The following is a 112,386-nucleotide window of genomic DNA, read 5'->3' as shown; positions in this document are numbered from 1 at the left end:
TGGATATCGGTTGTGGCGAGGGCTACTACACCGCACAACTCGCCGAGATGCTGCCCGAAGCGGACGGTTATGCCCTGGACATCTCCCGCGAGGCGGTGAAGCGCGCCTGCAAGCGTGCGTCGCAGCTGAGCTGGCTGGTGGCGAGCATGGCTCGCGTGCCCCTGAGCGATGCCAGTTGCGACCTGCTGGCCAGCGTGTTCAGCCCGCTGGACTGGCAGGAAGCCCTGCGCCTGCTCAAGCCTGGCGGCGGCCTGCTGCGCATGGGCCCGACCCGCGTGCACCTGATGGAACTGCGGCAGAAGCTGTATGACGAAGTCCGCGACTACGACGACCAGAAGCACCTGGAGCTGATCCCCGCGGGCATGCGCCTGGCCCACAGCGAAACCATCAGCTTCCCGCTGCTGCTGGCCAATGCCCAGGCCCGCGCCGACCTGCTGGCGATGACCCCACACGGCTGGCGCGCCAGCGCCGAACGCCGCACGGCGGTGATCGCCGAAGATTTCGAAGTTACCGTCGCCATTCGCTACGATTGGATCGAGAAAATTTAGGGACACACCCATGCGCCAACCCGATATCGAGATCTACCTCAAAGACGCCAGTCAGGACGCCATCACTGCCTGGCTGAACGAGGCCATCGGCCCGTGCAGCGAGTGGCAGCAGCGCGGCCAGATCTTCAAGTGCCAGGCCGGCGCGATTCCCGTGGTATTCCTGCCCAAGGCCGTGGGCAAGTGGCACAGCCTGATGCTGGAGAGTGGCGCCACGCCATGGGCCGACGACGTCAGCTGCGCCCATGCCGCCTTCGCTGCGCTCGGTGTGGAAGTGCGCTGCTCCACCGGTGGCTGGAGCGAAGAACAGGGCGAAGAGGACGCCGACCGCTGGATCAAGGTCAACGCCGAGGGCGAGCAGGAGTTTATCTGGCGCACGGAGTGAGAGCCTTCTTGGCGACTCTCTGCTCCCTCACCCCAACCCTCTCCCAAGGGGAGAGGGAGTAAAAAGCCCGAAAAGCAAAAGGCCCGTCGATGACGGGCCTTTTGTTGTGCAGCGAGGCCTTCAGGCCTTGGCCACGTCTTCCGCCTGCAGGCCCTTTTGGCCTTGGATCACGGAGAACTCGACCTGCTGGCCTTCAACCAGAGAACGGTGACCCTCGCCACGGATGGCGCGGTAGTGGACGAATACGTCCGGACCGCTTTCGCGTTGAATGAAGCCATACCCCTTGGAATCATTGAACCACTTGACGGTTCCGACCTCACGATCAGCCATTACCACTTCCCTCGATTCTCGGTTTTTGTTGTTAGGCGGTCGGCGCATCCGTTCTTCGTTCCGATCCCGGCAAACTAGCCTGGAGACGTATTCCGAATGGTGCGCAGATGCGACCGCCTCGCGAGTATAAAACAAGCGTTCGTCTTGCCAAGGGATTTTTTAGGCCAGCTGAAAGCCCCACCACACAAGGGTTACAGCCACTTTACGTCACTCCGCACCGAGCAGATCGGTCAGCTTTTTCGCCAAGCTTTGGTACTGGTGTGCCTCCAGGCGATAGGCCCAACCGGCACGCGCCGGCAACTCGACCGCGAGCAGATCGCTGCTCGGATCGAGCACCAGCCAGTACTGCTCGGCCTTGCTATACAGGCTGCCCTTGAGGTGCCGACCGCCGAAGGTGGTGAGGTCGAACTGCAGCGCCGGGGTGCCGGTGAAACTCACCTGCGCCAGCGGCGCGGCGTCGCTGAAACGCAGGTCGGCGAAGAACAGCCCGGCGCCATTGGCCGCACCGTCGAACGCCAGCCGCTTGCCCTTGGGCAGATCGCGCACCTGCAGGTTGATGTCCTCGATCTTGTCGCGGAACAACTTCAGTTGCTCGCCACTGGCATGGCGCATTTCCAGCGTATGGATTTCAGCAAAGGGCACGGCGGTGACACGGCGATCCAGCCAAGCCAGCTCGGTGGGTGGCAGCTCGATGCGCTGGTTGACCAGCCAGCTCTGCGCCTCGTCGGCGCGGCGCACCAGTTGACCGTCCTGCTGACCGGGCTTGCCGATCAGCAGTTGCAACGGCTGCTCGCCCTGCTCCAGCTTGATACGAATACCCTGCTGCTCGGCGTCGCCCTTGTCGGCCAGACCGAGGCGCCCGTACAGCTCGGGATTGGTGGTGCGCGGCTCGACCTTGCGCGCCTCGACCAGGGCATTGAGCAACTGGTTGGCTACGCCCTGATCGGCCGGATAGCCAGCCTTGGCCGGCAGCACCCAGCCCTGCTCGCCGCGCTGCAGACGCACCAACGGCTGGCCGGCACGCTGCACTTCGATGGCCTTGACCTGCGCAACCTGCAGCCCCGGCAACCAGCGCTCGGCCTGGGCCGGCACCGGTGGCCTGCTTACCTGACGAGTGAAGTACCAGCCGGCCACCAGGGCCAGCACCAGCACGGTCAGGATGGACAGGGTTCTGCGATTCATGGCGTTGCTCTCCTCGCTCTGAAGGATGGGTGTTGAACGGAGCGAGCGGAGAGTGGTTGGAGGAGCAAGGGCCTCGGCCATGCCGGCGTGACGCCCTCGCCTTTCACCGGGAGAGGTTCACTCGCGCAGAAGCCTGATGACCTCGGCACGGCTCTCGTCCGGCTGCGCACTCTGCAACCGCTCCGCTACTTGCAATGGCGTCTGCCACTCGCTGTCCGGCTTGGCCTTGTCGGCGCCGTGTTCGAGAAGAAACGCGACATTGTCCGCCTGATTCAGGATGACCGCACTGTGCAGGGCCGACTGGGTTCGATCACCTGGCCCCGGGCGGACATCGGCATTCACGTCCAGGCCCTTGTCGATGAACCGCTCGGCCAGTTCGAACTTGCCGGGAGCACCGGACTCCAGCACGAATGCCAGGCCACCACCGGCCTGCAGGTCATCGATGTCGTTCTGGTTCATACGGAAGCGCAGCAGGTACTGGCGGCACAGGGGCGCCGGAATGGCGAAACCCGTACCCGGCTCGCTGCACAGCACGAGCTGCTCAACACGGAAGTTGCCTATCGCGTAGAACGCCATGCCCGCGCCGATCGCGAGCAACAGGACGAGCGCACCGAATATCCGCTTAATCATGCCACCCCGCCCTGGCCGGTAGGCCTCCAAGCAACGGCGAGCTGGTTGCGATAGCGCACCGCGCTCGCCTGCGCGGTGTGCAGGTAGGTGCGGAATCGCCGGCTCATCTCCACGCGCACCGACTCGTATATCTTCGCGTCCATCAGGTCGCCGGCCCTGGCGTGGTTGAACCAGTGCTTGGCTGCCTTCTTGCCGAAGCCCTTGATCAGCTTGCCCGCGTTCGCGCCCGAACGACCCAGGCTGGAAAAGAGCGCCTCGACGTAGCCCATCGCGTAGGTGGCGTCGATGCCCGTCACCAGCAGTGCCTGGGCGAAGGAGCGGAGCTGATCGTTGACGGCCATGGCGTCGATATGCGCGCCATCGTGGGGAAAGAAGAACTTCAACGCGATACGGGTTTCATTCTCGTCGAGGACGAGTTCATTGCCGCTAAACGAGCGCAGATAGATATCGGCTGCCATGGAAACCTTCCTTGGGTAGGGGCAGGGATAGGAGCGGCCGAGCATAGTCGAGCGGAAAACGTCAGGCGTGGGAGCGAATCACATCTCTGCCCGCCGCAATCCCGGGGAAAGGGCAAAACGCCCCTTCCCCGGTAAACTCACACGACCTTGCGCCGGCGCCACAACCACAGGGCGAGCACGCCGAGGGTCAGCAGCAGCGGCACGGCGAGGATGTTGGCCAGCTTGAGGGTGCGGCCCAGGTCCTCGATCTGCGCGTTGAGCTGGAAGCGCACCTCACGCAGCTCCTTGCGGATGCGCAGCTTCTCGGCGATGAACTGCTGCACCGTGGCCTGCTGCTCAGGCGTCAGCTCCAGAGGCTTGCTCGGGTCCTGCTGTTGCAGCGAGGCGAGCTGCTGGTCGGTCTCGGCCAGGCGCTTCTGCAGGTCCTCTTCCTTGACCCGGAACTGCGCCTCGGCCTCGCGCTGCAGCGCCTCGACCACCTCGAACGGACGGCTGAAGCGGCCGCGCGAACGCACACTGATCAGCGCATCGCTGCCGGACAGGTTGTCCAGCGCGTTGATGGCAAAGCCGGCGTTATCGGCGAACGGCTGCGGCACGCGCTGGCCGAAGAAGTCCTGCACCTGCACCCACATGCGGTCGGTGAGCAGGTCGGTGTCGGCCACGGCGATCACGTTGATGTTCTCCGCCGACTTCAGGCCGTCCTTTTGCCCCTCGATGCCCTCGGGGAAGGCGGACTGTGCCGGACCGCTGATGCGTGCGGCGATGGCATAGCGCTCGCCGGTCGGCTCCAGGTCGCGGATCAGCTCTTCCGGATTGGCCAGGGTGGCGAAGCGCGCGGCGTCGAACGGCATGGCGTACTCGGAGCTCTGCAGCAACGGTACGAACTGGGTCTTGGCGCCCTCGATCGACTCGAGGATACCGGCAGTGGCGATGTTCAGGCTCTCCAGACCGGAGGTGGCCACGTCGTCTTGGTTCATCGCCCGCTGCGGCAGTGCCAGCCAGGCGGCATGGCGCGCCGGGCGCTGGCCCTGGCCCATGCTCACCGACAGCGCGTAGGAGCCGTCGCCGAGTACCTTGTCCGGCACCATGCGTACGCCCCAGGCCTTGAACAGCGGCTCCAGGTCGGAGGCCTTGCCCTGGTCGTCACCCGGCAGCATCGGCGGCGCGTTGTCCGCCTCGCTGAGCGGGTCGACGAACACCAGCAGCTTGCCGCCACGCAGGACGAACTGGTCGATGGCGTACAGGGTCGGCTCCGGCAGGCTCTTCGGGTGGACCAGCAGCAGTACCGAGACCTCGTCCGGAATCTTGTCGATGCCGGCCTTGAGGCTGTCGATCTTGAACAGCTGGCGCACCTCCTCCATCACCATCCAGGGCGCCATCGGCTGGCGCGCCATCATGTCGAAGCCACCGTTGAGCTGCAGCCCGGAGAGCAGGCCGACCACCGGACGCTCCGGCTTGGCAAGGCCCTGCACCAGCTGGCTCAGCTGGTATTCGAGGAACTCTTCCTGATCCAGCGGGAAGAACGGGATGACCTGCTTGTCGTCCACCGCGTTGGTGCCAGCCAGACCGAAATAGATCTGCTCGCCGGTCTGGTTCGCCGGCACGGCCTGCAGGCCGAAGCCGGCAGCCTTGTCCTCGTCCTCGGAGAAGGGCTCGGGGTCGATGATGTGCAGCTTGATCTTGCCGTTCGCCGCTCGCTCGTAGGCCTTGAGCATCTCCTCCACACGCACCGCGTAGTTGCGCAGTACGGCCAGGTCACGGGCGGCCTTGTCGGAGTAGAAGAAGTACAGGTTGATCGGCTCGTCCAGCTCGCCAAGGATGCGCTCGGTGCCTTCGGAAATGGTGTAGAGCTTCTGCTCGGTCAGGTCCAGGCGCACATTGCCCAGGCCCAGGGCCGAGAGCATGTTGAAGGCCAGGAAGGCCACGGCGATCAGCAGCAGGCCAGCGCCGGAATACATCAGTTTCTTCATGGTCAGTCAGCCTTCTTCAGATCGACCACGATGGCGGTGGCAGCCAGCCAGGCGCCCATCAGGGTGATGAAATAGAGCAGGTCGCGCAGGTCGATCACGCCCTTGCTGATCGCGTCGAAGCGGGTCAGGAAGGACAGCGAGGCGACCGCGTCGACAGCCCACTGCGGCGCCCAGGCCAGTGCATCGAGCACCATCGGGAAGCCGCTGACGATGAACAGGAAGCAGGCACTGACGGCGAGGATGAAGGCGATCACCTGGTTCTTTGCCAGGGCCGACATGCACGAGCCGATGGCGAGGTACGAGCCCGCCAGCAGCCAGCTGCCGAAGTAGCCGGTGAAGATCGCGCCGTTGTCCGGCTCACCCAGGTAGTTGACCGTGATGATCATCGGGAAGGTCAGCAGCAGGGCGATGCCGGCGAATACCCAGGCGGCGAGAAACTTGCCCAGCACCGCTTCGGCGCGGGTGATCGGCAAGGTCATCAGCAGTTCGATGGAGCCGGACTTGCGCTCCTCGGCCCACAGGCGCATGGCGATGGCCGGCACTAGGAACAGGTACAGCCAGGGGTGAAAGTTGAAGAACGGCGACAGGTCCGCCTGGCCGCTCTCGTAGAAGCCGCCAAGGTAGAAGGTGAAGACCCCGGACAGCACCAGGAAGATCAGGATGAACACATAGGCGAGCGGCGTGGCGAAATAGCTGGCCAGCTCGCGCTTGAAGATCACGGGCAACTGCTTCATGCCACCTCTCCCCGGGTCAGGCTGCGGAACACTTCATCGAGCCGGCCGCGTTCCACGTCCAGCTCCGTCACTTGCCAGCCACGCTGGCGGATCAGCTCATTCACCTGCGGGAAGATCACCTGGCCAGGCGCGGCCACCAGGGTCAGGCTGCCCTCGGCGTTGTCTTCCACGGCGATCACACCTGGCAGCGCGGCCAGGGCCTCGCGATCCACTTCGCCAGCGGCGACCAGGGTCACCGCCTGGTGGTAGCGCGAACGGCTCTCCAGCTCCAGCGGCGTGCCATCGGCTACCACTTTGCCAGCGGCGATCACCACGGCGCGGGTGCACACGGCCGACACCTCTTCGAGGATGTGGGTGGAGATGATCACGATCTTGTCCTTGGCCAGGCTCTGGATCAGCTGGCGCACCTGGTGCTTCTGGTTCGGGTCGAGGCCGTCGGTGGGCTCATCGAGGATCAGTACCTTGGGATCATGCAGGATCGCCTGGGCCAGGCCGACGCGGCGCTTGAAGCCCTTGGACAGGGTCTCGATGCTCTGCTCCAGCACATGCTGCAGCTCCACCTGGGCCACCGCACGCAGCACGCGCTGCTTCTTCTCGGCGCCGCGATAACCACGAACTTCCGCGATGAATTCGAGGAAGCCGCGCACCGTCATGTCGCCATAGCAGGGCGCGCCTTCCGGCAGGTAGCCGATCTGCTGCTGGGCTTTGAGGGTGTCACGCTGGATGTCGAAGCCGAGAATGCTGGCGGTGCCGGAGGTCGGCGCCAGGAACCCGGTGAGCATCTTCATGGTGGTGGATTTACCGGCCCCGTTAGGGCCGAGAAAGCCCAGCACTTCCCCCTGCTGGACCTGAAAACTGAGGCCATCAACGGCCGCATGTTGGGCAAAACGCTTGGTTAGATTTTTTATTTCGATCATGGCTCTCGTCCCGACGGGAGATGCCCCGGGCCATGCTGACCTCGGGGGCCCTGCAAACGCCGGCGGACTATAAAAGTCGACCTGCGGCATGGCAAGACAGCCGCTTTTAGGAAAAGTTGCAGCGCCCCAGGGCGCTATCGCTGACAACAGACTACAGGCCAGCAATGGCGCGCCCTCCGGTGAACACTTGTACCCGCACGTCTTTTGCCGCGAAGGGTCGAATACGGCACACTAGCCCCCCCGAGCGCTTGCTCGTTTTCACAGCCGCAATCTATGACCCGCTCCCCACTCCGCCGCCTCGCTTTTGGTGCCCTGCGTCGCCTGCTCTTCCTCTGGGTACGCTCGGAAACCATCAACCAGTCGTCTTTCAACCTGCGCCTGGATCGGGGCAAGCCGGTGTTCTACGTGCTGCAGCAACCCTCGGCGGCAGACCTGGCGGTGGTGGATAGGGAATGCAGCAAGGCCGGCCTGCCGCGCCCGGTGCTGCCAGTGGAGCTCGGGGGCCAGATGGAGCCGGCCGGTTTCTTCTACCTGACCCGCTCACCGAGCTGGTTCGGCGGTCATGACAAGCGCGGCGCGCCGCCGACCCTGCAACGCATCCTCGCCAACCTCGACAGCAACGCCCTGGATGACGCGCAGATCGTCCCGGTCAGCGTGTTCTGGGGCCAGTCGCCGGACCGCGAGACCAGCCCATGGAAATTGCTGTTCGCCGACACCTGGGCCGTCACCGGGCGCCTGCGCAAGCTGGTCAGCATCCTGATCCTCGGCCGCAAGACCCGCGTGCAGTTTTCCGCACCTATCCACCTGCGCGAACTGCTCGACCAGAACAAGGGCCGCGAGCGCACCCTGCGCATGGTCCAGCGCATCCTGCGCGTGCACTTCCGCAACCTGAAGACCGCCGTGATCGGCCCGGACGTGTCGCACCGGCGCAACCTGGTGAAAGGCCTGATCCACGGCCCGCTGGTGCGCCAGGCTATCCGCGAGGAGATGGAGCGCGAGAAGATCAGCCAGGAAAAGGCCGAGGCCCAGGCCCTGCGCTACGGCAACGAGATCGCCTCGGACTACACCTACACCGCCATCCGCTTCCTCGAGACCGTACTCTCTTGGTTCTGGAACAAGCTGTACGAAGGCATCCAGGTCAACCACTTGGAAGCGGTGCGCGACATCGCCCATGGTCACGAGATCATCTACGTGCCCTGCCACCGCAGCCACATCGACTACCTGCTGCTGTCCTACCTGCTGTTCCGCAACGGCCTGACGCCGCCGCACATTGCCGCCGGCATCAACCTCAATATGCCGGTTGTAGGAGGGATATTGCGCCGTGGCGGCGCCTTCTTCATGCGCCGCACCTTTAAGGGCAACCCGCTGTACACGGCGGTGTTCAACGAATACCTGCACACCCTGTTCAGCAAGGGCTTCCCGGTCGAGTACTTCGTCGAGGGCGGTCGCTCACGCACCGGCCGCACCCTGCAGCCGAAGACCGGCATGCTGGCCATCACCCTGCGCAGCTTCCTACGCTCGAACCGTCTGCCGATCGCCTTCGTGCCGGTCTACATCGGCTACGAGCGCGTACTCGAAGGCCGCACCTACCTGGGCGAGCTGCGCGGCGCGGCGAAAAAGAAGGAGTCGATCTTCGACATCTTCAAGGTCATCGGCGCCATCCGTCGCCAGCGCTTCGGCAGCGTACGGGTCAATTTCGGCGAGCCGATCAAGCTGGCCGAGTTCCTCGACCACGAGCAGCCGGACTGGCGCACCCAGGATTACGGCGATCAGTACCGCCCCGAGTGGCTGAACCGCACCACCAATCGCCTCGGCGAGCGCGTGGCGCAGCACCTCAACGAGGCGGCGGCGATCAACCCGGTCAACCTGGTTGGTCTGGCCCTGCTCTCCACCAGCAAGCTGGCCCTGGACGAGAAGGCTCTAGCCCGCGTACTCGACTTATATCTGGCGCTGCTACGCAAGGTGCCCTACTCGCCCCACGCCACCCTGCCGGAGGGCAACGGTCAGGACCTGATCCGCTACGTGCAGAGCATGGACCTGCTGGCCGAGCAGAAGGACGCCCTCGGCAAGATCCTCTATCTGGACGAGCAGAATGCCGTCCTGATGACCTACTACCGCAACAACGTGCTGCACGTGTTCGCCCTGCCCGCCCTGCTGGCCAGCTTCTTCCTCAGCAGCTCGCGCATGAGCCGCGAGCAGATCCTACGTTACGTCGGCGCGCTCTACCCGTACCTGCAATCGGAGCTGTTCATTCGCTGGTCCGTCGACGAACTGGAAGGCGTGATCGATCAGTGGCTGGAGGCCTTCGTCGAACAGGGCCTGCTGCGCCAGGAAGACGACATGTACGTGCGCCCGGCGCCCAGCTCGCGCCAGTTCGTCCTACTCACCCTGCTAGCCCGGGCCATCGTGCAGACCCTGCAGCGCTTCTACATGGCCACCGCCCTGCTGCTCAACGCCGGGCAATACGCTCTGAGCGCAGAAGAACTGGAAAACCTCTGCGTGGTCATGGCCCAGCGCCTGTCGATCCTGCACGGCCTCAATGCGCCGGAGTTCTTCGACAAGAGCCTGTTCCGCCACTTCATCCAGACCCTGCTCGACCAGGGCGTGCTGCGCCAGAACGGCGAAGGCAAGCTCAGCCACCACCCGCAGCTCACCGAACTGGTGGAAGGCGTGGCCAAGCGCGTGCTGCCGGCAGAGATTCGCCTGTCGATCCGCCAGGTGGCACTGGAGCGCGGCGAAGAAAACGAGGAACCGACCTAAGCGCCATAACCCGAGACGGGCCGCAGCATGCCGCCCACTCGATGGCTCGGCAGCTACTTCCGCTGCCGGCGAGGGTCGAGATCAGAGTACGTTCGGCTCTATTTCGAGGAAAACGCCGAACCGTTGCAGGATGTCGGCCTGTATTTGCCTGGCCAACCCCAGCAACTGTGTTCCGGTCGCCGAACCATGGTTGACCAGCACGAGCGCCTGCAGGCGATGCACACCGGCATCGCCCTCGCGGAAGCCTTTCCACCCTGCCCGCTCGATCAACCAGCCGGCCGCGAGCTTGACCTGACATTCACCAGCCGGATAGCTGACCAGGTCGGCATGCTCGGCGTGGATACGTTCGGCCAGCTCTGCCGGTACCACCGGATTCTTGAAGAAGCTGCCGGCGTTGCCCAGCTCGGCCGGATCGGGCAGTTTTTCGCTGCGAATGGCACAGATGGCCCGGCTGACATCGCGCGCCGTCGGCGCCTCGATGCCCTCCTGCTGCAGGCGCTGGCGCACCGGACCGTAGTCCAGGTGCAAAGTCGTCGCCCGGCTCAGGGCGAAACGCACACGCAGGATCAGCCAGCGTCCCGGCTGCTGCTTGAACAGGCTGTCGCGATAGGCGAAGGCGCACTCTTCCAGGTCGAACTCGCGCAACTCACCTGTCTGGCGATCCAGCGCGGTCAGCCCAGCGAACACGTCCTTGATCTCCACGCCATAGGCACCGATGTTCTGCATCGGCGCGGCACCGACGGTGCCAGGGATCAGGCTGAGGTTCTCCAGGCCGGAGAGGCCCTGTTCCAGGGTCCAGAGCACAAAGGGATGCCAGGGCTCGCCCGCCTCCGCCTCCACCACGACCCGCTCACCATCGTCGGCCAGGATGCGCAGGCCGCGACTGGCGATGCGCAATACCAGAGCCTCGACATCGCCGGTCAGCAGCAGGTTGCTGCCACCACCGATGGGCAGCAGCGGCAGGCCCCGGCGCTCGGCCTCGGCCAGCGCCTGGCGAATATCATCGTCATCTCGCGCCTCGGCAAACAGCCGCGCCCCGACATCCACACCGAAGGTATTGAACGGCTTGAGGGAAAACGCTTCGTTGAGCTGCAGACTCACAGGCGCCCCTTGATCTCGGTGAGCAGCGCGTCGCTGGCCTGCTCGATCATGTCCAGCACCTGCTCGAAGCCGTCTGCCCCACCGTAATAGGGATCGGGCACCTCATCCAGCGCCAGCTGGTAGCGGCGCAGGAACAGATCGAGTTCGGCACCACCGGAGGAGGGCCGCAGCGCCTGCAGACGTGCCAGGTTGTCGTGATCCATGGCCAGGATCAGGTCGAAACGCTGGAAGTCCTCACGCTGCACCTGGCGCGCACGCAGGCTCGACAGGTCGTAGCCGCGGCCCAGAGCGGCCTGACTGGAGCGACCATCCGGCGCCTTGCCCACATGCCAGTCGCCGGTGCCGGCGGAATCCACCGTCACCCGCTCATGCAGACCGGCCTGCAGCAGGCGATGGCGAAACACGCCCTCGGCCGTGGGCGAGCGGCAGATATTGCCCATGCAGACAAACAGGACGCGCATCAAGCCCCCAGCAGGCGGCGCACCCGCTCCAGGTCTTCCGGCGTGTCGACTCCGGCTGCCGGCGCTTCCAGGGCGTCAGCCACGTGGATGCGCACGCCATGCCACAGAGCGCGCAGCTGCTCCAGACATTCGGTGTCTTCCAGCCAGCACGGGCCCCAAGCCACGAAGTCATGCAGGAAGCCGGCGCGGTAGGCGTAGATGCCAATGTGGCGGCGGTATGGCACGCCATCCGGCAGCACGTCGCGGCTCTTGGCGAAGGCATCACGGGCCCAGGCCAGTGGGGCGCGGCTGAAGGTCAGGGCCAGGCCGGTCTTGTCCGACACCACCTTGACCACATTGGGGTTGAACAGCGCAGTGACGTCTTCGATCGGCTCGGCCAGGGTGGCGATACCGGCCTGTGGATTGGTAGCCAGGTTGGCAGCCACCTGATCGATGATACTCGGCGGAATCAACGGCTCGTCGCCCTGAACGTTGACCACGATGGCATCGTTGGCCAGCCCCAGCTGAGTGGCTACTTCGGCCAGGCGGTCGGTGCCGGAGTTGTGGTCGACACGGGTCATCAGCACTTCGGCGCCGAAGGCCTGGCAGGCTTCGAGGATGCGCGCATCGTCGGTGGCCACCACCACGCGGGTGGCGCTGCTCTTCTTGGCCTGTTCCCAGACGTGCTGGACCATCGGCTTGCCAGCGATGTCCTGCAGCGGCTTGCCAGGCAGGCGACTGGAGGCGTAGCGCGCGGGAATCACAACGGTGAAGGCAGTCATCTACTTGTCCAGGCGCTCATCGGTGGTCAGGGTGCGCGCCTCGCTCTCCAGCATCACCGGGATGCCGTCGCGAATCGGGTAGGCCAGACCGGCGCCCTTGCTGATCAGCTCGGACTTGTCTTCGGAAAGCTGCAGCGGGCCCTTGCACACCGGGCAGGCCAGGATGTCGAGCAGTTTGGGGTCCATGGGGAATCCTCGGAGAGGTGGAAAAACGCGAAAACTCAAGGTCGGGCGGACGGCAGGCGATCCAGGCGCTCATCGAACCAGGCGACAAAGGCCGGAGACGGCGCCGCATCCACCGCCAAGTACCACCAGTCGGCGGCGGCGAAGGCCCGACATTTCACCGCATCCTTCTCGGTCATCAGCAGCGGCAGCGCCGGGCTGAATTGCAGGGCCTCGGGACTGTAGCTGGCGTGGTCGGCGAAGGGATGCGCGATCGGCCGCCAGTTTAGCGCTTCGAGGGTGTTGAAGAAACGCTGCGGGTTGCCGATGCCGGCCACCGCATGGACCTGCTGGCCCGGCGCGAAGTGATCGAGACCGACCCGCTCACCGCTCAGCAGATTGACCAGGGCGGTCGGCCGCAGCTGCAGGGCGTAGCCCTCCTCGCCATCCTCGGCCGCGCCGTTGCGCAGCACCGCGTCGACTTCGGCCAGGCGCTCCGCCGGCTCGCGCAGGGGGCCGGCCGGCAGGCAACGACGATTGCCCAGGCCACGCGCGGCATCGATCAGCACCAACTCGATATCCCGCGCCAGGCGGTAATGCTGCAGGCCGTCATCACTGAGGATCAGGTCGAGCGACTCCTGCTCCAGCAGTGCCTGCACGGCTCGGGCACGTTGCGGGTCGATCACCAGCGGCACGCCACTGCGCTGGACGATCAGCAGCGGCTCGTCGCCGGCATGGCTCGCCGGATCTTCGGCACGCACTCGCCAGGGCAGCTGCGGCGGCGTCGCGCCATAACCACGACTGACCACGCCGACGCGCAGGCCACGGGCGCGGCAGTGTTCGATCAGCCAGAGAATCATGGGGGTCTTGCCGGTACCACCGACGGTGACGTTGCCGACGACCAGCACCGGCACGGGCGAGTGATAGATGTCGCCCTCGCCGGCCAGGAAGGCGCGGCGCTTGCCCTGCACCACCCGCCGGTACAACCATTCCAGCGGGCGCAGCAGGGTCAGGGCGGGATGACCGCCGTACCAGGCGGCGGTCAGCCGGTCGGCGAGGCTCAAGGCTTGGCCTCGGCCTCGACCGTGGTGATGCGCAGGTGGGAGAAGCCCATCTTGCCGGCGGCATCCATGGCGGTGATCACTGCCTGGTGTGGTGTCTTGGCGTCGGCGCTGATGGACAAGGGCAGACTGTTATCGCCTTCGGACTCCTTGCCCAGCGCCGTCATCAGGCCATCCAGATCGCTCTTCAGCAGCGGTTTGCCATTGAGCGAATAGCTGCCTTCGGCACTGATCAGCACTTCCATCTGCTTCAGCGCGGTGTCTTCCGGCGGCGTGCCGCTGGCGGCCTCCGGCAGGTCGACCTTGAGCTGGGTCTCACGGGTGAAGGTGGTGGTGACCACGAAGAACAACAGCAGGATAAACACCACGTCGATCAGCGACGCCAGGTTGATCTCGACGTTGTTCTCCCGCTGTTTGCGCCGGAACTTCACGCCTTCTTGACCTCTTTGCGAGATTCCTTCGGCGCGGGAGCGCTGCCGTTGCCCAGGTCGACGTCACGGTCGCCCTGCACCACTTCCACCAGCTTGATCGCCTCCTGCTCCATGCCGACCACCAGCTCATCGACGCGACGCACCAGGAAACGGTGGAAGAACAGCGCCGGGATGGCCACGAACAGACCAGCGGCGGTGGTGATCAGAGCCTTGGCGATACCACCGGCGAGCACCGAGGCGTTGGCCATGCTGGTGCCCATGAAGGCGCTGAAGATATCGATCATGCCCAGCACGGTACCGAGCAGGCCGAGCAGCGGCGCGATACCGGCGATGGTGCCGAGAGTGTTGAGATAGCGCTCGAGGTCATGGATGACGCGGGCGGCAGCCTCCTCGATGCACTCCTTCATGATCTCGCGACCATGCTTGGAGTTGGCCAGGCCGGCGGCGAGGATCTGCCCCAGCGGAGAGTTGGCGCGCAGCTCCTTGAGCTTGTCGTTGGTGAGCTTCTTTTCCTTGATCCACAGCCACACCTGGCCCAGCAGATGAGGCGGCGCGATACGGGCGGCGCGAAGGGTCCAGAGACGCTCGGCGGTGATGGCGGCGGCGACGATAGAACTCAGAATGATCGGCAGCATCATCCAGCCGCCAGATTTGACCAGCTCCCACACGGTAGAGAATCCCCCTCGGAAAAGTGGCGCCACTCTAGCATAGGGTCACGTCGACGCAGACCATCCCGGTTCTCATTTTTCCCGCCAGAAACGCTGATGCTCGCGCCAGCCGTAGACACCTTCCGTGGAGCCCAATACCAGCCGTAGAGCGCCGCGCTCGGCACTATCATGCAACACGACGCCTCGCGCCTCGTAGCGAGCCACCACGCTCGGATGCGGATGCCCGAATGGGTTATGCCAACCCCGTGATAGCAGCGCGGCACGCGGCGCCACCGCCTCGAGAAACGCCGCCGATGACGAGCTGCGACTGCCATGGTGCGGCACCTGCAGCCACTCGGCACGCAGATCACGACCGGCCGCCAGCAACGCCGATTCCGCCGCGGCATCTATATCGCCGGTCAGCAACAGCCGCTCGCCATCGGTCTCTACCTTGAGCACGCACGACGCAGGGTTACCCTCCTTCGCACCCGACCAGCGCCAGGTAGTGAAGCGCACATCATCCCAGGCCCAACTCGCTCCATCCGCGCAGGGCTCGGCCATCAAGGCCATCGGCAACGCAGCCGCCTCACCACTCAGCACCTTACCCACTGACATGCCACGGGTCAGGGCCTCGGCGCCGCCAGCATGGTCGCTGTCAGCATGACTGAGCAGCATCAGGTCAAGACGGGACACACCGAGCTGACGCAGCGACGGCAGTACTACCCTCTCGCCCAGATCGAAGTCGCCGAAACGTGGGCCGGCGTCGTAGAGCAGCGTGTGCTCCCGGGTACGTATCAGCACAGCCAGGCCCTGGCCGACATCCAGCTGCCAGACCTCCGCCTGACCGATGGGCAACCGCTCCCGTGGAGGCAGAAAAAGCGCCAGTAGCATGGCCAGCCCCATCGCACGCACGGGCACGCCAGCAGGAGCCAGGCACAGCAGGGCACCCAGGCTGCCTATCAGCCAACACCAGAGTGGCAGAGAGGTGGGCAGCCAAGCCGGCAGCATGACTGCGATCCATGCCAGCAACTGGAACAGGATTTCCAGCAGCCCACCGGCCAGCCACAACAGCCCCTCGCCCAGCCAGGGTACTGGCAGCAAGAGGGTACCAATCAGCGCCAGGGGCACGACGAGCAGACTCACCCAGGGCACCGCGATCAGGTTAGCGAGCGGGCCACTCAGACTCATCGGCAGACCGAGGGCGAAGAAAAACGGCAACAACCCCAGCGCCAGCGTCCACTGCGCTCGCCACCAGATCTGCCACCAGGACCAGGCACCGAGCCGCCCACCAAATACCCAGGCCAGCACCGCTACGGCACCGAAGGACAACCAGAAGCCAGCCTGAAGGCTGGCCAGAGGCTCGACAATAAGCACCAGGATGAAGGCCAGCGCCAGCGGCCTCCACAACCCCAGGTGGCGAAAGCGCAGGCGCCAGAGCAGTACCAGCGCCACCATCACGCATGCGCGCCGTACGGGCACCTCGAAACCGGCTAGCAGGCCATAACCCAACGCGCCTGAAAATGAGATCAGGCAAGCACAGGGCAACCATGGTAGAGCTCGCGGCCACCCGCCAAGCCGAGCCAAACTGGCAACCAGGCCGTAAAGCAGCCCTGCGAGCAATGCAACATGCTGGCCCGAGATCACCAGCAGATGCACGGTTCCGGTGTCCTGCAATGTGCGCCAGTCGGCTCGACTGAGGCCGGAATCATCACCCAGCACCAGTGCCGCCAGGCCTCCGGCGCGGCCGTGTGCTTCCACGCCAAGTAGTCGCTGACGCAGCCCGTCCCGCCAGGCAGACGGGCCCTTCGCCCCATGAAGACGCTCACCCTGCTTGATGGTGCCGGTGGCGCCGATGCGCTGAGCCAGCAGCCAGGCCTCGTAGTCGAAGCCTTGTGGATTGACCAAGCCCCGCGGACGCTTGAGCTTGACGGCCAGACGCCACCGCTCCCCGGCCAGCACCGGTGGCCCGCCATACCACGACAGGCGCATGCGCTGCGGCAAGCGATGCATGCGGGCCGTAGCCCCCTCCAACTGGAAGCGCACGACGCCCCCGGCCACCTCCGGCAGACCGCTCACCCTGCCCTCCAGCCATAGGGTGCGACCATCCAGGGCGTGCGACAGTCGATCATCCAGCGCCAGCTGGGCGCTTAAACAGGCCCAGACAAAGCCGAACAAGAGGAAAGAGACGGAATAGCTGCGCCATGGCAACAGCATCAGCGCCACAAGCAACAGAGCCAGCAGCAGCCAGGTCGGTGGTAGTTCCGGCAATAGAGGCAGGCAGGCCAAGCCTGCAGCCAGCGCGAACGTCCCTGTGCGCATCATTTCCCATCCTGGGTATGTGATTGTCACAACACGGCCAAGCTCGCCTGCGACCATCGGTGCATAATAGCCGCTGGTGTATTCCGAGACCGTCCATGCCTCGTCGCTTGTTCAAACGCTACATGCCCAACCCGGATATGATCCGGGAGCACAAGTCTCTACGCTTTCTCGGTTCCCTCCTGCACGACCCCAACCTCTGGCACCTGAACCGCCACTCGGTGGCTCGCGCCATGGCTGCCGGCCTGTTTGCTGCCTTCATCCCGGCACCGATGCAGATGCTGATCGCCGCGTGCCTGGCCATTCCGATTCGCGCCAACCTGCCGATCTCAGTAGGGCTTGTGTGGCTGACCAACCCCTTCACCATGCCGCCGATCTTCTACTGCACCTACAAGATGGGTAGCTGGCTGCTTGGCATTCCGCCGATGGAGCTGCCGGACGAGCTGACCTGGGACTGGATCAGCGGTGAGCTGGCCATCGTCTGGAAACCGTTCCTGCTCGGCTCGGTCGTCACCGGCGCGCTGCTCGGCGCACTGGGTTATGGCGTGACCATGTTGTACTGGCGCTGGTGGGTGGCACACAGCTGGCGCAAGCGCGCCGAACGCCGTCGCTAAGCCGCCGAGTAGATAAAGAAAAACGCCACGATGATCGCGGCGTTTTTGTCTTCACTCGTAGCGCAGGGCTTCAGCGGGCTGAGTGCGCGATGCGCGCCAGGACGGATACAGCGTGGCGAGGAAGCTCATACTCAGCGCCGCACCGCAGATCAGCAGCACGTCCAGGCCACGCAGGTCGGACGGCAGGCTGCTGATGAAGTACACGTCAGAGCTGAAAATATGTGCACCGCTGGCCTTCTCCAGCCAGGCCACCCAGCTGCTGACGTTGAGCGCGACGATCACGCCCAGCACGCCACCGATCAGGGTACCGATACAACCGATCACCGTGCCCTGGACCATAAAGGTGGCCATGATTTGCCCCGGAGTGGCGCCCAAGGTGCGCAGGATGGCGATGTCGGCGCGCTTGTCGGCGACCACCATGATCAGCGTGGCGATGATGTTGAAGGCAGCCACCGCGATGATCAGCAGCAGGAGCAGGCCGATCATGGTCTTCTCCATCTGCATGGCGCTGAACAGGCTACCCTGGGTGCGGGTCCAGTCGATCGACTTGTAGCCCGTGCCCAGCTCCTTGGCGATGGCGGCAGACACCTGCGGCGCCTGGTACAGATCCTTCAGTGCTATGCGCACGCTCTGCACCTGGCCGCCCTGCATGCGCTGGAGGCTGGAGGCGTCGGCGATGTTGATCAGCGCCAGGCTGCCATCCAGTTCGGCACCGACCTTGAACACGCCGACCACGGACAGACGCAACATACGAGGGGTGATGCCGCCAGCGGCGTTGCTCAGCTCCGGCACGATCAGGGTCAGCTTGTCACCAACGTTGAGGCGGAAACGCCGCGCGCTGATCTCGCCAATCACTACACCGAACTCACCCGGTTTCAAGTCTTCCAGACGACCCTGGACCATGTGCCGGCCGATGATCGAGACCTTCTGCTCTTCGGCCGGATCGATACCGTTGATCTGGATCGGCTGCATGGTGCCCTTGTAGGAGAACATGCCTTCCAGCTCGGCGAAGGGAGCAGCACCGGTCACCTGCTTGTGCTTCATGGCGGCCGCGGCCACCGCCTGCCAGTCGTCCAGCGGCTGCTCGGCGGACAGGGTGGCGTGCGGCACCATGCCGAGGATGCGCGAGCTCATTTCCTTCTGGAAACCGTTCATCACCGACAGCACCACGATCATCGCCAGCACGCCCAGCGCCAGGCCGATCATCGAGGTCAGCGAGATGAACGAGATGTAGTGGTTGCGCCGCTTGGCCCGGGTGTAACGGGCGCCGACGAAGAGCGAGAGCGGGCGGAACATCAGGCAGCCACCAGCTTGCCATCTTCCAGGCGCAGCACGCGGTCCATCTGGCCGGCCAGTTGCGTGTCGTGGGTCACCACCAGGAAGGCCGTGCGCGAGTCACGGCTGAGCTCATGCATCAACTCCTGAATACCTTGGGCGGTGTGCTGGTCGAGGTTGCCGGTGGGCTCGTCGAGCAGCACCAGCGCCGGCTGGTTGACCAGGGCGCGGGCAATGGCCACGCGCTGGCGTTCGCCGCCGGACAGCTCGGCAGGCTTGTGCGACAAACGATGACCGAGACCGACCCGCTCCAGCAGCTTGGTAGCACGCTGGCGCGCTTCCGGGATCGGCGTCTTGCCGATCAGCAGCGGCATGCACACGTTTTCCAGCGCGGTGAATTCGGGCAGCAGGTGGTGGAACTGGTAGACAAAGCCCAGCGCGCGGTTGCGCAGCAGGCCGCGGGCCTTTTCATTGAGCGCCGAGAGCTCCTCGCCGGCCAGCCAGACGCTGCCCTTGCTCGGCGTGTCCAGGCCGCCGAGCATGTTCAGCAAGGTGCTCTTGCCCGAGCCGGAGGAGCCGACGATGGCCACGCGCTCGCCGGGCAGCAGCTCCAGCTCGACGTTGGCCAGCACCTCGACTGTCTGCGGGCCTTCCTCGTAGCTCTTGCCTAGGTTGCGGCAACTCAGAACGGACTTGTCACTCATAACGCAAAGCCTCCGCTGGCTGGGTGCGCGCCGCACGCCAGGCCGGGTAAAGGGTGGCAAGGAAACTCAGGACCAGGGCGGCGCCGCAGACCATCGCCACATCCGTGCCCTGTACCTGCGACGGTAGGTAGTCGATGAAATACACCTCGGCATTGAGGAACTGGATGCCCAGCAGGTTCTCCAGCCCCTTGATCGCCGCACTGACGTTGACCGCAGCGAGCACGCCGAGTACACCGCCGACCAGAGTGCCGACGATGCCGATCACAGAGCCCTGGACCATGAAAGTCAGCATGATCTGCCGCGGCGTGGCGCCGAGGGTACGCAGGATGGCAATGTCGGACTTCTTGTCGGTCACCACCATCACCAGAGTGGAAATGATGTTGAAGGCAGCGACCGCGACGATCAGCAACAGCAGCAGGCCGATCATGGTCTTCTCCATGCGGATGGCCTGGTACAAGTTGCCGTGGGTACGGGTCCAGTCGCGGGCATAGAAGTCCTGCTCGCGCAGCAGCGTAGCCAGCTCCCAGGCCACCTGGGGTGCCTGGAACAGGTCATGCAATTTCAGGCGAATGCCCTGCACCTCGCCTGGCTTGAGGCGCAGCAGGCGGCCGGCGTCCTGCACATGGGTCATCACCACATGGCCGTCGATTTCGCCGGCGCCAACATGGAAGATGCCGACCACCGTGAAGCGCTTCATGCGCGGGAACATGCCGGCCGGAGTCACAGAGACTTCGGGAGCGACGAAGGTGACCTTGTCGCCGATGGCCAAGCCAAGCTTCTTCGCCGCCAGGTCGCCGATGACGATGCCGAAGCCACCGGCTTTCAGCGAATCGAGCGAACCCTGATCCTTGAGGAAGTAGTCGCCGATGATCGACACCTTATCTTCTTCGAGAGGGTCAATGGCGTTGACTAGCACCTTCTGCACCTGGCCGTTATTGGTCAGCAAACCCTGCATCTGAGTGAAAGGCGCGATGGCCGCCACTTGCGGGTGGCGCAGCAGCCCCTCACCAATGGTGCGCCAATCCTTGATCGGTGTAGAACTGTCGAGGGTGGCATGAGGCACCATGCCCAGAACGCGATCGCGCATTTCGCGGTCAAAACCGTTCATGACCGACAGCACGACGATCATCACCAGCACACCGAGAGCCAGACCGATGATGGAGGTGAGGGAGATGAAGGAGACAAACAGGCTGCGGCGTCGGGCCCGCGTGTAACGCAAGCCGATGAAGAACGGCAGGGGTCTGAACATGAGTGAGAGATTCGCTGGCGGAAAGAGAGAAACGTCCTTGTGGCGGGGCTTGGCGCGCGGCTTTACACTCAGACCACCACTGCTGCCATGGGTTCGCCATGTCGAATCAAGACGTCGATGATCGCCGCGAATACTATCGTATCGAGGATACGATCGCACTGGATTTCAGCCTGCTCTCCGGAGCCGAAGCGCACGCCAGTGAGCCGCTGCACGACAACTCCCCGCTGTTCAACCTGCTCAGCGACATGCACCTGCTGGACTTCGAATCGCAGCACCTGCTGCGCCACATCAGCGAGCGCGACCGCACCCTGGCCAACTACCTCAAGGTAATGAACAAGCGCATCGACCTGCTCGGCCAGGCCGTGGCGCAGAGCCTGCTGCGCGATATCGGCGCGCCGCGCCGGGTGTCAATCTCCGAAGGCGGCATCAGTTTCAACCACGGCAAGGCGGTACCCGCTGGTAGTCACCTGGCGATCAAGATGGTGTTAATGCCCCAGGCCCTGGGCCTGCTGCTGCGCGCCCAGGTCGTGCATTGCCAGGAACGGGCCGACGGCCAGTTCGAGGTCGGTACCGAGTTCGAGGCACTGACCGACGCCCAGCGCCAGCTGTTGGCTCGCCACATTCTGCAGAAACAGGCCCTGGAGCGGCGCCTGGCCAAGGAGCAACAACGATGAGACCGGCGCTCACCCTGCTGTGCACCTTGCTGTTATCCCTGCCTGCCCTGGCGGAGACCATCGAGATCCCCGTCGGCCAACAAGGCGAGTCCGTTGCAGGACTGCCCAGGCTTGGCGAGTCGAAAGGCTCCGTCCTGGAGCGCTTCGGTCTGGCCGACGAGGAACATCCCGCCGTGGGCAAACCTCCAATCACTCGGTGGGACTATCGCACCTTCAGCGTCTATTTCGAATACGACCACGTGGTCAATAGCGTGCTTCATCATCAGCCCCTCTATCCCGCCAAGGAGCAACAGTGACCCTCATCTACGGCCACCGCGGCGCCAAGGGCGAAGCACCGGAAAACACCCTCACCAGCTTCCAGCAGTGCCTCGAACGCGGCGTCACCCGCTGTGAGCTGGACCTGCACCTGTCGCGCGACGGCGAGCTGATGGTGATCCACGACCCGACCCTCAAGCGCACCACAGGCCGCCGCGGCAAGGTGGTCGAACACGAGGCTGCCGAACTGGTGACCCTCGATGCCCGCCTGGGCGGCCCCGGCTGGAAGACGCCCTGCCCCATCCCGAAATTGGAAACCCTGTTCGAGCAGTGCCCCTTCGAGCATTGGCAGCTGGAAGTCAAAAGCGCCTCGCGAGTGCGCGCCGCCCGCACCGTGCTGGCCATCCATGCACTGGCCGAGCGCTTCGGCATCAAGGACAAGGTCACCGTCACCAGCAGCTCGCGCGAGGTGCTGCGAGCCCTGCGCCGGCTAACGCCGGAGCTGTCGCGTGGCCTGGTCGCCGAGTACAACTGGCTCGACCCGCTCAAGGTCGCCGCCCATCACGAGTGCTCGATGCTCGCCCTGAACTGGACCTTGTGCACCCCGGAGCGGATGCTCAAGGCACAGAAGGCTGGCTTGCACGTATCGGTGTGGACGGTCAACGAACCAGCCCTGATGCGCCGTCTGGCCGACTTCGGCGTGAACAGCATCATCACAGACTTCCCTGGCCTGGCCGTTTCCACGCTCATGCGCTGAGGCAAATCGCAGCCACAAAAAACCGGCCTGAGGGCCGGTTTTTTATTGCGTCGCGCCTGGTCAGAAGCTCTCCCGATTAGGCCAGCGCCAGGTGCGGGAGTCGCAGAGGGGATCCCCCCCGACCGGCTCAGGCCACCGGTCGGAGCCACTTAAAAAAGCCGGTTGAGACCATCGAACGCGGCCACCCGGTAGGCCTCGGCCATGGTCGGATAGTTGAAGGTGGTGTTGACGAAGTACTTGATGCTGTTCGCTTCGCCCTTCTGGTTCATGATCGCCTGGCCGATGTGGACGATCTCCGAGGCCTGGTACCCGAAGCAGTGCACGCCGAGAATCTCGAGAGTCTCGCGGTGGAACAGGATCTTCAACATACCCACCGGCTCATGGGAGATCTGCGCCCGCGCCATGCCCTTGAAGAAGGCCTTGCCCACTTCGTAGGGAATCTTGGCCTGGGTCAGCTCCTTCTCGTTCTTGCCGATCGAACTGATCTCCGGAATGGTGTAGATGCCGGTCGGCACATCGTCGACGAAGCGCCAGCTGTCGTTCTCCACTGCGCTGCCCGCAGCCGAGCGCCCTTGGTCATAGGCCGCACTGGCCAGGCTTGGCCAGCCGATCACGTCACCGGCGGCGAAGATGTTCGACACCGAGGTACGGTACTGCTGGTCGACATCGATCTGGCCACGACTGTTGACCTTGATCCCTATGTTCTCCAGGCCCAGCTTGTCGGTGTTGCCAGTACGACCGTTGCACCACAGCAGGCAGTCGGCCTTGATCTTCTTGCCCGACTTGAGGTGCAGAATCACCCCGTTCTCCAGGCCTTCGATACGCTCGTATTCTTCGTTGTGGCGAATCAGCACGTTGTTAGTGCGCAGGTGATAACTCAGTGCGTCGGATATCTCGTCATCGAGGAAGCTGAGCAACTGGTCGCGATTGTCGATCAGGTCGACCAGCACGCCCAGGCCACTGAAGATCGAAGCGTACTCGGAGCCGATCACCCCGGCTCCGTAGATGATGATCCGGCGTGGTGTATGAGTCAGGCTGAGGATGGTGTCGCTGTCGTAGATACGCGGGTGATGGAAGTCCACATCTGCCGGGCGATAGGGACGCGAGCCCGTGGCGATGACGATCTGCTTGGCCACCAGCTTCTCGACCACACCGCTGGCACACACCACCTCTACAGTCTGCTCATCGGAGAAACTGGCGGTACCGAAGAACACGTCGATGCGGTTGCGCGCGTAGTAGCCGGTGCGCGAAGAGACCTGCTTGGAAATCACCCGCTCGGCACTCTTCAGCACGTCAGGGAAGGAGAACCAGCGCGGCTCGCCGATCTGGCGGAACAGCGGATTGGTGTTGTACTGCATGATCTGCCGCACCGAGTGACGCAGTGCCTTGGACGGGATGGTGCCGAGGTGAGTGCAGTTACCGCCCACCAGTGGTCGGTTGTCGACCACCGCCACCTTGCGCCCGGCCTTGGCTGCGTTCATCGCAGCACCCTCGCCCGCAGGACCAGAACCCAGCACCACCACGTCGTAGTTGTAGACCGCCATGCTTACTCCTCATCGCGCACCGGGCCCCTCGAAACAGATCGGCAAGGCCCGGATCGGCCGCGCCCCCATGGCCGCGGCTCTCGAAACCGTCTACACAGCTTAGCCGTGCAATTTTGCCGGGCACATTAGCGCTTGGTCGCGTCGTAGGCGAGCTTTCCCTCCACTACATACCCACTATGCCGGCCTGGGGATCACCGAAACGCCGCACAAAGGCACTGCTTGCGCTCACGCTGAAGCCCCGATCCGCCCGCCGAATGAACAGAGCCGCAATGCCCTCGCGCTCGGCGTAGGCCATGCCCTGCTCCGGCCCCAGCACCATCAGTGTGGTCGACAGCCCGTCGGCGCGCAGCACCGACGCATCCACCACGCTGACCGAGGCCAGGTCATGCTCTACCGGCCGACCGGTGCGCGGATCAAAGGTGTGCGAATAGCGCTTGCCGCCAACCTCGAAGTAATTGCGGTAGTCGCCCGAGGTAGACAGACCGAGACCATCCAGCTCCAGGCGTCGCTGCTCCTCGATGCGGTCGGTGCGCGGTGCTTCTATGGCAATGATCCAGGGCGAGCCGTCAGGCTTGCGCCCCACTGCCTTCAACTCGCCGGTAATCTCCAGCAGGAAGCTACGCACGCCCAGCCCAACCAGGTGTGCAGCGATGCGGTCCACCGCAGCTCCGGCGGCAATGGCATCCAGGTCGAGCCGCACGAAAGCGTCCTTGCACAACCGCTCACCATCGACACGCAGATGACGCTGACCGATTGAAGGCAGCACCGCGGCAATTTCTTCATCCGCCGGAAGACGATGGCCGCGTGACTGGGCACCAAACCCCCAAAGCTCCATCAATGGCTGCACAGTGAGATCGAAAGCCCCCCCGCTGCTGACGGATAGCTGATCGCCAAAACGCACCAACTCCAGTACCGGCTCGGGCATGACCATGCAGGCGCCGACCGGCAGACGGTTGAAGCGCGAAAGATCGGAATCCGCACGCCAGGTCGACATCTGTCGGTCGATCTCTGCCAGCATCCGCTCCACCTCACCCTGCAGATGGTCCTGCGACGGCACGCCCTCAGCCTGAACATACTTCACCGAGTAATGGCTGCCCATGGTCGGCCCGCCGAACTCCTGCAGCGCATCAGCGCAACCAGACAACAACACGACAACGAGCAGAGCAAAGAATCTAGCCACAAAAGAACTCCATCGAAATCAGGCGCAACCCCAGGCACAGAATACGAAAACGGGAGCCGAAGCTCCCGTTTTGTCTGGTGCCCTGCGCTTAGCGCGGGAAGGCCGGCGGGTTGACCCCTGCCATGTCTTCCATCACGCGAACCACCTGGCAGCTGTAGCCAAACTCGTTGTCGTACCACACGTACAGCACGACGCGGTTGTCGTTGGCGATGGTGGCCTCGGCATCGACCACACCAGCGTGGCGCGAGCCGACGAAGTCGGTGGACACCACTTCCTGCGAGTTGACGAAGTCGATCTGCTTCTGCAGGTCCGAATGCATGGCCATCTGGCGCAGGTACTCGTTGATCTCTTCGCGGGTGGTGGCTTTCTCAAGGTTGAGGTTGAGGATGGCCATCGACACGTTCGGCGTCGGTACGCGAATGGCGTTGCCGGTCAGCTTGCCTTTCAGCACCGGCAGGGCCTTGGCAGCGGCAGTGGCAGCACCGGTCTCGGTGATCACCATGTTCAGCGCGGCGCTACGGCCACGACGGCTGCCCTTGTGGAAGTTGTCGATCAGGTTCTGGTCGTTGGTGTACGAGTGAACGGTTTCGACGTGGCCGTTGACGATGCCGTACTGGTCGTTCACGGCCTTCAGCACCGGCACGATGGCGTTGGTGGTGCAGGAAGCAGCGGAGATGATCTTGTCATCGGCGGTGATGTCGCCATGGTTGATGCCATGCACGATATTCTTCAGCGCGCCTTTGCCCGGAGCGGTCAGGACTACGCGGTCGACACCTGGGCAGGCCAGGTGTTGGCCCAGGCCCTCGGCATCACGCCAGACGCCGGTGTTGTCGACCAGCAGGGCATTCTTGATGCCGTACTGGGTGTAGTCGACTTCCTTCGGGTCCTTGGCGTAGATCACCTGGATCAGGTTGCCGTTGGCAGTCAGGGTGTTGTTTTCTTCATCGATGGTGATGGTGCCGTCGAACGGGCCATGCACGGAGTCACGACGCAGCAGGCTCGCGCGCTTGACCAGGTCGTTGCTGGCGCCCTTGCGGACAACGATGGCGCGCAGGCGCAGGCCGTCGCCACCACCGGTCTTCTCGATCAGGATTCGCGCCAGCAGGCGGCCGATGCGGCCGAAGCCGTACAGGACGACGTCGGTGCCTTCACGGCCCGCACCATTCTGCTTGCCAGCCACGTCGGCCAGCTCGTCCTTGGTGAACTGCTCGAGGCTGCGGCCGTTACCCTCGGTCTTGAACTTGGCAACCATCTTGCCCAAGTCCACGGAAGCGGCGCCCAGCTTGAGCTCGCTCATGGTCTTGAGGATGGGGAAGGTGTCATGAACGGACAGCTCGCTCTCGCCATCCAGGCGGTGACGGGCGAAACGGTGGGCCTTGAGGATATCGATCACCGAACGGTTGATCAGGCCACGGCCGTAGATCGAGGTCACGACGTTGTTGTTGCGGTAGAGCTGGCCGATCAGCGGAATCATCGCTTCCGCGAGGGCTTCACGGTCAATCCACTCACCGAGACACTGGTCGGGCTTCTGAGTCACGAGCAATACCTTCCACATGTAGGGGCTGAAAAAAGGGGCTACATTATGACGGTGCCTGCGGTACTGAGCAATGTGCGCCTGTCGCCACTGACAGTGAATGTCCCCCTCGTTACAATTGGCCCCTTCATTTCGCCTGGGGCCGCGACACCCGTGTCCGTATTGCAACTGCCGAAACTGCCGGGCGCCGCCGGCAAACAGCACTGGGGCAACCTGCCCGGGGCCGCGCTGAGCCTGGCTGTGGCCGAGGCCGCCAGCGCCGCCAAGCGCTTCACCCTGCTGCTGACCGCCGACAGCCAGAGCGCCGAGCGCCTGCAGGAAGAGCTGGCGTTCTTCGCCCCGGACCTGCCGGTACTGCACTTCCCGGACTGGGAAACCCTGCCCTACGACGTGTTCTCGCCGCACCAGGACATTATTTCCCAGCGCATCGCCACCCTTTATCGTCTACCGGAGATCAAGCACGGCGTGCTGGTGGTGCCGATCGCCACTGCCCTGCACCGCCTGGCGCCAACTCGTTTCCTGCTCGGCTCCGGCCTGCTGCTGGACGTCGGCCAGAAGCTCGACGTTGAGGAGATGCGCAGCCGCCTGGAAGCCGCCGGCTACCGCTGCGTGGATACCGTCTACGAGCACGGTGAGTTCGCCGTGCGCGGCGCACTGATCGATCTGTTCCCCATGGGCAGCGACACGCCCTTCCGGATCGACCTGTTCGACGACGAAATCGAGACCCTGCGCACCTTCGACCCGGAGACCCAGCGCTCGGTAGACAAGGTGGAGTCCATCCGCCTGCTGCCGGCCCGCGAGTTCCCGCTGGAGAAGAAGGCCGTCACCGACTTCCGCGGGCGCTTCCGCGAGCGCTTCGACGTCGACTTCCGCCGCTGCCCGATCTACCAGGACCTGGCCTCCGGCATCACCCCGGCCGGCATCGAGTACTACCTGCCGCTGTTCTTCGAGGAAACCGGTACCCTGTTCGACTACCTGCCGGGCGATACCCAGGTGTTCTCCCTGCCCGGCATCGAACAGGCCGCCGAGCAGTTCTGGCTTGATGCGCGCAACCGCTACGAGGACCGCCGCGTCGACCCCGAGCGCCCGCTGCTGCCGCCGGCCGACATCTTCCTGCCGGTGGAGGACTGCTTCGCCCGCCTGAAGAACTGGCCGCGCGTGGTGGTCAGCCAGGAGGACGTGGCAGTCGGCGTAGGCCGCGAACGATTCGACGCCCGCGCCCTGCCTGATCTGGCGATCCAGGCCAAGGCGACCGAGCCGCTGGCCGCGTTGCGCCGCTTTATCGAGGAATACCCGGGCCGCGTGCTGTTCAGCGCCGAGTCCGCCGGCCGCCGCGAGGTGCTGCTGGAACTGCTGGCGCGGCTCAAACTCAAGCCCATCGAAGTGACCGGCTGGAAGGAGTTCACTGACAGCCGCGAGCGCCTGGCCATCTGCATCGCCCCGCTGGACGAGGGCCTGCTGCTCGACAAGATCGCCCTGGTCGCCGAGAGCCCGCTGTTCGGCCAACGCGTGATGCAGCGCCGCCGTCGCGAGAAATCGCGCGATAGCGGCGACAACGTGATCAAGAACCTCACCGAGCTGCGCGAAGGCGCGCCGGTGGTGCATATCGACCACGGCGTCGGCCGCTACCTGGGCCTGGTGACCATGGAGTTCGACGGCCAGGCCGCCGAATTCCTCGCCCTGATGTACGCTGAGGAAGCCAAGCTCTACGTGCCGGTCGCCAGCCTGCATCTGATCGCCCGCTACACCGGCAGCGACGACGCCCTGGCGCCGCTGCACCGCCTCGGCTCGGAAACCTGGCAGAAGGCCAAGCGCAAGGCCGCCGAGCAGGTGCGCGATGTGGCCGCCGAACTGCTCGACATCTACGCCCGCCGCGCCGCCCGCGAGGGCTATGCCTTCAAGGACCCAGCCGCCGACTACGCCACCTTCAGCGCCGGCTTCCCCTTCGAAGAGACCCCGGACCAGCAGAACGCCATCGACGCCGTGCGCGAAGACATGCTCGCGGCCAAGCCGATGGATCGCCTGGTCTGCGGCGACGTCGGCTTCGGCAAGACCGAGGTAGCCATGCGCGCGGCCTTTATCGCCGTGCACAGCGGCCGCCAGGTCGCCGTACTGGTACCGACTACCCTGCTCGCCCAGCAGCACTACAACAGCTTCCGCGACCGCTTCGCCGACTGGCCGGTGACGGTTGAGGTGATGAGCCGCTTCAAGTCGGCCAAGGAAGTCAACGAGGCGGTGGCCAAGCTGGCCGAGGGCAAGATCGATATCGTCATCGGCACCCACAAACTGCTGCAGGACGATGTGCGCTTCAAGGACCTGGGCCTGTGCATCATCGACGAGGAGCATCGCTTCGGCGTGCGCCAGAAGGAGCAGCTCAAAGCCCTGCGCAGCGAGGTCGATATCCTCACCCTGACCGCCACACCGATCCCGCGCACGCTGAACATGGCGGTGTCGGGCATGCGCGACCTGTCGATCATCGCCACCCCGCCGGCGCGCCGCCTGTCGGTGCGCACCTTCGTCATGGAGCAGCACGACTCGGTGATCAAGGAGGCGCTGCTGCGTGAACTGCTGCGCGGCGGCCAGGTGTACTACCTGCACAACGACGTGAAGACCATCGAGAAGTGCGCAGCCGACCTGGCCGCATTGGTTCCAGAAGCGCGTATCGGCATCGGCCATGGGCAGATGCACGAGCGCGATCTGGAACGGGTGATGAGCGACTTCTACCACAAGCGCTTCAACGTGCTGGTGGCCTCGACCATCATCGAGACCGGCATCGACGTGCCGAGCGCCAACACCATCCTCATCGAGCGCGCCGACAAGTTCGGCCTGGCCCAGCTGCACCAGCTGCGTGGCCGGGTCGGTCGTAGCCACCACCAGGCCTACGCCTACCTGCTCACCCCGCCACGCAAGGGCATGACCGAGGACGCGCAGAAGCGTCTGGAAGCCATCGCCAATGCCCAGGACCTTGGTGCCGGCTTCGTCCTGGCCACCCACGACCTGGAAATCCGTGGCGCCGGCGAGCTGCTCGGCGACGGCCAGAGCGGGCAGATCCAAGCGGTCGGGTTCACCCTCTATATGGAAATGCTCGAGCGCGCGGTGAAAGCCATTCGCAAGGGCGAACAACCGAATCTGGAGCAACCGCTGGGCGGCGGCGCCGAGATCAACCTGCGGGTGCCGGCGCTGATCCCCGATGACTACCTGCCGGACGTGCACAGCCGCCTGATTCTCTATAAGCGCATCGCCTCGGCGGCCGACGAGGACGGCCTGAAGGAGCTGCAGGTGGAGATGATCGACCGCTTCGGCCTGCTGCCGGAGGCAACCAAGAACCTGATGCGCCTGACCCTACTCAAGCTGCAGGCGGAAAAGCTCGGGATCAAGAAGATCGACGCCGGCCCCCAGGGCGGCCGCATCGAGTTCGCCGCCGATACCTGCGTCGACCCGCTGGTGCTGATCAAGCTGATCCAGAGCGCACCTGCCCGCTACAAGTTCGAAGGCGCCACCCTGTTCAAATTCCAGGTACCGATGGAGCGCCCGGAAGAACGTTTCAATACCCTGGAGGCGCTGCTGGAGCGCCTCGCCCCGTAATCCGCCTGAAAGGACTGACCCATGCGCGTGCTTCGCCCCCTCTTCCTGCTGCTCTGCCTGATGGCTCCGCAGGCCTTCGCCGATGGACTGTTCCAGATCGAACTGGTTGTGTTCCGCCAGGCAGGCGAAGCGCCGTCAACCGGCCAGCCGGCGCCGGACGACTGGGCCATGGGAGCCTTGCCGATCGCCGGAAACGAGCGAGGCACTGCGCTGAATGCCGAGGTAGCCAGACTCAACCCTGGCAGCGGCTACGAGGTGCTCATGCACAAGGCCTGGGCACAGCACCTCACCGCGGCACCGGAGAAGTCATCCCTCAGCACCGGCAATGACCAGTTCGGCCACTTCCCGGTGGAGGGCGTGGTTTCTCTGAGTGAACAGCAGCGCCTGATCGATCTGGAGGCGGACTTCTGGATCAACCGCTTCGACAACAACGGCCTGCTCACCGGCAGTGAGCGCGTGCGGCAGAAGACCCGCCTGAAACTGGGCGAACTGACCTACCTGGACAATGGCGGCCTGGGCGTACTGGTGAAGATCACCCAGCCCTGAGCAACGAAATCCTGAGCCGCCCTCTAGCCACCGTGAACGGTGACTCGATTGCGGCCGCCATGTTTCGAGTGATACAGGGCACGATCAGCCCAGTCGATCAATTGCTGGTAATCCTGGCTGGTCTGCCCGAGGTCAGCTACCCCAAGGCTGATGGTGAAGCGGATCTCCTGGCCATCGGCATCGACGACCAATGCTTCAACCAGCTGGCGCAGGCGCTCGGCAAATAACCTGGCCCCGACCTTGTCCACGTCGGGTAGAAGTACCACGAATTCTTCCCCTCCGTATCGCCCGGCGATATCGCTTTCGCGAATCGCCTCGCGGATCACATCGGACACGAACTGGATGACCCGGTCGCCGGCAGGGTGACCATAGGTATCGTTGATCCGCTTGAAGTGATCGATATCGAAGATCACCAAGGCCGCCATGCTGCCGTATCGGCGATGGCGCGAGTACTCCCGACGCAGCTCTTCTTCCCAATGACCGCGGTTGTTCAACCCCGTCAGCCGGTCCGTGCGCGCCAGATGCCTGAGCTGCTGGTTGGCCGACTGCAGCTGATGCTTGTTCACTGCCACGTCGGTCACGTCGTAGATGATCAAGCAGACATGCTCGATTCGGCTATTGGTGGCCTGCAGCGGCAGGATGGTAGTGTTCTGATACATGAAGTCTTCCTGCCCGGTAATGGGCTGGTAGTTCTTGAACCGCACCAGATACGGCCGCTGCTCCCAGATGGTGAACGCCGGCGTGCCGAGAGTGGCGACGCTATCCACCTTGTGCCGGAACCACTCCTGCTCCACCTCCGGAAACAGATCGAAGAACGACTTATGCAACACATCTTCCGGAGTACGCCCTGAACGGTTCTCCATGAAACCATTCCAGACTTCGACGCGGAAATCGCGGTCAAGCACCACGACACCCACATCGATGCTCTGCACGATTGTCAGCAGCCAGTGGAATTCGTTGAGATCGACGGTCTCTGCCATGATCAACCCATCAGGTAGGCGAGTTTTTGTGTCAACAGCGGAACCGAGTCCTCGGTGAACAACAGCATGAGATCGAAGTGGATTTCATGTCCTTCGATGCTGTAGCTGAACTCCACCGCCAAGGTCTTTTGCCAGCGCTGCTGGTTGAGGCGAATCAGCTCGTCGATCGGCGCATGCTGACCGAGTATCTGCGGATGCCCCTGGGAAAACTTGATGTTGATCTGCTCGGCAATGCCACTGAGGCAGGCTCCGATCAGCACGCTAGCCATATCCAGCAGCATTTCCATGGACGAGGCGCAGGCCGCGTCGCGACGTAGCAACCTGGCCATGCTTTCCACTTCGGAATCATGGAAGATCAGCAGTGCCTCGCCCGCGATTCCTCCACCGATATAGCCCTGACAGACAGCAGTAAGGCGCTCGTCGCTCTGGGCATCGGCCAACGCCATGTGCAACTCGCCCACTTCCAGGATGTTGACGTTGGGCAGCGGCAGCTGAACGAACACCCCCAGCACGCGGGCCAGCAGCGCGGCAGCACGCCCCATCGAAACGTTGATCACCTCACGGAAAGCGTCCCGGAAGTTCACCGTTGGCTCGTTTGAGGAAATCGCGGGCGTGGCTGTTGCGGTGCCGCTGAACAGCCCGAGGCGCTGCAGCGTTTCACGCACCAGCATCGGATCGGCAGGTTTTTTCAGGAAGGCCAGGGCACCCAGTTCGGTAACTCGGCGTACAGCCTCGTCCTGGACATCACCAGAGACCACGACCACCCGACACTCCAACCCTTCCTCGCGCAGGGCGGCCAACACACCGTAACCATCCAGCACAGGCATGGTCAGGTCGAGCAGCAGCAGGTCGATACCCCCCTCGCGAATCCGCTCCAGGGCCTCGGCGCCGTGCGCGGCCTGGCTGATCTCGACGGGCCATTCGGGTGGCAGGGCGCGCAATAGCTGCTTGCGCGCCATCGCGGAGTCGTCGCAGACCAACAGTGAAAAGGTAGTCATCGGCACTAGCCTCAAAACAAGCGAGCCAGGCCAACCGGCCCCGTTTGCATCGGCACCGACATCAGCCCCTTGGACAGGCGGCAGGCAAAAGCAGTAAGGAACCACTTTTTCCAGTCAAAAGCCATAGCAATATGCCATCACCGTATTTCATCGACACCATTTGCGACAGGGTACACGCTTGCCCCATTCGCTATGCGCAGCTGGTTCGAAACAAAAAAGAAAGGCGCCCTCAGGCGCCTTCTTTGCACATATCAAGGAGAGCTTAGTAGTAGGCATTCTCGCGATTGCTGTGATCGGTCACATCCCGGACACCCTTCAGCTCCGGAATACGCTCCATCAGGGTCTTCTCGATGCCTTCCTTGAGCGTGTAGTCGGCCTGGCCGCAGCCCTGGCAACCGCCACCGAAGCGCAGCACGGCAATGCCTTCATCGACCACGTCGACCAGGCTCACCTGGCCGCCATGGCTAGCCAGACCCGGGTTGATCTCGGTCTGCAGGTAGTAGTTGATGCGCTCGGTAACCGGGCTGTCTTCATTGACCATCGGCACCTTGGCGTTCGGAGCCTTGATGGTCAGCTGGCCGCCCATACGGTCGGTGGCGTAGTCAACCACGGCGTCTTCCAGGAAGGGCTCGCTGACAGCGTCGATCCAGGCGGTGAATTCCTTCAGCGCCACGGCGGTGTCTTCCGGTTTCTGCTCGCCTGGCTTGCAGTAGGCGATGCAGGTTTCCGCGTAGGGCGTGCCGGGCTGGGTGATGAACACGCGGATACCGATGCCGGTGGTGTTCTGCTTCTTCAGCAGATCGGACAGATAATCGTGGGCCGCGTCGGTAATGATGATGGCGCTCATGGCAACTCCTCGCAAAACGTGGGGCCAGTGTACGCCAATCGACCGGCCAGGATAAAGTCCTAGTATTTTAGTAGGAATAATTCCCAGCGCCGACTCCGTTAGAATGCGCGCTCGATTACCCTGAGTTAACCGCACCATGACCGACTGGATCACCGCCCTGCCCAAAGCCGAACTGCACCTGCATCTGGAGGGCTCGCTGGAGCCCGAGCTGCTGTTCGCCCTGGCCGAGCGCAACAGAATCGCCCTGCCCTGGGCCGACGTGGAGAGCCTGCGCGGCGCCTACGCCTTCAACAACCTGCAGGAATTCCTCGACCTGTATTACCAGGGCGCCAACGTCCTGCGTACCGAGCAGGACTTCTACGACCTGACCTGGGCCTACCTGCTCAAGTGCCAGGAACAAGGGGTGATCCACACCGAGCCGTTCTTCGACCCACAGACCCACACCGACCGCGGCATCCCCTTCGAGGTGGTGCTGCGCGGCATCAAGCAGGCACTGGTCGATGGTGAGAAGCAACTGGGCGTCACGCACGGGCTGATCCTCAGCTTCCTGCGTCACCTCTCCGAAGAAGAGGCGTTCAAGACCCTGGAACAGGCCATGCCGTTCCGCGACGCCTTCGTCGCCGTCGGCCTGGACAGCTCGGAAATGGGCTTCCCGCCGCGCCTGTTCGAGCGCGTGTTCGCTAAGGCCCGCAGCGAAGGCCTGCTGACCGTCGCCCACGCCGGCGAAGAAGGCCCGCCCGAATACATCTGGGAAGCACTGGACCTGCTCAAGATCGAGCGCATTGACCACGGCGTGCGCGCCATCGAGGACGAGCGGTTAATGCAGCGCATCATCGACGAGCAGATCCCGCTGACTGTCTGCCCGCTGTCCAACATCAAGCTCTGCGTGTTCGACGACATGGCCCAGCACAACATCCTCGACATGCTCGAGCGCGGCGTGAAGGTCACCGTGAACTCGGATGACCCGGCCTACTTCGGCGGCTACGTCGGCGAGAACTTCACTGCCCTGGAGCGCGACCTGGGCATGACCCGCGAGCAGGCCGCCCGTCTGGCCAGTAACAGCCTCGAAGCAAGACTGGTAAAGTAGCGCGCTTTTTTGCCCCTTACCGACGAATCGGAGTTCCGGATGTATCGTTTCGCTCATGGCCTGACGCTGGCCGCCGCGCTGATGACCAGCAGTCACGCACTGGCAGCCGATCTGCTGCAGTGGCAGGACAACAGCCTGACCTATCTCAATGGTATCGACTTCAAGATCGATCCACCGAAGCAGCAAACCGTGACCTTCGAGCATGCCAGCGGCTGGAGCTTTGGCGATCTGTTCATCTTCGTCGATGGCATCAAATACAACACCGAGGCCACCAACGGCGCCGGTGACGGCCACACCTTCTACGGTGAAATCAGCCCGCGCCTGTCCTTCGGCAAGATCAGCGGCACCGATCTGTCCTTCGGCCCCATCAAGGACGTGCTGCTGGCTGCCACCTATGAGTTCGGCGAAGACGATGTCGATGCCTACCTACTCGGCCCGGCCATTGACCTGAATCTGCCCGGCTTCGACTTCTTCCAGCTCAATACCTACTACCGTGAGCCCGATGGCAAGCGCGACGGCAGCGGCGTCTGGCAGATCACCCCGGCCTGGAGCTACACCATCCCGGTCGGCAACTCCGATCTGGTTATCGACGGCTTCATGGACTGGGTGGTGGACAACGACGACAGCTACCACGCCAACCTGCACTTCAACCCGCAGGTCAAGTATGACCTGGCCAAGGCCATGGGCTGGGGCAAGCGCTTCTATGTTGGCGTCGAGTACGACTACTGGAGCGACAAGTACGGCATCGATGACGACAGCTACCTTGGTGACGAGATTCTCGGTGGCACAGACCAGAGCGCGATCAGCCTGCTGCTCAAAGGCCACTTCTAAGCGTCACGACAAGACAGCCTTCCACAATGAGCCGGATGTGCCGGAGCACACCGGCTCCGGCCACGAAGAACGTCCGGGCGCTTCGTTGCTCTAGATCAGTCCACCATGCAAGCGCAGCGTCTACCCTGAGACAAACAACGGGGAGAATGTGCATATGGAGAGCTACCATTTCATGCTGGCGCTGCTGATCGTCGGCTTCCTGATGCTGGGCTTCGGCTTCAATTATCGCGAGCATGAGTGGGGCGTGCGCCTGATCGGCGTCGGCGTGCTGGTGACGCTCACGCCCATTGCCTTCCGACTGTACCTGGCACTGCAACCGGTAAGCTGATCCCCAACAGCGAGACGGGATTGTCGTCAGCACGAGGTTAAACGATAATACTTCTCACTTTAAGTGAGACGCTGTCGCCATGACCTCATCCCCCTGCGCCGCGCCCGCGCTTCGCCAACAGGTGCTGCACTGCCTGTTCGGTGAACATCACGGCTGGCTGCTCGGCCGCCTGCACGCGCGCCTGGGGTGCCGTCACGATGCGGCGGACATGGCGGCCGAAACCTTCGTCCAGGTGGTCGCCCTGCCCGACCCCCAAGCCATCCGCGAACCACGCGCACTGCTCACCACCATCGCCAAGCGGCTGATCTACGCCAGCTGGCGTCGCCGCGAACTTGAGCGCGCCTACCTCGAAGCCCTTGCCCTGCAACCGGAGGCGCTGGAACCCTCACCGGAAGAACGCGCCCTGGTGATGGAGACCCTGCTGGCCCTGGACGCCCTGCTCGACGGTTTGTCGCCCAAGGCGCGTGCCGCCTTCTTCTACAGCCAGCTGGACGGCATGAAGTACGCCGATATCGCCGCCATCCTCGGCGTCTCCACCATCCGCGTGCGCCAGTACGTGGCCAAGGGCCTGACGCTATGCTGCCGAGGGCTGCTGGAATCATGAGCCGGGCCGTCGAACAGGCCATCGAATGGACCGCCTGCCTACGCTCCGGCCAGGTCGAGCCACAGGAGCGTCACGCCTTCGACGCCTGGCTGGCGGCCGACCCGAGCCACGCCCAGGCTTGGGCGACCGTACAGCACCACCTGGGCTCGACCCTCGGCCCGCTGGCGGACGGCAACCCTGCCCTGCGCCGCGCGCTGCAGGTTTCCAATGGTCGGCGCACCGTTCTACGCGGCGCACTGGCCCTGGCCGGCCTCGGTCTCGGCGCGCATCTGGTGAGCCGCCCGGGCATGCCGCTGGAGCTGGGTGCAGACCTGCGCAGCGACACCGCTGAGCGCCTGAGCAGAACCCTGGCAGACGGCAGCGAACTGCAGCTGGATGCCTGCAGCGCTGTCGACCTCGACTTCACCGCCACACAGCGCAACCTCATCCTGCGCAGTGGCAAGCTGATCATCCGCACCAGCAACGACCCGCGCCCGTTCCTCGTGCACACCCCGTGCGGCAGCGTCAGCGCCCTGAAAGCTCGCTTCATGGTCGCATTGCACGACGACAGCGTGCATACCTGGGTCCTCGATGCCAGCGCGCGCATCGATACCCGGGACGGTGCTCAACTTATCCTGCAAGCAGGCCAGGGCGCTCGCTTCGATGCTGCTCAGATCACCCCCCTCACCGCCAATCGGCATGGCGAAAGCAGTTGGTCCGACGGGTGGCTGAGCGTCGACGACTGGAGCCTGGCAGAGCTGCTCGACGCCCTGCGCCCCTATCGCCACGGCGTACTACGAGCCAGTCCAGAAGCTGCCCGCCTGCGCGTTTCCGGCCTGTTCCCGCTAGATGACAGCGACCGCGCCCTGGCGGCACTGGAGCAGACCATGCCGCTGCGTATCGACCGCTACCTGGGATGGTGGACACGTATCGAACTGCACGGCTGAAAAAATTCCATCGTGCCTATATCGCTTTTGTGCGCTAGTCACACATAGGTCCTGACAACCGCTCGATGAAGCGGATCCAACATGACCCATGGAGCCCACATGTCTCATCGCCCCGCGCTACCACTCGCCCCGCTGTGCCTGGCACTGCTGTTCGGCATTCCGGCCTGTACCCTGGCCGCATCACCAACCGACCTCAGCCAGAACGTCCAGGACTTCGATCTGCCAGCAGCCGACCTGTCCCAGACCCTCGACAGCATCGCCCGCCTGAGCGGTCGGCCAATCGTCTACTCGCCGACGCTGACCAGCGGGCTAAAAGCCTCGGCGATTCGTGGGCGAATGAGCACCGAGCAAGCTCTGCGCGACGCCCTGCGCGGCAGCGGCCTGGCCCTGCGCATTACCAGCGACGGCACCCTGACCCTCGAAGCCATTTCCGGCGAAGCCATGACCCTGGACGAGGTCTACATCAGCGGCACCGCCGAGGAGTCTGCCTTTGGCCCGGTCGACGGTTATGTGGCCAGGCGCAGTGCCACCGCCAGCAAGACCGATACACCGCTGATCGAGACCCCACAGTCCATCTCCGTGGTCACCCGTGAGCAGATCGAAGCGCAGCAACCGAAGACCGTCACTCAAGCCCTGCGCTACACCCCCGGCATCACCACCGAGATCGCCGGTCCGCAATCCATCGCCGACCAGTTCATCGTGCGCGGTTTCCAGCAAGGTACCGGCCGTATGCTGCGTGACGGCACCAAGACCTTTATGTCCGACTACCTGGGCTGGGATGCACCCGAACCGTATGGGCTGGAGCGCATCGAGGTGCTGCGCGGCGCCAGTTCAGTGCTCTACGGCGCGGCAGACCCAGGCGGCCAGGTCAATCTGGTCAGCAAGCGCCCGAGCCAGACGCCGATACGCCAGATTCAACTGCAGGGTGGTAGCTTCGACTACCGCCATCTGGCCTTCGACCTGAGCGAGGCCCTGGACGACCAGGGCGTTTGGAGCTATCGCCTGACAGGTCTGGTACGTGACAGCGATGCACAGACCGACCGCATCGACAACCAGCGCACCTACATCGCGCCGGCACTAAGCTGGCGACCGTCGGACGATACCGAGCTGACCTTCCTCGCCGAACACCAGAAGCAGAAGGGCAACTTCACCAACGGCGTGCCAGCCAACGGAAGCGTGCTGGACAATCCCAACGGCGACATCGATCGCGATTTCTACATCGGCGACGACAGCTTCGACGAATCGATCAACGAGAAAACCTCGGCCGGTTACCTGTTCGAACACCGCTTCGACGAGGTCTGGAGCGTTCGGCAGAACCTGCGCTTCAACCACTATCGTCATCACAGCCAGGAGATCGCCTTCAACGGCTGGACCGACGACAGCCAGCGCACCGCCAGCCGCTATGCCGAGCTGCGCCAGGGCGACGGCAATCTGTTCACGGTGGACAACCAGGTGCAGGCCCAATTCGCCACCGGCCCCGTCAACCACACCCTGCTCGCCGGCGTGGACTACAGCCGTTTCAACTACGAGCAGCAACAAGGCTATGGCATAGCCACGAACATCGACGTGTTCGCGCCCTCCTATGCCGGCAACCCCCTCGTCATGCTGCTGCCCGCCAGCACCTACGAGCAGACGGTGAAGCAGACCGGCGCTTACCTGCAGGACCAGTTCAAATTCGATGATCGCTGGGTGTTCGTGGTTGGTGGACGTTACGACTGGGTGAAGAACGACAACGACGCCTTCTGGGCCTCGGAACCGATACAACGCGACGAAAGATTCTCCGGCAGGGCTGGCCTGGTCTACCTGTTCGACAACGGCCTCGCCCCCTACGCCAGTTACTCCGAGTCGTTCCTGCCTGCCGTCGGCAAGACCGCCAGCAATCAGGTGTTCGATCCCGAAGAGGGCAAGCAATACGAAATCGGCCTGAAATACGAGCCGCCCGGTTCCAGCAGCCTGTACACCATCGCCCTGTTCGACCTGACCAAGGATAATGTCAGCACACCAGACCTCGACAACCCCGGCAACAGCATTCAGGAAGGCGAGATCCGCTCATGCGGTGTCGAGCTGGAAGGCAAGGCCAACCTGGCACAAGGCCTCAATCTGCTGAGCAGTTACACGTGGAATGACGTGGAAGTCAGCCAGTCCAACGAGGCCGGTATCGAGGGTAACCGGCCATTCCGGGTCCCCGAGCATATGGCCTCGCTCTGGCTGGACTACAGCCTGCAGGGCGGCGCTTTGGCCGGCCTCGGCTTCGGTGGCGGGGTGCGCTATGTCGGCAGCAGCTACGGCGACCGGCAGAACAGCTTCAAGGTGCCGTCCTACACGGTGGTGGATGCCTTGGTGCGTTATGACCTGCGCTACCTGGACAGCGCTCTGGACGGTCTGAACCTGTCACTGAACGCCAGCAACCTGTTCGACAAGGAATACGTCGCCGCCTGCTACAGCACCGACGGCTGCCAGTTCGGCCAACAGCGGACGCTGTACGCCACCCTAGACTTCGCCTGGTAAGTGTTCGGGGCGGCCATAGCGCCCCAAACGCAATTGCCGTTACTGAGGCTGCCGGCCTGGGATATTGCTCCAGCGCTGCGCAGCCTCCTGGTCACTGCAGCGCCCCTCCACCCAGCGCGCCCCCTCGGCCGTGTCTTCCTTCTTCCAGAACGGCGCGCGGGTTTTCAGGTAGTCCATGATGAAGTTGCAGGCGTCGAAAGCCGCCTGGCGATGACTGCTGGCGGTGCCGACGAACACGATCGGCTCGCCCGGTTCGAGTCGGCCGACGCGGTGGAGGATTTCCACCCGCAACAGCGGCCAGCGCTGTTCGGCCTCGGTCGCAATCTGCTGCAAGGCCTTCTCGGTCATGCCCGGGTAATGTTCGAGGAACATCCCGCGCACGTCCTGGCCATCATTGAAATCACGCACGTAACCAACGAAGGTCGCCACTGCGCCGATGCCCAGGTTGGCAGCATGCAGCGCATTGAGTTCGCTGCCCGGATCGAAGGCCTCGACCTGTACCCGGACGCCCACCCTAGCCACCCGTGACCGTGGGGAAGAAAGCCACTTCGTCACCGTCAGCCAGTTCGGTCTCCAGGCCGCACAGCTCCTGGTTGCGCGCACACATCAGGTTCTGCTCGGCCAACACCTGCCACACTCCGCCGCGACTGAGCAGATGCTCACGCAGCTGCTCCAGATTGCTCAGGGCGGCACGCTGCAACTGCTCGCCATCGATACCCAGCACCTCTCGGTAACGGGCGAAATACTGTACGCGGATCATGTCAGGCTCCCTGCCTCGTGATAGTCCAGTCGATAGTCACCGCTCTTGCCGCCGGACTTCTCCAACAGGCGCACGGCCTCGATCGTGATGCCGCGGTCCACGGCCTTGCACATGTCATAGATGGTCAGCGCGGCAACACTGGCGGCGGTCAGTGCCTCCATCTCCACACCAGTTTGCCCGGCCAGCTTGCAGCACGCCTGAATGCGCACGCAGTCGATGCCATCGACCTCCAGCTCGACCTTGACGCTGGTCAGCAGCAGTGGGTGGCACAGCGGAATCAGTTCGTGAGTCTTCTTCGCCGCCTGGATGCCGGCGATGCGCGCCACGGCGAACACGTCGCCCTTGGGGTGGCTGCCGTCGGCGATCATCGCCAGGGTCGCCGGCAGCATACGCACGCGGGCTTCGGCCACGGCCTCGCGGGAGGTCACCGCCTTGTCGGTGACGTCCACCATGTTGGCGCGGCCTTGGGAATCGAGATGGGTCAGCACGGTCTTGCTCCGGTCAGGATGCGGCATTGTAACGCCGCCGCCCTGCGGAGCGCGCCCCCGAAACACCCCTCCGGTCGGAGGGGCGTGGGGTTGCGTCGGTTACATGTGCGCTTCGGCGTACTCGGCCAGCACTGAGCGCGGCACCCCTTGCAGGGTAACGTGCACACCGTGCTCGAAGTCCTTGAAGCGTTCGGTGAGGTAGGTCAGGCCCGAGCTGGTAGCAGACAGATAAGGCGTGTCGATCTGCGCCAGGTTGCCCAGGCAGATCACCTTGGAGCCCGTACCGGCGCGGGTGATGATGGTCTTCATCTGGTGCGGAGTGAGGTTCTGGCACTCGTCGATCAGGATCAGGCTGTGCTGGAAGCTGCGCCCGCGGATGTAGTTGAGCGACTTAAACTGCAGCGGCACCTTCTGCAGGATGTAGTCGACGCTGCCATGGGTGCTCTCGTCGTCCGAATGCAGCGCTTCCAGGTTGTCGGTGATCGCACCAAGCCAAGGCTCCATCTTCTCCGCCTCGGTACCGGGCAGGAAGCCGATGTCCTCGTCCAGGCCCTGCACGCTGCGAGTGGCGATGATTCTGCGGTAGCGCTTGCTGACCATGGTCTGCTCGATGGCCGCAGCCAGCGCCAGGATGGTCTTGCCCGAACCGGCGGCGCCGGACAGGTTGACCAGGTGGATGTCCGGGTCGAGCAGTGCGTACAGCGCCAGTGCCTGGTAAAGATCACGCGGACGCAGGCCCCAGGCCTCCTGGTGCAGCAGCGGTTCCTGATGCAGGTCGAGGATGGTCAGGCTGCTGCCCTCGATACCTTTTACCCAGCCGACAAAGCCCTGCTCGTCGACGATGAACTCGTTGACGTGCACGGCCGGCAGGTTGTCGATGAGCTGCACCTGGTGCCAGGTGCGGCCGTGGCCCTGACGGGTCTCGACCTTGCTCACGCGGTCCCAGAACGAGCCGCTCATGTTGTGGTAGCCACGCGACAGCAGGTTGACGTCATCCACCAACTGGTCGGTGTGGTAGTCCTCGGCGGAGATGCCGCAGGCACGCGCCTTCAGGCGCATGTTGATGTCCTTGGTCACCAGCACCACGGGCGAGCCACTGCGCCGGCTCTGCAGCTCCACCAGCTGGTTGATGATCTTGTTGTCGTTGAGGTGCTCGGGCAGCCAGGTGATGGGCTCCGCACGCTTGCTCATGAGGATCGACAGGGTGCCCTTGGGCTCGTTCTTGCCGCGACGGATCGGTACGCCTTGTTCAACCTCCTCGGGAGTGGCCTCGCCTAGCGTCTGGTCGATCAGGCGGATGGCCTGGCGGCATTCTGCGGCGACCGTGTGCTTGCCGGTCTTAAGCTTGTCCAGCTCCTCCAGCACGGTCATAGGGATGGCGACGTGGTGTTCCTGGAAATTCAGCAGCGCGTTGGGATCGTGGATCAGGACGTTGGTGTCGAGGACGTAGAGGGTGGGCTGGGTAGAGCGGGTGCGTCCGTGATCATCCATACTCGGTCACCTTATCGAGGGGCCTGGACGACAGAGCCTCTACAGCTCCGTCGCGGAGAACCGCCCACCTCCCGAACGGAGCGGGATACGCGAGCAAAGGTGATGGCCGAGGGCCGCCACCTGTGCTGCAGGGTTCGGCGGTCTGCTTTTTTAATACCCCAATCCGGATTACAGAAAAAAGAACTTTTTCTTCGACTAGAGGCTTTTTTTACAGCTCGACGAATAGCGCTTGGCGAGGTGCAGGTACGCCGTTACAGTCGGAAGTCCTGCCTCCCGGCGATGCACTCAGCGCCGCTGCTCCCGTCCCCTCTTTTCCTCCACCGAATTCCCCGCCGCTGCCTGCCGCACGCGACCACGAGCCGTTCACACACATCTTGCAAAAACGCCCTTGCCGGCAGCCGCCAGCGAGCCGGTAAAGTATCCGCATAACTAGAAGAAACCGCTCTAGCCTGCACCGTGCACGCCGTATACCCGATGAGGAAAAGAACATGATCCAACGCTACACCCCGACCCAGATCACCCTGCACTGGCTCAGTGCTGTGCTGATTCTGATGATCATCGCCCTGCCCTATGGCAGCGACCTGTTCGAACCGCTGCTCGGCGGCGGCGCTGGCGTATTCACTCTGCACAAGTCACTCGGCCTGCTGGTACTGGTGCTGACCGTATTGCGCCTGGTGGTCCGCGCCCGCTCCGGCGCTCCTGACCTGCTCGCCGGAGAGCCACCGCTGCAGCGCTTCGCCGCCAAGGCCGGACACGCCCTGCTCTATCTGTTGCTGGTGCTGATGCCACTGAGCGGCATGCTGTTCGGCAAACGCCCGGTGAACCTGTTCTGGCTGGTGGAGATCGGCCCGCTGCCTCTGTCCGATGCGGTGCGCGAGGCCGCCAAGCTGTTCCACGTCACCGCCCAGTACCTGCTGTTCCTGCTGATCCTCGGCCATGCCGGCGCGGCCCTGTGGCACCACCATGTACGCAAAGATGGTGTGCTGCGGGCCATGTTGCCCGAGCGTCACTGAGTCATCGATAGGTAAACCCCTCGGCGCCGATAGCTGGAGCCGAGGGGCTCATCGGCCTAGAATCGCGCCACGCTTTCTGGAGACGATTCGATGCTGTTGGTGATATCCCCCGCCAAGACCCTGGACTACGACACCCCGCCGGCCACTGCGCGCTTCACCCAGCCGCAGTTTCTCGACCACGCTCAGGAGCTGATCGGCCAGCTGCGTCAGATGAGCCCGCAGCAGATCGGCGAGCTGATGCATCTGTCGGACAAGCTGTCTGCGCTCAACGTCGCGCGCTACGGCAGCTGGCACCCGGACTTCACCCCGGCCAACGCCAAGCAGGCGCTGCTAGCGTTCAAGGGTGACGTCTACACCGGGCTGGCCGCCGAGGACTTCGCCGAGGCCGACTTCGACTTCGCCCAGCAACACCTGCGCATGCTCTCCGGCCTGTACGGCGTGTTACGCCCGCTCGACCTGATGCAGCCGTACCGCCTGGAGATGGGCACCAAGCTGGCCAACGCCCGCGGCAACAACCTCTACGACTTCTGGGGCGAGCGCATCAGCGGCTGGCTCAACGAAGCGCTGGCCGCACAGGGCGACGACATCCTGCTCAACCTGGCCTCCAACGAGTACTTCGGCGCGGTCAAGCGCAAGGCCCTGAACGCGCGGATCATCGATACCGAGTTCAAGGACCTGAAAAACGGCCAGTACAAGATCATCAGCTTCTACGCCAAAAAGGCCCGAGGCCTGATGGCGCGCTACGTGATCAAGGAGCGCATCAGCGACCCCGAGCAGCTCAAGGCCTTCGACTACCAGGGTTACCGCTACAGTGCCGAACAGTCCAAGCCGGACAGCCTGGTGTTCCTGCGCGACCATTCAGAAGATTGATCTGGCCGGTAAAGCCATTACGCCAGCGCTTCCCACGGCTATGATCGGCAGCACGCTCCCCGGCCTCGACAAGGAAACCCAATGACCCAGCCCGTCGCCCTGATCACCGGTTGCTCCAGCGGCATCGGCCGCGCCCTGGCCGATGCCTTCAAGGCCGCCGGTTATCGCGTATTCGCCGCCGCGCGCAAGGGCGCCGACCTGGCCACCCTCGACGCCGCCGGATTCACCGCCGTGAAGCTCGACGTCAACGACGCAGAGGACATCGCTCGCGTCCACGCCCGCCTGAGCGCAGAAGCCGGCCGCCTCGACGTGCTGATCAACAATGCCGGCTACGGCGCCATGGGCCCGCTGCTGGATGGTGGTGCCGAGGGCATGCGCCGGCAGTTCGAAACCAACGTGTTCAGCCTGGTGGAGCTGACTCGCGCCTGCTTCCCGCTGCTGCGTGCCAGCCGCGGCCTGGTGGTGAACATCGGCAGCGTGTCCGGGGTGATGGTCACGCCATTCGCTGGCGCCTACTGCGCGTCCAAGGCGGCAGTACACGCCCTGACCGACGCCCTGCGCCTGGAGCTGGCGCCCTTCGCCATCGACGTCATGGAAGTGCAACCGGGTGCCATCGCCTCCAGCTTCGGTGCCAATGCCAGCGCCGAGGCCGAGCAGCTGATCCGCGAGAACTCGCCCTGGTGGCCGCTGCGCGAAGGCATCCGCGCCCGCGCCAATGCCTCACAGGACAACCCGACGCCCGCCGAAGACTTCGCCGCCGAGCTGCTCACCGCCGTGCGCAAACCCACGCGCCCAGTGCTGATCCGCATCGGCAACGGCAGCCGCGCCATGCCCCTGCTCGCCCGCTGGCTGCCGACACGGTTGCTGGACAAGGTGCTGAAGAAACGCTTCGGCCTCGACCGTCACCTGAGCTGACGCCATGACCCGCCGCCTGCACCTTCACTACTACGTGCTGGCCGCGGTGGCCGCCGCCTTCCTGGTCAACCTGCTGCTGCGTACCGGCCTGAAAATCGGCGGCCTGCCTGCCACGCTGATCGCCGCGGCACTCATCGCCCTGGCCCTGCGCGTAGCATTCCGCTGGATCGAGGGACGCTCACCCTTACCCGCCGAGCGCTGGGCGCTCATCGCGCTGTACACCGCCGCACTGGGCCTGCTCTACCTGCTGATCTGGGGTCTGATGTTGCTGAAGGACGAGCCCGGCACCGCAGGCCAGTTGCTGTTCGTCCTCCACTACCTCTGCTATCCGGTGGCTTTGGTGCTGGCCCTGCATCTGGGGCAGCGAGACGCCTGAGCCCATGCGCCTGCTCGATTGGCATCACGCGCCCGAATTCACCCAACCTTGCGAACTGCGTGATTATCCCGAATGGCACCGAGGGCGCGAACACTACTGTCTTTGGTCGATTCCCGTGGAATGCCCAAAGGTTCTGTCACGGCTCGAGGCCGCACGGACGCTGCTCGGCGACTGGCTGCAACCACCGGGGATACGCCAGGCCCATGTCACCCTGTTCGTCTGCGGCTTTGTCTGCGCTGTACCTCGCCATGACGATGACATCGCAACAGCAGTGCTCGACGACCAGCGGGCAGCCATCGAAACGCTGCAACTGGCGCCGTTCACACTACGCATTGGTGGGCTGGATAGCTTCGCCAGCGCAGCCTTTCTGGCAGTAGAGGAGAACGACACGCTGAGCTGCCTGCGCCAGGAGCTCGGTCGCCTGAGCACCGAAGTTCGCCAGGCCCCCTACGTGCCTCACCTCACAGTGGGTCTCTACCGCATGGCCGCCAGCACGGCTGAATGGCGCAGTCGCGCAGCAGCCCTGCGCGACTGCTTGCCGCTCGACCTGCCAGTACATGAGCTGCATCTGGTCAGCTATGCCGCTACCGAACCTGTGGGCGCCTTGCGCGTCGATGCACGGGTCGCGCTAGCATAGGCGGCGCACTCGTCAGGACGACTCCCATGCTGCACACCCTCGCCGTCGGCAACTACCGCTCCATCAATAACCTGGTGATGCCGCTCGGCCGCCTCAACCTGATCACCGGCGCCAACGGCAGCGGCAAGTCCAACCTGTATCGCGCCCTGCGTCTGCTGGCCGAGACCGCGCGGGGCGGCGTGGTCAATGCACTGGCGCGCGATGGCGGGCTGGAATCGACGCTCTGGGCGGGGCCGGAAAAAATCAGCAGACGTATGAAGAATGGCGAAGTACCGATCCAAGGTGGCCCGCGCAGTGAGGTAGTACGTCTGCGCCTGGGTTTCGCCGGCGAGGATTTCGGCTTCGCCATCTCCCTTGGGCTGCCCGAACCCTCGCGCTCGGCCTTCGCGCTGGACCCCGAGATCAAGCGCGAGTGCATCTGGGCCGGCCCCTGCTACCGTCCCGCCTCACTGCTGGTGGATCGCGAGGGTCCGATGGTCCGTCAGCGCGAAGGCCGCAGCTGGCAGGTGCTGGCCCAGCATCTGCCGAGCTACGACAGTCTGTTCGACCAGATCGGCAACGATCCGGGCTGCCCGGAGGTATTCCAGTTGCGCGAGACGATCCGTCGCTGGCGCTTCTACGATCACTTCCGCACCGACGCCGATGCCCCGGCGCGCCAGCCGCAGCTGGGCACCCGCACGCCAGTGCTGCACCACGACGGCCGCGACCTGGCTGCTGCCCTGCAGACCATCCGCGAGATCGGTGATCGCCAGGCGCTGGAACACGCCATTGCCGACGCCTTCCCAGGTTCAGAACTGGATATCGACTTCCAGCCTGGCGGGCGCTTCAGTGTTGCATTGCGCCAGGAGGGTCTGCTGCGACCACTATCGGCCGCCGAGCTGTCCGACGGCACCCTGCGTTACCTGCTGCTGGTAGCCGCACTGCTCACGCCACGGCCGCCATCGCTGATGGTACTCAACGAGCCAGAGACCAGCCTGCACCCGGACCTGCTACCGGCGCTGGGGCGCCTGATCGTCGAGGCTTCCAGGCACACCCAGGTGTGGGTGGTGTCCCACGCCAGCCGGTTGATCGCTGCGCTGGAACAGCACCCCGAGTGCAACTCCATCGTCCTCGACAAGCGCCTGGGGCAGACTGCCATCCAGGGCCAGGGCATGCTCGACGAGCCGCTCTGGCACTGGCCGGATTAGGTGGCCTGTTCGGCTGCGAGCGCCGGCTTGGGCTGGCGGAATACCAGCACGTTGCCGAGCATCACCAGCAGCAGGCCGAACAGCGCCGGCGCCGTCCACTGGTAGCCCTCGACGAACACCGAGATGTTCAGTGCCACCACCGGGAACAGCACCGTGCAGTAGGCGGCGCGCTCCGGCCCCATACGCCCGACCAGAGTCAGGTAGGCGGTGAAGCCGATCACCGAGCCGGGAATCGCCAGGTACAGCAGGGAACCGATATAGCGGGTGTTCACCTCGAAAGTGAAGGGCACGCCGGCGACCAGGCAGTAGCCGACCAGCAATAATGCGCCGTAGAACATGCCCCAGGCATTGGTGGTCAGCGGCTTGAGCCCCGCCTGTTGCTGCAGACTGGAGAGCAGGTTGCCGGCGGAAAAACACAGGGTGCCGAGTACGGCCAGACCGATGCCAAGCAGGGTCTCTCGGCTGGCTTCGTGGTGTGACAGCTCCGGCCAGAACAGCAGCCCCAGGCCCAGCAGCCCCAGCGCACCGCCGGCCAGCACGTTGGCGGCAATCCTCCTCCCCATGAAGAGCCGCGCATTCAGCGCATTCCACAGGGTCGCCGTGGAGAAGATCACCGCCACCAGGCCGCTGGGGATCCACTGGCTGGCCGTGTAGAAGCACATGAAGTTGAGACAGAACAGGCACAGGCCCTGGGCCAGGCACAGCAGTTGGCCACGCCGGTCGAGGCGCTGCAGGCGCCGGCTGAGCAGAAGCAGAATGAACAGCACGCTGGCCGCCAGGGCGAAGCGATAGGCAATGGACGCAGGAATGGCTACCTCGCCCAGTTGCAGCTTGAGGGCGATCCAGGTGGTGCCCCAGATCAGTACGGTGAGCAGGTACAGCGACAGATTCATGGCAAGGCTCCGTTGATCACCGCAGTCTCCTCCTGAGCCACGCTGGCGCGCTTGCATAAAATTGCGCTTATCTGTCATCCACCACTGGCGCCGAAGCGCCGTGGGAGTAGGATGGCAGGCATTCCATTCGCCCTCCCCCATGCCGATGGCCACACTCGAACAGAACCTGGTCTTCCAGTCGCTCAGCAGCTCGCCGAACGCGCGATTGCTTCGCGGTGCCGAGCTGGCCGCCGCACAGTGGACCAACCACCACGACGCGCGCGACTACCAGGGCCCCAGCCACCACACCCTGTCGTGCTACCTGGCCGGCGGTACCGGCACCTTCCGCCGCGACCGTCCGGGCGCCAAGGGCTCGCCGGACAAACTGTGCGTGCTGCCGGCCGGTCACGAATCGTCCTGGGTGATCAACGGAGACATCCGCCTGGCCCATCTCTATGTCAGCCCCGAGCGCTTCGCCGCCACCGCCGTCACCCTGCTCGACCGCGAGCCGCGCGAACTGCAGTTGAACGAGAGCACCTTCCTTTAGGATCCACGCCTGGTCAGCCAGTTCCATCAACTGGTGGTACTGGACTGGAACGAGCCCGGCGAGCGCCTGTTGGCCAGCAGCCTGGCCCACGAGATGATCAGCCACGTTCTGCTGACCCAGGTCGGCCTGCGGCAGGGGCTGAAACTGAAAGGGGGGCTGGCGCCGCATCTGCGCAAACGCCTGGTGGACTACATCGAACAGCATCTGGACGAGCCACTGGCCTTGGGCGAACTGGCGCAACTAGCAGCACTGTCCGAATATCACTTCGCGCGCATGTTCAGCGCCAGCTTTAGCATGCCACCGCACCGCTACGTGCTGCAGCGTCGCCTGCTACGGGCAAGGGAGTTGCTGCAGCACGGCGATCTGCCGCTGGGTGAGATAGGCCTGGCCTGCGGCTTTGCCAGCGCCAGCCACTTCAGCAACCGCTTCCGCCAGGCGTTTGGCGCGGCGCCAGGATTGCTGCGCGCGGTGCGCTGATCAGACCAGCGCGGTCACACCACCGGCGACCGGCAACACGGCAGCCAGCGGCAGCACCCAACGCTCGCGCCAGGCCAACAGGGCCACCAGCAGCAGGCCGGCGAGCATCACCAGGCACAACCAGAGCACGGCGCCGATCTCGCCACCACGCGCTACCCAGCACAGTGCCAGACCGAAACCCAGCCCAAGCACGGCGAGCCCCCGCAGGCCGCGCTGGCGCGCCGGAGTTGGAGAACCGCTTAGCAGCACCTTGTGATGACGAGACATGGCCAGGCAAAGGGCAGCCATGGCCAGATAGCTCAGGGAGAAGGCGAACAGCAACATCAGGCGGTCTCCTCGACCAGAACGCGACGACCACGCGGTACCGGCTCTGCCTGTGGCTGAGCGAAGCGCCAGGCGTAGACGGCGCTGAGCAGGCCTCCGGCGATCAGGGTCAGATCGACTCCAGCCAAAGCCCAGTCGCCACGCAACAAGGTCGAGAACAGGTGGCCATGATCGGTGGTCAGGCCATTGAGCAACGGCAGCCCCAGGGCGAGCACAGCTCCCAGCGCTAATTGCTGGCTCAGCAGGCGGCGCGGCTGGCGGCGACCAAGTACCGACCAGAGCGCCACCAACAGCCAGGCGCCGACGAAGACCCAGGACTCGACGCTGGCACGTTCGGCCACGCCGGCGGGAATCAGACGATTGCCCCACAGCAGCACCAGGCTGGCCAGAGGCATACCGGCGAACACCGCACCGTTGAGCGATCGCACCAGGCCGATGCCAGCACCACCGCGCGCCTCGCGCTTGGCAACCCACACCTTGACCCCACCGATCATCAGCGCGCAGCCCGCCAGGCCGAGCAGGAAATACAGCCCCCGCACCAGGCTACCGCCGAATTGCACCATGTGCAGGCCGGCCAGCCAACTGTAGAAGGAGTAGCCAACCGGCGGTTTCTGTTCATGCAGCAGCTCGCCCGTGGCCGCGTCATAGGTCAGCCCGGAAAGAGGGCGTCCAACGCGAGACTCGCTGCTCTGCTCGCTGATATCGACCACGGCAGAGGCATCACCCGGATGGTGCACGCTGATCCAGCCTGCCTTGCCACCATTCCAGTGTTCCTGGGAACGCTCGATCAAGGCGTTCAGCGACATGGGGGCCGCCGCCGGCTGGTGCATCTCCTCACGATGGTAGGCACCCGCCACCTCGCTGAAGAAGTGCTCGATGTCGTTCTTGTATGCCACCTGCAGGCCGGCCGGCATGTAGTTGGAAACGAAGATCACCACGCCGGTGTAGGCCAGGATCAGGTGGAAAGGGAAACCGACCACGCCGAACAGGTTGTGGGCATCCAGCCAGGCACGTTGGCCATTGGCGTTCGGCCGCAGGGTGAAGAAGTCCTTGAAGATGCGCCGGTGAATGATCACCCCGGACACCAGCGCCACCAGCATGAACATCCCTGCCAGACCGACGATGTAGAGCCCGATCATGCCGGCATGCAGGGTGTAATGCAGGCGGAAGAAGAAATCGCCACCAACCGTGCCCGGCATCGGCTCCCCGCCGCTCGGAGCGAAGGTGAGGTTATCGCCCTCGCCCGTGCCATCCACTTCCCAACCCAACCGCCAATAGGGTTCACGTTCGCTCGGGCCGTGCATCCAGAAAGCGTGCAGCTCGTCCTTGACGTTGCGTTGCAGCCAGTCGCGCGCCTGGTCGGCGCTCATGGTCGCGGCCGACTCCTGATGCAGCGCAGGGCGCATCCAGCGGTCCAGTTCCTTGTCGAAGCAAGCGATGGTGCCGGCCAGGATGATCACGTAGAGCAACCAGCTCGGTATCAGACCGCCCCAGGTGTGCAGACCTGCCATGGATTGACGCAGGCTCATGGACGCACCCCCAGTTCGCTCGGCAGGAAGGCCGCCAGACACATGGCGGCGGTCAGCCCTGCCAGCCACAACCAGGCGCGGGCCGCGCTGCGAGCGGCGAACACGTAGATGACCGCCGCCGTCCATACGGCGAAGCTGAACATACCCGCGAAGGCGACGCGATCCGGCCGCGCCAGAGGAAGGTAGACGGAGAAGCCATAGGCCAGTGCGTAGCCGCCGATAAGGGCGGCCAGTACACGAGAGGCGATGCTCCAAGGCGTCAGGGTGGAATGCTTGCTCACGGTCGGCTCATCTTGTGGGCGTGGTCAGTCTTGTACCGGCACGAGCGTACCGGGGCTGAACATCGAGACAGATAGGCCGGATATGTTATTGCTAAATATTCGCAATTGAAAGCAATTCAACTCTCGTCCACATCACGGCCTATGCGGGCTGGCGGCTGTACCGAGGGGAAGCTCGACGAAGCGAAACGCACCACCAGAATCGCCAGCGCCAGCAGCAGAATCGCACCGGAAACATAGACCACGCCCATCCCCGGGCCATTGTGGTGCGATACGTCAGAGATGAGCAGACGGGTCAGCGCGGTAATCGCTACATAGATCAGAAAGCGCACCGGCATGTGATTGGTCTTGACCACGCGGTCTGACATTCGCCTTTATCTACGGCACAGCTGGAGGACTTGGCTGCTAATAGTTTTGCCTCGTAAAGCAGAGCTTCGACATTCCTACCGATTGACAGAGAAAACTCTGACCCTATGATAGCAATTGGCCAACAACTAAAACCGCCAACATACTACATAAGGAAATATATGAAAGCTTTTGGGGTAGGATGTTTTCACTTTTCATTGAAAGACAACATAGACAAAGAAATCTCCGTACAAGAATATATCGATGAAATAACCAAAACCCTTAAAAATCTCACAACCACATCAGACGTAACAATATCTTTCGATGAAGATATTAAAGATGAGAAAATAGACACATCACCCCCCAACCCTAAAATCAGGGAGGGGGACAATGGCTATCCACTTATTACATTCTTAAATTTAACTTTCAAAATCTATATACCATCTCGAATTCAAGCAGAATTAATAAATCTACCAGAAGAATATTTAGATACAGGCACCGAGAATTTTAAAATCACTGTGCGACATGAGTGGCATGGCCCAGTGAGCTATATCGAGTGCCTATCCGCCACAGAAGACACCCTACCCTCTACAGCGGTTCAAGTAGTCAGGGAATTCTTAACTAAAGAAATACAAAAGACCGAAACATTCCTAGAGTATGACTTCCTAGGCCCGTCACCCTTTCACGCAAATTTCTACCTAAACGAAAGCGACACAGCCATTGAAAGCTCGTCATTTACACTCAATGAAATAAAGAGCCGAGCATACAACACCCTTAAATTTAATTATAACGCAAATAAATTTAAAAACGAGGACAAAGCTCTTGAAGAACTGCAAGAAGCCCTCGCTGACGAATTGTCATTTTTTTACCAACTAAACAAAGATGCACGATTCAGTTTGAAAAAATGGGGAGAGATTCAAGACACAACAAATTCGATCCTTGAGCTTCAAGAAAAAACAAACAAGAAAAATATCATAAAAAGGACAATAGAAAAGCCAAAGCTCTTCCAAAAAGCATTCAAGGATATCGGCTTGTTTAAGGGGTATTTAATATTCAGAAAAGGGCAGATCGCTAGCGACTACGCTGCGATGTATAAAAGCGGAGAATCAGAGACATACCTGCAAGAGCACATCGACCAAGAAATATCCGAGCACCCTCAATACCCCCTCAACGAAACAAGCGAACTTATAAAATACTTCGATCAAAAAAACAGCAAAGCAATCGAGCTTTTGACTATTATTTCGGCAGGTATTCTCGGGGGAATAGTAGGATCTACAATCACAATAGCTTTTGGCAGCTAATAAATATCCCCATAAAGCAATGACACGTTAATACGTGCCAAAACAGCATACTCAGCTAGTACCATTAAAAATTCCGCCATAAAGACCCCTCATGAATTGAGGCCATCACTATGGAAAGAGAGAAAAATTAGTATCCGGCGTTTCCAGCACAAAGAATCAGTGCTTAATATTTTTGATCAATTTTACAGGCAGCATTATCACTAACCACAAGACACACTCAGCACGAAACCACTTTAAAAAACTCTAAGTAGCCTCAAGTTTAGAACCTTCAATCTTATCCTCAACGAAGTCACCAGTTGCATCTATCGCCTTACTGGAAGGAAATTTATTCGAAGCAATCCTGACAACTAAAACAGATAACGACAGAAGGAATATCCCGCCACACAAATATAGCAGACCAACATCAGGTGCCTTGTGGTGCGATACATCACCTATCAGGTATCGAGTCAGTGCCGTAATCGCTATGTAGAGCAAAAAACGGATAGGAAGGTGATTTGTTTTAAAGTAGATGCCTACCATTGCTCCCAGCTCTAGATAAATGAAGAGCAAGAGAATGTCATCGATGCTTGCGTGACCTTTTTCTACCATTCCCATAAAGGCCATCACCGAGGCCCATGCGGTAGCCGCTCCGATGGCAAACAAGCCCAAGTAGTGGAAGCCTTCCACCATCAGGTTACCAATCGAATTCGCCCCGTCATGCATACGTTTGCGGCTGCTATCTGCCCACTTCATGCTCAGTTACTCCATCAATCCAGACACAGTGATAGCTAGGCTTGCCAGCCCGCAGGACGCGAAAAATTTTGTGTTAGATACGGTTGGTTGGTCTTGAAGTAGATGCCGACCATGGCACCCAGCTCCAGGTAGATGAACAGCAGAAGGATGTCGTCGACCGTCACATGCCCCTTGTCGAGCATGCCGAGGAAGGTCACCACCGATGCCCAGGCCGTAATACCGCCGATGCCGAACAACGCCATGTAGTGGAAGGCCTCCACCAGCAGGTTACCGAACGACTGTGCCAAGCCATGCATACCGCCTCTTAGGCTATCGACTCGTTTGAAATCCACCTTCCTACTCCTTCGACTGGATCGGCCCATGCTGGACCACCTGCATGACAACGGCTATGCAGGATGGAGGCCAGCCAGTCGCGCGACAATGCTTCCTTGGAAGCATTCCGAACTTGCTTTGGAGAGGCCGAATCAAATACTGTACATGCATACAGATCAATCACATGACGTGGGAATGAGGTGATGAATGGCCGTCGAAGTGGTGTACCGCAGCAGTCGCGATCCGGAGCGTTTGTTCATGGATAAGTCCGAAGCCGATCGCTACGACAAGATGCTGGAGCTGGCAGAAGCCCTGTCCGGCGCTCTGCACAAAGCCGTGCCTTCGCTGAGCGAGGAGCAGGTGGAGGAGTTGGGCATCTTCATGGCGAAGAATCGTGACACCTTCGCCAAGGCCTTCAAGAACCAGCCGGATGCCCTTGCCGAGCTGGATGAAGCTGCCGACGACGCCTGACGCGCCGTTTGTTCAAGCCGCCCGCCGGGCGGCTGGCGATGCTGGGTGCTCCCGTCCTTTCCGGAGAGCGCCATGCGTGCCCTGCTCAGCATCCTCTATGCCCCGCTGTTCTTCTTCGGCCTGATCGGCCTGGCCACCTGGCGGGTCGGTTTTCGCGACCTTTCGCTTGCCTGGCTGCCGGTGCTGCTGCTTGGCGCGATCCTCGTCTCGTACCTGGTAGAACGCCTCCTGCCCTATCAGGACAGCTGGAACCAGACGCATGCCGATGGTCCGAGCGACCTGCTACATGCATTGGTCAACGAGTCGTTGAACATCGCCAGCCTCGCCATCATTCCAGCGCTCGCCGGGCTATGGCCAGCGCCGCCGCTGTGGCCCGTGCACTGGCCGTTGTGGCTGCAGCTGGCGCTCGCCATTCTGGCCGCCGATCTCGGCATCACCCTGATGCACTGGCTCAGCCACCGCAGCGCCCTGCTCTGGCGCCTGCATGCGGTGCACCACAGCGTGCCGCGCCTGTATGGCTTCAATGGGCTGATGAAGCACCCGTTGCACCAGATGCTGGAGGCCGGTGCCGGCGTGTTGCCGTTGATCCTGCTCGGGCTGCCGCTGCAGGTCGCCGCCCTGCTAGCCTTCGCCATCGCCGTGCAACTGCTATTGCAGCACAGCAATGTCGACATGCGCATCGGCCCGTTGCGCCACCTGTTCGCCTGGGCGCCGCTGCACCGCTTCCACCATATCCGCTACGGGCGTGCCGGCGACGTCAACTTCGCGCTGTTCTTCAGTTTCTGGGATCGCCTGCTGGGCACCGCCTTCTATCGCGAGGACTACCGGCTTAGCGACACCGATATCGGCATCGGCGACCGCCCGGACTACCCGCGCGCCTACCTGGCACAACTGCGCGAACCCTTCCGCACACCGGCCTCTACCAGTGCCATCCCGGCGACACCGCCAGCGCTGCGTTCAATCCAGCAGCCGTAGCTGCAGATGGCGCAGGCTGCGGTCGGCGCGAATGCCGAACAGCTCGCGCACCGTGCGCGACAGGTGTGCCGAGTCGGCGAAACCGGCGGCATACGCCGCTTCGGTGAGCGTGCTGCCTTCCAGTGCCACGCCCAAGGCCAGGCGTAAACGCCGCCAGCGCACCAGGCGCCGCACGGACAGGCCAACCTGCTCGGCGAACAGACGCTCCAGCTGGCTCAGTGACAGGCACACGCGCTGCGCCAGGTCCTGGGCGCTGATACGCTCGGTGAGTTGCTCGTCTACCGTGTCCAGCGCCTGGCGCACCCGCGCATCCAGCGGCAGGCGCGGCAGCTGCCGCACACACTCGACCAGTGCAGGCAACTCGGCAGGCGCCGCGTCAGCCAGCGCCTGCAACTGCTCGATGGAGAACGCCAAAGGCTCGGCATACAACGCCAGCAACGGCTGCCCGGCCAGTTCGAAGGCATGCTCCTGCTGCGAAGGCACCAGCAACGCCCGCGCGCAATACGCCTGCCCCTCGACCAGCAGGCGCAACGGCTCGCCGGGCGCCAGCAGCAGTTGATGGGCGTAGTGCGCATGGGGCCGCGCGTTGCCACTGACACCCGCCAGCAGACAGTAGTCGGGACCAAGCCAGAGCGCGCCCTGCCAGTGCTCTTCCTTCATGGCTGCCTCGTCGAATGGAGCGGCAGAAATAGCGCAAGCGCGTGCCGTGCGCCAGCCCGGCAGTGCAGCGGATTGACCGATCGGCCAATTCGGAGTTAGTGTCGGCACATCCCTCAACGGATGCTCTCCATGAATCACTTAGCGCTCACCTGCTCCAGCCTCGCTGCCCTGCACAGCGAGCATCCGTGTGCGCCACCACCTGTCGCCCCTCCCCGCGTTCGCCGGGCCGGCACGCCACCGCCGCCACCCGCCCGCGCCTGATCGCCCACGGCTCGTCGCCGTCGGTCGATCGCTCAAACCCTATTCCGGTTTTCCGCCCCGCTCGCGCTTCTGCGCGCCTGACCGGCGGTTTTCGACAGGTGATTATTCATGCGTTTCGACAAGACCTTCTGGGGCGCCTGCGCCTCCACCACGCTGTTCGTCCTGCTCTGGAGCAGTGGCGCGATCTTCTCTCGCCTGGGCCTCGACCATGCCTCGGCCTTCGCCTTCCTGACCCTGCGCTTCATCCTCGCTCTCGGCGTTCTGCTGCTGATCGGTACCCTCGTCCGCTCCTGCCTGCCCGCTCGTGGCCAGCGTCTGCGCACGGCCGGCACCGGCCTGCTGATGATCGGCGGCTACTCGATCTGCTACCTGCTGGCGCTGGACCAAGGCATCACGCCTGGCGTGCTGGCCACCGTGCTTGGCGTGCAGCCGATCCTCACCCTGATGCTGCTGGAACGGCGCTTCGCCGCTTTGCGCCTGATCGGCCTGGGCCTGGCCCTGTTCGGCCTGGTGTTGGTGGTGTGGCAGAGCATTGGCCTGGCACGCTTCTCCGCCGCTGGCACCGGCTATGCCCTGGGCGCCCTGTTGTGCATGACCCTCGGCGCCATCGCCCAGAAGGGCCTCAGCCAGTCGCCGCTGCAGGCGCTACCGCTGCAGTACGCGGTGAGCCTGCTGGCCTGCGCGGCGCTGCTGCCGTTCCAGCGCTTTGAGTTCGAATGGTCGCTGGACTTCTTCGGCCCGCTGCTGTGGCTGGCCATCGTCATCTCGGTGGTAGCGCAGCTGCTGCTGTACCGGCTGATCCGCGCCGGCAACTTGGTCAATGTCACCAGCCTGTTCTACCTGGTGCCGGGGGTGACGGCAGCCATGGACTACCTGTTCCTCGGCAACGCCATGAGCGGACTGAGCCTGGCCGGCATGGCCGCCATCCTGCTCGGCCTGGTGCTGGTGTTCCGGCAGCCGTCGCCAACCAGTACGGAGAGATAACCCATATCAAGGCACCGATGTGCCGAATCTTGAAGGCAACAAGGCAAAGGACTGCCTGTTGCACCACCCCTGCCCAACTGCGTTTGGCATCTAATCACCTAGCCGCAATGACTACCTTTGCGAATACGCTCACCAAGCCTTGAGCGGCTCATGAGATCGTCAGATATTGATCGGTAACAAACTCTTTTCACCAAGAGCCCGAGCATTGCATAGTCATGTTCTATGGCTGGCCACCAGCCATAGCCATTTGACGTTCCATCGAAACTCATCAGCCGAAGGTCGCTTCATCCATGCATGAGCTCGAGCAACGCTTCCCCACAGTACGCTTCTACAATCCCCTGCTCACAGAAGTCCAAGAGGATGTCAGTATCGGCGCCGACAGCCGTGTCGGCTCGATGAGCCTGATTCACCGCGGTGCGCGAATCGGTCAGGGAGTCACCATCGGTTCGCACTGCAACATCTGCGATTGCCGTATCGGCGACCGGGTTTCCATCCAGACGGCTTGCCATATCACACGGGGTGTGGTGATCGAAGACGATGTCTTCATCGGTCCCCGTGTCGTCACTCTCAACGACAAGCTCACGGGCGACAGCCTCTGCTATCCACGCATATGCCGAGGCGCCAAGATCGGCGGCGGCAGCGTCATCCTGCCGGGGGTGACCATCGGGGAAAACGCGGTGGTCGGTGCCGGCAGCGTAGTCACCCGAGACGTCCCCGCGGGGGCTACGGTAGTCGGCAACCCTGCAAGGGTTCGTACCCTCCCGACGAAGGATTGAGCCATCACGACTATGGACGGCTTCATTCTCAACCTGGCCCCAACCGGCATGCTTCCCACGCGCGCCATGAGCCCTCATGTACCGTTGACGGTGGCCGAGATCATCACGGATGCCCGGCGCTGCATCGAGCTGGGGGCCAACATGTTGCACCTGCACGCTCGTGATGACAGCGGGCGGCCGAGCTATCGCAAGGAGATCTACGCGCAACTGATTGGCGGCATTCGTGAAACTCACCCCGATGTAGTGATCTGCGTATCCCTGAGCGGGCGCGATTTCAGCGAGTTCGAGCAACGCGCCGACGTGTTGAGCCTGACCGGGGATATCAAGCCGGATATGGGCAGCCTGACCCTGGCCTCGATGAACTTCAGCCGAAGTGCCAGCCTCAATAGTCCGGACATGATCCGCCGCCTGGCCGAGCGGATGGCCGAAGCCGGTATCCGGCCTGAACTGGAGGTGTTCGACTCAGGCATGCTGAACTATGCACAGCACCTGTTGGGAAAGGGCCTTATCGGCGCCCCCCTGTACTTCAACCTGCTGCTCGGCAGCATTGCCGGCGCCCAAGCCAAGCCAGCAGCCCTGGGCCTGCTGCTCAACGAGTTACCCGCGGGGTCCCTATGGTGCGGCGGCGGCGTAGGCGCCAGCCAGCTAGCCATGAATGTGCAGGGGTTGTTGTACGGCAACGGTGCGCGAGTCGGTCTGGAAGACTACCTGTGGCTGGACCAGGGCCGTACACAGCTGGCGAGCAATGCCCAGCTGGTGAGTCGCGTCGTCGACCTGGCCAAGGTCTTCGGCCTCAGCCCTGCATCCCCCAGGGCGGTACGTACCGCCCTGGGGCTGCCCACGCCGGCATGACCCGGGAGCTGCCGATTTGCGCATTCTAATTACCAACAACACTCTGGATGGCCGCGCAGGATCCGAGCTTTATGTCCGCGACCTGGCTATCGCCCTGATGAAGCGTGGGCACCAGCCCATCGCCTACAGCACCCAGCTTGGAGAGGTTGCCGAAGAGCTACGTCGCGCCACCATCCCCGTCATCAGCGATCTGCACGCCCTGAGCACCCCACCGGACATCATTCATGGTCAGCACCACCTGGATGCCGTCACCGCCATGCTGCATTTCCCGTTGGTGCCAGCACTCTATATCTGCCATGGCTGGCTGCCTTGGGAAGAACACCCTCCTGTGCTGCCCGGTATTCGCCGCTATGTGGCGGTAGATGACCTCTGCCGCGAGCGCCTGGCCACAACATCCGGCATCGATCCTGAGTCCATCGAGGTGCTGTACAACTTCGCCGACATGCAGCGTTTCCAGCTGCGAGCACCACTTCCGGCGGCACCGAGATCGGCTCTGGTGTTCAGCAACTATGCCAATGGCGAGGCGAGCATCGCTCCTATCCGCAATGCATGCCTGCGGGCAGGCATCGAACAGGTAGATATCATTGGCAGCGGCATGGGCAAGGCAGCTGCCGAACCCGCCCAGCTCCTCGGTCAATACGACCTGGTTTTCGCGAAGGCTCGGGCCGCTATCGAAGCCATGGCATCCGGTTGCGCCGTGATAGTCGCCGACCAGGTGGGCCTCGCCAGCATGGTCGATACGCAGAACGTGGCGGCACTGCGAAATCTGAACTTCGGCGTGCGCACGATGCAGCGCGAACGCCTCACCGAAGAGGCTGTCTTCCGCGAGATTCAGCGCTATGGCGCAGACGATGCCCGCCAGGTCAGCCTGTGGATTCGCCAGGAGGCTGACATGGAGCGAACCGTCGATCGCTGGCAGGACATCTACTCAGAGGTGCTGAGCGAGGCAGAGGGCATTCTCCCCCTCGAACATCTACACGCACAGCTGCGGGCCGGAGCTGACTACCTCCGCTGGCTATCCCCCATCATCAAGGGCCGCCAACACTTCGAAGTGGAAACCCGCGCCTACGTTGAACAACTGGAGGCGGCCAGACTGCAGATGGAGGAGCAGCTTACCCAGCAAGCGCAGGCACTGCAGCACCATCAGGAGACCAGTGCCAGGCAGACGCTGGCACTCCAACAACATGACGAACAATACGCCAGACAGGTTGAGGCACTTCGGAGCCACGAAGAGCGCAGCGCCAGCCAGGCGCTCATGTTGCAGCGGCATGAGGAGCAAAGCGCCGATCATGTGGCAGCACTTCAGCAATATGAAGATCAGTTGGCCGAGCAAGCGCATGCGTTCCAACGTTGCCAGGAAAAAAGTGCGCGGCAGACGTTTGCACTTCAACAGAGCGAACAGTACAGCACTCATCTGGAAGACGAACTCCGCCTGCAGACCGATAAACTTCATCAGCTGCAGGGGCAATTGGCGGCAGTGCATCGCTCCCGCTCCTGGCGCATGCTGGGTAGCTATCGGCGGTTGATGCAATGGCTGGGGCGGTCATGACCACACCATCCCCATTGAGGCTGGGCATCGTCGGCCTGGGCAAGATGGGTCAGCTGCATGCCAGCGCCTGGCAGCGAATACCGGGCGTCCAGCTGACAGCGATGGTCGATCTCGACCCGCACAAGGCAACCCTCGCCCAGCGCCAGAGTCTGGCGTTCTTCGAGCAAAGCCAGGCGTTAGCCGGCAAAGTGGATATAGCGGTGATCGCCACTCCCAGCGATGCTCACCTGGCTACGGCGCTCCCGCTACTCGCGGCGGGAGTGCATTGTCTGGTGGAAAAGCCCCTGGCATTGGATTTAGCCAGTTGCAACGCCTTGGTGTCCTGCGCTCAACAGCACAATGCGCTACTCGCCGTGGGCCAGAGCGAGCGCTTCAATCCGGCCATTCGCAAAGTACGCTCCGAGCTGGCCAGGCAGCCACGTGGCCGGGCGGAAGTGGTTCGAATGGTATCCCGGACGATGCCGGGGCCTTTCGATGCCGATGTGGTGCAGGACCTGATGGTGCATGATCTCGACTGGCTGATCGATGTCCTTGGAAAACCGCACCGGCAGATTCGCATCCTCGAACAACGCATGCAGGCTGACCAGCTCTGCCATGTGCACTGCGAACTGACCTTCCCGGGAGACCGGCGGGTGCAACTCACAGCGAGCCGTGAATCGGCGTATCAGCGTCGCCAGGTCATTCTTCACGACGAACATCGAGGTGAAGTGCACACGGTCGACCTGAACGCGGCTGTTGCACCGGGTCAACCAGATGCGCTCACCCGCCAGGCCCATGATTTTGTCCAGGCCCTGCTCGGCAAGGCATCTACCATAGCTCTCGGGCACTCCGCCCTCGACGTGATGAGCTTGAGCGAAAACATCCGTCAACAGTGCATGGCGGTCGATACTCTCATCTACTGAATTTGTGGGGCGCCAATGACTACCACGGTCCCTTTCGTCGATCTGGTTGCGGACTGGCAACCACTAAAAGACGAGGTGTTATCTCGGATCCATCGCCTGTTTGAGCATGGCCAGTTCGTCATGGGGCCAGAAGTCAGAGACCTTGAGCAACGCCTGGCAAGCGACCTGGAAGTCAGTCATGCGCTGACGTGCAGCTCAGGCACGATGGCATTGCAGCTGGCACTCATGGCTCTTGAAATCGGGCCGGGAGATGAAGTCATCGTGCCGGCGTTCACCTTCGCAGCGCCACTGGAAGCCGTATTGCTTCAAGGTGCCACCCCGGTTCTGGCAGATATTCGGACCGATACCCTGAACATTGATGTCGAGTCCTGCGCCAAACTCATCAGCGCCCGTACTCGAGCAATCATCGCCGTGTCGCTTTTTGGCCAGCCGGCCGACTTCTATGCCCTCAATCAACTGGCCCAGGACCGAGGCCTTCGAGTCATAGAGGACGCCGCGCAAAGCTATGGCGCCAGCCTGGGCGAACGGCGAAGCGGCAATCTGGCCGACATCGGCTGCACCAGTTTCTTCCCGACAAAACCCCTGGGTGGCATGGGTGAAGGCGGAGCAGTGTTCACCAACGATCCGGAGCTGGCCCGACGCATCCACGAAGTCCGTGACCATGGGCAATCCAGCAAGTACCAGCACACCTCGCTCGGCACCAACGGACGCCTCGACTCACTGTCCAGCTGCGCCCTGCTGGCGGCGTTGAATCACCTACCGAAACAGATCGCACTCCGCCAGGAGCTGGCCCAACGCTACGACGCAGGCCTGGCACCAGCCATCGCCGCCGGCCACCTGAAACTGCCAAGGCAAATGACCGAGGCCAGATCGGCCTACGCGCAGTACCCCGTGCTGCTGGATGATCGCGAGCGCCTCGCCGATAACTTGCGCGAAGCCGGTGTTCACGTCGCCGTCCACTACCCAACGCCCCTGCACCTTCAGCCGGCCTTCACCCAGCGCTGCCGATATGGCGCACTGGACAATGCCGAGAGCACTGCACAACGCATTCTCTGCCTGCCGATATACCCCAGCCTCGACAACGAGAAGCAGGCATGGGTCATCAGTCAGATCCTGGCCAGCCTCGCCTGGCGACCATGAACGACATGACGCTTCCTTCGCCGCCACTGCCGATGATCGTCGGCGTGCCACGTTCGGGCACCACGCTACTGAGACTGATGCTGGACGCCCACCCACAACTGGCGATCCCGCCCGAGACCGGCTTCCTGCTTGCAGCACCGCATCCAAACCCACAGGCCACACCGCGCGAACTGGCAGGCCACTTGCTGAAACACCCTGTCGACGCCCCTGCCTGGGCGGACTTCGGTGTGGATGCTGGTCACTTCCTCGCAGCGGCCAGCCACCTTCCCCAGCAGGCGGGACTGGCCGAGGTGCTTCGCCTGTTCTACCGGCTCTATGCCGAACGCCATAACAAACCCCGTTACGGTGACAAGACGCCCCTGTACGTGGAGCACATTCATCGAGTTGCCCAGCACCTTCCGGAAGCCCGTTTCATTCATATTCTGCGTGATGGTCGCGACGTAGCCCTATCCTGGCGAAAGGTCTGGTTTGCACCGTCCCAAGACCTGCCGGAACTGGTCCGACGCTGGGCCCATATGATCCACGCCGCCCGTCAACAGGCTCGGGGACTGCACTATCTGGAAGTCCACTATGACCAGCTTCTACGTACCCCCGAGCGGCAGCTGCGACGTATCTGCGACTTCATCGAGCTCGATTTCAACCCATGCATGCTCGACTTCCATCGCCATGCTCCGGAACGGCTTGCCGAACACCGGGCCCGCTATCACGCCGACGGGCACCTGTTGGTCAGTCAGGAACAGAGACTGCAACAGCAACGGCTAACCATGCAGCCTCTGGATGAAAGCCGTTTGGCAGTCTGGCGCGAGCTCATGAGCCCTGCCGAACAGACCGCCTGTGAGAGGGCTGCAGCTGGTCTGCTCCGAGAGTTCTCAGATCTCGATGACTGATACGCGCATCGGTGCCATCCCGACCAAGCCTCTGCACGTCGCCGGCACAGCAGGATGCCTGGTGAACAGGCTACCCGGCCCGGTAGGTAGGCACATCGCCAGGAGTTACCCCTCGGTGCGACTGCCCTGGTCCCTGTCACGCTCGTAACGTCTGGCAAGTGAAAACGTTGGCAGCCAGGCCTCGCGGCGTATGGTCCAGCTTTCGTAGGTCGGTTTCAGCTGGTCGGGTGCGTCAAGGGAACCCAGGTTCACTTCGACTTCGTCGGCCGTACACGCGAATACGGACGAGCCGCAACGGGGGCAGAAATGCCGCCCGGCGTAGTCGCGAGTTTCACCTTCGACCACCACCGCCTCCTGGGGAAAAATCGCGGAGGCGTGAAACAGAGCACCGTGGTGCTTGCGGCAGTCGAGGCAGTGGCAGACGCCAACCCGGTACGGCAAGCCGGAGGCCACGAGACGAACGCTGCCGCACAGGCAGCCTCCAGTGAATCGCTGCATATAGCCTCTCCTGGGTCAGCCGTACAGGATGCGCTCGGCGAGCGCATCGGCGACCCTTGCGGGTGAGCGTTTCTCGGCCTGAGCATGGCCATAGACCTCAGTCAGCCTTCGGCCGATACGCGCCAGGTGGGCGGTGATGGCCGGAAGGGATTCGTCACGATGCCTGAGTGCCACGTAGATCAGCCCGCCGGAATTGATCACATAGTCCGGGGCGTAGAGGATGCCGCGCGTTTCCAATACATCGGCGATGTCAGCATGAGCCAATTGATTGTTCGCCGCACCGGCCACCGCTGCGCAATGTAGCTGCCCGACCGTCTGCGCATTGAGCACACCGCCAAGGCCGCAGGGCGCAAAGATGTCGCAGGGAGTGGAAAATAGCCCTTCGCTGCTCACCGGTCTGGCCCCGAGCTGCTCCACCGCCAATTGCACCCGCCCCGGATCATGATCGCTGACGAACAGCTCAACGCCGGCGGCAGCCAGTTGCTCGGCCAGCGCATAGCCAACATTGCCCAGCCCCTGCACCGCCACGCGAAGGCCATGCAGATCGTCGCTGCCGAGCCGCGCCAGGGCGGTGGCACGAATACCGGAGTACACGCCCATGGCCGTGTGTGGTGATGGATCACCGGCGCACGTGGTGCTGGTAACGTGACGAGTCTGCTGAGCGATGCAGTCCATGTCGGCGCTGGAGGTGCCGCTGTCCACCGCAGTGATGTAGCAACCGTTCAGCGATTCGATCATGCGACCGAAGGCTTCAAACAACTCGCCGCGGTTGTCGAGATGCGGCGGGCGGATGATCACCGCCTTGCCACCGCCCTGGTCGAGCCCGGCCAGCGCGGCCTTGTAGCTCATGCCCTGGGCCAGGCGGATGGCATCGCGGATCGCACTGTCTTCGTCAGGGTACGGTAGGTAGCGACACCCCCCCAGGGCTGTGCCCAGGCGGGTGTTGTGGATGGCGATGATGGCCCTGAGGCCGGTGGCAGGATCATGGGCAAGATGCAGCGCTTCGAGCCTGGCGCTTTCCATCACGGAGAACATGTCGGACGTCCTCGCTGGCTTTACAGGCCAGTATAGGTTGCCCTTCGGGCCAAGCTGGGTTGACTGGATATAAGGCTGTTCAGGCTGATAACCGTGGCTCACAGATTTATGAACCCTCTGGAAGGCCCGAATCAGTGGTGGAAAATGCTTTGCAGCTTTTCCGCCTATACGGGCCTACGACTCGAAGGGTGGATAACGCTTTGCTTATCCACCATTGGCCCTCAGCACCCGTGCACCTCCCACCAGGTGCAGAACTCCTCTAGTGCGGTCCAGATCGGCACCTGGGGCTCATAGTCCAGGTAGTGACGAGCGCGGCTGATGTCGAGGGAGAAGTCACGCCCCATCACCGCCACGCCAAGTCGGAACAGCGCCGGCTCGGGCCGGCCCGGCAGCAGTTTGCAGACGTTCTCATTGAGGGTCGCCGCGGCGTAGGCAAGGCCGAACGGCATGTGCCTGGTCACCGGCGGCAGATCGAACTGGCGCAGTACGAAATTGACCACGTCCCACAGCGGCACAGGCGCACCATTGCTGATGTTGTACACCTTGCCTAGCGCCGGGCCGGCGGCCAGTAGGCTGCTGAACAAGGCGTCGTTGAGGTTCTGCATACTGGTGAAGTCGACCTTGTTCAGGCCGTTGCCGATCACCATCAGTCGCCCCTTGCGGTGCATCTCGATCAGACGCGGAAAGATGCTGGTGTCGCCGGCGCCGGTGACGAAGCGCGGGCGCAGGGCGATCACTTCCAGGCCGAACTCCTCGGCCTCGAACACCTTCTGTTCGGCCAGGTACTTGGTGGCGCCGTAGTGGTCGACGAACGTCTTCGGGATCTGTTCCTCCTTCAGCCCGACATGCGCCTTGCCATCGAAGTACACCGACGGCGACGACAGGTGCACCAGGCGGCGCACCTTCTGCCCCAGGCAGCCCTCGATGACGTTCTGCGTCAACACCACGTTGCCCTGGTGGAAATGCTCGCGGGTGCCCCAGGTACCAACCGAGCCGGCGCAGTGCACCACCATCTCCACGTCACGGCAGAGCTTGTGCGCCAGGTCAGGGTCGGACAGGTCGCCCTGGACGAACTCCGCGCCCCGCTTGGTCAGGTGCGCCACCGCCTCCGGACGGCGTCCGTTGATCCGCACGGCCAACCCCTGCTCCAGCGCAAAACGGGCAAAGCGTCCGCCGATGAAACCACTCGCCCCCGTTACCAAAATCTTCATTGCACGCCCCCGCTTATTGTTATGCACCGACTCTAGCAGCCGAACCCCAAGCCTGGGTGTTGCCCTCGCGGCCATAACAGCGACCTTGCAGCCCCCGCGCAGCCACTATCTCACCAACCAGTCGCCTACGCCGCGCTCCAGATGACGAGTGAGCTGGCCAAGCAGCTCGCCGCCGTTGCGCCAGTGATGCCAGTAAAGCGGTACGTCCAGCGGCCGTTCCGGCAGCAGCTCGACCAGCTCACCACTGGCCAACTGCTGACGTACCTGCAGCTCCGGCACCAGCCCCCATCCCAGCCCGGCACCCGCCAACCGAATGAAGCCCTCCGACGAGGGGCACAGGTGATAGCTGAATGTTCCATTCAACCCCAGGCTGGCCATGTAGCGATGCTGCAGCAGATCATCCGGGCCGAACACGATAGCCGGCGCGCGCGCCATGCTCTCGGCAGTGACCCCCGCGGAGAAGTACCGCTCAATAAAGGAGGGACAGGCCAGCGCGCGATAGCGCATGGCGCCCAGCGGCAGAGCACGGGCGCCAGCCACCGGGCGTTCGGCGCCGCATATGCAGGCGGCCACCTCGCCCGCACGCATGCGCTTGAGACCGACATCCTGGTCCTCCACCACATGGTCCAACAGCAGGCGGTGCTCGGCAACGAAGGCTCCCATCAGCGGCGCCCACCAGGTCGCCAGGCTATCGGCATTCAACGCGATGCGCAGCCGCTCGGCCGGCTGGTCCCCCGCCAGGGCCGGCACCTGGCCTTGAAGGTCGCGCTCGAGCAGGCGCACCTGCTGCACATGGTTGAGCAGGCGTCGACCCACCTCTGTCGGCCCCGGCGGCGTGGCACGCAGCAGCACCGGTTGGCCGACGCGAGCCTCGAGCAGCTTGATCCGCTGCGATACCGCCGACTGCGACAAACCCAGAAGTTGCGCGGCGCGTTCAAACCCCCCTTGTTCCACTACTGCGGCGAGGGCAGCGAGCAGCTTGTAGTCGAACATAAATTTTCCTAATGAGAGATCAGCATGATTTGTTTTTCTTATACCGCCGTTCTGCCCAGACTGGCCAGCATCGCAACCACCACAAGGACGCCGCCATGACCGGGGAAACCTCACTTGCCAAACTGCTCACCAGCATGGCACCACGCCTGAACCCAGGCGAATACGTGTTCTGCACGCTCGCCAGGCCTGGCGCAGAGCACACTGCCAACGCTCTCGGCAGCTTCCGCGAGGCGGAAGGCACCACCCTGATCCTGCCGCGTGACGAGGCCGAGCGACTGGAACTGGGCTTCGACTATGTAGCCGCCTGGATCACCCTGGAAGTGCACTCATCCCTGGCCGCCGTCGGCCTGACCGCAGCCTTCGCCAGTGCACTGGCCAAGGCTGGCATCAGCTGCAATGTGATCGCGGGCTACCACCACGACCACCTGTTCGTGGCCCGGGACGATGCCAAGCATGCGCTGGCGGTATTACGTGCGCTGGCGGAGGAGAGCCGCTGACATGTGGCAGAGCTACGTGAACGGTCTACTGGTTGCCGCTGGACTGATCATCGCCATCGGCGCGCAGAACGCCTTCGTCCTGGCCCAGAGCCTGCGCCGCGAGCACCATCTGCCTGTCGCAGCACTTTGTGTGCTCTGCGATGCCCTGCTGGTCACTGCCGGAGTATTTGGCCTGGCCACGGTGCTGGCACAGAGTCCGATGCTGCTCGCAGTCGCACGTTGGGGTGGCGCCGCCTTCCTGCTGTGGCTGGGCGTCCAGGCCCTGCGGCGCGCATTCAATCCACAGGCACTGCAGCAGGAGGACAGCGGACCACGTTCGCGCCGTACCGTGCTACTGGCCGCCCTGGCGGTGACCCTGCTCAACCCGCACGTTTACCTGGATACCGTCCTGTTGATCGGCTCTCTGGGTGCCCAGCAACCGGTGCCCGGCGCCTATGCATTGGGAGCGGCCAGCGCCTCGTTGATCTGGTTCTTCACTCTGGCCCTGGGGGCAGCCTGGTTAGCCCCCTGGCTAGCACGTCCAGCTACCTGGCGTCTGCTCGATCTGATGGTGGCGGCCATGATGTTCGCCGTGGCCTGGCAACTGGTATTCCACGCACCCGGAGCATGACCGATACCGCGCAGTGGCGTTATGCTGCGGCGCTTGGTCCGGTCGATGGAGCAGTGCTTGGATACGACAGTGTTTGCCGTGGTAGTAGCTGCCGCGGCGCTGCATGCGGGCTGGAACGCCCTGCTGAAGATCGGACTGGATCGTTACCTCACCGCCTCCCTGATCCAGATCGGCGCTGGCTGCATCGCAGTACTGGCTCTGCCCTTCTTCGAGCTCCCGCGTGCAGGTGCCTGGCCCTATATCGCCCTCTCCGCCCTGCTGCATATCGGTTACAACCTGTTCCTCTCCCGCGCCTACCAGCATGGCGATCTGTCCCAGGTCTACCCCATCGCTCGCGGCAGCTCGCCGTTGCTGGTCGCCCTGCTGGCCTTGCTCGCAGGTGACACTCTGCACCTGGGTCAATGGGCGGGGCTTCTGGTACTCGTCGCCGGCATCTGGCTGATGGCCTGGCGAGGCGGCCATGCAGGCGGAGTACCCAATGGTTCGTTGCTGTTCAATGCCCTGGCCACGTCGGCCTGCATCGCCGGGTACACCCTTTCCGACGCGCTTGGCGCGCGCACCAATGGCGATGCCATCGCCTATGCGCTGTGGCTGTTCGTGGTCAACGGCCTGGTGGCAACCACGGTCATCACCCTACGTCGCGGCCCGCGCATCTTTCTGCAGCTGGGGCCGCACTGGCGTGGCGGCCTGGGTGGTGGTGCCATGTCCATGGTCGCCTACAGCCTGGTGATCTGGGCCACCACCCAGGCGCCCGTCGCCATGGTTTCGGCATTGCGCGAGACCAGCGTGCTGTTCGCCCTGCTGATCGGCTGGCTGTTCCTCAAGGAGTCGATGCCTGCGCTACGCCTGCTCGCCTGCGCAGTGATCGCTGCCGGCGTGGTGCTGATGAAACTGGCCTGATTGTCCGCACTTCCACTGCCAATCCCGGTCCCAACAGGAAGCCGGCAAAGCCCCTTGGCATCGGCTTTCCCACACAGTTGCTGCGTGGATAAGGCCAGGGGCCGGTGCTATGATCCCGGCCTCGCGGCACATTAAAGAGTACAAACTCGTCGCCGCCCGTATTCAGGCCGCCCCGTGAACGGCCACGTGCCTAGTGCACATATCCGACCGATGATGAAGGAGATAAACCATGGCTTTCGAATTGCCGCCGCTGCCGTATGAGAAAAACGCCCTCGAGCCGCACCTGTCCGCCGAGACCCTGGAATACCACCACGGCAAGCACCACAACACCTACGTGGTGAACCTGAACAACCTGGTTCCAGGTACCGAGTTCGAAGGCAAGAGCCTGGAGGAAATCATCAAGTCTTCCTCCGGTGGCGTGTTCAACAACGCCGCGCAGATCTGGAACCACACCTTCTACTGGAACTGCCTCTCCCCGAACGGCGGTGGTCAGCCAACTGGCGCCCTGGCCGATGCCATCAACGCCACCTTCGGGTCCTTCGACAAGTTCAAGGAAGAGTTCAGCAAGGTTTCCATCGGTACCTTCGGCTCCGGCTGGGGCTGGCTGGTGAAAAAGGCCGACGGCTCCCTGGCCCTGGCCAGCACCATCGGCGCCGGCTGCCCGCTGACCAGCGGCGACACCCCGCTGCTGACCTGCGACGTGTGGGAGCACGCCTACTACATCGACTACCGCAACCTGCGTCCGAAGTACGTCGAGGCGTTCTGGAACCTGGTGAACTGGGACTTCGTGGCGAAGAACTTCGCTGCCTGAGCCCACGCTCCGTGTTCATGAAAAAGCCCGGCCTTCAAGCCGGGCTTTTTCGTTTGGAGCGTCTTCGACGCACATCCCGGTTCCACTCCGAGGCGAGGCAGCACAAACAACCCCAAAAAATATGGGCGAATGACGTAATGGCCCTTTGACGGCTCACTCGCATTTGCCAATACTCACAACGGTCATTAGCCTCCGGCGGCGAACAAGGAATACGCATTTGAAGCTGGAACTGAAAAACAGCCTGTCGCTGAAACTGCTGCGTGTTGTCCTGTTGTCGGCATTGGTGGTCGGCGTAGTGCTGAGCTGCGGGCAGATCGTCTTCGACATCTACAAGACCCGCCAGGCAGTGGCCAGTGACGCCCAGCGCATTCTTGGCATGTTCCGTGATCCTTCTACCCAGGCCGTCTACAGCCTTGATCGGGAGATGGGCATGCAGGTCATCGAAGGCCTGTTCCAGCACGAAGCGGTGCGCTATGCAGCCATTGGGCATCCGAACGAACCGATGCTCGCCGAACGCTCGCGCGAGCTGACCCCCTCATCCAGCCGGTGGATCACCGATCCTATTCTGGGCCAGGAACAGACCTTCACCACGCAACTGGTAGGCAGGAGCCCTTACGCCGAGTACTACGGTGACCTCACCATCACCCTGGACACCGCCACCTACGGCGAGAATTTCATCACCAGCTCGGTCATCATCTTCGTCTTCGGTGTGCTCCGCGCCCTGGCCATGGCGCTGGTGCTGTACATGGTCTACCACTGGCTGTTGACCAAGCCGCTGTCGAAGATCATCGAGTACCTCACCAGCATCAATCCCGATCGCCCGAGCGAGCACAAGCTGCCCATGCTGCGCGGCAACGAAAAGAACGAACTGGGCCTGTGGATCAATACAGCCAATCAGTTGCTGGAATCCATCGAGCGCAATACCCACCTGCGGCGCGAGGCGGAAAACAGCCTGCTACGCATGTCGCAGTACGACTTCCTCACCGGCCTGCCCAATCGCCAGCAGTTACAGCAGCAGCTCGACCAGATTCTCGACGACGCCGGGCGACTGCAGCGCCGTGTGGCGGTGCTCTGTGTCGGCCTTGACGATTTCAAGGGCATCAACGAACAGTTCAGCTACCAGACGGGCGACCAACTGCTGCTCGCCCTTTCAGATCGCCTGCGTAGCCATAGCGGCCGCCTGGGCGCCCTGGCACGGCTTGGGGGCGATCAGTTCGCCCTGGTCCAGGCCGACATCGAGCAGCCCTACGAAGCCGCAGAACTGGCCCAGAGCATTCTCGACAACCTGGAAACGCCCTTCACCCTGGAGCAGCAGGAAGTACGCCTGCGCGCCACCATCGGCATCACCCTGTTCCCGGAAGATGGTGACAGCACCGAGAAGCTGCTGCAGAAAGCCGAGCAGACCATGACCCTGGCCAAGAGCCGCTCGCGCAACCGCTACCAGTTCTACATTGCCAGCGTCGACAGCGAAATGCGTCGTCGCCGCGAGCTGGAGAAGGAGCTGCGCGAAGCACTCAATCGCAACGAGATGCACCTGGTGTTCCAACCCCAGGTCGACTACCGCAACCATAAGGTGGTCGGCGTGGAGGCGCTGCTGCGCTGGCAGCATCCGCAACACGGCTTCGTGCCGCCGGACCTGTTCATCCCGCTGGCAGAACAGAACGGCACCATCATCGCCATCGGCGAATGGGTACTCGACCAGGCCTGCCGCCAGCTACGCGAGTGGCATGACCAGGGCTTCAGTGAACTGCGCATGGCGGTCAACCTGTCCACCGTGCAGCTGCACCACGCCGAGCTGCCGCGCATGGTCAGCAACCTCCTGCAGGTCTACCGCCTGCCGCCGCGCAGCCTGGAACTTGAAGTCACCGAAACCGGCCTAATGGAAGACATCAGCACGGCCGCCCAGCACCTGCTCAGCCTGCGTCGTGCCGGCGCACTGATTGCCATCGACGACTTCGGTACCGGCTACTCCTCGCTCAGTTACCTGAAGAGCCTGCCACTGGACAAGATGAAGATCGACAAGAGCTTCGTGCAGGATCTGCTCGACGACGAGGATGATGCCACCATCGTTCGTGCCATCATCCAGCTCGGCAAAAGCCTGGGGATGCAGGTCATCGCCGAAGGCGTGGAGACTGCCGAACAGGAGGCCTACATCATCACTCAGGGATGCAACGAAGGTCAGGGCTACCTGTACAGCAAACCCTTACCGGCGCGTGAACTCACCCTGTATCTCAAGCAGGCGCGCCGCCTGAGCAATGCGAGCAATCCGGCAACTCTCTGAACCAGGCCGGCAATAGCACGCGCCGGCCTAACCGCTGCCACCACGCATGTACCAGCGCCTGCGCGTACCTTCCCGTGGGCGTCGAACCCCTGCGACGACATGACGGGTTCCAGATAACCATCTCAGGCATCGGCCACCGCGACAATCTGCTCCTGCGGCAAACGCTAATTCCTCTTATTTGAACTCCATTAGCCTGCTAAGATTGCCCGCCTGACCAGCTGTCCAGGTTCTCTAGATGCTCTCCTCGCCGCGCCTCTGCCTTCTTTCGCTGACCCTCGCCCTGGCAGCCTGCGAGCGCTCTCCAGCACCGGCCGAGCCCGGCGAGGCATTGTCCGGCGGAGCAGCCACAGTGCATCAGATAGGCCAGAACGCATTCTCCATGCCATCGGCCAACCTGGCCCCCTCCAGACGGCTGGACTTCTCGGTGGGCAACAGCTTCTTCCGCAACCCCTGGGTGATCCCACCATCGGCTACCACCGCCCGGGATGGTCTGGGTCCGCTGTTCAATACCAACGCCTGCCAGAACTGCCATATCAAGGATGGGCGCGGGCACCCGCCGGAGCCCAAAGACAACAATGCGGTCTCCATGCTGGTCCGGCTGTCCATTGCCGAAGATGGCTCCCTCCCCCACAAGGAGCTGCGCCAGCGTCTTGGCGTGGTACCCGAGCCAGTGTATGGCGGGCAGCTGCAGGACATGAGCATTCCAGGCATCGAGCCCGAGGCCAAGGTACGGGTCGAGTACGACACCCACTCGCTGAGACTGGCGGATGGAACACAGGTAGAACTGCGCAAGCCTCGCCTGCTCATCACCAATCTGGGATACGGCGAGATGCACTCCGACACGCTGTTCTCCGCGAGAATTGCGCCACCGATGATCGGTCTGGGCCTTCTGGAAGCGATCCCCGAAGCAGACATCCTTGCCGCCGCCGACCCCGATGACCGAGATGGTGACGGTATCCGTGGTGTGCCTAACCAGGTCTGGGACGATGCCCTGGGCAAGACCGTGCTGGGCCGCTTCGGCTGGAAAGCGGGCCAACCCAATCTGAATCAGCAGAACGTCCACGCCTTCTCCAGCGACATGGGGCTTACCACCAACCTGCTCCCGCACGACGATTGCACCGAAGCCCAAGCGACCTGTCGCTCCATGCCCAACGGTGGTGAGCCGGAGGTGAGCGACAACATTCTCGGCACCGTACTGTTCTACGTCCGTAACCTGGCGGTCCCCAGCCGGCGCAATGTTGACGATCTTGAGGTGCGCCGCGGCAAACAGCTGTTCATCGACGCCGGCTGCGCCAAGTGTCACACGCCCAGCCATGTCACCGCTGCCGATGCGGCAGAGCCTGAACTGGCCAATCAGACCATTCGACCCTATACCGATATGCTGCTGCACGACATGGGCGAGGGCCTGGCCGATGGCCGCCCCGAGTTCCAGGCCAGCGGCAGCCAATGGCGAACCGCACCGCTGTGGGGAATAGGCCTGACCGAGACGGTCAACGGCCATACCCAGTTCCTCCACGATGGCCGCGCGCGCAACCTGTTGGAAGCCATTCTCTGGCACGGTGGCGAAGCGGAAAGCGCCAAGCAGGCCGTCGTCAAACTCGATGCCAGTGAGCGCGGCGCGCTGCTGACTTTCCTGAACTCACTCTGAGGAGCCCTGCATGTTCCGACCCAAACTCCTGTTCACCAGCCTCGCCGCCCTCGCTCTGGGCGCCTGTGCCCCACAGGACCCGCAGGCCCAGGTCACCGCCGCCCTGACCGAACAGGTGATCCTCCCGACCTACAACCGCTGGGTCGAGGCCGACCGCGCGCTGGCCAAGAGTGCCATCGCCTACTGCTCCGGGCAGATTCAACTACAGCAGGCGCATGCCGACTTCTTCGCCGCGCAGAAGGCCTGGGCCGAGCTTCAGCCGCTGCTCGTCGGCCCCCTGGCCGAGGGCAACCAGGCCTGGCGCGTGCAGTTCTGGCCGGACAAGAAGAACTTGGTGCAGCGTCAGGTCGAACAACTGATCAAGGCCAACCCTGGCATCGACGCCGCCGGCCTGGAGAAGGCCAGCGTCGTGGTGCAGGGCCTGACCGCCTACGAGTACATCCTCTTCGACCCGCAGATCGACCAGACCGATGCCGCCACGCGTGAACGCTACTGCCCGCTGCTGGAAGCTATCGGCGCGCGCCAGCAGCATCTGGCCGAAGCCATACTCGCCGACTGGCAAGCCAAGGACGGCATGGCCGAGCAGTTGAGCAAGTTCCCCAACAACCGCTACGCGGAATCCAAGGAAGCCATCGCCGAGCTGCTGCGCGTGCAGATCACCGCCATCGACACGCTGAAGAAGAAGCTCGGCGCGCCACTCGGTCGCCAGTCCAAGGGCATTCCCCAGCCGTACCAGGCCGAGGCCTGGCGCAGCGCCACTTCGTTGTCCAACGTCGGAGCCGTGCTGGCGAGTGCCGAATCGCTGTGGCATGGCAAAGACGGCAAGGGCCTGCGCGATCTGCTCGGCAGCGAGCACAAGGAGCTCGGCGAGCGCGTCGATGCCGCCTACACAGAGGCCATCAAGAAGCTTGAGGCCTTGGAGCCGCCGCTGGTCGAACTGCTCTCCACCAAGGACGGTGTAACCCAAGCCAACGATTTCTATGACAGCCTCAACCGCCTGCATCGCCTGCAGGAGTCCGAGCTGGCCAAGGCGCTGAACGTCCAGCTCGGCTTCAACGCCAACGATGGTGACTAGCATGCTGCGCCGCCATGTCCTGGCGCTCGGCAGCACGCTGCTCGGCGCCCTCGCCCTGGGTGGCTGGAGTCTCAGCCGACGCAGCGGCACGCCGCTGTTGCTGTCGGCGCGTGACGATGACAACGGCCGCCACTATGCGGTGGCCTACCGCCTGGATGGCGAGCAGGTATTCGCCACCCAGGTCGCCCAGCGATGCCACGACATCATCGAACACCCCAGCCTGCCGCTGGCGTTCTACGTGGCACGCCGCCCCGGCACCGAGAGCTACCTGATCGACCTGCGCGACGGCCGCCTGCTGCAGACCGTGACCTCGCAGACCGACCGCCACTTCTATGGCCACGCCGCGATCCACAAGGATGGCGAGTGGCTCTACGCCACCGAGAACGACACCACCGACCCTGGCCGCGGCGTGCTCGGTGTGTATCGCTTCGACAACGAGCGGCTGATCCGCGAGGGCGAGATGTCGACCCATGGCCTGGGCCCGCACCAGGTCAGCTGGATGCCCGATGGCGAAACCCTGATCGTCGCCAACGGCGGTATCCGCACCGAGGCCGAGAGCCGTGTCGAGATGAACCTCGACGCCATGGAGCCGAGCCTGGTGCTGATGCGCCGCGACGGCACGCTGCTGTCCAAAGAAACCCTGCCGCAGCAGATGAACAGCGTGCGCCACCTGGCTGTCGCCGCCGACGGCACCATCGTCGCCGGCCAGCAGTACATGGGCGATGCCCACGAGCGCTCCGACCTGCTGGCGATCAAGCGTCCCGGCCAGGCCTTCATACCCTTCCCGCTCGGCGAAGCGCAATGGGCGGCGATGAACCAGTACACCGCCAGCGTCGCCATCCATGACGAGCTGCGCCTGGTGGCCCTGACCGCGCCGCGCGGCAATCGCTTCTTCATCTGGGATCTGGACAGCGGCGCCGTGCGCCTCGACGCGCCCCTGCCCGACTGCGCCGGGGTTGGCGCGATCAAGGAAGGTTTCGTTGTCACCTCCGGCCAGGGCCGCTGCCGCCGCTACGACTGCCGCGGCGAAGAGATCGCCATGCAGCCCCTGCAACTGCCCGCCGCCTTCTGGGACAACCACCTGCACCTTGCCTGAGACACGCTTCAGAGCGGGGAAGCCGGCACTGAAACGCAACTGAAACAAAATCGTCATCTAAAACAAGCAAACTGCCAAAGCTCCTGTGCCTTCCGTCAGCCACTGGCGGCATTCGTGGCCAGGAGCGAAACGACGGCTAAAGGCCATCCCGCCTAGGCCGACCTATACTCCACAGCACGTCGCACAGCGAAGCCCTGGCAGGCCTGTGCTCCGGCCTTGTGGCCGGACGATAGGGATATCCGTGGTCCGGCGCCCAGGCGGGCTCCGAGGATTCTTTACCCTCAAGAGGCGTACCTCCATGTCCCTACAGAAGTCCCTGCGCGCGCAGATCCTCGCGCTGCTTGGCGGCAGCCTGGCGCTGATACTGATCACCGCGCTCGCCTGCTTCAGCTTCCTCTCCAACGGCATGCAGGCCTATCGCGGACTGCTTGACGGTCCATTGCAGGCGGCCCGCCTGATCGATTCGGCCAACGTCGAATTCAAGATTCAGGTACAGGAGTGGAAGAACGTCCTGCTACGCGGCCAGGATAGCGAAAACCTGAACAAGTTCTGGGGCCAGTTCGAAACCCAGGAGCGCAAGGTGCAGGACATTCTCGGTGAACTGTCTCGCCTGGCCGACGACGCATCGCTGAAGAGCCAGGTGGACCGCCTGCGCAGCGAACATCAGACCCTCGGCGCCAACTACCGCAAGGGCCGCGACGCCTTTGTCGCCGCCGGTGCCGATGCCCAGGCCGGCGACCTAGCGGTCAAAGGCATCGACCGTGCCGCCAGCGAGCAGATGACTGCACTGGTCAACCAACTGCGCGAACAGAGCCTGAAGCAGGCCGAGCTGATCAATACCGACGCCGACCGCACCATCACTCTCGGCACCCTGATCATGCTGGCAGCCAGCGTGGTGATCGCCCTGTTCAGCCTATGGTTGGTCAATCGACACCTGATCATCCCGATCCGCCACTTGATCAGCCACGTCGACCAGCTCAGCCACGGCCGCTTCAGCCAGCGTGTCGAGGTCGTCCGCAAAGACGAGCTGGGCATGCTGGCCCGTGCGGCCAATACCCTGCGCGACTTCCTCGCCAGCACCACCGACAGCCTGCGCCTGAGCAGCAGCAACCTGGACAGCGCCAGCGGTGAGCTTAACCACATCGCCAACCGCATGACGCTGGGCATCAACGAGCAATTCGAACGCACCGACCAGGTCGCCACCGCCATGCATGAGATGTCAGCCACCGCCCAGGAAGTGGCCCGCCACGCCGCCGAGGCCGCGCACGCGGCCGACGATGCCGACGACTCGGCCCGCCAGGGCGGCCGGGTAATGGAGTCGACCATCCAGACCATCACCGGCATGCGCGGCGAAATCGCCAATACCGCCGAAGTGATCCGCCGCCTGGAGGCCGACAGCGGGCGCATCGGCAAGGTGCTGGAAGTGATCCGAGGCATCGCCGAGCAGACCAACCTCCTCGCCCTCAACGCAGCCATTGAGGCGGCTCGGGCCGGTGAGCAGGGCCGCGGCTTCGCCGTGGTCGCCGACGAGGTGCGTACCCTGGCCCAGCGCACGGCCGAGTCCACCGCGGAGATCAACCAGATCATCGACACGGTACAGACCGGCGCTCTCAACGCCGTACGCGCCATCGAGAGCGGGCAGAGCCGCAGCGAGGAAGGCGTGACCCAGGTGACCGAGGCCGGCGCCATGCTGGAACGCATCACCAGTGCGGTGGAAGCCATCCGTGACATGAACCGGCAGATCGCCACTGCCGCCGAGGAACAGACCTCGGTGGCCGAGGATATCTCGCGCAACCTCACCGAAATCACCGCCATCGCCAGCTCCAACCAGGAGAACGTCGAGCGCACCCAGGCCGCCAGTCAAAACCTGCACAGCCTGTCTGGAGAGCTCGGCCAGGTGACCCAGCGACTGGGTTCCTGACGCCCCTCGGATCGGTACAGGGACGTCCCGTTTCCACCCGCATCTGTGCGGTTTTCGCGACAGTGCGTTGCGTCATAATGCCTAGGCAAGAATTTGCAACCGCAGGCTTTTGACTTGATGCCCCTCTGGCACTAAGGTGCCTGCTTCGCCTATTCCCAGGCCCCTTTCTGCCTTGCCAAGGAAACGGAATATGTTGCTCCGCCGCATGCTCATCATGCTGGGCGTGGTACTCCTCGTGGTGCTCGCCCTCGCCGCCTACAAAGGCTTCTCCATCTACCAGCAAATCCAGATGTTCACGGCGCCACAGCCAGCCATCAGCGTGTCTGCCGCCGTTTCCGAAGAGAAAGCCTGGCAACGCCGCTTGCCGGCCATCGGTACGCTGAAGGCATTCCAGGGCGTGGACCTGACCACCGAAGTACAGGGCACGGTCAAGGAAGTCCTGTTCCAGTCCGGCGAGAAAGTCGCCCTGGGCCAGCCACTGCTGCAACTGGACAGCGAGGTGGAGCGCGCCATCTTGGCCACCGCCGAGGCGGTACGCGCCCTGGCCCGCGTCGAGTACGAGCGAGGCAAGAAGATTGCCGGCAAGCAGGCCATTTCCAAGAGCGAGTTCGATCGCCTCAATGCCGAGTTGCTCAAGGCCGAGGCCAGCGTCTCCCAGCTCAAGGCCGAACTGGACAAGAAGCGCGTCCTCGCGCCTTTCGCCGGCACCATCGGTATCCGCCAGGTGGACACCGGCGACTACCTGAGCCCAGGCACCCACTTCGCCACCCTGCAGGATCTGTCCAGGCTGTACGTCGATTTCTTCCTGCCCGAGCAGGCCTACCCGCAACTGGCCATCGGCCAGCGCGTGCGCCTGTCGGTCGCGGCCTATCCAGGCGAGGTCTTCGAAGGCGAGATCAGCGCCCTCAACCCCAAGGTCGAGGAAAGCACCCGCAACGTGCAGGTTCGCGCCATGCTGCCGAACCCGGACAGCAAGCTGCTGCCTGGCATGTTCGCCAACCTCGAAGTCCTGCTACCGGGCGAGAAGACCCAGGTCGTGGTGCCGGAAACCGCCATCACCTACACCCTCTACGGTAATTCGGTGTACGTGATCGGTGAGAAGAAGGACGACAAGGGTGCAGTGGAGAAAGACGACAAGGGCCAGGCCCAACTGGTCGTCGAGCGCCGTTTCGTCGAAACCGGTGAACGCCGCGATGGCGTGGTGCTGGTGCTCAAGGGCCTCAAGGCCGGCGAGCAAGTGGTCACTGCCGGCCAGCTCAAGCTGGACAACGGCGCCCATGTGGCCATCGTCGACGACAAGGCCCTAACCCAGGACAAACAAGCCAGCGACGGGCAGTAAGCCCGCCGCCAAGGAATCCGTTATGGCTTTTACAGATCCGTTCATCCGGCGCCCGGTCCTGGCGACCGTGGTCAGCCTGCTGATCATCCTGCTGGGCTTCCAGGCCTTCAGCAAACTGGTGATTCGCCAGTATCCGCAGATGGAGAACGCCCTGATCACGGTGTCTACCGCCTATCCGGGCGCCAACGCCGAGACCATCCAGGGCTATATCACCCAGCCGCTGCAGCAGAGCCTGGCCAGTGCCGAAGGCATCGACTACATGACGTCGTCGAGCCAGCAGAACGTCTCCACCATCTCCATCTACGCCCGCATCGGCGCCAACTCTGACCGGCTGTTCACCGAACTGCTGGCCAAGGCCAACGAGGTGAAGAACCAGCTGCCGCAGGATGCCGAGGACCCGGTACTATCCAAGGAAGCGGCCGACGCCTCGGCGCTGATGTACGTCAGCTTCTACAGCGACGAATTGTCCAACCCGCAGATCACCGACTACCTGTCGCGGGTGATCCAGCCCAAGCTGGCCACCCTGCCGGGCATGGCCGAGGCCGAGATCCTCGGCAATCAGGTATTCGCCATGCGCCTGTGGCTGGACCCGGTGAAGATGGCCGCCTACGGCATCACTGCCGTGGACGTGACCAGCGCCGTGCAGCGCTACAACTTCCTCGCCGCCGCCGGCCAGGTTAAGGGCGAGTACGTGGTCACCAGCATCAACGCCACCACCGACCTCAAGTCGGCCGAAGCCTTCGCGGCCATTCCGGTGAAGACCTCTGGCGACAGCCGCGTGCTGGTACGTGACATCGCCCGGGTAGAGATGGGCGCGGAGAACTACGACTCGATCAGTTCGTTCGACGGCATCCCGTCGGTCTACATCGCCATCAAGGGCACGCCCAGCGCCAACCCGCTGGACGTGATCAAGCACGTGCGCGGCGCCCTGCCAGAGCTGGAGGCGCAGCTGCCGCCGAACCTCAAGGTGTCCATCGCCTACGACGCCACCGAGTTCATCCGCGCCTCCATCGAGGAAGTGGTGAAAACCCTGGCCGAAGCGGTGCTGATCGTCATCGTGGTGGTATTCCTGTTCCTCGGCGCATTCCGCTCGGTGCTGATCCCGGTGATCACCATCCCGCTGTCGATGATCGGCGTGCTGTTCTTCATGCAACTGATGGGCTACTCGATCAACCTGCTGACGCTATTGGCAATGGTGCTGGCCATCGGCCTGGTGGTGGACGACGCAATCGTGGTGGTGGAGAACATCCACCGCCATATCGAGGAAGGCAAGACACCGTTCGACGCCGCCATCGAGGGCGCCCGCGAGATCGCCGTACCGGTGATTTCGATGACCATCACCCTGGCCGCGGTCTACGCACCGATCGGCTTCCTCGAAGGCTTGACCGGCGCCCTGTTCAAGGAATTCGCCCTGACCCTGGCAGGGGCGGTGATCATTTCCGGCATCGTTGCCCTGACGCTGTCACCGATGATGTGCGCCAAGCTGCTGCGCCACGAGGAGAACCCCACGGGCCTCGCGCACAAACTGGACATGGCCTTCGACAAGCTCAAACGTCGCTACCAGAAGATCCTGCACGGCACGCTCAATACCCGCCCGGTGGTGATCGTGTTCGGTGTGATCGTGCTGTGTCTGATTCCCGTGCTGCTGATGTTCAGCAAGAACGAGCTGGCACCGGAGGAAGATCAGGGCATCGTGTTCCTGTTCGCCAACGCACCGCAGCCGACCAACCTGGACTACATGAACGCCTACACCGATCAGTTCGTGAAGATCTTCAAGGAGTTCCCCGAGTACTACTCGTCCTTCCAGATCAACGGCTTCGACGGCGTCCAGTCCGGCATCGGCGGCTTCCTGCTGACGCCCTGGAGCGAGCGCGACCGTACCCAGATGGAGTTGCTGCCGGAGGTTCAAGGCAAACTCAACAACATCCCCGGCCTGCAGATCTTCGGCTTCAACCTGCCGTCCCTGCCGGGTACGGGCGAGGGTCTGCCGTTCCAGTTCGTGATCAACACGCCGAACGACTACGAGTCGTTGCTGCAGGTAACCGAGAAGATCAAGCAACAAGCGATGGAGTCGGGCAAGTTCGCCTTCCTCAACGTCGACCTGGCGTTCGACAAGCCGGAAGTGGTGGTCGACATCGACCGTGCCAAGGCCGCGCAGATGGGCGTTTCCATGCAGGACCTGGGCGCGACCCTGGCCATTCTGCTCGGCGAGGGTGAGGTCAACCGCTTCACCATCGACGGTCGCAGCTACAAGGTGATCGCCCAGGTCGAACGCCCCTACCGCGACAACCCTGGCTGGCTGAGCAATTACTACGTGAAGAGCGAAAGCGGCGAGATGGTGCCGCTGGGGACGCTGATCAAGGTCAGCGACCGTGCCCGACCGACCAAGCTCAAGCAGTTCCAGCAGCTCAACGCGGCAATCATCGAAGGTGTACCGATTGTCAGCATGGGCGAGGCCGTGGACACGGTCGCCCAGATCGCCCAGAAGGAGTCGCCACGCGGCTACACCTTCGACTATGCGGGTGCCTCGCGCCAGTACATCCAGGAAGGCAGTGCCCTGTACGTCACCTTCGGACTGGCCATGGCCATCATCTTCCTGGTACTGGCCGCGCAGTTCGAGAGTTTCCGCGACCCACTGGTGATTCTGGTGACCGTGCCGCTGTCGATCTGTGGCGCGTTGATTCCGATCTTCCTCGGCTTCTCCAGCATGAACATCTACACCCAGGTAGGCCTGGTAACGCTGATCGGCCTGATCAGCAAGCACGGCATCCTGATCGTCGAATTTGCCAACCAGCTGCGCCGCGACAAGGGCCTGTCGGTACGCGAGGCGATCGAGGAGGCTGCGTCGATCCGCCTGCGTCCGGTGCTGATGACCACCGCGGCCATGGTGTTCGGCATGGTGCCGCTGATCCTCGCCACCGGTGCCGGCGCGGTGAGCCGCTTCGACATTGGCCTGGTGATCGCCACCGGCATGTCGATCGGCACGCTGTTCACCCTGTTCGTACTGCCCTGCGTCTATACCCTGCTGGCCAGCCCGGACAAGGCGCCAGCAACGGCAAGCTCGGCGACGCACTAAGAGGCCATTGGCAAATCGGGTGACAGCCCGCCCTCCAAAGCCGACGCAGGCCTTCCCGCGTCGGCTTTTTTTATACTGGAAGGAAGGTGTGAAAATGCCGTCAAATAACGCTGAATGACGGTGTGTCAGGGTATCTTTGCGCCACCTTTAACGGCCGCCTGCCGAAGGAGCCTTCCCCATGCGCATCCTCCTGGTCGAGGACAACCGCGACATTCTGGCCAACATGGCCGACTACCTGCAGATCAAGGGCTATACCGTGGATTGTGCCCAGGATGGGCTATCCGGCCTTCGCCTGGCCAGCAACGAGCACTATGACCTTCTGGTACTGGACATCATGCTACCCGGCATCGACGGCTATACCGTGTGCAAACGTCTGCGCGAAGAGGCACGACGAGATACCCCGGTGATCATGCTGACCGCTCGCGATCAGCTTGATGACCGTCTCCAAGGCTTCCAGGCAGGGGCCGATGACTACCTGATCAAACCCTTCGCCCTGTCGGAACTGGCCGCCCGCATCGAGGCCGTGCTGCGGCGCAGCCTGGGTGGAGGAAAGCGGCTGCTGCAGGTCGGCGACCTCAGCTACGACCTCGACACCCTGGAAATCACCCGCGCGGACAGGCACCTCAAGCTCAACCCGGTAGGCCTCAAACTGCTCGCGCTACTCATGCAGAAGAGTCCCCATGTGGTCCGCCGAGAGGCTCTGGAAGAAGCACTATGGGGTGATGACTGCCCCGACAGCGACAGTCTGCGTAGCCATGTGCATCAGCTACGCCAGGTGATAGACAAGCCCTTCGCCCAATCGCTGCTGCAAACGGTGCACGGCGTAGGCTACCGTCTGGCGGATTCGAGCAATGGAGTTTAGGCAGAGCCTGTCGCGACGCATCGTCATCGCATTTGTACTGATGACGGCACTGGTCGGCGGAGCGTTCGCCTTCGGCATCGTCGAGACCGTTCACCAGGTCGAGGAGCGCCTGATTTCACAGGAGCTGAGCGGCGACCTAGGGCGTTTCCTGAAAATGGAAAGCATGTCGGACTGGCGCCATGAGCCCGAAACCGGCCAGCTGTTCTATTTCAGCGGCGGCCAGGGCGACTTCGCCCTACCCCCTGACCTACAGGATCTGACCCTGGGTTTCCACGAGGTATTTCGTGGCGACAGGGCTTTCCACGGCTTCGTTCAGGTAGTCGACGGACGACGCTATGTATTGCTGCAGGACCAGAGCGGCTTCGAGGATCGCGAGCAGTTACTCTTCGCCGTGGTTCAGGTGGGCTTCCTGATCAGCCTCGCACTATCCGGCGTGCTGGGATGGCTGCTGGCACGCAAGGTGATCGAGCCCGTGGTCAGACTATCCCGCCAGGTCCGCGCGCCTGAGCAGTTGCTGGACGAAGCGCCGAGGCTGGCCAAAGACTACGCCAGCGACGAGGTGGGGCAACTGGCCGCAGCCTTCGACACCACCCTGGGGCTGCTGCGCCGCGCCCTGACCCGCGAACGCCTGTTCACCAGCGACGTCAGCCATGAACTTCGCACTCCCCTCATGGTGCTGGCAAGCTCCTGTGAACTCCTATTGGAAAGCCAGAGCCTCGACAGTCGCAGCAAGAAGCAGGTGCAACGTATTGCCAACGCCAGCGAGGAAATGCGTGGTCTGGTGCAGACCTTCCTGACACTGGCCCGTGCGCGCCAGGAGGACGCCGGTGGCGCTCCTCGCCGCCGCCTCAACGAAGTGGCAGAAGAACTGGTCGCTCAATGGCGGCCAGCCATCGAGGCTAAAGGCCTGACTTTCGATTATCACCCCGACACCACTGATAGAGAGCTCTACAACGCCCCACTCCTGAAATCGGTACTGGGGAACCTGCTGCGTAATGCACTGCATTACACCGAGCAAGGGCGTATCAGCCTGCACACCGGTGCACAGGGGTTCGTGGTGGAGGACAGCGGCGTAGGCATCCCGGTAGCGGAGCGCGAGGCGATGTTCCAGCCGTTCGTTCGTGGCGGCTCGGCGCGAGGCGAGGGGCTCGGCCTGGGGCTCTCATTGGTGCAACGAATATGCGAGAACCAGAACTGGAGTGTGGAGCTGACTGATGCTGCGCCAAGAGGGTGCCGATTTGAGGTCAGTCTGAGAGGCAGACAGCCGTCTGACGGATTTTTTTCCGCCGCCTGAGCCGTTCTGTCATATTCGCCCGGCAATGTGAATGGCTTGCGTTTCCAAGATGATTTCCGATGTGCCGTTCGTCTGCCCAAACAGCGTATCGCCCCATCATGTTCTAGCGTTTTTCAAAGCAGTGCTTGGCAGCATTTTCAAGGGGTTGCTCGGATGAAACTAGAAATCGCTCGAGGTTTATTCCTCATAGGAGCTCTTGGCATCACCGCGCTCGCCACAGCCGCATGGCAAGAACCGGGACCGCAGGTTCTCGACTCCGTCGCCTGCGCTCAACAACAATGCCCCGTCGTGTCGGCCCGGCACGGGAACAAGATCGCAACCGAAGTGAATGGCGAAAACCTGATGCTGTTGGCGGTTGGTCTATCGCATGCCCTTAAAGGCGAGCAGTAGACGAGCCATTTCCTCCAAGTAAAGAAAAAGCCCCGCCTGAATCAGGCGGGGCTTTTTTCATTCAGCGTAGCTGAAGCGGCTTACATCATGCCGCCCATGCCACCCATGCCACCCATATCCGGCATGGCCGGAGCAGCCTTGTCTTCCGGAATGTCGGCGACCATGGCTTCGGTGGTGATCATCAGGCTACCGATGGAAGCAGCGGCCTGCAGGGCGGAACGGGTGACTTTGGCCGGATCGAGAATACCCATCTCGATCATGTCGCCGTACACGCCGGTAGCGGCGTTGTAGCCGTAGTTACCGGAACCTTGCTTGACCTTGTCGACCACGACGCTCGGCTCGTCACCGGCGTTGGCCACGATCTGGCGCAGCGGAGACTCAACAGCGCGACGCAGCAGAGCGATGCCGACGTTCTGGTCGTCGTTGTCGCCTTTCAGGCCTTCGATTGCCAGCAGGGCACGCACCAGGGCAACGCCGCCGCCAGGCACCACGCCTTCTTCGACGGCTGCGCGGGTCGCGTGTAGGGCGTCTTCAACGCGGGCTTTCTTCTCTTTCATCTCGACTTCGGTACCGGCGCCGACCTTGATCACGGCAACACCGCCAGCCAGCTTGGCCAGACGCTCTTGCAGCTTCTCTTTGTCGTAGTCGGAGGAAGTGTCTTCGACCTGCTTGCGGATCTGCGCAACGCGGGCCTCGATGTCGGCTTGCTGGCCGGCGCCGTCGATGATGGTGGTGTTTTCCTTGCTCAGCTGAACGCGCTTGGCGTTACCCAGGTGCTCCAGGGTGGCGCTTTCCAGGCTCAGGCCGACTTCTTCGGAAATCACGGTACCGCCGGTCAGGATGGCGATGTCCTGCAGCATGGCCTTGCGACGGTCGCCGAAGCCCGGAGCCTTGACGGCTGCGACTTTGACGATGCCACGCATGTTGTTGACGACCAGGGTAGCCAGGGCTTCGCCTTCGACGTCTTCAGCCACGATCAGCAGCGGACGGCCGGACTTGGCAACGGCTTCCAGCACCGGCAGCAGCTCGCGGATGTTGGAGATCTTCTTGTCGACCAGCAGCAGCAGCGGGCCGTCGAGCTCGGCCACCATGGTGTCCGGCTTGTTGATGAAGTACGGGGACAGGTAGCCGCGGTCGAACTGCATGCCTTCTACGACGGACAGTTCGTTTTCCAGGCCGGAGCCTTCTTCAACGGTGATCACGCCTTCTTTACCAACCTTCTCCATGGCTTCGGCAATGATGTTGCCGATGGAGTCGTCGGAGTTGGCGGAGATGGTGCCGACCTGGGCGATGGCCTTGGTGTCGGTGCACGGCTTGGACAGGTTCTTCAGCTCGGCGACGATGGCGATGGTCGCCTTGTCGATGCCGCGCTTCAGGTCCATCGGGTTCATGCCGGCAGCAACGGCCTTCAGGCCTTCGCTGACGATGGCCTGGGCCAGAACGGTAGCGGTGGTGGTGCCGTCACCGGCAGCGTCGTTGGCCTTGGAGGCAACGTCTTTCACCAGTTGGGCGCCCATGTTCTCGAACTTGTCTTTCAGCTCGATTTCTTTGGCAACGGACACGCCGTCCTTGGTGATCAGCGGAGCGCCGAAGCTGCGGTCCAGGACCACGTTACGGCCTTTCGGGCCAAGGGTGGCTTTGACGGCGTCGGCCAGGACGTTGACACCAACCAGCATTTTCTTGCGAGCGGAATCGCCGAATTTGACTTCTTTAGCAGCCATTTTGCTTGTTCCTCAATTCTGTAGGTTTAGACGGAGATCGCTTCGAATCAGGCTTCGATGACGGCGAGGATTTCGTGCTCGCCCATCACCAGCAGGTCTTCGCCGTCGACCTTGACGGTGTTGCTGCCGCTGTACGGGCCGAACACCACTTTGTCACCGACCTTGACGGCCAGCGCGCGGACTTCGCCATTGTCCAGAACCTTGCCAGCGCCAACAGCGACGATCACGCCCTGGTTCGGCTTCTCGGCGGCGGAGCCCGGCAGCACGATGCCACCAGCGGTCTTGGTCTCTTCTTCGCTGCGACGGATTACAACGCGGTCGTGCAGAGGACGAAGCTTCATTGTCGATCTCTCCTGATAGTTGTTTTCACTGGCCGGCGACGGCGCCGGCAGGGTTAGGCAAAACCGGCTTGGGGCCGGGCGCGGTCCGCCATGGGCAAACCGCGGAAGACTGTTCCGCCTGTACGGCAGAAACCTTGCGGTGATCGCTAGATAGGGGCGACGGTAAGCATTTCAAGGGCAGGCTGTGAATTTTTTTACACAACCTCAGTCACGACGCTGGTATTCGCCCTCTATGACGTGCGGATGGCTTTGGCCGCCACGAGCTGCAGGATCGTCGAAGAAGGCTCGCTGACGCATGGCCTGCTCCTGAGCACTACGCTGCAGGCGACCGATCATGAGACGGCGGGTGAAGGGAATCAGACAGAGCAGACCGAATACATCGCTGATGAACCCCGGCAGCAACAGCAGGCCGCCACCGACAGCAATCAGCAATCCCTCAAACATCTCCTGCTCGGGCATCTCACCCCGCGCCAGTTTCTCGCGGGCTCGCCAGGCGGTAGCCACACCCGCCACGCGTAGCAGGATGCTGCCCAGCACCGCAGTACCGATCACCAGCAATAGCGTCGGCAGCACACCGATGGCGCTGCCGACCTGGATCAGCACGGCCAGTTCGACGATGGGGAACAGCAGGAACAGAAACAGAAAAGCGCGCATTGCGAATGTCCTTGACGGAAGAACGGCTTCCGATAGGAAAGAAGTATGGGGCCTGGCGCTTAATTCAAGCTGAAGCCTGCCCGACGGTCGGCCACACTTCGGCGCGAGCCAGCGATACCAGGGCCTGCCGAACCGAACCAGGGTTGTTACAGGATGTTGGAAAGGCTAGCCAGTACAGCCCCTTGCCAATGCGCAGGTGAAAACCCTCGCTATCAATACCAACCAGCTGCGCTGGTTCGTGCTGCGGCAGACCGGCCAACGCCACATAGTGGGAGATGGCGCTGGCGTGGTCGTCGTTCATATGTTCGACCATTCCGCGCTCAGCCTCACCAGCATGGGGATTGGCCATGCTGACCTCATTTAGCCAATTGATGGCGCCGAAGCCACCAATGAAACGCCAGCGCACAGGCTCCAGCACCCAGAAATCGAAGTCGTGGGCCGTGTGGTAGTCGCGCGCATCAGGGAAGTAGCGATAGTAGCGGTCTGCAGCCGCCTCGATGGCTGCCGGTTCCTCCAGCTGCCGGGCTTCGGCCAGCAACGTCAGACGCCCAGCAGCCTGCACGTCCTCCGCGCCGCGCTCACCGACCAACAACGAGCATTTGGCATCCTTTCGCAGGTTGTGGGTGTGCTGAGCGATGCGGCTGATCAGAATCAGCGGCACGCCCTGTTCGTTCAGGCAGTAAGGCACCACCGATCCAAAAGGAAAGCCCGGCATGCTCTTGGAGTGGGTTGAAAGCACTCCACGGTATTCCTTGAGCAACAATTCTCGGGCATTCTTCTCGGCTGTCATGCTCAATTTTTGACCCCTCGTTAAGAATTCGTCAGAAACAAGACGAACAGGCGCCCAGCGCCAGCGGGGCATTTTCCAAGACCTTCGAGGAGCAGTGTTATGGAACTCAAAGACAAAGTCATCATCATCACCGGCGGTTGCCAGGGTCTGGGTCGCGCCATGGGCGAGTACCTGGCCGCCAGAGGTGCCAAGCTGGCACTGGTCGACCTGAACCAGGAAAAGCTGGATGAGGCCGTGGCCGCCTGCAAGGCTGCTGGCGGTGACGCTCGTGCCTACCTGTGCAACGTGGCCAACGAAGAGCAGGTGACCCACATGGTCTCCCAGGTGGCTGGAGACTTCGGCGCCATCAACGGCCTGGTCAACAACGCCGGCATCCTGCGCGACGGTCTGACCATCAAGGTCAAGGACGGCGAGATGACCAAGATGAGCCTGGCCCAGTGGCAATCGGTGATCGACGTCAACCTGACCGGCGTATTCCTCTGCACCCGCGAAGTGGCGGCGAAGATGATCGAGCTGAAGAACCAGGGCGCCATCGTCAACATCTCCTCCATCTCCCGTGCCGGCAACGTTGGCCAGGCCAACTACTCCGCGGCCAAGGCCGGCGTCGCTGCCGACACCGTGGTGTGGGCCAAGGAACTGGCGCGCTACGGCATCCGTGTCGCTGGCGTGGCTCCGGGCTTCATCGAAACCGAAATGACCGGCAGCATGAAGCCAGAAGCACTGGAGCGCATGACCTCCGGAATTCCACTGCGTCGCATGGGCAAACCGACCGAGATCGCCCATTCGGTTGCCTACATTCTCGAGAACGACTACTACACCGGACGCATCCTCGAGCTGGATGGCGGTCTGCGCCTGTAATCGCACGCGATTCGACCGCCAGGATCGGATCGCAAGAGTACACCCGGTTCACGGCAGATCGATGAGGGCGGCTATGGAGCGCCCTCACCCGAGCGGTAAAAACCGGGTGCCTTGCCAGTCCACCTGAGAAAGGCCCTGCGAAAGTTGGACGGATCGCTGAAGCCAAGCAACTGAGCGATTTCGAACAGCGGCAAGTGAGTAGTTTCCAGATACTGCAGTGCCAGGCGCTTGCGCACCTCGTCCAGCACCTGCTGATAACTGGTGCCAGAGGCGGCCAGATGGCGGCGCAGGCTACGGCCGCTGGTATGTAACGTCTTGGCAGCGCTATCCAGATCAGGAAAGTCTCCAGGGCGAGCCAGCAGCAGGCGGCGCAAACGACTCAACAGCCCCTCCTGTACATCCAGAGTAGCCAGCAGAGCCTCGCATTGTTGCTCACACATCTGCATGGTCGCAGGATTGGCCAGCGTCATCGGCCGATCCAGATAATGTCGCGGCAGACGGAACCAATGGTATGGCTGGTCGAACTGCGCCCACGAACCGAAGGCCTCCCGGTATCGCTCGGCATGCGGCGGCCCGGCGAAGGCGAAACCTACCTCGACTCCCTGTGGGCGCTCTCCCAGCAGGAATTGTGCAATAGCATGCAGGCTGCCAAACAAACCTTCGGCGGCAAAGCGGCTGAGCACACCGAGCGGAATGGACTCGCTGGCGCGCAGCTCCAGCGACTCCTCCCCCTCCACCAGTTCCAGGTCGAAGGTCAGCCCAAGCACCCGGTAATACCGGAGCGCAAACTGTACCGCGCGTCCTAGATTTGCACTGGACAACAGGGCATATCCGAGAATGCCGTGGGCCGACGCATTCAGGCGCAGGCCAAGCAACAGCCCCAGCGCTGGCTCCTCACAAAGCAGCAGAGCGGCTCCTGCCAACTGATGAAAATCAGCGAGTGACAGACGGCCGGTCGGGTTGAGTAGCAGCTCCGCTCGTAGCCCAGCACTCGCCAGCAGCCGCTCACGAGGAATGCCAAACTCCTCGGCGAGCTGCAGCAACACCTCGGCATAGGTAATCGGCACGAGTTCCGAATGCAGGCTAAGTGGTTTGCTCATCTGTTCCAGCCACGGCCACGTTGGCCGGATATGACCTGAAGATTGGCTGAAGATAACCTTGTCCTGGAAAAGCCGGCAAGCCCATAGTCGACCACGTCATAACAACAAGATGGGAGGCCGCATGCACAGCCCGACCCCGCTCGACCTGCTGATCAAACCACGTCAGCCGGAACTCACCCTGCCCTCGCCTTGGGTGCGCCACTGGCATGGCGACGATGCATTCAAGAGCCATTTCTTCGATGCCATGTCGCTGCTGTTTCCCGATGGTGAGCGCTTCTTTATCGACTCGGTACGCGCCTACCGTGACCAGGTGACCGACCCGCAACAGCAGGCGCAGATCCGTGGCTTCATAGGCCAGGAGGCGCACCACAGCCGCGAACACCAGCACTACAGCGATGCCCTGCGCGACGCGGGCTACGATCTGGACTATCTGGAGCGCCGCCTGAAGCGACGCCTTGCCTTCGTGCGCAAGCATCTGCCGCCGAAAGTCCACCTCGCCGCGACCACGGCCGTGGAGCATCTGACCGCGATCATGGCCGATGCCATCCTGCAGAACCCTGACTGGCTGAAAGGCGCAGATCCGGAAATGGCGCGCTTATGGCGCTGGCACGCACTGGAAGAGAGTGAGCACAAGGCCGTCGCGTTCGACCTCTATCAACAGGTCTGCGGAAAGACCTGGCTGCGACGACGAGCCATGCTGCAGAGCACCTTCTTCTTCACGCTGGACACCACCAAGGGCCTGATACACATGCTGCGCCGCGACGGCCTGCTGGCGAGTTGGCGTATCTGGAAGGACGGCCTGGTCTGGCTATGGGGCAGCCGCGGCATCCTGCGTCCACTGGTGCGCGCCTACTTCGACTTCTACAGGGCGGATTTCCATCCCTGGCAGCACGATAACCTGCAGCTGATCCTGGAGCGACGCAGGGAGTTCGACCTCCCGGCAGAGGTCAGCTGAGCAAGCCCAGGCCCTTGGCCCGGGCCACGGCCTGCGTACGCCGCTCGACACCCAGCTTGCTGTTGATGTGACGAGCGTGAGTCTTCACCGTGTGCAGAGAGATGAACAATCGCTCGCTGATCTCCTGATTGGAGCAGCCCAGGGCAATCAGGCGCAACACGGCCAGCTCGCGGGCACTGAGCGCCTCGGCCGTGCCGGCAAGCAATGGCTCGGCCTCGGACTCCTTCGGCAAACACTGGAGCAGCGCACCACCCAGTGGCGTAGCAGGTACCGTCTGCAGCTGGGCACGCAGCCAACCCGGCTGGTGCGCGAGTAGTTCATAGAAAGGCAGCAATGCACCGCCACTGGCGGTCTCCAGACCGCTTAGCAGCTGTTGCTGGGCATCACGCTCGCGCCCACCGGCATACAGCAGCAGGCTCAACTGAACCTGGGCAAACACGCCCAACAGCTGCCCACCTTGAGTCTGGGCCCGCTGTAAGAGCGCCCGCAAGCGCCGCTCGGCTGCCTCGGGCTGCCCCAAACGGCGCTCCAGAGCAGCGCGCTGTAGCTCGATGTGCAACGGCAATTGGGGGTGGAACTCAGGCGCTGCAGCGGCCTGCTCTCCCCCATAGGTCTCGGCCAGTCGAAGCAGCCAGGCGTTGGCCAACTCGACCTGCCCCTGACTGAGCCAAAGCTCGCACTTGGTCACGGTGATCATCGCCAGGTAATACACTGGCGGCACATCCCAGATATGCATGAGGCGTTCGGCCTCGGCCAGCTGGGCGAACGCCTCGTTGAACCGGCCCGCCCTACCCTCCTGGCTGGCCAGCACGCAGTAGCCGATCAACAGACTGATGTCGCGGCAGCTGCGCGCTTCGGCAATACCGGCCTGCAGCTTGGCGTATGCCTCATCCGGGCGCAGGCGCAGTGCAAGCAGAAAACCCTCGTATAGTGTCAGGCGCGCGCGCACGGCATAGACCCTCTGAGACGAGAGCCCTCGCAAGCGATCGAGTCCGGCGCGGACTTCCTCTACTGCTCGAAGGATCTCACCGCGTGCCACCAGAACCCGACTGCGATCGTAGTGGCAGAAGGCCTCGAACAAAGGGTTGTCCTGACGCTGAGCCAGCTCAAGCGCCTCACGATTCAGACCACGGGCACGCCACAGGTCGCCGCGCACCACAGCTAGGTTGGCCAGCGTGGATAGACAGAGCAACCGCGAACCGTAATGCTGGCCAGGCATACCGGCGAGCGCCTGAGTGCAATAGAGCTCGGCGCTCTGACTATCTCCACGCCCGCGGGCAATTACACCGCTGACGGCCAGCCACTGAGCCAGCAAGGATTGCTGTTCGGCAAGACTCGGCGCGGGTAGAAAACGTTCCAGGTGGTTGGCCAGTTCCTCCGCAGCATCCAGCTGGCAGGCCAGCGCCAACGCCCAGCTGTACAGCAGGATCAGCCGCGGAGTACTGGTCAGCAAGCTGTCCGGCAGGTCCATCTTCCAGCGCAGCAGCATGGCGATATTCTGCTCGGCCAGCAGATGCTCCTCGGAGAAATTCTGTACCAGGCTGGCCGCTACATCCGGCTGCCCCGCCCGCAATGCTTGTTCGACCGCCTCGTCCAGCTGCCCCTGGCCACTGAACCAGCGGCAGGCACGCAGGTGCAGGCGCGTCTGTGGCTGCGAAAGCTGCCCCGCAGTGCTGGCCCGCAGCAAGTCTGAAAACAGATGGTGGTAGCGAAACCAGCGCCCCTGATCGTCCAATGGCACCAGGAAGACTTGGTGAGCCTGCAGATGCTGGAGGATCGCCGCACTGTCATGACTGTCGCGCACCGCATCGCACAGCTCAGCGCAGAATCGCTCGAGGCAGGCGGTGTCGTAGAGGAAAGCCTGCAGCTCCGATGGTTGCCGCTCGATCACTTCCTCCAGCAGATATTCGCGAATCATGCCCTGAGCACCGTGCAGGTCCGCCTCGCCCTCACCCGCTGTCAATAGCCACAAGCGCAGGCCCGCGACCCACCCCTCGCTACGCAATAGCAGGCTGTTCAGGACCTCGACAGCCAGCTCGGCCCCCTGGGCGGAAAACAGCTCCCGTGTTTCTTCCAGGGTCAGTCGTAGATCCTGTTCCTGCAGCTCCAGCAACTGTCGCGACAATCGCAGGCGAGCCAGGTGCCAATCCGGGCGCTGGCGGCTGGTGACCAGTACCAGCATGCCGGCCGGCAGATGATTGAGGAAGAACTGCAGGCAACGGTCCAGCACCGCCCCTTGGGCCAAGTGGTAGTCGTCCAGAACCAGCAACAGGGGCTTGGCAGGATCGAGGCGCTCACCCAGTTCGTCGAGCAAGCCATCAAGCCATTCCTCGAAAGCGAAGGGCTGATGGCGCTGGCGCATCTTCAGCATGCCCATGGCTTCGTCGCCGATTCGCGAATAGTGCTGACGAAGCCCCTCCAGCAGACGCTCGAGGAATCTCCCAGGGTCGCTATCGCGCCGGCTCAGCCCCAGCCAAAGGCTCTGCCAATAGCCGGGAAGGCGCTCGCAGAACTCCACTGCCAGGGAACTCTTGCCAAAACCTGCCGGAGCACTAACCAGCAGCAAGCGCCCTCCCATTCCCTCTTCCAGACGCTCGCACAGCCGCGGCCGGCGCACATGACCAGCTGGCAGCGGAGGCCTGAAGAAACGCGCCTCCCCCGTGGATGCCGGGGAATTGGGAAGACCGGGAAAGCGGGAAAGATCGGACAAGTGGGCGGTCTGGAAAGGCGTGGGAACCTCCGCAGCCTATCCCGTAGCGCCCGGCATTTGAAGCCCGAGATTTCCCTCAGTAAAAGAAAAAGCCGGCACATGGCCGGCTTTCTCGGGCGAAGCGAAGATTAACGCACGCCAGCCTGACGCAGAGCGGCCGGGGTGTAATCGCTGGTAGCAGCCTTGTAGTTGAAGTCGTAGGACTGTTTCTCCTCGTTCTTCATGCCCAGGGCCAGGTAGCGACCGGAGATGATGTCGTAGAGGGTTTCCACGGTGTACCACGGCACTTGCTTGTCGTAGTAGTACTGGGAATGGGCCTCGGCGACACGCCACAGGGAACCACGACCGTCATAGTGGTCGATGACGGCGGCTTGCCAGCTGTCTTCGTCGATGAACACATCACGCTTGGCGTAGATATGACGCTCGCCGGCTTTCAAGGTACCGGTCACGTGCCAGACACGGTGCAGCTCGTAGCGAGTGTGCTCCGGGTTCAGGTGGCCAGCCTTGATGATGTCGGCATACTTCAGCTTCGGCGAGTCCAGCTTGTAGGAGTTGTACGGAATGTAGATCTCCTTCTTGCCGTTCAGCTTCCAGTCGTAACGGTCAGGAGCACCGTTGTACATGTCGAAGTTGTCGGAAGTACGCAGACCGTCGGCAGCGGTACCCGGACCGTCGTAGGACACCTGCGGAGCGCGGCGCACACGACGCTGACCGGCGTTGTACAGCCATGCCAGACGCGGTTCCTTCACCTGGTTCAGGGTCTCGTGGACCAGCAGTACGTTACCGGCCAGACGAGCAGGAGCAGTTACGCGCTGCTTGAAGTAGAACAGGATGTTGCTCGGTTTGCTCGGATCGTAGTCGGTCAGGCTGGTCGGGAAGGTGAACTCATCCTGGAAGTAAACCAGGCTATAAGAGCCGTTCGGCTGCGGAGTCGCCTGAGTTACCAGGCGACGTACGCTGCCACCGCGGTAGCGGGTGATCTGGTTCCAGATCGCTTCCAGGCCGTTCTGCGGAATCGGGAAGGGATAGGCGGTCTTGAAGCCTTCCAGACCGTTACCACCTTCGACCAGCTTGGTAGTAGTGGCGTTGGCCTTCACGTCGTCCAGAACGCTCTGCGGTGCAGTGGCGGAACGATGGGTCGGGTACACCGGAATCTTGAAGCTTTCCGGATAACGCTTGAACATCGCCTGCTGGCCTGGGGTCAGCTTGTCCTTGTACTGATCGACGTTCTGCGCAGTGATGGTGAACAGCGGCTGCTCATTGGCGAACGGGTCGGACAGGAAGCCGCGACCATCGACAGTGCCGGCGTTCTGCGGCAGGCCGCCAGTCCACTCGGGAATGGAACCATCGGCATTGCCTGCCTTCTCGGCGCCCAGCGGAGTCAAGGTAGTGCCGAGCTTGGCGGCCTCATCGGCAGAAACGGCAGCCATGACGCTGGTGGCCAGCATGGACAGAGCCAGCGCACCGGATTGCAGCAAGAGTTTTGTTGTTTTCATTTGCATGTATGTCCTCAGGGGATTCCGTTCTCTTAGAAGCTAGCGCCGAAGCTCAACGCCACGAAATCACGATCGATTTGGGTGTTGTAGTCGCCGCCAAAGAAGTTGGTGTACGACACGTTCGCGGTGTAGGTGTTCTGGTACTCGGCTTCGAGGCCCAGACTCACAGCCTTGCGGCCTTCTTCGAAGTTGGCACCCGGGCCAGGCGAGTAGCCGTCTACGTCGTGCGACCAGGCAACGCTCGGGCGCAGGTTCACACCGGCAAACACGTCCGGATAGTCCCAGATGGCACGGGCACGGTAGCCCCAGGAGCTGTGGGTAGTGAAACCGTCGTCGTTACAGTGCTTGCTGACGTTCGAGAAGTCGGTGTTGGGTACGCCGTCCACGACGGCACGGCCGAGGGTCACGTCGTTGAGCAGTTCACAGGTGCCATTAGGCAGCTCGCCCGGACCGAACACCGGATCGCGACCGTAACGCGCCTCGCTGGTGTGCTCGAGGCCACCCACGAAAGTGGCACCGACTTCACCCACCAGAGTCAGACGACTGGCACCCATGACCTGATCCAGGAAGTGGGTGAAGGTGGTCTGGATCTGGGTTACTTCCTTGCGGTTGTAACCGTGACGGGTAGCACCCGGAGCCGAGCCAAGAACAGAGGCGTCCGCGTACGGGTTCGTCGCGTTCGGGTTGTTCAGGGGACGAACTGCCGAATAGAGAATGTCATTGGTGTTCAGAGCCACCGGGGCATTCGGGCGATAGCTGATCTCGCCGCTCCAGGCAGTCCCGGTGGGCAGCGTGGTGGAGAAGCTCAAGCCATACAGGCGGATGTCTTCCGGGTACTCCATGAAGTAGCTGGAATTACCTGCAATCGCCAGAGCAGATGCAGCGCCGGAGAACACCGGCAGAAGGCCGTTTGCGACGTTGTACACGTCCTGACCCGGTGCGGTGGCGCTGAGGATCGGAGCACGGCTGTGGTAGTTCATGGCATAGGCGCCAAACTCGGTGTCCAGCGGCTCGAACATGTAGCGGAAGGCCACACCCCACTGCCCGCTGTCACGCGCATCGCGGTCCCCGGAACGAACGACCAGGTTGCCCTCGGAGTTCACATCCAGCGGATTGAGGCCGGAGTTGACCAGGATGCCATTGAGCGTGCCGACCAGAGCCTCGTTGTTGGTGAGCAGGCGCAAATTGTCGTCGCAACCGTCCGCTGCCACGTCAGCCTGGGAGAAGAAGGTGCCGCAGTTATCGACTACGGTCTGGTCCCATTCCAGCTGATAGAAGGCTTCAGCAGACAGATTCTCGGTCAGGCTCTGCGAAACGTAGAACATGTTGACCGGAATCAGGCCTTCCTTGATCTCGGCGCCAGGGCGACGGAAGGCGGAGACGTCCACAGGGTTGATCGAGTTGATGCTGTTCTGGATGAAAGTACTTTCACCCCAGCTCACTACCTGCTTGCCCAGACGTACGGAGCCCGGCTGATCGGCAATGCTGTAGTTGTGATAGATGAAGGCGTCGAGGATTTCGGCACCGGAAGCCTTGGCGCCTTCCTTGCGATTGGAGTCGTCGATGTCCTTGAACAGGCGGCTCTCGTCCTTCAGCTCGAAGTCGTACCAGTACTTGCCGCGAACGAATACGCCGGTGTCGCCGTATTTCAGCTCCAGGTCATGGATACCCTTGAAGATCTTCGAGAAGGTCTCACCCTTCTTGAAGTTCAGGCGGCCATCGTCCGTGGTCTGAGACAGGCCCTGGCCCCCGTTGTTGACGCCGATCAGGTCGCGATCGGCACTACGCACCGACCAGCTGGCACCAACGGAAAGGGACGAATCGAGCTGACCTTCGATTTCACCGATATTGAAGGTGACACCGAAAGCCGGGGCAGCGAGAGTTGAGGCGAGGCTGACTGCCAGAGGCAGTTTGGCCAAGCGCCAGAACGGTTTATGGGTTGTCATCGACGCTACTCCATTGGTTTTTTTGTTATGGCTGCTGCGGACTATATCTACCCCCCTCCGGAGCTTGATCCCCCGAAAGTGTGATTTCCAGCCCCCAACCTCTCTAGACCGGCCGGTCACGCCAGGCGCGCCGATCGGATTCATCACGCGACAGCAATTAACAAGCCAAGCGTTTGCTTGGATGGGGCACTGGATGGCCATGTGCCCCGCTCTCAAGGCTCAAAGCGTAGATAGAAATGTGCTGCCGGCCGCCTGCCACTGGGCGATATCCAGGCGAATTCGTTTCTTGTCGAGCTTACCCACGCTGGTTTTGGGAATATCGGTAACAAGTGCAATCTGACTGGGTATTGCCCACTTGTTGATGCAACCCTGCTCGACAAAGGGTTTGAGGTGGTCCTTCAGCACCTTGGCATCCAGACTCTGCCCCTCGCGCAGCACCAGCAGGGCGAAGGGACGCTCACCCCACTGCGGATCGGGAATGCCGACCACCGCCACTTCGCGCACGGCCGGATGACGACTGATCAGGTCCTCCAGTTCCAGCGACGAAAGCCACTCGCCGCCAGTCTTGATCACGTCCTTGATACGGTCGCGGATATCGATGAAGCCAAAATCATCCAGTGTGGCCACGTCGCCGGTGTGCAACCAGCCGTGTTCCCAGAGCTCGGCGCTTTTTTCCGGCTCATTGAAGTAGCCCATGGTCAGCCAGGGCGCGCGCAGTACCAGCTCGCCCTGGGTCTCGCCATCGGCCGGTAACAGCTGGCCGTCCGCCCCCATCAGTGCAGCCTCCACCAACGGCACCGGCACGCCGGCCTTGATCCGGTAGGTGATCTGCTCGCTCTCGGTACCGACCTTGAGCTCTTCGTTGATGTGCGCACAGGAAATCAACGGGCAGGTCTCGGACATGCCATAGGCGGCCGTGAGTTGGATGCCACGCGCCTTGGAGGCCTCGTACAGGGCACGATTGAGTGCGCTGCCGCCGATGATGATCTTCCAGCCACCGAAGTCCTGGCCCTGCCCCGCCTTGGCGTTGAGCACCATCTGCAGGATGGTCGGCACGCAGTGGGAGAAGGTGACCTTCTCCTTTTGCCACAGCTGAACCAGCAGCTCCGGGTCGTAGCGCCCCGGATAGACCTGCTTGACCCCGAGCATGGTCGCCACATAGGGAATACCCCAGGCATGCACGTGGAACATCGGAGTGATCGGCATATACACGTCATCGGTGCCCAGCAGGCGCACGCTGTCCAGGCTGCCTAGCACGCTGGCTTCGGCCAGGGTGTGCAGCACCAGCTGGCGGTGGGTGAAGTACACGCCCTTGGGGTTGCCGGTGGTGCCGGTGGTGTAGAAGGTAGTGGCTACCGAGTTCTCGTCGAAATCGGCGAAGTCGTACTGGGTACTGGCCGCGGCCAGCAGGCCCTCGTACTCGCCGACCAGGTTGGGCAGGTCGGCGGTCTTCTCGGCGCCGTCGGTGAGCAGGATGGTCTTCTCCACCGTGGTCAGCTGCCCTTCCACCGCCTTGTACAGCGGCAGGAACTCGCTGTTGACCAGCACGAAGCGGTCTTCGGCGTGATTCATGGTGTAGAGGATCTGGTCGGCGGACAGACGGATGTTGATGGTATGCAGCACCGCGCCGATCATCGGGATGGCGAACATGCATTCCAGGTAACGGTGGCTGTCCCAGTCCATCACCGCCACGGTGTCACCGGCCTTCACACCCGCCGCCGTCAGCACGTTGGCCAGACGCGCCACGCGCTCATTGAAGGTGGCATAGCTGTAGCGCACCAGATCGCGGTAGACAATCTCGCGGGTCTTCTCGTAGCGGCTACCGGAGAGCAGCAGACGCTTGATCAGCAGAGGCGCCTGGTTGGCGTTTTCGGTTGGAGGAATGACACGGGTATTCAGCATGGCGATGACCTGTTTTCTTGGATTTTTTCTTCGCCGCCAATCTAGAACCGCTCTGGCTTCGGCTTAATCCATCCAAAGAATGATTTTTCCCGTGACCCTTTGGCCGCTTTCGGTCACGCAGTAGAATCGACTCATACCTGCCGTTCCGGCTTCACTCTCCAGAGGTAATACCGATGTCCGATATCGTCATCGTCAGCGGCGCCCGCACCCCCATGGGTGGCTTCCAGGGCAGCCTGTCCAGCATCCCCGCCGTGGATCTGGGGGCCGCCGCCATTCGCGAGGCCGTAGCCCGTGCCGGTATCCAGCCCGCCGATGTCCAGGAAGTGATCATGGGCTGCGTACTGCCCGCCGGCCTCAAGCAGGGCCCGGCCCGCCAGGCCTCGCTGGGCGCCGGCCTGCCATCGGCCACCGGCTGCACCACCATCAACAAGCTGTGCGGCTCCGGCATGAAGGCCGTGATGCAGGCCTTCGACGCGCTCAAGGCCGGCAGCAATGAAGTAATGGTCGCCGGCGGCATGGAAAGCATGTCCAACGCCCCGTACATCATCGAGAAAGCCCGTAGCGGCCTGCGCATGGGCCACGGCGAGATCAAGGACCACATGTTCTTCGACGGTCTGGAAGACGCCCGCACCGGCCGCCTGATGGGCTCCTTCGCCCAGGAAACCGCCGACAAGTACGGCATCACCCGCGAGGAGATGGACGCCTACGCCATCGAGTCGCTGAAACGCGCCCAGGCCGCCATCCAGAGCGGCGAGCTGGCCAACGAGATCGTTTCGGTCACCGTCACCAGCCGCAAGGGCGAAGTCGTGGTGAAGGACGACGAGCAGCCGTTGACCGCCAACCTGGACAAGATTCCCGGCCTCAAGCCGGCCTTCCGCAAGGACGGCACCATCACCGCCGCCAACGCCAGCTCGATCTCCGACGGCGCCAGCGCCCTGGTCCTGATGACCGCCGAGGAAGCGGCCAAGCGCGGCCTCAAGCCGCTGGCCAAGATCGTCGCCCACGCCACCCAGAGCCAGGACCCGAGCGAATTCACCATCGCCCCGATCGGTGCCATGAGCAACCTGTTCAAGAAGACCGGCTGGAGCAAGGACAACGTCGATCTTTACGAGATCAACGAAGCCTTCGCCATGGTCACCATGTTGGCCATGCGTGAGCACGGCCTGGACCACGCCAAGGTCAATGTCTACGGCGGCGCCTGCGCCCAGGGCCACCCGGTCGGCTCCACCGGCTCGCGCCTGATCATCACCCTGATCAACGCCCTGCGCAACAAGGGCGGCAAGCGCGGTGTGGCCTCGCTGTGCATCGGCGGCGGCGAAGCCACTGCAGTGGCTATCGAGCTGCTGTAACTCGCACGCAAATGAAAAGCCCCGCCTAGGCGGGGCTTTTTTATGGGCGACTGCTTATCGAAGCTCGGTAAAGGCCAGCTTGATCCCCAGCCCCACCAGCACCGCGCCCATCAGCCGATCGAACCAGTGGCCCATGCGCGCAAAACCGGCACGCACCCGGCGCTGGCTGAACAGCAGCGCCACCAGGCAGAACCAGATCGCCGTGGCGAACGCCAGGTACACGCCGTAGCCAGCCTGCACCGCCAGCGGCGTGTGCGGGTTGATCACCACGGTGAACAGCGAGAGGAAGAACAGCGTGGCCTTGGGGTTCAAGCCATTGGTGACGAAGCCAGCCACGAAAGCACCACGTGGTGAACGCTCAACACCATCGCCAACCACTTCCAGGCTACCCGGCGCCGCCGGCTTGGCACGCAGGGCCTTGATGCCAATGTAGAACAGGTAGGCCGCCGCCAGCCACTTCAGCGCGTTGAACAGCACGATGGACTGCGACACGATCAGGCCGATTCCCAGCAACGAATAGGCCACATGGACGAAGATGGCGGTGCCCACACCTAGCGCAGTCCAAGTACCGGCGCGACGGCCATGAGCCACGCTCTCGCGCACCACAACAGCGAAATCCGGCCCCGGGCTGGCCACGGCCAGCAGGTGGATCAGCGCCACGGTCAAAAACTCCGCCCAGTACATGCGACCTCCGAATAGTGGGAATCAGGACAACAGGCTGGCAACCTTACGCCACTGCAACGCATCCAGACAGGTACAGCTGATGAGCAATAGCCCCCGCGCGGTCTTCCTCGACCACAGCTCCCTCGACCTCGGCGATCTCGACATGACTCCGCTGCGCCAGGTGTTCGGCGAATTGGTCCTGCACGACACCTGCACGCCCGAGCAGGTCGCCGAACGCCTGCAAGGCGCCCAGGTAGCGATCAGCAACAAGGTGCACCTGAGCGCCGCCACCCTCACCGCCTGCCCCGAGCTGAAGCTGGTTCTGGTCTCCGCCACCGGCACCAACAACGTCGACCTGGCCGCCGCCCGCGAGCGCGGCATCACCGTCGCCAACTGCCAGGGCTACGGTACCGCCTCGGTGGCCCAGCATGCACTGATGCTGCTGCTCAACCTCGCCACCCGCTTGCCCGACTACCAGGCGGCGGTACGCGACGGCGCCTGGCAACGCTCCAGCCAGTTCTGCCTGCTGGACTTCCCAATCATCGAACTGCAAGGCAAGACCCTCGGCATCCTCGGCCACGGCGAACTGGGCGGCGCCTTCGCTCGCCTGGCCGAAGCCTTGGGTATGCGCGTGCTATACGGCGCCCTGCCCGGCCGCACCGACCGCACCGACCGCCTAGCGCTGAGCGAGCTGTTGCCGCAGGTCGACGCCCTCAGCCTGCACTGCCCGCTCAACGAGCAGACCCGCAACCTGATCGGCGCCGCCGAGCTGGCACTGATGAAGCCACAAGCGCTGCTGATCAACACCGCCCGCGGCGGCCTGGTCGACGAACAGGCCCTGGCCGACACCCTGCGCGCCGGCCACCTGGGCGGTGCGGCATTCGACGTACTCAGCGAGGAGCCACCGCGTAACGGCAACCCGCTGCTGGCGCCAGACATCCCGCGTCTGATCATCACTCCGCACAATGCCTGGGGTAGCCGCGAGTCGCGACAGCGCATGATCGGCCAACTGGCAGAAAATGCGGCAGCATTCTTCGCGGGCACACCCATACGGGTGGTCGGGTAAACTACGCGCCCTTTTCTGCCGCGGAGCATGCCCATGGACCCACGAAGCGAGGTGCTGTTGCGCCAGGCGGAACTGTTCCAGGGCGACCTGCTGCTGGCCGGCCTGCCGGCCGATGATCTGCTCGGCCAGCTGCCACGCGCGCATGGTTGGAGCTGGCACGCCGGCGAGCAGAACACGCTCGAGGCGCGCTTCGCCGGGCGCAGCCGCTTCGGCACCCTGGTGCCCGACGCATCCTTCGACAGCGCCGTGCTGTTCCTACCCAAGTCCCGCGAACTCGCCGACTACCTGCTGCAGGCCCTGGCCGCGCGCCTGGCCGGCCACGAGCTGTACCTGGTCGGCGAGAAGCGCGGCGGCATCGAACGCGCCGCCAAGCAGCTGGCCGCCTATGGCAAGCCGCGCAAGCTGGACAGCGCCCGCCACTGCCAGCTGTGGCAAGTGACGGTGGACAACGCACCGGCCGCGCCTGACCTGCAGGCCCTCGCCCAACGTTTCGAGCTGCCACTGGCCGACGGCCCGCTGCAGGTCCTGAGCCTGCCGGGCGTGTTCAGCCATGGCCGCCTGGATCGCGGCAGCGCACTGCTGCTGGAACAGCTGGATGGCCTGCCGCAGGGCCATCTGCTCGACTTCGGCTGCGGTGCCGGCGTGCTCGGCGCCACGCTCAAGCGCCGCTACCCGCAGAGCCAGCTGACCCTGCTCGACGTCGATGCCTTCGCCGTCGAGAGCAGTCGCCTGACCCTGGCCGCCAACGGCCTGGAGGCCGAAGTGATCGCCGGCGACGGTATCGACGCGGCTCCCACGGGTCTCGCCGCCATCATCAGCAACCCGCCGTTCCACACCGGCGTGCACACCGACTACCAGGCCAGCGAGCACCTGCTGCGCGAGGCCGCCCGCCACCTGAACAAGGGTGGCGAGCTGCGCCTGGTGGCCAACAGCTTCCTTAAATACCCGCCGCTGATCGAACAGCACCTGGGCAGTTGCCAAACACTGATCGAGCGCGATGGCTTTCGCATTTATCGCGCAAAGCGCAGCTGAAACGGCCACATTGCCCGCCACAAAAGGGCTGCAGCCAGTTTTTTCTAGGCGCGCGCGCGACAGCTAATCTATTCTTTGCGACATTCCCACCATCCCAGTGACGTGCATGAGCCAGCAGCCGAAAGCCCCCTCCATTCTCGAGCTTTTTCCGGAAGAGACTCGCGAGGCTGCAGACTTGCTCAAGCAAGCGGTACCGCACATGGTCCGCCACGACATCCCCCCCACGCCCATGCATTACGCGCTTTGGTACAGCTACTGCAAAGGTGCGGAACCCGACCTGAACCGTCGCCTGGACAAGATCGTCAGCGACTTCTCCAGCTTCCCCCCGGAAACGGCAGCCAAGCTCTTTCGCGAGTTCATCATCAGAGGCGAGCTTGAGGATGCCCGCGCCGGGCAACAGCAGGTCATCGAGCTGGTCGATGATATCGAAGGCGACGTAAAGCGCAGCGTCAGCGGCAGTCAGCACTACCAGGCCAGCCTTTCCCAAGGATTGGCCGCCCTTCAGGAACCTATAGTCGACGACCTGCCCAGCGTGCTCAACGAGCTGCAACTGAGCACCCAGCAGATGCAGGAACAGCAGGAGAAATTCCTCTATCGCCTCAGATCGGCACAGGCCGAAATCCAGAATCTGCGTAGCCAGTTGGAAAGAGCACAGGCCGCGGCCACTCTCGATAGCCTGACCCATGTATTCAACCGTCATGCGTTCACACGCCTACTGGAGCAGGCGCTATCCGGCGACACCAAAGGCCTCGCCCTGGTCATGCTGGACATCGACCACTTCAAGCACTTCAACGATCAGTACGGACACCCCCTCGGTGACCGGGTGCTGCAGCATGTCGGTCAGTTGCTCCGAGACATGCTTCCCGCCCGCGGAGTAGCCGCGCGCTACGGCGGCGAGGAGTTCTGCATCATCCTGAGAGACTGCTTCGACGTAGAGACGGCCGCCGAATTCGCAGAACAGCTACGACTCAAGATCCAGGCTCTGCGGGTGAAAGTGCGGAGCACCGACAAAGTACTGGATACCATCACCGCCTCCTTCGGTCTCACGCTCGCCGAAACAGGAGATACCTTCGACAGCCTGGTTACTCGCGCCGACGACGCCCTTTACCAAGCCAAGCGCAACGGGCGCAACCAGGTCCATCCCCCAGCCTCCAACGCCGCGCTAACTGCTTGATTTGAGCGGACATCCTCTTTGCGGTTAAATAGACTCGTGCCAAATTCGGCGGCATAGGCGGAACACTGTGCCCATTCATCGGGTACCGTCAGCTCCGCTTCTCGATTAGCCATATTCGAATAAGCGAGTTTCTCTACCATGTTGAAGATCGTCCACCTGATCACGGGCGGCGGCGCACTGCTGCTGTCCTTCGCCCCAAGCCTGCGTAACGAAGACCTGTCCTATCTGCAGCAACCCGATGCGCTTTATCTGGCATTTTTCGGATTGATCAACCTCCTGCTAGCGCCACTACCAGCCGTTCGCCACGCAGGCGTGCGTCACCAGCTACAAGTACTGGTATCAGCGCTACTGGTATTCGCGAGCGTGCTTCAGGCGCTGATCCTGCTTGCACCCCTGGCGCAGATCGGTAGTCAGCCCGCCGTTGCGCTGAGCATTGCCATCCTGCTGGCAGCCACGATGCTCCACCTGGCCATCAACATGGCCAACGGCCGACGCGCGGTTGCCCCCGCCTCCTTCGGCAGAGAGCTAGATGAAAGCCGTGAGACCGGGACCGTCAAGTGGTTCAACACGTCGAAAGGTTTCGGCTTCATCTCGCGCGATAGTGGCGAGGATATCTTCGTGCACTTTCGCGCCATTCGCGGCGAGGGTCATCGCATCCTGGTCGAAGGGCAACGCGTCGAATTCTCCGTCATGCAGCGCGATAAGGGCCTACAGGCCGAAGATGTGATAGTTGCCTTGCCTGGGCAGCGCTGACGTCAGCTCGGCAACAGAAAAAAGCCCGCGCAAGCGGGCTTTCTTTTAATAGTGCGGCGGAGGCGCCTCATCCTCATCGATACCGAACTGCCCCTGCATCTCTTCCTGCCGGCGGGCCAGTGCCGCGATCTGCAACTTGAGACGCTCGATGATCTGCTGCTGCTCCGCGAGCACATCACTCAGCGCCGCAATGGTGTCATCCTGAAAAGCCTGCCGGCTCTCCAGTTCGATCAGACGATACTCCAGATCCATCGATCAGCCCTCGATGAAACTGAAGTCATCGGAAACGACACGCCGCAGACGATCACGAAGGGCTGTAATCTCGTCTCCCGCATATGGCCGCGCCGGGTGCTTGCCCCAGACAGGCGCAGGCCAAGCCGGATCTTCACGCCGACGTACCACCACATGCATATGCAGTTGGCTGACCACATTGCCAAGCGTGGCGACATTCATCTTGTCAGCAATAAATGCATCTTTAAGTACCTCAGCCAACTGCGTGGTTTCCAGCCAGAGTTGCTGCTGGTCGGCGACGTCCAGCTGAAACAGTTCGCTGACCGCCTCGCGCCGCGGCACGAGGATGAACCAGGGATAATTGGCATCGTTCATCAGTAGCAGACGGCACAAGGGAAAGTCGCCCAATACGAACGTGTCCTGCTGTAAGCGTGGATCAAGGTTGAACATGTACTTCTCCTCCAGGCCGGGCCGCGCAGCATAGCGGGACGCCGGCTGCAATTCATCTGCGTACGAAGGTCCCCCAGAAGACCAAGACGACGCTCTATAAAAAGGCACGGGTCTCACTCACTCATGCCCGACCCGGCGCACACCGAAACGACACGCCCCATAATCGGGCAAAAATCTCTCAAGTCGCCCCACAAACTGACTGACCGCACAGGTAGGAAGCGTTACCGCTGGATACCTCGTGTCGCCCAATCCGATACACGGTAACGCCGTCGAATAGACCTATCGACTGAACTCCGCGAGGCGACGATTGGAACACCCCCAGCAAAGCCCCGTAGCACAAGGCTCTCGGCGCGATGATAGGAAACCAAGAATAAAAATATTGAACACCTTGAGGCTATCCCGGCAGTTTGTGCACGGAAGTTGCTATATCACCTGCGACATCCGTTTTAGGCCGCTCCTAGAGCAGCAGTGGCTGCCGATAAGCGTTTGGATATTCAGCGTTTTTCGGCATGACTCAAGCGAATGTATAGAGGCGGCAAAAACCTACAAAATTGCGACTCCGAAGATGTAATTTTGCGACGTCGTGGTGAACAAGCCGTAGGAAATCAACGATATCTGTCGCTAATTTAAGCCTCCATGCTATAAGTTAGCGCCGACACAAAAAGAAAGAGCCGCCCCAAATAAAGGCAGCAAAAATCTTCTAAACCAAAGGAGCAATCACAATGCAAGTGATGAAGTGGAGCGTACTGGCTCTAGCCGTGACCGCCGGTACCACCCAGCTGGCATTTGCCAGCGCTCAGTCCGAATCCAAGGGCTTCGTGGAAGACAGCAGCCTGAACCTGCTGCTCCGCAACACCTACTGGAACCGTGACTACAACCATGGCCAGAATGACCGCAAAACTTGGGGTCAAGCCTTCATTGGAACCTACGAGTCCGGCTTCACCCAAGGCACCGTTGGTGTCGGCGTTGACGCCTTTGGCCTGCTGGGTCTGAAACTCGACGGCGGCCAAGCCGATATGTTCCCTGGTGAAGAAAAAGACTGGGACGACTCCGTTGGCCAGGCTGGCGCAGCTGTCAAAGTTCGCTTCTCCAACACTGTGATCAAGTATGGCGATCAGATGCCGAGCCTGCCGGTTCTGGCATATGACGACTCCCGCCTGCTGCCGCAAAGCTTCACCGGCACCATGATCACCAGCAGCGAAATCGAAGGTCTGGAGCTGAACGCCGGTCGCTTTACTGCTGCCAGCCCGATGGCCAGCGCTGCTCGTGACGACGGCCGACTGAACAGCATTGACGTAGCTGGTGGTAGCTATCAGTTCACCGACGACCTGAGCGCAGCCCTGTACTACTCCGATATCGAAGATATCGCCAAGAAGTACTACGCCAATGTCAACTGGACTATTCCGTTGGCTGCAGAGCAGGCTCTGAACTTCGACTTCAACATCTACAAAACCAAGTACGAGAACGACACCACTGCGTCGGACCTCTTCTTCGGTAACGGCGTCGAAGGCGACGACAACACCATCTTCAGCCTGGCCGGTAAATACAGCGTTGGCTCGCACGCCTTCATCCTAGCCTACCAGCAGAACAGTGGTGACGTCGGTTATGCCTACGACATCGGCGACGGTGGCAGCGCAATCTGGCTGGCCAACTCGTACTACTCTGACTTCAACAACGCCGACGAGAAGTCCGTACAGGCCAGCTATGAGCTGGACTTCGCTGGCTACGGCGTACCGGGTCTGACTTGGAAAACCGCTTACGTCTACGGTTACGACATCAATTACGGTGGTACCGACGACGCAAAAGAGCGCGAGTTCTTCAATCAGGTCAAATACACCATCCAGAGCGGCGCAGCGAAGGATCTGTCCTTCAAAGTGCGTAACTCGATCTATCGTACCGATACTGACTTCGCGAACGATCTGAACGAGTGGCGTCTGTTCGCAGAGTACCCGCTGGAAATCCTGTAAGGATTTCTTCGAGTCTCGAAGCGAACGAAGAAACCCGGCCTAGGCCGGGTTTCTTTTTTGAAGTTCGGTGAGAAAGCTGCCCTCCTCAACTGCCAGGCAAAGCGTAGGTACCCGTGACATGAGCCACCAGACTCCCCTCCTCGCCTGATGAATACAACTGCACTTCGCATACTGCCTGGCGTCGCGAAAGCCTCAGAATTCGCGCCTCGGCAATCAGGTCGACTGGCTTGGGCCGAGCCAGGAAGTTGATATTGAGATTGGCCGTCACCGCCATCTCCACACGCCCCAGGCGCCCCAGCACAACCGCATACATGGCAGCATCAGCCAGCGACATGATGGTCGGCCCTGACAGGGTCCCACCTGGCCTCACCAGCTTGCCGTGAAAAGGCACCCTCGCCACGGCCAGATCGCCGTCGAGACGATCGATGCACAGATCAATATCCTCGGCCATCGGTACTCCGGCGCGAATCAACGCCTGCACCTGGCCAGCGGTCAGCTCCGCCATGCTCAACTCCCGGTCTGTCCTGTACGCCATCTGGCTGGCACCGTACAATGCCGAGTCACTATTTGCCCCCGCAACCGACATAACGGCCAAACATGCGTACCAGTCAGTACCTGCTCTCGACCCTCAAGGAAACCCCTGCCGACGCCGTGGTGATCAGCCATCAGCTGATGCTGCGCGCAGGCATGACCCGTAAGCTGGCCTCGGGCCTGTACACCTGGCTGCCGCTGGGTTTGCGCGTGCTGCGCAAGGCCGAAGCCATCGTGCGCGAAGAGATGAACGCCGCGGGCGCGCTGGAAGTACTGATGCCGGCCGTACAGCCGGCTGAGCTGTGGCAGGAGTCCGGCCGCTGGGAACAGTATGGCCCCGAGCTCCTGCGCATCAGGGACCGACATGATCGCGAGTTCTGCGTCGGCCCGACCCACGAGGAAGTCATCACGGATCTGGCACGCAACGAGCTGAACAGCTACAAGCAGCTGCCGATCAACATGTACCAGATCCAGACCAAGTTCCGTGACGAGATCCGTCCGCGCTTCGGCCTGATGCGTGGCCGCGAGTTCATCATGAAGGACGCCTACTCCTTCCACCTTGACCAGGCCTCGCTACAGCAAACCTATGACCGCATGCATCAGGCCTACTGCAACGTCTTCACCCGCCTGGGCCTGAACTTCCGCCCGGTACAGGCCGACACCGGCTCTATCGGCGGCACCGGCTCCCACGAGTTTCACGTGCTGGCCGAGTCCGGCGAAGACGATATCGCCTTCAGCGACACCTCCGACTACGCCGCCAACATCGAGAAGGCGGAAGCCGTCCCGCGCGAAGCCGAGCGCAGCGCAGCCACTGAAGAACTGCGTCTGGTCGATACGCCGAATGCCAAAACCATCGATGAACTGGTCAGCCAGTTCGGCCTCGCCATCGAGAAGACCGTCAAGACCCTGGTGGTGCACGCCGCCGAGGAAGGCAAGCTGATCGCCCTGATCGTTCGCGGCGACCACGAGCTGAACGAGATCAAGGCCGCCAACCACGAGTTGGTCGCCAGCCCTCTGGCCTTCGCTTCCGAGGCCGAGATCCGCGCCGCCATCGGTGCCGGCCCTGGCTCGCTCGGACCACTGAACCTGCCGATTGCCTGTATCGTCGACCGCAGCGTGGCACTGATGAGTGACTTCGGCGCCGGCGCCAACATCGATGACAAGCACTTCTTCGGCCTGAACTGGGAGCGCGATCTGCCGCTACCGCAGGTCGCCGACCTGCGCAACGTAGTAGCCGGCGACCCCAGCCCGGATGGCCAGGGCACCCTGGTGATCAAGCGCGGCATCGAAGTCGGCCATATCTTCCAGCTCGGCACCAAGTACAGCGAGGCCATGGGCTGCAAGGTACTGGGCGAGAGTGGCAAGCCCGTGACCCTGACCATGGGCTGCTATGGCATCGGCGTATCACGCGTGGTGGCTGCCGCCATCGAACAGAACTATGACGAGCGCGGCATTCTCTGGACCGACGCCCTCACGCCCTTCCAGATCGCCATCGTGCCAATGAAGTACGAGAATGAAGCCGTGCGAGAAACCACCGACAAGCTCTACACGGAGCTGACGGCCGCCGGGTACGAAGTACTGCTGGATGATCGCGACAAGAAGACCAGCCCCGGCGTGAAATTCGCCGACATGGAGCTCATCGGCATCCCGCACCGCATCGTCGTCAGCGAGCGAGGCCTTGCCGAAGGCAACCTCGAATACAAGCACCGCCGTGACAGCGAGAGCCAGCAGTTGCCAGCAGCTGAGGTAATGTCGTTCCTCTCTGCCCGTATTCCCCGCTGAGTACAAACCAAGAAGTCACCATGTTGCAGCGAAACATCCTCCACAACGGCGCGGCCCTGCTCGGCACCCTCATGCTGGCTGGCTGCGCCAATCACTTGCCACAGCGCAGCGAACATGAGGAGCGCTTCGAGCGCAGGTTGCTTGATCACAGCCTGCAGATCGATGCCGGCGAACCGAGGTTGCTCGAGCTGCCGCAGCGGCGAGTGCGCATTCACGAGCAGAAGGCCTTCGAAGTCACGGAGTTTGAGGTCACTCGCCGCTATGATCGCTACACCCCGTATCAACCCTGGCGCGAGTTGTACGAAGTACCGCTGGGGGCGGTTGCAGTAGTCGCGGGTGTCGGCGCCAACGTACTCAACGTGGTGATGTTCGGCCGACTGCCGGACAGCATGACCAAGGACTGGATCAGCTACGGCGTCGCCGGCCTCAATCCAGCGATGAACGTCGAGTCCAATGGTCGTGCCGAGCAGAATCTGGCAAAGATCGAGGAGGTCCAGAAAGATCGGCGAACCGAGTACTCGAGCCTACCCTGGGCCGAGCGCCCCGTGCTGATCAAGGCTGGCAAGGAAACCCACGAGCTGACAACGGATCGCCAGGGAGTGCTGCGCCTCAATCTGCTTGACAGCCCCTTCGCCGACCACGATATCAGCACCGTCGGAACGCTGGCGCTCAGCGTCGAAGATCCCCAGGACAACACCCGCGCCGATGCCTCGCTCCTGGTGAGCAGAGACCTGCGAGGAAAACTGCGCGAAGCCCACGCGCTGATCTATGACGACCTCGAGGATGATGAAGTCAGCCAGTGGGTACATCGGGTCAAACGCCTGTCTGACTTGGGGCTGGAGGAGGAAGCCAGCGAGCTGGAGCAGAGCTTGATCGAGCTGACACGCAATGATCCTGAGCTACAGCAGGAATTTCTCAAAGCGCTGATGAAGGACGCTGGTCGGCTGGCGGCCGATCCGGGAGAGGACTGAGCCTGGGCTCCGGCAAACGGGAGCCTGCTCATCTCTAGCGTCTGATCACGAAACCAGTGATCCCTTGCAGTGATTGCTGCTCCAGTTCGAGGGCATCCACGCGCGCCCCGGCAGGCCCTTTGTCCAACCATGATTGCAGCTCACGCACAGCCGGCTCGTCCCCTTCGAACAGTACCTCGACCCGGCCATCGACCAGGTTTCGCACCCAGCCATTCAGATCTAGGCGCTCCGCCTCCCGCTGCGTTTGCTGGCGAAAGCCTACCCCCTGCACCTTGCCGCTGACCAGGCCGTGCATACACAGCTGCATCTGCATCACTCCTTACCCTGCCAATAAGCCAGCCGCTCGTGCAGGCCAGCCGCCGTCTGCTCGCCGACCAGACGCTCCCGCAGTCGCCCCTTGTTGTCGACCAGATAAGTCACAGGCAGGACATCGTTGCGGGGAAGCTCGAGGCGAGGAGCAGGGTCCTGGGCCAGCAGGGTGAAGCGGATATCGAATGTCTTGGCGGCGGCCGCCAGAGTTTCTCCCTGAAGGGCGTCGAAATTGACGCCCAACACCTGCACCCCCTTGCCCCGCAGCTCTTCATCCAGCCTGTTCAGTTCGGGAATTTCCGTCCTGCAG

At 62.7% G+C, this 112,386-nt stretch carries 106 protein-coding genes and 7 pseudogenes (2 of these 113 only partly in view); 58 read left to right on the top strand and 55 right to left on the bottom strand.

Translation table 11 applies throughout. The annotated features are described in order from the left end of the window. Together IB234_RS08065 and IB234_RS08060 are read left to right on the top strand one after the other, a co-directional pair. Positions 1-548: the 3' portion of a putative RNA methyltransferase gene (locus tag IB234_RS08065; protein WP_192316319.1), read on the top strand. The gene continues 259 nt to the left of window position 1, outside the view; the window shows 548 of its 807 coding nt (coding positions 260-807); its start codon lies off the left edge, out of view; it ends in the stop codon at positions 546-548. Between the two features lie 10 nt (positions 549-558). Beyond that, positions 559-930, top strand: a complete 372-nt coding sequence (locus tag IB234_RS08060; protein WP_192316317.1) for a hypothetical protein — start codon at positions 559-561, stop codon at positions 928-930. Positions 931-1,050: 120 nt separating this feature from the next. Here IB234_RS08060 and IB234_RS08055 read toward each other — a convergent pair whose 3' ends face one another. The 7 genes from IB234_RS08055 to IB234_RS08025 all read right to left on the bottom strand — a co-directional run bounded on the left by IB234_RS08055 (position 1,051) and on the right by IB234_RS08025 (position 7,151). Beyond that, entirely contained in the window at positions 1,051-1,260 is a 210-nt protein-coding gene (locus IB234_RS08055) for a cold-shock protein (protein WP_192316315.1), read from the bottom strand. Between the two features lie 207 nt (positions 1,261-1,467). Further along, positions 1,468-2,442: a DUF4340 domain-containing protein gene (locus IB234_RS08050; protein WP_192316313.1), complete on the bottom strand. Its 975-nt coding sequence runs from the start codon at positions 2,440-2,442 to the stop codon at positions 1,468-1,470. Positions 2,443-2,559: 117 nt separating this feature from the next. Next, positions 2,560-3,072: a hypothetical protein gene (locus IB234_RS08045; protein WP_192316311.1), complete on the bottom strand. Its 513-nt coding sequence runs from the start codon at positions 3,070-3,072 to the stop codon at positions 2,560-2,562. After that, entirely contained in the window at positions 3,069-3,530 is a 462-nt protein-coding gene (locus IB234_RS08040; RefSeq protein ID WP_192316309.1) for a hypothetical protein, read from the bottom strand. The genes IB234_RS08045 and IB234_RS08040 overlap by 4 nt, the downstream gene beginning before the upstream one ends. A gap of 137 nt (positions 3,531-3,667) precedes the next feature. Beyond that, positions 3,668-5,500 (bottom strand): GldG family protein, encoded by a 1,833-nt coding sequence (locus IB234_RS08035; protein ID WP_192316306.1) that lies wholly within the window; start codon positions 5,498-5,500, stop codon positions 3,668-3,670. Positions 5,501-5,502: 2 nt separating this feature from the next. After that, positions 5,503-6,234 carry an ABC transporter permease subunit gene (locus tag IB234_RS08030; protein ID WP_192316304.1) on the bottom strand — a complete coding sequence of 244 codons (732 nt, stop codon included), beginning with the start codon at positions 6,232-6,234 and terminating at the stop codon, positions 5,503-5,505. Then, entirely contained in the window at positions 6,231-7,151 is a 921-nt protein-coding gene (locus IB234_RS08025; protein ID WP_192316302.1) for an ABC transporter ATP-binding protein, read from the bottom strand. The genes IB234_RS08030 and IB234_RS08025 overlap by 4 nt, the downstream gene beginning before the upstream one ends. 273 nt (positions 7,152-7,424) lie before the next feature. On the opposite strand from IB234_RS08025, the gene plsB reads away from it, so the two are divergent. Continuing rightward, positions 7,425-9,911, top strand: coding sequence for a glycerol-3-phosphate 1-O-acyltransferase PlsB (plsB, locus tag IB234_RS08020; protein ID WP_192316299.1), 2,487 nt, complete (start codon positions 7,425-7,427; stop codon positions 9,909-9,911). 81 nt (positions 9,912-9,992) lie between these two features. Here the strand turns inward: plsB and murB are convergent, their stop codons facing one another. From murB to IB234_RS07980, 8 genes are all read right to left on the bottom strand, one after another. Next, positions 9,993-11,012, bottom strand: a complete 1,020-nt coding sequence (murB, locus tag IB234_RS08015; protein WP_192316297.1) for a UDP-N-acetylmuramate dehydrogenase — start codon at positions 11,010-11,012, stop codon at positions 9,993-9,995. After that, positions 11,009-11,473: a low molecular weight protein-tyrosine-phosphatase gene (locus tag IB234_RS08010; protein WP_192316294.1), complete on the bottom strand. Its 465-nt coding sequence runs from the start codon at positions 11,471-11,473 to the stop codon at positions 11,009-11,011. The genes murB and IB234_RS08010 overlap by 4 nt, the downstream gene beginning before the upstream one ends. After that, a complete protein-coding gene (gene kdsB / locus IB234_RS08005) occupies positions 11,473-12,234 on the bottom strand; it encodes a 3-deoxy-manno-octulosonate cytidylyltransferase (RefSeq protein WP_192316292.1) in 762 nt (253 codons plus the stop codon). The genes IB234_RS08010 and kdsB overlap by 1 nt, the downstream gene beginning before the upstream one ends. After that, entirely contained in the window at positions 12,235-12,420 is a 186-nt protein-coding gene (locus IB234_RS08000; protein WP_137971807.1) for a Trm112 family protein, read from the bottom strand. Positions 12,421-12,455: 35 nt separating this feature from the next. Next, complete coding sequence (gene lpxK / locus IB234_RS07995; protein WP_192316290.1) at positions 12,456-13,460, bottom strand: tetraacyldisaccharide 4'-kinase; 1,005 nt, start codon at positions 13,458-13,460, stop codon at positions 12,456-12,458. Next, on the bottom strand, positions 13,457-13,888 hold the full coding sequence (locus IB234_RS07990) for an ExbD/TolR family protein (RefSeq protein ID WP_192316287.1): 432 nt from the start codon (positions 13,886-13,888) through the stop codon (positions 13,457-13,459). Before IB234_RS07990 ends, lpxK begins: the two co-directional genes overlap by 4 nt. Continuing rightward, entirely contained in the window at positions 13,885-14,556 is a 672-nt protein-coding gene (locus tag IB234_RS07985; RefSeq protein ID WP_192316285.1) for a MotA/TolQ/ExbB proton channel family protein, read from the bottom strand. Before IB234_RS07985 ends, IB234_RS07990 begins: the two co-directional genes overlap by 4 nt. A 72-nt stretch (positions 14,557-14,628) precedes the next feature. After that, a complete protein-coding gene (locus IB234_RS07980) occupies positions 14,629-16,854 on the bottom strand; it encodes a DNA internalization-related competence protein ComEC/Rec2 (RefSeq protein WP_192316282.1) in 2,226 nt (741 codons plus the stop codon). A 95-nt stretch (positions 16,855-16,949) separates the two neighbouring features. On the opposite strand from IB234_RS07980, the gene IB234_RS07975 reads away from it, so the two are divergent. Continuing rightward, on the top strand, positions 16,950-17,465 hold the full coding sequence (locus IB234_RS07975; RefSeq protein WP_192316280.1) for a DUF2062 domain-containing protein: 516 nt from the start codon (positions 16,950-16,952) through the stop codon (positions 17,463-17,465). Between the two features lie 51 nt (positions 17,466-17,516). Here IB234_RS07975 and IB234_RS07970 read toward each other — a convergent pair whose 3' ends face one another. From IB234_RS07970 to IB234_RS07960, 3 genes are read right to left on the bottom strand one after another with little or no spacing between them, the layout of a single operon-like run. Continuing rightward, positions 17,517-18,761, bottom strand: a complete 1,245-nt coding sequence (locus IB234_RS07970; protein WP_192316278.1) for a lipoprotein-releasing ABC transporter permease subunit — start codon at positions 18,759-18,761, stop codon at positions 17,517-17,519. Beyond that, positions 18,761-19,444, bottom strand: coding sequence for a lipoprotein-releasing ABC transporter ATP-binding protein LolD (gene lolD, locus IB234_RS07965; protein ID WP_192316276.1), 684 nt, complete (start codon positions 19,442-19,444; stop codon positions 18,761-18,763). The genes IB234_RS07970 and lolD overlap by 1 nt, the downstream gene beginning before the upstream one ends. Further along, on the bottom strand, positions 19,437-20,693 hold the full coding sequence (locus IB234_RS07960; protein ID WP_192316273.1) for a lipoprotein-releasing ABC transporter permease subunit: 1,257 nt from the start codon (positions 20,691-20,693) through the stop codon (positions 19,437-19,439). The genes lolD and IB234_RS07960 overlap by 8 nt, the downstream gene beginning before the upstream one ends. Before the next feature lie 98 nt (positions 20,694-20,791). On the opposite strand from IB234_RS07960, the gene IB234_RS07955 reads away from it, so the two are divergent. From IB234_RS07955 to IB234_RS07945, 3 genes are read left to right on the top strand one after another with little or no spacing between them, the layout of a single operon-like run. Then, a complete protein-coding gene (locus tag IB234_RS07955) occupies positions 20,792-21,367 on the top strand; it encodes a PilZ domain-containing protein (protein ID WP_192316271.1) in 576 nt (191 codons plus the stop codon). After that, positions 21,364-21,663, top strand: coding sequence for a phosphodiesterase (locus IB234_RS07950; protein ID WP_192316269.1), 300 nt, complete (start codon positions 21,364-21,366; stop codon positions 21,661-21,663). Before IB234_RS07955 ends, IB234_RS07950 begins: the two co-directional genes overlap by 4 nt. Continuing rightward, positions 21,660-22,379 carry a glycerophosphodiester phosphodiesterase gene (locus IB234_RS07945; RefSeq protein WP_192316267.1) on the top strand — a complete coding sequence of 240 codons (720 nt, stop codon included), beginning with the start codon at positions 21,660-21,662 and terminating at the stop codon, positions 22,377-22,379. The genes IB234_RS07950 and IB234_RS07945 overlap by 4 nt, the downstream gene beginning before the upstream one ends. 149 nt (positions 22,380-22,528) lie before the next feature. Here IB234_RS07945 and sthA read toward each other — a convergent pair whose 3' ends face one another. The 3 genes from sthA to IB234_RS07930 all read right to left on the bottom strand — a co-directional run bounded on the left by sthA (position 22,529) and on the right by IB234_RS07930 (position 26,658). Beyond that, positions 22,529-23,923, bottom strand: a complete 1,395-nt coding sequence (sthA, locus tag IB234_RS07940; RefSeq protein WP_192316265.1) for a Si-specific NAD(P)(+) transhydrogenase — start codon at positions 23,921-23,923, stop codon at positions 22,529-22,531. A 163-nt stretch (positions 23,924-24,086) separates the two neighbouring features. Next, entirely contained in the window at positions 24,087-25,103 is a 1,017-nt protein-coding gene (locus tag IB234_RS07935; protein WP_318651991.1) for an FAD:protein FMN transferase, read from the bottom strand. 88 nt (positions 25,104-25,191) lie between these two features. After that, the gene (locus tag IB234_RS07930; RefSeq protein WP_192316262.1) at positions 25,192-26,658 is read right to left on the bottom strand and encodes a glyceraldehyde-3-phosphate dehydrogenase; all 1,467 of its coding nucleotides are present in this window, start codon (positions 26,656-26,658) and stop codon (positions 25,192-25,194) included. A 132-nt stretch (positions 26,659-26,790) separates the two neighbouring features. Here IB234_RS07930 and mfd point away from each other — a divergent pair, with 132 nt between their 5' ends. Both mfd and IB234_RS07920 read left to right on the top strand, forming a co-directional pair. Beyond that, on the top strand, positions 26,791-30,222 hold the full coding sequence (gene mfd, locus IB234_RS07925; protein WP_192316260.1) for a transcription-repair coupling factor: 3,432 nt from the start codon (positions 26,791-26,793) through the stop codon (positions 30,220-30,222). A gap of 21 nt (positions 30,223-30,243) precedes the next feature. Then, positions 30,244-30,768, top strand: coding sequence for a CsiV family protein (locus tag IB234_RS07920; RefSeq protein WP_192316258.1), 525 nt, complete (start codon positions 30,244-30,246; stop codon positions 30,766-30,768). A 23-nt stretch (positions 30,769-30,791) separates the two neighbouring features. On the opposite strand, the gene IB234_RS07915 is transcribed toward IB234_RS07920, so the two are convergent. The 3 genes from IB234_RS07915 to nfuA all read right to left on the bottom strand — a co-directional run bounded on the left by IB234_RS07915 (position 30,792) and on the right by nfuA (position 33,593). After that, positions 30,792-31,748, bottom strand: coding sequence for a diguanylate cyclase (locus tag IB234_RS07915; protein WP_192316255.1), 957 nt, complete (start codon positions 31,746-31,748; stop codon positions 30,792-30,794). A gap of 2 nt (positions 31,749-31,750) precedes the next feature. Next, positions 31,751-32,746 carry a response regulator gene (locus IB234_RS07910; protein WP_192316253.1) on the bottom strand — a complete coding sequence of 332 codons (996 nt, stop codon included), beginning with the start codon at positions 32,744-32,746 and terminating at the stop codon, positions 31,751-31,753. Positions 32,747-33,008: 262 nt separating this feature from the next. Continuing rightward, entirely contained in the window at positions 33,009-33,593 is a 585-nt protein-coding gene (gene nfuA / locus IB234_RS07905; protein ID WP_192316251.1) for a Fe-S biogenesis protein NfuA, read from the bottom strand. A gap of 136 nt (positions 33,594-33,729) precedes the next feature. Between nfuA and IB234_RS07900 the strand changes: the two genes are divergently transcribed. The 6 genes from IB234_RS07900 (at position 33,730) to IB234_RS07875 (ending at position 39,877) form a co-directional block, all read left to right on the top strand. Then, the gene (locus IB234_RS07900; protein WP_192316249.1) at positions 33,730-34,680 is read left to right on the top strand and encodes an adenosine deaminase; all 951 of its coding nucleotides are present in this window, start codon (positions 33,730-33,732) and stop codon (positions 34,678-34,680) included. A 39-nt stretch (positions 34,681-34,719) separates the two neighbouring features. After that, positions 34,720-35,511 carry an outer membrane protein OmpK gene (locus tag IB234_RS07895; protein ID WP_192316246.1) on the top strand — a complete coding sequence of 264 codons (792 nt, stop codon included), beginning with the start codon at positions 34,720-34,722 and terminating at the stop codon, positions 35,509-35,511. Between the two features lie 154 nt (positions 35,512-35,665). Beyond that, positions 35,666-35,839 carry a hypothetical protein gene (locus IB234_RS07890; RefSeq protein WP_192316244.1) on the top strand — a complete coding sequence of 58 codons (174 nt, stop codon included), beginning with the start codon at positions 35,666-35,668 and terminating at the stop codon, positions 35,837-35,839. Between the two features lie 79 nt (positions 35,840-35,918). Continuing rightward, positions 35,919-36,443 (top strand): sigma-70 family RNA polymerase sigma factor, encoded by a 525-nt coding sequence (locus tag IB234_RS07885; protein WP_192316242.1) that lies wholly within the window; start codon positions 35,919-35,921, stop codon positions 36,441-36,443. Then, positions 36,440-37,369: a DUF4880 domain-containing protein gene (locus IB234_RS07880; RefSeq protein WP_192316239.1), complete on the top strand. Its 930-nt coding sequence runs from the start codon at positions 36,440-36,442 to the stop codon at positions 37,367-37,369. The genes IB234_RS07885 and IB234_RS07880 overlap by 4 nt, the downstream gene beginning before the upstream one ends. Positions 37,370-37,468: 99 nt before the next feature. Beyond that, positions 37,469-39,877: a TonB-dependent siderophore receptor gene (locus tag IB234_RS07875; protein WP_192316237.1), complete on the top strand. Its 2,409-nt coding sequence runs from the start codon at positions 37,469-37,471 to the stop codon at positions 39,875-39,877. A gap of 39 nt (positions 39,878-39,916) precedes the next feature. Here the strand turns inward: IB234_RS07875 and moaE are convergent, their stop codons facing one another. The 4 genes from moaE to IB234_RS07855 all read right to left on the bottom strand — a co-directional run bounded on the left by moaE (position 39,917) and on the right by IB234_RS07855 (position 42,616). Further along, entirely contained in the window at positions 39,917-40,390 is a 474-nt protein-coding gene (gene moaE, locus IB234_RS07870; RefSeq protein ID WP_192316235.1) for a molybdopterin synthase catalytic subunit MoaE, read from the bottom strand. A gap of 1 nt (position 40,391) precedes the next feature. Beyond that, entirely contained in the window at positions 40,392-40,637 is a 246-nt protein-coding gene (locus IB234_RS07865) for a MoaD/ThiS family protein (RefSeq protein ID WP_192316232.1), read from the bottom strand. Continuing rightward, a complete protein-coding gene (gene moaC, locus IB234_RS07860; RefSeq protein WP_192316230.1) occupies positions 40,634-41,125 on the bottom strand; it encodes a cyclic pyranopterin monophosphate synthase MoaC in 492 nt (163 codons plus the stop codon). The genes IB234_RS07865 and moaC overlap by 4 nt, the downstream gene beginning before the upstream one ends. A gap of 99 nt (positions 41,126-41,224) precedes the next feature. Further along, entirely contained in the window at positions 41,225-42,616 is a 1,392-nt protein-coding gene (locus tag IB234_RS07855; RefSeq protein ID WP_192316228.1) for a PhoH family protein, read from the bottom strand. Positions 42,617-43,104: 488 nt separating this feature from the next. Here IB234_RS07855 and IB234_RS07850 point away from each other — a divergent pair, with 488 nt between their 5' ends. The 6 genes from IB234_RS07850 (at position 43,105) to IB234_RS07825 (ending at position 47,614) form a co-directional block, all read left to right on the top strand. Further along, entirely contained in the window at positions 43,105-43,629 is a 525-nt protein-coding gene (locus tag IB234_RS07850; protein WP_192316226.1) for a cytochrome b, read from the top strand. A 90-nt stretch (positions 43,630-43,719) separates the two neighbouring features. Continuing rightward, a complete protein-coding gene (yaaA, locus tag IB234_RS07845; RefSeq protein WP_192316223.1) occupies positions 43,720-44,499 on the top strand; it encodes a peroxide stress protein YaaA in 780 nt (259 codons plus the stop codon). Between the two features lie 81 nt (positions 44,500-44,580). Further along, positions 44,581-45,414, top strand: a complete 834-nt coding sequence (locus IB234_RS07840; RefSeq protein WP_192316221.1) for an SDR family oxidoreductase — start codon at positions 44,581-44,583, stop codon at positions 45,412-45,414. A 4-nt stretch (positions 45,415-45,418) separates the two neighbouring features. Further along, on the top strand, positions 45,419-45,790 hold the full coding sequence (locus IB234_RS07835) for a hypothetical protein (RefSeq protein WP_192316219.1): 372 nt from the start codon (positions 45,419-45,421) through the stop codon (positions 45,788-45,790). A 4-nt stretch (positions 45,791-45,794) separates the two neighbouring features. Next, positions 45,795-46,427 (top strand): 2'-5' RNA ligase family protein, encoded by a 633-nt coding sequence (locus tag IB234_RS07830; protein ID WP_192316217.1) that lies wholly within the window; start codon positions 45,795-45,797, stop codon positions 46,425-46,427. Between the two features lie 26 nt (positions 46,428-46,453). After that, positions 46,454-47,614, top strand: coding sequence for an AAA family ATPase (locus tag IB234_RS07825; protein WP_192316215.1), 1,161 nt, complete (start codon positions 46,454-46,456; stop codon positions 47,612-47,614). Here IB234_RS07825 and IB234_RS07820 read toward each other — a convergent pair. Beyond that, positions 47,611-48,507, bottom strand: a complete 897-nt coding sequence (locus IB234_RS07820) for a DMT family transporter (protein WP_192316213.1) — start codon at positions 48,505-48,507, stop codon at positions 47,611-47,613. The genes IB234_RS07825 and IB234_RS07820 overlap by 4 nt on opposite strands. Positions 48,508-48,652: 145 nt before the next feature. Between IB234_RS07820 and IB234_RS07815 the strand changes: the two are divergent. Then, positions 48,653-49,510: pseudogene (locus IB234_RS07815) on the top strand (helix-turn-helix domain-containing protein). Here the strand turns inward: IB234_RS07815 and IB234_RS07810 are convergent. The 4 genes and pseudogenes from IB234_RS07810 to IB234_RS07795 all read right to left on the bottom strand — a co-directional run. Further along, on the bottom strand, positions 49,511-49,834 hold the full coding sequence (locus IB234_RS07810; RefSeq protein ID WP_192316210.1) for a DUF3325 domain-containing protein: 324 nt from the start codon (positions 49,832-49,834) through the stop codon (positions 49,511-49,513). Continuing rightward, entirely contained in the window at positions 49,834-51,363 is a 1,530-nt protein-coding gene (locus IB234_RS07805) for a PepSY-associated TM helix domain-containing protein (RefSeq protein ID WP_192316208.1), read from the bottom strand. Before IB234_RS07805 ends, IB234_RS07810 begins: the two co-directional genes overlap by 1 nt. Continuing rightward, positions 51,360-51,644 carry a DUF3649 domain-containing protein gene (locus IB234_RS07800; RefSeq protein ID WP_192316206.1) on the bottom strand — a complete coding sequence of 95 codons (285 nt, stop codon included), beginning with the start codon at positions 51,642-51,644 and terminating at the stop codon, positions 51,360-51,362. Before IB234_RS07800 ends, IB234_RS07805 begins: the two co-directional genes overlap by 4 nt. A 116-nt stretch (positions 51,645-51,760) precedes the next feature. Next, positions 51,761-51,991, bottom strand: a pseudogene (locus tag IB234_RS07795) (phosphate-starvation-inducible PsiE family protein); the annotation flags it as partial. Positions 51,992-52,168: 177 nt separating this feature from the next. Between IB234_RS07795 and IB234_RS07790 the strand changes: the two are divergent. Next, a complete protein-coding gene (locus IB234_RS07790; RefSeq protein WP_192316203.1) occupies positions 52,169-53,287 on the top strand; it encodes a hypothetical protein in 1,119 nt (372 codons plus the stop codon). Between the two features lie 243 nt (positions 53,288-53,530). Here the strand turns inward: IB234_RS07790 and IB234_RS07785 are convergent, their stop codons facing one another. Next, the gene (locus IB234_RS07785) at positions 53,531-54,019 is read right to left on the bottom strand and encodes a phosphate-starvation-inducible PsiE family protein (RefSeq protein WP_192316201.1); all 489 of its coding nucleotides are present in this window, start codon (positions 54,017-54,019) and stop codon (positions 53,531-53,533) included. An 86-nt stretch (positions 54,020-54,105) separates the two neighbouring features. Next, positions 54,106-54,381: pseudogene (locus IB234_RS23925) on the bottom strand (phosphate-starvation-inducible PsiE family protein); the annotation flags it as partial. A 157-nt stretch (positions 54,382-54,538) separates the two neighbouring features. Between IB234_RS23925 and IB234_RS07775 the strand changes: the two are divergent. Beyond that, entirely contained in the window at positions 54,539-54,802 is a 264-nt protein-coding gene (locus IB234_RS07775; RefSeq protein ID WP_192316196.1) for a YebG family protein, read from the top strand. A 72-nt stretch (positions 54,803-54,874) separates the two neighbouring features. Then, complete coding sequence (locus tag IB234_RS07770) at positions 54,875-55,777, top strand: sterol desaturase family protein (RefSeq protein WP_192316194.1); 903 nt, start codon at positions 54,875-54,877, stop codon at positions 55,775-55,777. Here the strand turns inward: IB234_RS07770 and IB234_RS07765 are convergent. After that, positions 55,760-56,437 carry a helix-turn-helix domain-containing protein gene (locus IB234_RS07765; protein ID WP_192316192.1) on the bottom strand — a complete coding sequence of 226 codons (678 nt, stop codon included), beginning with the start codon at positions 56,435-56,437 and terminating at the stop codon, positions 55,760-55,762. The genes IB234_RS07770 and IB234_RS07765 overlap by 18 nt on opposite strands. 369 nt (positions 56,438-56,806) lie before the next feature. On the opposite strand from IB234_RS07765, the gene IB234_RS07760 reads away from it, so the two are divergent. The 8 genes and pseudogenes from IB234_RS07760 to IB234_RS07730 all read left to right on the top strand — a co-directional run bounded on the left by IB234_RS07760 (position 56,807) and on the right by IB234_RS07730 (position 63,788). Then, entirely contained in the window at positions 56,807-57,682 is an 876-nt protein-coding gene (locus tag IB234_RS07760) for a DMT family transporter (RefSeq protein WP_192316190.1), read from the top strand. 290 nt (positions 57,683-57,972) lie between these two features. After that, a pseudogene (locus tag IB234_RS24355) lies at positions 57,973-58,116 on the top strand (hypothetical protein); the annotation flags it as partial. Between the two features lie 87 nt (positions 58,117-58,203). Continuing rightward, a pseudogene (locus IB234_RS24350) lies at positions 58,204-58,428 on the top strand (DapH/DapD/GlmU-related protein); the annotation flags it as partial. A 42-nt stretch (positions 58,429-58,470) separates the two neighbouring features. Further along, on the top strand, positions 58,471-59,310 hold the full coding sequence (locus IB234_RS07750) for a 3-keto-5-aminohexanoate cleavage protein (RefSeq protein ID WP_192316185.1): 840 nt from the start codon (positions 58,471-58,473) through the stop codon (positions 59,308-59,310). Between the two features lie 16 nt (positions 59,311-59,326). Continuing rightward, positions 59,327-60,859 carry a glycosyltransferase gene (locus tag IB234_RS07745; RefSeq protein WP_192316183.1) on the top strand — a complete coding sequence of 511 codons (1,533 nt, stop codon included), beginning with the start codon at positions 59,327-59,329 and terminating at the stop codon, positions 60,857-60,859. Continuing rightward, complete coding sequence (locus IB234_RS07740; RefSeq protein ID WP_318651990.1) at positions 60,841-61,761, top strand: Gfo/Idh/MocA family oxidoreductase; 921 nt, start codon at positions 60,841-60,843, stop codon at positions 61,759-61,761. Before IB234_RS07745 ends, IB234_RS07740 begins: the two co-directional genes overlap by 19 nt. Positions 61,762-61,776: 15 nt before the next feature. Then, positions 61,777-62,901, top strand: a complete 1,125-nt coding sequence (locus tag IB234_RS07735) for a DegT/DnrJ/EryC1/StrS family aminotransferase (protein ID WP_192316178.1) — start codon at positions 61,777-61,779, stop codon at positions 62,899-62,901. Next, complete coding sequence (locus tag IB234_RS07730; protein ID WP_192316175.1) at positions 62,856-63,788, top strand: sulfotransferase family protein; 933 nt, start codon at positions 62,856-62,858, stop codon at positions 63,786-63,788. The genes IB234_RS07735 and IB234_RS07730 overlap by 46 nt, the downstream gene beginning before the upstream one ends. Before the next feature lie 105 nt (positions 63,789-63,893). Here the strand turns inward: IB234_RS07730 and IB234_RS07725 are convergent, their stop codons facing one another. From IB234_RS07725 to IB234_RS07710, 4 genes are all read right to left on the bottom strand, one after another. Further along, complete coding sequence (locus tag IB234_RS07725) at positions 63,894-64,286, bottom strand: GFA family protein (RefSeq protein ID WP_192316173.1); 393 nt, start codon at positions 64,284-64,286, stop codon at positions 63,894-63,896. A gap of 15 nt (positions 64,287-64,301) precedes the next feature. Next, the gene (locus tag IB234_RS07720) at positions 64,302-65,321 is read right to left on the bottom strand and encodes a Leu/Phe/Val dehydrogenase (RefSeq protein WP_192316170.1); all 1,020 of its coding nucleotides are present in this window, start codon (positions 65,319-65,321) and stop codon (positions 64,302-64,304) included. A 221-nt stretch (positions 65,322-65,542) separates the two neighbouring features. Beyond that, positions 65,543-66,532: an NAD-dependent epimerase/dehydratase family protein gene (locus IB234_RS07715; protein ID WP_192316167.1), complete on the bottom strand. Its 990-nt coding sequence runs from the start codon at positions 66,530-66,532 to the stop codon at positions 65,543-65,545. Between the two features lie 105 nt (positions 66,533-66,637). Continuing rightward, positions 66,638-67,525 (bottom strand): LysR family transcriptional regulator ArgP, encoded by an 888-nt coding sequence (locus tag IB234_RS07710; protein WP_192316165.1) that lies wholly within the window; start codon positions 67,523-67,525, stop codon positions 66,638-66,640. 95 nt (positions 67,526-67,620) lie between these two features. On the opposite strand from IB234_RS07710, the gene IB234_RS07705 reads away from it, so the two are divergent. From IB234_RS07705 to IB234_RS07640, 14 genes are all read left to right on the top strand, one after another. Continuing rightward, a complete protein-coding gene (locus IB234_RS07705) occupies positions 67,621-68,022 on the top strand; it encodes an ACT domain-containing protein (RefSeq protein ID WP_192316162.1) in 402 nt (133 codons plus the stop codon). 1 nt (position 68,023) lies between these two features. Then, complete coding sequence (locus IB234_RS07700) at positions 68,024-68,632, top strand: LysE/ArgO family amino acid transporter (RefSeq protein WP_192316160.1); 609 nt, start codon at positions 68,024-68,026, stop codon at positions 68,630-68,632. Positions 68,633-68,689: 57 nt separating this feature from the next. Further along, complete coding sequence (locus IB234_RS07695) at positions 68,690-69,532, top strand: EamA family transporter (RefSeq protein ID WP_192316158.1); 843 nt, start codon at positions 68,690-68,692, stop codon at positions 69,530-69,532. A gap of 229 nt (positions 69,533-69,761) precedes the next feature. Beyond that, positions 69,762-70,343 (top strand): superoxide dismutase [Fe], encoded by a 582-nt coding sequence (gene sodB / locus IB234_RS07690; RefSeq protein WP_192316156.1) that lies wholly within the window; start codon positions 69,762-69,764, stop codon positions 70,341-70,343. 217 nt (positions 70,344-70,560) lie between these two features. Continuing rightward, positions 70,561-72,624: a putative bifunctional diguanylate cyclase/phosphodiesterase gene (locus IB234_RS07685; RefSeq protein ID WP_192316154.1), complete on the top strand. Its 2,064-nt coding sequence runs from the start codon at positions 70,561-70,563 to the stop codon at positions 72,622-72,624. Positions 72,625-72,859: 235 nt separating this feature from the next. Continuing rightward, positions 72,860-74,272 carry a di-heme oxidoredictase family protein gene (locus tag IB234_RS07680; protein ID WP_192316152.1) on the top strand — a complete coding sequence of 471 codons (1,413 nt, stop codon included), beginning with the start codon at positions 72,860-72,862 and terminating at the stop codon, positions 74,270-74,272. A gap of 10 nt (positions 74,273-74,282) precedes the next feature. Next, positions 74,283-75,347, top strand: a complete 1,065-nt coding sequence (locus tag IB234_RS07675) for an imelysin family protein (protein ID WP_192316150.1) — start codon at positions 74,283-74,285, stop codon at positions 75,345-75,347. 1 nt (position 75,348) lies between these two features. Continuing rightward, the gene (locus tag IB234_RS07670; protein ID WP_192316148.1) at positions 75,349-76,443 is read left to right on the top strand and encodes a DUF1513 domain-containing protein; all 1,095 of its coding nucleotides are present in this window, start codon (positions 75,349-75,351) and stop codon (positions 76,441-76,443) included. A gap of 298 nt (positions 76,444-76,741) precedes the next feature. Next, the gene (locus IB234_RS07665) at positions 76,742-78,364 is read left to right on the top strand and encodes a methyl-accepting chemotaxis protein (RefSeq protein WP_192316146.1); all 1,623 of its coding nucleotides are present in this window, start codon (positions 76,742-76,744) and stop codon (positions 78,362-78,364) included. A gap of 190 nt (positions 78,365-78,554) precedes the next feature. Further along, positions 78,555-79,703: an efflux RND transporter periplasmic adaptor subunit gene (locus IB234_RS07660; protein WP_192316144.1), complete on the top strand. Its 1,149-nt coding sequence runs from the start codon at positions 78,555-78,557 to the stop codon at positions 79,701-79,703. 22 nt (positions 79,704-79,725) lie between these two features. Then, complete coding sequence (locus tag IB234_RS07655; RefSeq protein ID WP_192316141.1) at positions 79,726-82,779, top strand: multidrug efflux RND transporter permease subunit; 3,054 nt, start codon at positions 79,726-79,728, stop codon at positions 82,777-82,779. A gap of 178 nt (positions 82,780-82,957) precedes the next feature. Then, positions 82,958-83,641 carry a response regulator transcription factor gene (locus tag IB234_RS07650; protein WP_192316139.1) on the top strand — a complete coding sequence of 228 codons (684 nt, stop codon included), beginning with the start codon at positions 82,958-82,960 and terminating at the stop codon, positions 83,639-83,641. Continuing rightward, positions 83,631-84,935, top strand: coding sequence for a sensor histidine kinase (locus IB234_RS07645; protein ID WP_192316137.1), 1,305 nt, complete (start codon positions 83,631-83,633; stop codon positions 84,933-84,935). Before IB234_RS07650 ends, IB234_RS07645 begins: the two co-directional genes overlap by 11 nt. Before the next feature lie 153 nt (positions 84,936-85,088). After that, positions 85,089-85,325: a hypothetical protein gene (locus tag IB234_RS07640; protein WP_192316134.1), complete on the top strand. Its 237-nt coding sequence runs from the start codon at positions 85,089-85,091 to the stop codon at positions 85,323-85,325. A gap of 80 nt (positions 85,326-85,405) precedes the next feature. On the opposite strand, the gene groL is transcribed toward IB234_RS07640, so the two are convergent. The 4 genes from groL to IB234_RS07620 form a co-directional block, all read right to left on the bottom strand. Next, positions 85,406-87,046, bottom strand: coding sequence for a chaperonin GroEL (gene groL, locus IB234_RS07635; RefSeq protein ID WP_192316132.1), 1,641 nt, complete (start codon positions 87,044-87,046; stop codon positions 85,406-85,408). Positions 87,047-87,093: 47 nt separating this feature from the next. Next, positions 87,094-87,387: a co-chaperone GroES gene (locus tag IB234_RS07630; protein ID WP_043308752.1), complete on the bottom strand. Its 294-nt coding sequence runs from the start codon at positions 87,385-87,387 to the stop codon at positions 87,094-87,096. Positions 87,388-87,591: 204 nt separating this feature from the next. Then, positions 87,592-88,041, bottom strand: a complete 450-nt coding sequence (locus IB234_RS07625) for an FxsA family protein (RefSeq protein WP_192316130.1) — start codon at positions 88,039-88,041, stop codon at positions 87,592-87,594. Between the two features lie 64 nt (positions 88,042-88,105). Next, complete coding sequence (locus IB234_RS07620) at positions 88,106-88,837, bottom strand: HugZ family protein (RefSeq protein WP_192317759.1); 732 nt, start codon at positions 88,835-88,837, stop codon at positions 88,106-88,108. Between the two features lie 93 nt (positions 88,838-88,930). On the opposite strand from IB234_RS07620, the gene IB234_RS07615 reads away from it, so the two are divergent. Continuing rightward, positions 88,931-89,689: an SDR family oxidoreductase gene (locus IB234_RS07615; protein ID WP_192316127.1), complete on the top strand. Its 759-nt coding sequence runs from the start codon at positions 88,931-88,933 to the stop codon at positions 89,687-89,689. A 71-nt stretch (positions 89,690-89,760) separates the two neighbouring features. Here IB234_RS07615 and IB234_RS07610 read toward each other — a convergent pair whose 3' ends face one another. Then, positions 89,761-90,789, bottom strand: a complete 1,029-nt coding sequence (locus IB234_RS07610; protein WP_192316125.1) for an AraC family transcriptional regulator — start codon at positions 90,787-90,789, stop codon at positions 89,761-89,763. Between the two features lie 121 nt (positions 90,790-90,910). Here IB234_RS07610 and IB234_RS07605 point away from each other — a divergent pair, with 121 nt between their 5' ends. After that, complete coding sequence (locus tag IB234_RS07605) at positions 90,911-91,744, top strand: metal-dependent hydrolase (RefSeq protein WP_192316122.1); 834 nt, start codon at positions 90,911-90,913, stop codon at positions 91,742-91,744. Here IB234_RS07605 and IB234_RS07600 read toward each other — a convergent pair. The 4 genes from IB234_RS07600 to IB234_RS07585 all read right to left on the bottom strand — a co-directional run bounded on the left by IB234_RS07600 (position 91,737) and on the right by IB234_RS07585 (position 99,798). Then, a complete protein-coding gene (locus IB234_RS07600; RefSeq protein ID WP_192316120.1) occupies positions 91,737-94,454 on the bottom strand; it encodes a LuxR C-terminal-related transcriptional regulator in 2,718 nt (905 codons plus the stop codon). The genes IB234_RS07605 and IB234_RS07600 overlap by 8 nt on opposite strands. A gap of 128 nt (positions 94,455-94,582) precedes the next feature. Further along, positions 94,583-95,950, bottom strand: a complete 1,368-nt coding sequence (locus IB234_RS07595) for a DUF1329 domain-containing protein (protein ID WP_192316118.1) — start codon at positions 95,948-95,950, stop codon at positions 94,583-94,585. Between the two features lie 32 nt (positions 95,951-95,982). Further along, entirely contained in the window at positions 95,983-97,896 is a 1,914-nt protein-coding gene (locus tag IB234_RS07590; RefSeq protein WP_192316116.1) for a DUF1302 domain-containing protein, read from the bottom strand. A 219-nt stretch (positions 97,897-98,115) separates the two neighbouring features. After that, positions 98,116-99,798 (bottom strand): fatty acid--CoA ligase, encoded by a 1,683-nt coding sequence (locus IB234_RS07585; protein ID WP_192316114.1) that lies wholly within the window; start codon positions 99,796-99,798, stop codon positions 98,116-98,118. Positions 99,799-99,971: 173 nt separating this feature from the next. Here IB234_RS07585 and IB234_RS07580 point away from each other — a divergent pair, with 173 nt between their 5' ends. Next, positions 99,972-101,147, top strand: coding sequence for a thiolase family protein (locus tag IB234_RS07580; protein ID WP_192316112.1), 1,176 nt, complete (start codon positions 99,972-99,974; stop codon positions 101,145-101,147). A gap of 54 nt (positions 101,148-101,201) precedes the next feature. On the opposite strand, the gene IB234_RS07575 is transcribed toward IB234_RS07580, so the two are convergent. Continuing rightward, the gene (locus tag IB234_RS07575; RefSeq protein WP_192316110.1) at positions 101,202-101,831 is read right to left on the bottom strand and encodes a LysE family translocator; all 630 of its coding nucleotides are present in this window, start codon (positions 101,829-101,831) and stop codon (positions 101,202-101,204) included. A gap of 79 nt (positions 101,832-101,910) precedes the next feature. On the opposite strand from IB234_RS07575, the gene IB234_RS07570 reads away from it, so the two are divergent. The 5 genes and pseudogenes from IB234_RS07570 to IB234_RS23920 all read left to right on the top strand — a co-directional run. Beyond that, on the top strand, positions 101,911-102,876 hold the full coding sequence (locus IB234_RS07570) for a 2-hydroxyacid dehydrogenase (RefSeq protein WP_192316108.1): 966 nt from the start codon (positions 101,911-101,913) through the stop codon (positions 102,874-102,876). A 33-nt stretch (positions 102,877-102,909) separates the two neighbouring features. Further along, positions 102,910-103,908 (top strand): class I SAM-dependent methyltransferase, encoded by a 999-nt coding sequence (locus IB234_RS07565; protein WP_192316106.1) that lies wholly within the window; start codon positions 102,910-102,912, stop codon positions 103,906-103,908. A gap of 106 nt (positions 103,909-104,014) precedes the next feature. Then, on the top strand, positions 104,015-105,082 hold the full coding sequence (locus IB234_RS07560) for a GGDEF domain-containing protein (protein WP_192316103.1): 1,068 nt from the start codon (positions 104,015-104,017) through the stop codon (positions 105,080-105,082). A gap of 138 nt (positions 105,083-105,220) precedes the next feature. After that, positions 105,221-105,496 (top strand): annotated as a pseudogene (locus tag IB234_RS24220) (cold shock domain-containing protein membrane protein); the annotation flags it as partial. 123 nt (positions 105,497-105,619) lie between these two features. Then, a pseudogene (locus IB234_RS23920) lies at positions 105,620-105,835 on the top strand (cold-shock protein); the annotation flags it as partial. Positions 105,836-105,880: 45 nt separating this feature from the next. On the opposite strand, the gene IB234_RS07550 reads toward IB234_RS23920, so the two are convergent. Further along, on the bottom strand, positions 105,881-106,087 hold the full coding sequence (locus IB234_RS07550) for a SlyX family protein (RefSeq protein WP_192316099.1): 207 nt from the start codon (positions 106,085-106,087) through the stop codon (positions 105,881-105,883). A 3-nt stretch (positions 106,088-106,090) separates the two neighbouring features. Next, positions 106,091-106,516 carry an HIT family protein gene (locus tag IB234_RS07545; protein WP_192316096.1) on the bottom strand — a complete coding sequence of 142 codons (426 nt, stop codon included), beginning with the start codon at positions 106,514-106,516 and terminating at the stop codon, positions 106,091-106,093. A 722-nt stretch (positions 106,517-107,238) separates the two neighbouring features. Here IB234_RS07545 and IB234_RS07540 point away from each other — a divergent pair. Then, entirely contained in the window at positions 107,239-108,483 is a 1,245-nt protein-coding gene (locus IB234_RS07540; protein ID WP_192316094.1) for an OprD family porin, read from the top strand. Positions 108,484-108,568: 85 nt separating this feature from the next. Here IB234_RS07540 and IB234_RS07535 read toward each other — a convergent pair whose 3' ends face one another. Further along, positions 108,569-108,979 carry a PaaI family thioesterase gene (locus IB234_RS07535; RefSeq protein WP_225580496.1) on the bottom strand — a complete coding sequence of 137 codons (411 nt, stop codon included), beginning with the start codon at positions 108,977-108,979 and terminating at the stop codon, positions 108,569-108,571. A gap of 101 nt (positions 108,980-109,080) precedes the next feature. On the opposite strand from IB234_RS07535, the gene IB234_RS07530 reads away from it, so the two are divergent. Beyond that, positions 109,081-110,796 (top strand): proline--tRNA ligase, encoded by a 1,716-nt coding sequence (locus IB234_RS07530; RefSeq protein ID WP_192316090.1) that lies wholly within the window; start codon positions 109,081-109,083, stop codon positions 110,794-110,796. A 20-nt stretch (positions 110,797-110,816) separates the two neighbouring features. After that, positions 110,817-111,767, top strand: a complete 951-nt coding sequence (locus IB234_RS07525; RefSeq protein WP_192316088.1) for a hypothetical protein — start codon at positions 110,817-110,819, stop codon at positions 111,765-111,767. A gap of 34 nt (positions 111,768-111,801) precedes the next feature. On the opposite strand, the gene IB234_RS07520 is transcribed toward IB234_RS07525, so the two are convergent. Next, entirely contained in the window at positions 111,802-112,074 is a 273-nt protein-coding gene (locus IB234_RS07520; RefSeq protein WP_225580448.1) for an acylphosphatase, read from the bottom strand. 5 nt (positions 112,075-112,079) lie between these two features. Next, on the bottom strand, positions 112,080-112,386 hold the 3' portion of the coding sequence (locus IB234_RS07515) for a TlpA disulfide reductase family protein (RefSeq protein WP_192316085.1). It continues 161 nt past the right edge of the window; only the last 307 of its 468 coding nucleotides appear in the window; its start codon lies off the right edge, out of view; its stop codon occupies positions 112,080-112,082.

It is taken from the genome of Pseudomonas sp. PDM16 (assembly GCF_014851865.1).
Classification (GTDB): domain Bacteria; phylum Pseudomonadota; class Gammaproteobacteria; order Pseudomonadales; family Pseudomonadaceae; genus Aquipseudomonas.
The sequence above is the reverse complement of the archived record's forward strand: the minus strand, read 5'-3'. Positions and strand labels throughout refer to the sequence as shown.

What these genes read in the sequence shown, in the direction of transcription:
- IB234_RS08060 (WP_192316317.1), top strand. Translation starts at nt 559, where the DNA reads ATGCGCCAACCCGATATCGAGATCTACCTCAAAGACGCCAGTCAGGAC.
- IB234_RS08055 (WP_192316315.1), bottom strand. Translation starts at nt 1,260, where the DNA reads ATGGCTGATCGTGAGGTCGGAACCGTCAAGTGGTTCAATGATTCCAAG.
- IB234_RS08050 (WP_192316313.1), bottom strand. Translation starts at nt 2,442, where the DNA reads ATGAATCGCAGAACCCTGTCCATCCTGACCGTGCTGGTGCTGGCCCTG.
- IB234_RS08045 (WP_192316311.1), bottom strand. Translation starts at nt 3,072, where the DNA reads ATGATTAAGCGGATATTCGGTGCGCTCGTCCTGTTGCTCGCGATCGGC.
- IB234_RS08040 (WP_192316309.1), bottom strand. Translation starts at nt 3,530, where the DNA reads ATGGCAGCCGATATCTATCTGCGCTCGTTTAGCGGCAATGAACTCGTC.
- IB234_RS08035 (WP_192316306.1), bottom strand. Translation starts at nt 5,500, where the DNA reads ATGAAGAAACTGATGTATTCCGGCGCTGGCCTGCTGCTGATCGCCGTG.
- IB234_RS08030 (WP_192316304.1), bottom strand. Translation starts at nt 6,234, where the DNA reads ATGAAGCAGTTGCCCGTGATCTTCAAGCGCGAGCTGGCCAGCTATTTC.
- IB234_RS08025 (WP_192316302.1), bottom strand. Translation starts at nt 7,151, where the DNA reads ATGATCGAAATAAAAAATCTAACCAAGCGTTTTGCCCAACATGCGGCC.
- plsB (WP_192316299.1), top strand. Translation starts at nt 7,425, where the DNA reads ATGACCCGCTCCCCACTCCGCCGCCTCGCTTTTGGTGCCCTGCGTCGC.
- IB234_RS08010 (WP_192316294.1), bottom strand. Translation starts at nt 11,473, where the DNA reads ATGCGCGTCCTGTTTGTCTGCATGGGCAATATCTGCCGCTCGCCCACG.
- kdsB (WP_192316292.1), bottom strand. Translation starts at nt 12,234, where the DNA reads ATGACTGCCTTCACCGTTGTGATTCCCGCGCGCTACGCCTCCAGTCGC.
- IB234_RS08000 (WP_137971807.1), bottom strand. Translation starts at nt 12,420, where the DNA reads ATGGACCCCAAACTGCTCGACATCCTGGCCTGCCCGGTGTGCAAGGGC.
- IB234_RS07980 (WP_192316282.1), bottom strand. Translation starts at nt 16,854, where the DNA reads ATGCGCACAGGGACGTTCGCGCTGGCTGCAGGCTTGGCCTGCCTGCCT.
- IB234_RS07975 (WP_192316280.1), top strand. Translation starts at nt 16,950, where the DNA reads ATGCCTCGTCGCTTGTTCAAACGCTACATGCCCAACCCGGATATGATC.
- IB234_RS07970 (WP_192316278.1), bottom strand. Translation starts at nt 18,761, where the DNA reads ATGTTCCGCCCGCTCTCGCTCTTCGTCGGCGCCCGTTACACCCGGGCC.
- lolD (WP_192316276.1), bottom strand. Translation starts at nt 19,444, where the DNA reads ATGAGTGACAAGTCCGTTCTGAGTTGCCGCAACCTAGGCAAGAGCTAC.
- IB234_RS07960 (WP_192316273.1), bottom strand. Translation starts at nt 20,693, where the DNA reads ATGTTCAGACCCCTGCCGTTCTTCATCGGCTTGCGTTACACGCGGGCC.
- IB234_RS07955 (WP_192316271.1), top strand. Translation starts at nt 20,792, where the DNA reads ATGTCGAATCAAGACGTCGATGATCGCCGCGAATACTATCGTATCGAG.
- IB234_RS07950 (WP_192316269.1), top strand. Translation starts at nt 21,364, where the DNA reads ATGAGACCGGCGCTCACCCTGCTGTGCACCTTGCTGTTATCCCTGCCT.
- sthA (WP_192316265.1), bottom strand. Translation starts at nt 23,923, where the DNA reads ATGGCGGTCTACAACTACGACGTGGTGGTGCTGGGTTCTGGTCCTGCG.
- IB234_RS07930 (WP_192316262.1), bottom strand. Translation starts at nt 26,658, where the DNA reads ATGTGGAAGGTATTGCTCGTGACTCAGAAGCCCGACCAGTGTCTCGGT.
- IB234_RS07920 (WP_192316258.1), top strand. Translation starts at nt 30,244, where the DNA reads ATGCGCGTGCTTCGCCCCCTCTTCCTGCTGCTCTGCCTGATGGCTCCG.
- IB234_RS07915 (WP_192316255.1), bottom strand. Translation starts at nt 31,748, where the DNA reads ATGGCAGAGACCGTCGATCTCAACGAATTCCACTGGCTGCTGACAATC.
- IB234_RS07910 (WP_192316253.1), bottom strand. Translation starts at nt 32,746, where the DNA reads ATGACTACCTTTTCACTGTTGGTCTGCGACGACTCCGCGATGGCGCGC.
- nfuA (WP_192316251.1), bottom strand. Translation starts at nt 33,593, where the DNA reads ATGAGCGCCATCATCATTACCGACGCGGCCCACGATTATCTGTCCGAT.
- IB234_RS07900 (WP_192316249.1), top strand. Translation starts at nt 33,730, where the DNA reads ATGACCGACTGGATCACCGCCCTGCCCAAAGCCGAACTGCACCTGCAT.
- IB234_RS07895 (WP_192316246.1), top strand. Translation starts at nt 34,720, where the DNA reads ATGTATCGTTTCGCTCATGGCCTGACGCTGGCCGCCGCGCTGATGACC.
- IB234_RS07890 (WP_192316244.1), top strand. Translation starts at nt 35,666, where the DNA reads ATGGAGAGCTACCATTTCATGCTGGCGCTGCTGATCGTCGGCTTCCTG.
- IB234_RS07885 (WP_192316242.1), top strand. Translation starts at nt 35,919, where the DNA reads ATGACCTCATCCCCCTGCGCCGCGCCCGCGCTTCGCCAACAGGTGCTG.
- IB234_RS07880 (WP_192316239.1), top strand. Translation starts at nt 36,440, where the DNA reads ATGAGCCGGGCCGTCGAACAGGCCATCGAATGGACCGCCTGCCTACGC.
- IB234_RS07875 (WP_192316237.1), top strand. Translation starts at nt 37,469, where the DNA reads ATGTCTCATCGCCCCGCGCTACCACTCGCCCCGCTGTGCCTGGCACTG.
- IB234_RS07865 (WP_192316232.1), bottom strand. Translation starts at nt 40,637, where the DNA reads ATGATCCGCGTACAGTATTTCGCCCGTTACCGAGAGGTGCTGGGTATC.
- IB234_RS07855 (WP_192316228.1), bottom strand. Translation starts at nt 42,616, where the DNA reads ATGGATGATCACGGACGCACCCGCTCTACCCAGCCCACCCTCTACGTC.
- IB234_RS07850 (WP_192316226.1), top strand. Translation starts at nt 43,105, where the DNA reads ATGATCCAACGCTACACCCCGACCCAGATCACCCTGCACTGGCTCAGT.
- yaaA (WP_192316223.1), top strand. Translation starts at nt 43,720, where the DNA reads ATGCTGTTGGTGATATCCCCCGCCAAGACCCTGGACTACGACACCCCG.
- IB234_RS07840 (WP_192316221.1), top strand. Translation starts at nt 44,581, where the DNA reads ATGACCCAGCCCGTCGCCCTGATCACCGGTTGCTCCAGCGGCATCGGC.
- IB234_RS07835 (WP_192316219.1), top strand. Translation starts at nt 45,419, where the DNA reads ATGACCCGCCGCCTGCACCTTCACTACTACGTGCTGGCCGCGGTGGCC.
- IB234_RS07830 (WP_192316217.1), top strand. Translation starts at nt 45,795, where the DNA reads ATGCGCCTGCTCGATTGGCATCACGCGCCCGAATTCACCCAACCTTGC.
- IB234_RS07825 (WP_192316215.1), top strand. Translation starts at nt 46,454, where the DNA reads ATGCTGCACACCCTCGCCGTCGGCAACTACCGCTCCATCAATAACCTG.
- IB234_RS07820 (WP_192316213.1), bottom strand. Translation starts at nt 48,507, where the DNA reads ATGAATCTGTCGCTGTACCTGCTCACCGTACTGATCTGGGGCACCACC.
- IB234_RS07810 (WP_192316210.1), bottom strand. Translation starts at nt 49,834, where the DNA reads ATGTTGCTGTTCGCCTTCTCCCTGAGCTATCTGGCCATGGCTGCCCTT.
- IB234_RS07805 (WP_192316208.1), bottom strand. Translation starts at nt 51,363, where the DNA reads ATGAGCCTGCGTCAATCCATGGCAGGTCTGCACACCTGGGGCGGTCTG.
- IB234_RS07790 (WP_192316203.1), top strand. Translation starts at nt 52,169, where the DNA reads ATGAAAGCTTTTGGGGTAGGATGTTTTCACTTTTCATTGAAAGACAAC.
- IB234_RS07785 (WP_192316201.1), bottom strand. Translation starts at nt 54,019, where the DNA reads ATGAAGTGGGCAGATAGCAGCCGCAAACGTATGCATGACGGGGCGAAT.
- IB234_RS07775 (WP_192316196.1), top strand. Translation starts at nt 54,539, where the DNA reads ATGGCCGTCGAAGTGGTGTACCGCAGCAGTCGCGATCCGGAGCGTTTG.
- IB234_RS07770 (WP_192316194.1), top strand. Translation starts at nt 54,875, where the DNA reads ATGCGTGCCCTGCTCAGCATCCTCTATGCCCCGCTGTTCTTCTTCGGC.
- IB234_RS07765 (WP_192316192.1), bottom strand. Translation starts at nt 56,437, where the DNA reads ATGAAGGAAGAGCACTGGCAGGGCGCGCTCTGGCTTGGTCCCGACTAC.
- IB234_RS07760 (WP_192316190.1), top strand. Translation starts at nt 56,807, where the DNA reads ATGCGTTTCGACAAGACCTTCTGGGGCGCCTGCGCCTCCACCACGCTG.
- IB234_RS07750 (WP_192316185.1), top strand. Translation starts at nt 58,471, where the DNA reads ATGGACGGCTTCATTCTCAACCTGGCCCCAACCGGCATGCTTCCCACG.
- IB234_RS07740 (WP_318651990.1), top strand. Translation starts at nt 60,841, where the DNA reads ATGGCTGGGGCGGTCATGACCACACCATCCCCATTGAGGCTGGGCATC.
- IB234_RS07735 (WP_192316178.1), top strand. Translation starts at nt 61,777, where the DNA reads ATGACTACCACGGTCCCTTTCGTCGATCTGGTTGCGGACTGGCAACCA.
- IB234_RS07730 (WP_192316175.1), top strand. Translation starts at nt 62,856, where the DNA reads ATGGGTCATCAGTCAGATCCTGGCCAGCCTCGCCTGGCGACCATGAAC.
- IB234_RS07725 (WP_192316173.1), bottom strand. Translation starts at nt 64,286, where the DNA reads ATGCAGCGATTCACTGGAGGCTGCCTGTGCGGCAGCGTTCGTCTCGTG.
- IB234_RS07720 (WP_192316170.1), bottom strand. Translation starts at nt 65,321, where the DNA reads ATGTTCTCCGTGATGGAAAGCGCCAGGCTCGAAGCGCTGCATCTTGCC.
- IB234_RS07715 (WP_192316167.1), bottom strand. Translation starts at nt 66,532, where the DNA reads ATGAAGATTTTGGTAACGGGGGCGAGTGGTTTCATCGGCGGACGCTTT.
- IB234_RS07710 (WP_192316165.1), bottom strand. Translation starts at nt 67,525, where the DNA reads ATGTTCGACTACAAGCTGCTCGCTGCCCTCGCCGCAGTAGTGGAACAA.
- IB234_RS07705 (WP_192316162.1), top strand. Translation starts at nt 67,621, where the DNA reads ATGACCGGGGAAACCTCACTTGCCAAACTGCTCACCAGCATGGCACCA.
- IB234_RS07700 (WP_192316160.1), top strand. Translation starts at nt 68,024, where the DNA reads ATGTGGCAGAGCTACGTGAACGGTCTACTGGTTGCCGCTGGACTGATC.
- sodB (WP_192316156.1), top strand. Translation starts at nt 69,762, where the DNA reads ATGGCTTTCGAATTGCCGCCGCTGCCGTATGAGAAAAACGCCCTCGAG.
- IB234_RS07680 (WP_192316152.1), top strand. Translation starts at nt 72,860, where the DNA reads ATGCTCTCCTCGCCGCGCCTCTGCCTTCTTTCGCTGACCCTCGCCCTG.
- IB234_RS07675 (WP_192316150.1), top strand. Translation starts at nt 74,283, where the DNA reads ATGTTCCGACCCAAACTCCTGTTCACCAGCCTCGCCGCCCTCGCTCTG.
- IB234_RS07670 (WP_192316148.1), top strand. Translation starts at nt 75,349, where the DNA reads ATGCTGCGCCGCCATGTCCTGGCGCTCGGCAGCACGCTGCTCGGCGCC.
- IB234_RS07665 (WP_192316146.1), top strand. Translation starts at nt 76,742, where the DNA reads ATGTCCCTACAGAAGTCCCTGCGCGCGCAGATCCTCGCGCTGCTTGGC.
- IB234_RS07660 (WP_192316144.1), top strand. Translation starts at nt 78,555, where the DNA reads ATGTTGCTCCGCCGCATGCTCATCATGCTGGGCGTGGTACTCCTCGTG.
- IB234_RS07655 (WP_192316141.1), top strand. Translation starts at nt 79,726, where the DNA reads ATGGCTTTTACAGATCCGTTCATCCGGCGCCCGGTCCTGGCGACCGTG.
- IB234_RS07650 (WP_192316139.1), top strand. Translation starts at nt 82,958, where the DNA reads ATGCGCATCCTCCTGGTCGAGGACAACCGCGACATTCTGGCCAACATG.
- IB234_RS07645 (WP_192316137.1), top strand. Translation starts at nt 83,631, where the DNA reads ATGGAGTTTAGGCAGAGCCTGTCGCGACGCATCGTCATCGCATTTGTA.
- IB234_RS07640 (WP_192316134.1), top strand. Translation starts at nt 85,089, where the DNA reads ATGAAACTAGAAATCGCTCGAGGTTTATTCCTCATAGGAGCTCTTGGC.
- groL (WP_192316132.1), bottom strand. Translation starts at nt 87,046, where the DNA reads ATGGCTGCTAAAGAAGTCAAATTCGGCGATTCCGCTCGCAAGAAAATG.
- IB234_RS07630 (WP_043308752.1), bottom strand. Translation starts at nt 87,387, where the DNA reads ATGAAGCTTCGTCCTCTGCACGACCGCGTTGTAATCCGTCGCAGCGAA.
- IB234_RS07625 (WP_192316130.1), bottom strand. Translation starts at nt 88,041, where the DNA reads ATGCGCGCTTTTCTGTTTCTGTTCCTGCTGTTCCCCATCGTCGAACTG.
- IB234_RS07615 (WP_192316127.1), top strand. Translation starts at nt 88,931, where the DNA reads ATGGAACTCAAAGACAAAGTCATCATCATCACCGGCGGTTGCCAGGGT.
- IB234_RS07610 (WP_192316125.1), bottom strand. Translation starts at nt 90,789, where the DNA reads ATGAGCAAACCACTTAGCCTGCATTCGGAACTCGTGCCGATTACCTAT.
- IB234_RS07605 (WP_192316122.1), top strand. Translation starts at nt 90,911, where the DNA reads ATGCACAGCCCGACCCCGCTCGACCTGCTGATCAAACCACGTCAGCCG.
- IB234_RS07595 (WP_192316118.1), bottom strand. Translation starts at nt 95,950, where the DNA reads ATGAAAACAACAAAACTCTTGCTGCAATCCGGTGCGCTGGCTCTGTCC.
- IB234_RS07590 (WP_192316116.1), bottom strand. Translation starts at nt 97,896, where the DNA reads ATGACAACCCATAAACCGTTCTGGCGCTTGGCCAAACTGCCTCTGGCA.
- IB234_RS07585 (WP_192316114.1), bottom strand. Translation starts at nt 99,798, where the DNA reads ATGCTGAATACCCGTGTCATTCCTCCAACCGAAAACGCCAACCAGGCG.
- IB234_RS07580 (WP_192316112.1), top strand. Translation starts at nt 99,972, where the DNA reads ATGTCCGATATCGTCATCGTCAGCGGCGCCCGCACCCCCATGGGTGGC.
- IB234_RS07575 (WP_192316110.1), bottom strand. Translation starts at nt 101,831, where the DNA reads ATGTACTGGGCGGAGTTTTTGACCGTGGCGCTGATCCACCTGCTGGCC.
- IB234_RS07570 (WP_192316108.1), top strand. Translation starts at nt 101,911, where the DNA reads ATGAGCAATAGCCCCCGCGCGGTCTTCCTCGACCACAGCTCCCTCGAC.
- IB234_RS07565 (WP_192316106.1), top strand. Translation starts at nt 102,910, where the DNA reads ATGGACCCACGAAGCGAGGTGCTGTTGCGCCAGGCGGAACTGTTCCAG.
- IB234_RS07560 (WP_192316103.1), top strand. Translation starts at nt 104,015, where the DNA reads ATGAGCCAGCAGCCGAAAGCCCCCTCCATTCTCGAGCTTTTTCCGGAA.
- IB234_RS07550 (WP_192316099.1), bottom strand. Translation starts at nt 106,087, where the DNA reads ATGGATCTGGAGTATCGTCTGATCGAACTGGAGAGCCGGCAGGCTTTT.
- IB234_RS07545 (WP_192316096.1), bottom strand. Translation starts at nt 106,516, where the DNA reads ATGTTCAACCTTGATCCACGCTTACAGCAGGACACGTTCGTATTGGGC.
- IB234_RS07540 (WP_192316094.1), top strand. Translation starts at nt 107,239, where the DNA reads ATGCAAGTGATGAAGTGGAGCGTACTGGCTCTAGCCGTGACCGCCGGT.
- IB234_RS07530 (WP_192316090.1), top strand. Translation starts at nt 109,081, where the DNA reads ATGCGTACCAGTCAGTACCTGCTCTCGACCCTCAAGGAAACCCCTGCC.
- IB234_RS07525 (WP_192316088.1), top strand. Translation starts at nt 110,817, where the DNA reads ATGTTGCAGCGAAACATCCTCCACAACGGCGCGGCCCTGCTCGGCACC.
- IB234_RS07520 (WP_225580448.1), bottom strand. Translation starts at nt 112,074, where the DNA reads ATGCAGCTGTGTATGCACGGCCTGGTCAGCGGCAAGGTGCAGGGGGTA.